Below are 115343 nucleotides of genomic sequence, written 5' to 3'. Positions count from 1 at the left end.
GCCCAAAGACGAGAACGAGCGAAAGCACTGCAAAGAAACCGTCGAAAAGTTGATCACCGAAGCGGGCCAAAAACTGATCGGTTGGCGTGTCGTACCACAGATGACCGACGTCGCCGACGTCGGTCCCACGGCGCGTCGCAGCGAACCGGTGATCGAACAATTGTTCGTCGCCGCCAGCGATGGACTGAACGACGATGCGTTTGATCGCAAATTGTACATGATCCACAAGCAAGCCAGTAAGCTTCGCGCCGACAAGTCGCTCAAGCAAGCGATGATGTTCTACATCTGTTCGCTGAGCACGAAAGTGATCATCTATAAGGGAATGCTCACTCCGGCGCAGGTGCTGCCGTATTACCCCGACTTGCAAGACGAGGATTTCGAAACCCACTTGGCCATGGTCCACAGTCGGTTTTCGACCAACACGTTCCCCAGCTGGGACCGTGCTCAACCGCTGCGTTTCATGAGCCACAACGGCGAAATCAATACACTTCGAGGCAACTCGAACTGGATGCGTGCACGCCAAGGATCAGCCAAGAGCGAATTGTTCGGCGACGATCTGAGTAAGTTATTCCCTGTGGTCGAACCGCACTGTAGCGACTCGGGAACCTTCGACAACGTGCTCGAATTCTTGCTAATGAACGGCCGCACACTGCAAGAAGCGATCATGATGATGGTCCCCGAAGCATGGCAAAAACATGAAACCATGCCTGAAGACAAACGTGCCTTCTACGAGTATTTCTCGTGTTTGATGGAACCTTGGGATGGTCCGGCATCGATCGCGTTTACCGATGGTCATTACATCGGCGCGACGTTGGACCGCAACGGACTGCGACCAAGCCGTTACTACATCACCCATGATGATCGCGTCATCATGGCCAGCGAAGTCGGCGTGTTGCCGGTCGATCCTGCGATTGTCAAAGAGAAAGGGCGTCTGCAACCGGGCAAGATGTTCTTGGTCGACTTTGCCGAAGGTCGTTTGATTCCTGACGAAGAACTCAAGAGCTCGTTCGCCAAGAAAATGCCGTACGGGGACTGGCTAAAAGAGAACCGTATTCGTTTGTCGGACTTGCATCCTGAATCGGAACCGCATGGCTTCGACAGCAAGACGCTGCTTCCGCGGATGCAAGCGTTCGGCTACACGCTCGAAACAATCAACTTCATGTTGCGTCCGCTGGTCGAACAGCTTCGCGACCCCGTCGGTTCGATGGGGAACGACAGCGCACTGGCGTGTTTGAGTGACAAGCCGCGGATGATTTACGATTACTTCAAGCAGTTGTTTGCTCAGGTGACCAACCCCGCAATCGATTCGATTCGCGAAGAAGTGATCATGTCGCTGGAGTGCTACATCGGCCCCGAGCAGAACCTGTTGGACGCCAGCCCCGAGCATTGCCACCGCTTGCTGGTGGACCACCCGATTTTGACCAATGAAGAAATTGCGGCACTCAAGCACATCAATTACGAAGGCTGGCACAGCCGCGTGATCGACATCACGTTTGACCGCAGCGAAGGCAAAGCGGGGCTGCAATCGACGCTTGACCGGATCGCCAAGGAAGCCGAAGAAGCGGCAGATCAAGGGATTCAATTGGTCGTGTTGAGCGATCGCGAGATCAGCCATGACCGCGTCCCCGTCAGTGCGTTGTTGGCCGTCGGTGCGGTTCACCATCACTTGGTCAAACAAGCGAAACGAACACGAATCGGGTTGGTGATTGAAACCGGTGAAGCCCGCGAAGTGCATCACCACTGTTTGTTGATCGGCTATGGCGCCGACGCAATCAATCCTTACTTGGCGTTCGAGGCACTGTGGCAAGCTCGCCGCGACGGATTGATGGATTCGACGCTCGATGACGACAAGATTGTCGCTGCGTACCGCAAGGCGGTTGCCAAAGGCATGCTGAAGGTGATGGCCAAGATGGGCATCAGCACGCTGCAAAGCTACAAGGGGGCTCAGATCTTCGAGGCACTTGGTTTAAAGGACGAGATCATCGCGACCAGCTTCGTGGGTACCGCGAGCCGAATCCAAGGGGTTTCGTTCGACATCCTTGCCGAAGAAACGATCCGCCGACACCGCTTGGGCTACCCCGAGCGAAGTGTTGATCGGCAAGCACAACTGCCCAACTTGGGCGAGTACCACTGGCGTGCCGAAGGCGAAAAACACGCCTGGGATCCTCAGTCAATCGCGACGCTACAGATGGCCGCGAGAAACAACAACGAAGACGCCTATTGGAAATTCGCTCACGGCATTAACGATGACAACCGCAAACGTTGTGCGCTGCGTGGATTGCTCGGTTTCAAAGAAGGGGTCGCGGGCGAAGCGATTCCATTGGACGAAGTTCAACCCGCTAGCGAGATCGTCAAACGATTCTGCACCGGCGCAATGAGCTTTGGCAGTATCAGCGCCGAGTCGCATGAAACGTTGGCAGTCGCAATGAACCGGCTGGGCGGAAAGAGCAACACCGGCGAAGGGGGGGAAGACCCCGTTCGTTTCCAAACGATGGAAAACGGCGACTCCAAGCGATCGGCGATCAAGCAAATCGCATCGGGACGTTTCGGCGTGACGATCGAATACTTGACCAATGCCGACGAGCTGCAGATCAAGATTTCGCAAGGTGCTAAGCCTGGCGAAGGGGGTGAATTGCCCGGCAAAAAGGTCGACAAGAACATCGCTCGGATTCGTTACAGCACGCCGGGCGTGGGTTTGATCAGCCCGCCGCCTCACCATGACATTTATTCGATCGAGGATTTGGCTCAGCTGATCCACGATTTGAAAAACGCCAACCGGGACGCCCGAATCAGCGTCAAGCTGGTTAGCGAAGTCGGCGTGGGCGTGATTGCCTCGGGTGTTGCCAAAGCGCACGCGGATCATATTTTGATCGCCGGTGACACCGGCGGAACCGGTGCCTCGCCGCTGACCAGCATCAAGCACGCTGGTTTGCCGTGGGAACTCGGGATCGCGGAAACGCATCAAGTTTTGGTGCTCAACGATTTGCGAAGCCGCGTGGTATTGCAAACCGACGGTGGGCTAAAAACAGGCCGCGACGTGGTGATCGCTGCGTTGTTGGGTGCCGAAGAGTTTGGCTTCGCCACCGCGCCGCTGATCACGCTCGGATGCATCATGATGCGTAAGTGTCACCTGAACACTTGCCCGGTTGGGATCGCAACTCAGGACCCTGAATTGCGAGCCAAGTTCACCGGTAAACCAGAGCATGTCGTGAACTATTTGTTCATGGTTGCCGAGGAAGCTCGTCGCATCATGGCGAAACTCGGGTTCCGTACGATCGACGAAATGGTCGGACGCACCGATTGCTTGAAGACCGAGGAAGCGATTCGCCACTGGAAGATGGACGGTCTCGATTTGACCCCAATCTTGCAACCGGCGAACAAGCCGCATGCCGATGTCGACGTCCGCTGCACCCGCGCCCAAGATCATGGTTTGGAAAAATCCTTGGACATGACGGTGTTGTTGGAAGCCGCGATGCCTGCACTTGAAAGCGGAACGAAGGTGACGATCGAATCGCCGATCATCAACATCAATCGCACCGTCGGCACGATCCTCAGCAACGAAGTGGCCAAACGATACGGCCAAGCGGGACTTCCCGACGGCACGATTCACATCAAACTGACCGGTTCGGCGGGGCAAAGTTTGGGTGCGTTCCTGTCACACGGAATCACGATCGAACTCGATGGTGATGCCAACGATTACGTCGGCAAGGGACTTTCCGGTGGACGTGTCGTGGTTTACCCACCGAAGCAAAGCAGCTTTGTCGCCGAGGACAACATCCTTGTCGGCAACGTCTGTTTGTACGGAGCGACCGGTGGCGAAGCGTTCTTGCGTGGACGTGCTGCCGAGCGTTTCGCGGTTCGCAACAGCGGTGCCAAAACGGTTGTCGAAGGTGTCGGCGACCACGGTTGTGAATACATGACCGGCGGCCGCGTGGTGGTGCTTGGAACGACGGGGCGTAACTTTGCAGCGGGGATGTCCGGAGGAATCGCCTATGTCTGGGACAAGAAAGGCGATTTCAATTTGAATTGCAACCTTGCCACGGTGGAACTCGAATCGATCGAAGGCGACGAGGAACAGGCCGAGGTCAAGGAGTTGATCCAATTGCATTACGATCACACCGGAAGTGCGGTGGCCAAGCAAGCACTAGAGGACTGGACCACGTTTGTCGCACAGTGCGTCAAGGTAATGCCGCGAGACTACAAACGCGTCTTGCAAGAAATGAAGGCTCAAACCGCCGCTTCGGCGTCGTAAGCCCCCAAAAAAATCGTCGAGCGGTCGGTGTCAAATCCACCGACCGCTCGACTCTCCTGCAGCGGGCGATCGCATATCGGCGGCGTCCATTACCGAACAACCACCACAACGACAAGATTGAGAATAGCTATGGGAAAGCCAACCGGATTCAAAGAGTTTGATCGCAAAAAAGTCGCCTGGCGACTGCCCGTCGTCCGCATCAACGATTACGACGAAATCTACACCGAACCTCGCGTCGAGCATCTGCGTGAACAAGGCGCCCGGTGTATGGATTGTGGCGTGCCGTTTTGTCAATCCAGCAGCGGTTGCCCGATCGATAACTTGATTCCCGAGTGGAACGACTTGGTTTACAACGACCGCTGGAAAGAAGCGATCGAACGACTTCACAAAACCAACAACTTCCCCGAGTTTACGGGCCGTGTGTGTCCTGCACCGTGCGAAGGTTCGTGCGTGCTTGGGATCACGAATCCTCCTGTGACGATCAAGAACATTGAAAACGCGATCGTCGATCGTGCTTGGGAAGAAGGTTGGATCCATCCAGAACCGCCGACCTCGCGGACCGGCAAAAAGGTGGCAATCGTCGGTAGCGGGCCTGCGGGATTGACCGCCGCGGATCAGTTGAACAAGGCTGGCCACGAAGTCACGGTCTATGAACGGGCCGACCGCATCGGTGGATTGCTGCAATACGGCATCCCCAACATGAAACTATCCAAAGAAGTGATCCAGCGTCGAATCGACAAGATGACGGCCGAAGGCATCAAGTTTGTGACCGGCGTGAATGTCGGCGAAGATGTCGATGCCAAAGAATTGACCAACGACTTTGACGCGTTGTTGTTGGCTTGTGGAGCGACCAAGCCTCGTGATTTGCCGATCGCAAACCGCGATGCCAATGGGGTTCACTTTGCAATGGAATTTTTAACTGCGAACACACAACAAAGCGTACACGGCGACGCCCTTGGCGATGCGTTCATCAGCGCCGAAGGCAAAGACGTGATCGTGATCGGCGGTGGTGACACCGGTACCGACTGTATCGGAACGAGCATCCGTCATGGTTGCCGCAGCCTGGTGAATTTTGAATTATTGCCGCAGCCGCCCGAAGATCGTGCATCGGACAACCCATGGCCCGAATGGCCGCGTATTTTCCGTGTCGATTACGGTCACGAAGAAGCGACGGCAAAGTTCGGCCGCGATCCTCGCGAGTACCAAATCCTCAGCAAGGAATTCCTCAAGGACGAAGCCGGCAATTTGCGTGGAATTAAAACCGTGCAAGTCCAATGGACCAAGGGCGACGACGGCGGTTGGAAGATGGCCGAAGTCGAAGGCAGCGAAAAAGAATGGCCCGCCCAGTTGATCTTGCTGGCGATGGGCTTCTTGGGGCCAGAGCAATATATCGCCAAATCGCTCGGCATCGAATGCGATCCACGCAGCAATTACCAAGCGACGCATGGTGAGTTTACCACCAGCATCGAAGGGGTCTTTGCCGCAGGCGATTGCCGTCGTGGCCAAAGCTTGGTCGTATGGGCGATCAACGAAGGTCGTGGTGCGGCACGAGCGATTGACATCTATTTGGAAGGATCCAGTTCGCTGCCAGCACCCGGCACCACGATGGGCACCTCGATGGAAGTCAGCTAAGCACCGTTGGAAGAATAACTGGCGGCGTCTTCCGTAGTGGACGAGGCAACGAGTTTCCGTAGTGGACGAGGCAACGAGTCCTTTTTGGCTCCGTGAAGCTGCAGGACTCGTAGTCTCGTCCACTACCGCCCGCCATTTATTGTTCCGCACGCCCTAAGCAGCTTACGTTGCAATTGCCGCCGAAGCTGAATCGTTTATGAATTCTTGGAAGCTTCCCGTTTCACGACGGGAAGCTCTAAACTAATCTGGACGCACTGAATTGCTCGACGTCTCCAAATAAGTGCATCACCGATGGGAAAACCCAAGAACAAGAAGTCGGATAAGCCCAAGTCAAAAGCCGCGAAGCCATCGCAAGCAGAGTTGGCTGACAAGTTCGACTGCTACCAAAAATCGGTTCAAACACCGGAGCATGAAGTCGAGTTTTTTGAGCAAGCCTATCGCGACTTCTACAACAAGAAACCGCTCACGCTACGCGAAGATTTCTGTGGCACCTTTGCGATCTGCTGCCACTGGGTGCAATCGGATCCCGAGCGGACCGCCGTCGGAGTCGATCTGTGTAGCGAAACGCTCGATTGGGGCCGCGAACATAACCTCGCAAAGCTTAGCGAGGGGCAACAGAGGCGTGTGAAGTTGCTGGAACAAGATGTTCGCAAACGCAATCGCCCTCAAGTCGATATTCTGTCGGCTCAGAACTTTTCGTTCTGGATTTTTAAGACGCGAGCCGAAGTGATCGACTACTTCAAAGCCGCTCGTGCGAATTTGAAGAGCGAAGGCGTGATGGTGATGGACATGATGGGGGGCGGCGAATGCTACACCGAAGAACACGTCGACAAACGCACCATCAAAAAAGGACGCAAAGGGTTTCGTTACGAGTGGGAACAAGCCTCGTTTAACCCTATCAACGCGGACGCGAGTTTCTATATTAGTTTCAAGTTCAAAGACGGCAGCAAACTAAAACGAGCGTTCGAGTACCACTGGCGTTTTTGGACGATCCCCGAAGTCCGCGAGATGCTCGCCGAAGCAGGTTTCAGCGAAAACCATGTCTACTGGGAAATCGAAGACAACGACGAAGATTCGCATTGGGAGCGAAGCGAAACCGCGTCAAGCGACCCGAGCTGGATCTGCTACATCGTCGCCGCCAAGTAACGCGACATCGTCGGCCAGCTTTCCAAGTGGGTACCGCCGTGCAGCGGATGATTCTCGATGAGGAACCGCGGGTAAAGTGGCAAACGGGTCCACCGCTCCGCACACGCTAACGGCTCGGAGAGCCGTGCGACATTGTCGAGCGAAGGCACGTTACTTCGGCAATAGCTCGAGCAGCCCTTTGGCGTCCACAAAACCAGAACGCTGCAGCTCGTTGCCGTCGGTATCGACCAACAAAATGGTCGGTACAAACTCAACACCAAACTTCTCAACCAGAACCTTGGTGTTCGCAGCGTCCATGTCCAAACGAAGCGGGACCACGTCGTTCCGCAAAGCTTGCTGAACCGCCGGGTCGGGCCACACGTGTTTGTCCATCATTCGGCAGGGCACACACCACGAGGCGGCAAAGTCGATCAACACCGGCCGTTTGAGCGTCCGAGATTCCGCAATCGCTTCGTCATAATCGCGGAACCATGTCACAGCCGCTTCAGCGTTGCGATCCGCTTCCGCCGATGCCGGTATCATGGCGTGGCTGACTCCTGGTTTGGACTGCTCGATGGCTAACGTCGCCATCGAGTCTGGGATGACATCGGGAATGGCACCGCTGCTGTGAATCCACACCGCTGCAACCATCACAATGAACATCATGATCGCGACGGCAACGATTGCACTGCGTCCGGATCGTTTTTTGATTTGACGTGAATTCATCAGACTACCTATTCCCTTTCATTTTTCGCCCGTGACGAGCGTTTAGAATCGAATGTACGCGTAACCTTGGTGTTGCAAATCGATCACTCGCGCGAACGCGGCAGCGGCGAGCAACACATCCGGATGGATATCCGCTTTTGCCCAGCCTTCCTTTTGACGCCGTGAATCACAAAATTCGACATGAACCCCCATCCGTTTCAATTCGGAAAGCAGTTTTGTGTTGGGGTTGCCGGTATCTGTGTTCTTCACTCGGTTCCATGCTTCGTCCGTCAAAATATGAGTGGACGCGTCGCCGTGAAAAACCGCTCGTAGATCAAGCTGATCCAGATCGATGCCTTGCTTTTCGTAGTACCCGCGAAGCTTCTTCAAATACAGCAGCGGCTTGCTGACACCTTCCTTCCATTCGTCTCGGGTGCATTGATAGACAACCTTGATCGGGCCTTCATACTGCAGCCCAATGACGGGCCGATTTGCGGGATCGGAATCCGAGCGAGACGAAGGGCTGTCCGTCGGTGACGCCGCAAATGCCGGCGCTGTCACACTGAGGGCAAGTACCGCAAGAGAGGCAAACGTGGTGGAGAAAAACTTATTCATCTTTGGTTTCCTTTTTACTGGAATCAGAGGAGGAGTTGACTGTGGTTTGGGGATCATCATGCTGGGCATTTTCATCAAGCAGCTCCGCTTCATGCGGATCGGCTTCGTGTTCTTGTTGCCGTCTCTTGATGAAATCCAGGTACTGCGAACGCAACACTTCGGGGCGGACGACGCACCGCACAGGCGGCTTGCCGGTATCCTTGACGTCGCCTTGATTGGCCAAGTAATCGCGGACCGCATCATGCGTGGTTTGTTCGATTTGCTTGGTTACGTGACAACGTTTGACGCGGTGAATCTGGTCTTCGGGCTGTCCCTTGCGAGCCCCCGCCGCGAGACTGTAGGACTTTTCAGGGTCCACCGGTTCTCCGTCGATCTCTAGACTTCGTAGTCGCTCGTTGGCTTTCGCGGTGGAATCGAATTGCACGTTCATATTGGTCGACGGTCTCGCCAACCAACCGCCGTACATCCGCAAAGGATCCTTGGAAAAAACGTTCTCAAATTCGTTTTCCCAATAGTCGATCAACTGTTGGCCGTAGGCTTTTCCGACTTTGATTTCCAAATTCAGTGGCAACCAGTTCCACAAATCGGCTTCGGTGATGGGGCCTGGAGCAGTCGGCGGCGAAAAGCGAAAACCGTTACTGAGTGCGATATCGGTTCCCGCCGATTCCTTGACGGCATCGGCAATCAATCGATCCATCGACGTGCTCATCACGTTGTAGCGTTCGAGCCAGATATCGGTGTGACCGATTTCACGATTCATTCGCTCGCGGTGCGGGGCTAGAACCTCGTCAACGATTTTTTTGACTTGTTCGTCTTCGGCAAATTTGTCTTCACGCAGCTCGATCAATTCCCATTGACGATCGACGATTTTGCCCTCGGACATCGTGATATCCATCACCCCGACGAGCGAGCCAAACGCACCGGCTTCGACCACCCAAACGTCGCCCACTTCGATCGGTTCGTAAGTGCGTTCATGCGTGTCCGCCGAAAGCGAAATGTCGACACCGCGAAGCTGGCGTGTCAACGGAACAGCTTTGTGTAAACCGATGTGAGTGACAAGCACCACCACGTCGACTTTTTCTTCGTTGCGAAGTTCGTCGATCAAAGGTTGCAACACCTTGGCTGCTTGAAAGTTCAATCCTTCACTCATGTGCGGCGGCTGTCGCGAGGGAACGTCGGGATCGGTGAAACCGAGTACACCAATCTTTACTCCATTGACTTCCTTGACGAGATACGGTCGGAAGGACCGCTCGCCCGTTTTTGCATCAAAGATATTGGCAGCGATCATCGGATAGTTAACTTTTTCGCTGAGCGTTTGCAGCTGCTTCGCTCCGTACGCCACCGACCAGTTGCCAGGGATGGCGAGGTCAAATCCGAGTGCATTCAACGGCCGCACCATCACCTCGCCTTGGGTCCACGCGCCGGGGCCGCTGCCTTGGAAGGTGTCCCCGCCATCGATTTTGAGCATTCCGTGAGGCCGTTGGGCTTCGAGTTGCTTAAACGCTGTGGCGATGCGACTCAGTCCACCTGCATTGTGAACACGCTCTGATTCATCACCTTGCCAAAACAATTCAGGGTGCGGTTCCAGTTGTGCGTGAATGTCATTGACAAAAGCAATCGAGAACTTTTTCGTTTTCATCTTAGTGCCGTGTGTGGAGACGTTGTTGGCGGCCGAGACCGATATCGTCATGGCCAAACATCCGGCAACGGCAGCAACAAAAATGCCGAAACGATTCATGATGGAAAATTCCCAAAAAAGAGAAGAAGAAAGAGGCATCCCGAAGTCGTAAGCGACGGGGACAATTCGAGTCTTAGGCCGTTCGTGTCGTATCGCTTGCCTTGCCCGGCTTGTTGGGTTTCAGCGATTCGTAACCGGCCGCCGTCCATGCGTCCCAAGACCCTGGAACGGTCCGTGCGTCGAACCCGCTCGCTCGCAGGACGCTGACCGCGACACTGGCCCGGTAACCGTTACCGCAGTACACGACCACCGGTTTGTTCTTATCCAACTCGCGCATTCGCTTGGGGATTTCGGGCAAGAACATGTACTGGGCTCCGGGCATATGCCCCATATCCCACTCCGACGGTTGGCGGACATCAAGCAGGGTCATTTGATCGGTCGGGAACCGCTGATTCACGTCATGGACCGACATCGTTTGGAACGAATCGAATTTGCGGCCCGAGTTGATCCACGCTTTCATATCGCCATCGAGCGCGACTTTGACATTCGTCAGCCCGACACGCGAAAGCCAATCCAACGGATCCTCAAAATTTCCTTCCGCGGGCTTGATGATCGCGATCGGGCGATCAGGATCCAACATCCAACCGCCCCACTTCGAGAGCACTTCGTTGTAACCAATGTTCATGGCACCCCGAATGTGACCGCCAGCAAAGGCTTGCATCAAACGGGTATCAAGCAGCTGCATGCCGCTGGACTGAATCACTTTGTCGAACGCATCAGGCTTGAGCCGCTGGACCTGCGGCGTGCCCCCCAAGATCTCAGGCCCCGCTGCATTGATTTTCTTCATTCGTGGCCAGTAATAGGGCACAGGCGGCTGAGCACTCAGCAGGGCTTCGATAAATATTTCTTGGTTGTTCATTCGCCAATACGGATTACCTTGACGTTCCTTTCCAAGCGTTGGATCCCCTTCGGGTGCTTTGATCCCGGCACCGCAGGGCGAACCGGGACCATGAGCGGGATAGATCGTCAATTGGTCTGGCAATTCAGTGAACGCATTCTGCACCGATTGGTAGAGCGACTTTGCCAGCGAATCGGTATTTTTCACGCCCATCAAATCAGGACGTCCGACACTGCCGATAAACAGAAAGTCGCCCGTGAACAATGCCCATGCTTGACCGCCGCCTTTGGACGACGCCAAATACGACATATGCTCAGGCGTGTGCCCCGGTGTGTGGATACCACGAAGCTTGATGCTGCCCACCGTCACTTCGTCCCCATCTCGGATAGGCCGATCGACTTTAAATCCGTATCCCGGATCACCTTCGATACTTGCCACAATCTGTGCCGAGCCGCTGCGATCGGCGAGTTCTCGGGAACCGGAAACAAAGTCAGCATGGACATGCGTTTCCATCACATGGGTGATTGTCAGCCCATGTTTTTCCGCCAGATCCAAGTACACCTGAACATCGCGGCGAGGATCGATCACGACAGCCACCCCGGCGTTCTTATCACCGAGAAAATACGAGTAATGCGACAAGCCTCCTGCTTTGATCGTTTCCAGAACGATATGCGGCGGTAGCTCGGTGGCGCTGCTGTTCTCGCCCGCCCGGGCGACAGTTCCGAGGTTCGTCAGCAAGGCAGTCCCCAGCCCTAAAGCTCCGGCGTGCTGCAAAACTTCGCGACGATTAAAGGTGGTCATCATTGGCTCCGTTAGATTGCGTTTGCTTGAGCAGGGGCGTCCGAGAATCGCTCCAGACACAACACTCAAAAGGTTCATTGACTTTTAATGTACGCATCCCCATTCGATCCGCCACCCCAAGACTCAAAAACTTCATTGACTCTGCGACCCACGAGGCTATGATTGCAAAGCTGAAGACCGCAGAAATTTCAGGCGGAGACGCGAAAAAAGGGAGACGTTGCCAAAACGCGTTTTTTTTCTGACGCGTGTTCGACACACGCTGTTTTTAGTTCCGCGTGGCTTCGTTGTGAGATCGCGGCTCGCACCAGGTGACGGCAGCGTGGCCGCACGACATCCTGCTTTCCCCCCCGAATAACATCATGCTCGACAAACAGAATCAGGCGGCGATTTACCAGCAACTTGCCGACGTGGGGGGGGCACTCTCGAATCCACATCGGTTGAAAATGATCAGCCTGTTGGCTCAGGGTGAAAAACCGATTGACGAATTGGCGCAATTGACCAATCAATCGCTTGCGGCGGCGAGCGCCAATGTGAAGGTGCTAAGAAACTGCCACTTGATCGCGACTGAAAAGCGGGGTCGCAGCGTTTACTGCTCGCTCAAAGACCCGCGTGTCGCGGAGTTATGGCTGCGATTTCGTGATCTTGGCGAAGTGGTGGTCCCCGAGATTCGCGAAGTCATGCGAGAGGAATTTGATGCCGATGAAGGCCTATCCCCGCTGACAGAACTTGAGCTCAACGCCAAACTCGATCGCGGACGTTTCAGCTTGTTGGATCTGCGTCCGGCATCGGAATATGAACAGGGGCATTTGCCCAAAGCGAGAAACGTTCCATTTGCCACGCTTGCCGAAGCGGCAGCAAACTTACCCAAATCGGCAACAATGCTGGTCTATTGCCGCGGCCCGTTTTGCGCGGCCGCCTTCGCGGGAAATCGCTGGCTTCGAGAACATCAATTCAAGTCCCAGCGTTTGCGTTTCAGCGTCCCCGAATGGAAAGCGGCGGGGCTTAGCATCGAGCGTCACTAAAGACTTGTGCGTCACTAAAGACTTGTGACTTCGCAGAGGAACACCCAACATGCAAGCGGGATGCCCCGTCACTAGTCGATAAAGCCCACTCGCACGGCTTTGACCGCGGCATCGGTTCGATCGTTGGCGCCAAGTTTTCGCAGAATGTTTTGAACGTGCTCTTTCACCGTCTCGACACTGATCATCAGCGACTTAGCGATCTCTTTGTTGCTGAGTCCTAACGCGATGTGCAGCAACACCTGAGATTCGCGGCTTGTCAAAGGCCAATCACACTTAAATTTGGTGAGGTCGACTTCATTGAGCATCTTCTCACGAATTTGATGAAACCGCCCTTCGGGAACAGCTCCTTGAGAGTTGATCGCGCGTGAGACGGCATCGATCAAACCTTGTCGCTCGGTATTCTTGAGGACGTAATCGTTAGCCCCCAGAGCGGCGGCACGAGCAATGTAGGTCGGATTATCGTAGCTGCTAAGCACTACAACCGGCACATCGAATTCGGATTGCCGAATTTTCTCTAGTAATTCGAGGCCGTTCATTTCCGGCATTCGGATATCCATAATCACAGCGGCGAAGGGCTGCTGAGCCATGAATTTCAACGCCTCTTCCGAGGTACCTGTCGACATCGCGACCTGCATGGAAGTCCCATTAAACATGCATTTTAAGCCAAAACGTGCGGCTTCGTGATCGTCGACAACCAGTAGTTGGGGGGACATGCTTGCTTCCAAAAAAACGATGATTGTGAACGTGCTGTAGAACTTGTGATGTCGACGATTGTTCACTGTTTGTGTACTCAACACTAGCCCACTTTATTCGCTAAAGCATTGATAAAAAAGCACTTACAGTCAGAACGGAGCAAAAAACCACGCCAAAGGTGGGGTTTCGGATTGCCGTAAGCCCCTGAATGCGCGTATTCGCACTTATTTGACCGGATCTTAATGGTGACCTAGATACCTGTGTTGTTCCGCATCACCGGAAACTGCTGATTTTGTACGACACCACCGCTGGCATACCTTGACCGGTGTGGCGGCCGTTCCCATAGCCAATCCCGTCTCACGCCCTTCGATCTACAAATCATCATGAGCGCATCTGCATCGATCCTGTTAGTCGACGACGACCAACATCTCGCCGATTCCATGGCTCAGTGGTTGCGTGAGATGTCCAACCATGTCGAGACAGCGGGAACCTTGACGGCGGCCAAGGCGGCGCTGAAAAAACAAAAATTTGATCTGGTGATCACCGATCTTCGTCTCGGAGCAGACGACGGATTCGATTTGATTGGTTACACCAAAAAACAATATCCAGACACCTCCGTGCTGGTTATCACCGGCTACGCGACTCCGGACACGGCGGTTCAAGCGGTCCGTGCGGGTGCATTTGATCTATTGACTAAACCGTTGATCGACGACGAATTAACATTGGCGATCGAACGCGCGGTCGAGCAGCGAAAGATTGCCCAAGAAAACGAGACACTGCGTTTGCAGTTAGATCGCCGCAGCGGGATGGAGAACATCCTCAGTCACGATTATCGCATGCTAAAGGTATTTGATGTCATCGACAGCGTGGCGGACGCGCGAGCTTCGATCTTAATCACGGGCGAAAACGGCACAGGGAAAAGTATGATCGCCCGAGCCATTCACGCTCGTAGCTCGCGGCGAAACGGCCCCTTTGTCGAGGTTGCTTGTGGGGCATTACCGGACACACTGCTCGAAAGTGAATTGTTTGGTCACGTTTCAGGTGCGTTCACGGGAGCCAACCATGACAAGCCCGGCAAGTTCGACATGGCAGACGGCGGAACGCTGTTCTTAGACGAAATCGCGACGGCAACTCCGGCGATGCAAGTCAAGCTGTTACGCGTGCTACAAGAATTCAAATTCGAGCCTCTCGGAGGCAACGAAACGCATTCGGTCGACACGCGTGTGATCTTGGCCACCAACGAAGACCTGACCGGTGCGGTCACAAGCGGTGCGTTCCGGCAAGATTTGTACTACCGAATCAACGTCGTGAACATTGTATTGCCACCGCTGCGAGAACGTCCCGGCGACGTCACATTGTTGGTGGACCATTTTCTCACCGAGGCCGCCGAATCGTGCGGTCGCGAGATCGAAGGATTTGATCGCGAAGCCATCGCGGCTCTACAAAACTACAGTTGGCCGGGGAACGTACGTCAACTCGAGAACATTGTCGAGCGCGCTGTCTTGCTTGGCCGCGGTTCAGTATTGACGGTCGAGGATCTGCCACCGGAAGTGACAGGGCGAACATCCGACGTCGCTTTTTCCAGTTCTACGACAAGTCCGACCAACCGCGTCAACCACGCGATCGGGCAAGTCGACGGCAAAACATTGCGTGAAGCCTTAGAAGCCCCCGAGCGAGAAATCATCCTGCAATCGCTACGTTCGCATCACTGGAATCGCGCCGCCACAGCGGACGCGTTGGACATCAACCGCACGACGCTCTACAAAAAAATGAAGCGTCTCGGCTTAGATGACCCACGTTTGCAATATGCAAATTAGCGGTTTGTCCATCTTCAATGTTTGGGTTCAAAATTGCGGAACTCGCGTGCGTGTTCCCGATCGGGTGAAAAACCCGACGAAAGTCTTGACGGCTTCCGCTGCGAATTCTCGATGGCGCTATTGAGACTTGGCGCGTTTGTCGATTTCCGACAACTGAAAACGAGTGCTGACAACCGAGTGTTTTTCAGGGCCCGGACGATACTTGATGTAGGTCGTTGCGTGGAGGGTTCCATCGCTCAAACACTCGAGTCCGGGATAACCGCAGTCAAAAACATTTTTTGCATGACTATGTAGTAGTTTGATCCGGTACTGGCCAGGACGCCCTTTTTGTATGTCTTCATAGGTGCCCACCCAAGCTACAAAGTGCCCTTTGGTCTTGCTTTGCGGCGCGAGATCGCGAAAAGCGATAACCCAGCGTCCATCGGGGGCTTGAACACCCATGTGACGATCGCCGGTCAACCCCCACGCGGTATCGACGGGCTCGCTCCAGGTTGCTCCTTCATCACGCGAGAACATCATCAAACTATGACCGGTGTGTGTATTTTCTCGCATCAAACAACACAATTCCTTTCCATCGGGCGATCGCAGCACGAACGGTTCGCACGGGTTTTTGCCATCGACCGCGGCGACCACTTTGGGTTCCGACCAAGTCAGACCTCCATCCGCGGTGATCGACTGTAACACACTGAGCGGCGTTCGATCTTGCCCATCGGGTCCTTTGTGATAGAGCCCGAGGTAGCGTCCGTCCTGTAGACGAATGATGCTGCTGAAGGTCATCACACAGGGAAAGCCGAGCGGCGGCATTTCTTTCCACGTTTTGCCTTCGTCTTCACTCATGATGCTTGGCATCCCGGGGCCTCCGCGTTTTCCGAGCGCGGCTGAAAACACCCACAAACGCGCAACTCCCTGAGGGTCCACCATTCGATAAATGCTGGGACAATTCTGATGCGTCGAAAACCCAGGGGGTAACGAGGCATCAAGACGCACCCAACTCCGTCCTCCATCGTCGCTTCGCGCCATCGGTCCGGCTGCGCCGCCATGGTTAATGCACCACACACAAAAGAGCGTGTCGCTGCCGGGCAGCTTTAGTGTCGTGGGATGCCCCTGGTAAGTCTGCGGCGTTCCCTCGGCGATCACGAGTTGACGTTCGGTTTCCCCGGAAAGATCAATCGTCGGCAAATCATCGGGGTCTCCGCCAAACGCCATCGTCGCACAGGGCACCAAACAGACGAAGAACAATACACGACTCAATACAAATTTCACTGCATGCCTCACGAAGTCTCACGGAAATATTCAGCTAACAAAACAACAGCACGCCCGATTCACTGGAAAGTAAAATCGCCAAGATGCGATTGCGTAACTGCGGGCCAGCTCGACGCAGGTGGGCAAACGTCGTGGGATCGACGGACCATGATGCAACTAGCGGCCGATTGATTTTAATGAGTCGCCCACGTGAAAGCGACCGATTTAGGATGATAGTCTATACACTGACCGGGAAAATACCGTCGGTCGAAGCCCCGGACTCACATCCTGGGGCTACCGCCTGCGGTCGCTATCGCGACGAAGAATCAAAACAGCACGCTGCGTAAACTGAATACCATGCAACGGCAAAGTTTTAGCCATCCAGGGTCAGCCTGATTGCGTTAAACTGCTTGGTTAAGACTCACTTAGCCGCGGTTGGGACGGGGGACGTTTTTGCGGCCGGCTCCCTTGACCCCTTTGCGACGTTTCTTTTGGATTCCGGTCGCTTCGCTCTTGTTTGTGAACTCGACTTCCGAGATGGGTTTGCCGATGTTCTCTTTTAGTTGCAGAACGCGGTCGCGTAGCGATGCGGCCCGCTCGAACTCGAGATCCTCGGCAGCCGACAACATCTCTCGCTCGAGTGCTTCGACGTATTCCAACGTGATGTAAACAGTTTCGGCTTCGCTTTTTGCCAGCGCCGTTTCTTTTTTGCGTTTGGCCGCCTCGGAATCAATTCCCGTACGAATCGACTTCAAAATCGTCTGCGGAACGATCCCATGTTTGGTGTTGTAATCCTCTTGAATCTGACGCCGACGACTTGTCTCTTCGATCGCCATCTGCATCGATGCGGTCACTTTGTCGGCGTACAGAATGACCTTCGAGTTCGCATTCCGAGCGGCCCGGCCGATCGTTTGAATCAAACTGGTTTCACTACGCAAAAAGCCCTCTTTATCCGCATCCAGAATGGCCACTAGGGAGACTTCGGGCAAATCGAGTCCCTCACGCAACAAGTTGACACCGACCAAACAATCGAAGCGTCCAGTCCGCAATTCTTGCAGTAAATCGACGCGTTCAAACGCATTGAGTTCACTGTGCAACCAACGACAGCGCACGTTTTGTTCTTGAAAGAACGTCGAAAGGTCTTCCGCCAACCGCTTCGTCAGCGCGGTCACAAGCACACGTTCATTCTTTTCTGCGCGAATGCGAATCTCTTCTAACAAGTGGTTCACTTGACCTCGCGCCGGGATCACCTCGACCACGGGATCGAGCAACCCGGTCGGACGGATGATCTGTTCGACCACTTCGCCACCGGTGCGATTCAATTCGTACTCAGCCGGCGTCGCGCTGACGAAACAAATTTGTCCCGTTCGCTCTTCCCACTCTTCGAATTTGAGCGGCCGGTTATCCAGCGCGCTTGGCAAGCGGAATCCGTGCTCGACCAAGGTTGTTTTACGGCTGCGGTCCCCCGCGTACATCGCTCGCACTTGCGAGACCGTGACATGCGATTCGTCGACAAAGGTGATAAAGTCGTCAGGGAAGAAGTCGTACAAGGTATCAGGAGTCGAGCCAGGCGGTTTGCCAGACAACGGACGACTGTAGTTTTCAATCCCCGGACAATGCCCGACCTCGCTGAGCATTTCCAGATCAAATCGCGTGCGAGCCGAGATCCGCTGCGCCTCGAGCAGCTTGCCTCGCTCTTGAAACAGTTCAACTTGTTGCGCCAATTCTTCTCGGATCGATCGAATCGCACTTTGAATACGATTCTCGGGCATCACGAAGTGTTTGGCGGGATAGATATAGAGACTATCGACCGTTTTGATCGTTTCGCCCGAGACGGGATTGATCAGCGAGATTTGTTCGATCTCGTCGCCCCACATTTCGATCCGGTAAGCGAACTCTTCGTAGCTTGGCCACAGCTCGATGCTATCGCCGCGGACGCGAAACTTGCCTCGTTCAAACGCCACATCGTTGCGCTCATAAAGCACGTCGACAAACTTCAGCAACAAGTGATCGCGCCGTGTCTTCTCACCTTTATGCAGTGAAACGATCAACTCTTTGTAATCCTCGGGCGACCCCAAACCATAAATACTGCTGACCGACGCCACGATCACGACATCGCGGCGGCTGACCAGCGAGCTGGTGGTGGCCAGCCGCAGCCGATCGATCTCTTCGTTGATCGACGAATCTTTTTCGATATAGACGTCGCGCTGCGGGATGTAGGCTTCGGGTTGATAGTAGTCGTAATAGCTGACGAAATAGTGAACGGCATTTTCGGGAAAGAACTCACGAAATTCGCCGTACAGCTGAGCCGCAAGTGTTTTATTGTGGCTGAGAATCAGGGCAGGGCGGCCCAAGTTGGCAATCACGTTTGCCATCGTAAACGTCTTGCCGGTACCGGTTGCCCCCAGCAAGGTTTGGGCGGATCGCCCGGCCAAAAAGCCGCGAGTCAGTTCCGCAATCGCCTGCGGTTGGTCGCCGGCAGGCGGGAACGGCTGATTGAGATGGAAATCGGCGCGGGGAAGTTTTTTCGAATTGGACGTCATGGAGGGTTCCATAGGCGGTCATGATGACATGCGTTGACCGCTTCACTGTAACGAAGAACGACCCAAGCGACGATGGTGCCCCGAACGCCCCCCAAAAAAACCAAGTTTATGGCGATCAAGCTGATGCCGTAATCAAGGCAGCAAAGCGAATTGCCCAAAAACGCGTCGTCCAAGCTTGGTCTAAGGTTGGTTGGTCGCGATCGCGTCTTGCGGGGGAGCGATTGCGTGTTGCGGGAAAGCCACCTCGACACAGCAGTAGTCAGCGATCTCGGCAATCGTTTTAGGGCCGATCCCAGGCACGCGGCGAAGATCGTCGAGCGACTGAAACCGTCCCCGCTGCTGACGGTCCTGCACAATGCGGTTGGCAAGCACCGGGCCTACCGTCGGCAGCAGCGACAATTCATGTTCCGCCGCCGCATTCAAATCGAGGCAGAGCAATTTGGCGTCGGCGTCGCGAATCGGCTCTGACTGCGGCGTCCCACTCCGGCTGGCAATCCGTCCGCCTAACGTCACAAAACAAAGCGTCAAAACCACCGCTAGCGTCCACTGCACCGAAGGCTGCAGCAGAGGCGAATGTCGCGTGGGGGTGGGGGTGGATGGGTTCATCGATCCGCGATTCTCATCGAGTGACGGTTCGCTCATTATCCGTCATCGGCTCGGGTGAAAACAACGCATCATGGTGACGGCGGCTCCACTTTTTCACAAAAACGCTACAATGCTAGCGAGTTAGCTGTGGTGCGATCGCACGATAGATCGACAACATCGGTTGCCACAGTCCGCGAGCCCAATGTCATCTACTTTAGTAGCGGCACGGCGCGAGCCGTCCGGTTGCGGCGAGTAAAGCGTTCGAATTAGACCGGGCGGCTCGCGTCACTCCGCTATAAATACCACTCGGTTAGTGCGAAAGCAGATGGCACATTCCGCTAGCCCCCCCACCATTAGCCGAATCGAACCCTGGACGTACATAGATGACTGATTATCCCCGCGTCGAAGCCGACGCTTTACTTGAAAACGATCTGCGGATGCTGGTTCGACTTTCGATCGCCGAAGACCTGCGTGATGCAATGGACTGGACCACCGTCTGTTTGATCGACGCGGATCGTCAAGGCGGGTGCGAGATTGTGCCACGCGGCGAAGGCGTCTGTGCAGGTTTGGCCACACTGCAATGGATCGTCGACGAATTCGATGCGTCGTTGGAAGTCACGTGTTTACAAGAGGACGGCTCGGCCCTGGTTGCTGGCCAAGCGATCGCACGATTGACCGGCAACGCTCGTGATTTGTTGACTTGCGAACGAACGATTTTGAACATTCTCAGCCGGATGTGTGGCGTGGCGACGCAGACCCAGCGTTACGCGGAAGTGATTGCATCGACAAAATCACGTTTGTACGACACTCGCAAAACGACGCCGGGTTGGCGGTTGTTGGAAAAGTACGCCGTCGGCTGTGGCGGAGGGCACAACCACCGCAGCGGTTTGCATGACGGGTTCCTGATCAAAGACAACCATTTGGCGCTGGCGGGTGACTCGTCCGGACCGATTGCCGCCAGTACCGCAGCGAAGAAAGCGATCCAGTGGCGGGGCGCCAACGTGGAACATCTGGTGGCGCCAACGATGGTTGAGGTCGAAGTCGATTCGCTCGAGCAATTTCGCGACGTGATCTCAACGAACCCCGACATCATCTTGCTCGACAATTTCTCGCTCGACGCATTGCGTGAAGCCGTCGAGATCCGCGACCAGCAAAATTCTGCGGTCGAACTCGAGGCATCCGGGAACGTCACGATCGATACGATCGCCGATATCGCTAGAACCGGTGTAGAGCGAATTAGCAGTGGCGCTTTGACGCATCAAGCAACATGGTTGGACCTCGGTTTTGACTGGTTCGACGAAACGTTGAGCTAGGGTTTTGTACAGTCGCGATAAGGTGGGAGCTCTCTCGTTTTTTGTCGAGAGTCCTGCCGCGCTTGTACAAAATTCGATACGCCCAATCGACCGGACTTGATTCATGCGGTTACCTATTCTTCCTCACCGCCATTGGTGGGATTTTTTTCAACCGTGCCTTGATGCCGCTGGCGTGATCGCCTCGTTAGCGACCGTCAAATGGATCGCCCGCGGTTGGGTCGACGACACGACCCTGGCGATGGGGCTGATCGCCGTCATCGTATTCTTGCTGACGGGGCATTTAACAGGACTGTACCGCAAATCGCATGCAGGTTCGGCCAACATGGAAATGTCCAGCATCGTGGGTGCGTGGAGCATGACCGTTTTGGTGCTCGCTCTGTTAGCGTTTGCCACACGTTACGGACAAGAATTCGCTCGTTCGGTAATGCTTTGCTGGATTATCCTGGCGCCGACGATGATCGGTTTAGGGCGAATGTGTTTACGCATTATTCAACAAGGATTATTGCAGCGAGGCATCGGCACCCGCCGGATTGCCGTCGCGGGGCTCAACGAATTGGGCATCCAAATGGCGGACAATGTCGAACACGATCCCTCGCTCGGCTTCCAAATGGTGGGTTTTTTTGACGATCGGAACGAATTGCGATCCGAGGAAGCTCCGTCGCCGGCCAAATATTCGCTCGAAGGCGACCTGACGGAAATGATCCAAAAGGCGCGTGAGGGCGAAATCGACACGATCTTTATTACGCTGCCGATGCGAGCAGAGGATCGCATCCGCTATCTGCTTGAACAACTCAGCGATTCGACAGCGTCGGTCTATATCGTCCCCGACTTTTTTGTTTTTGAACTTCTGCACTCACGTTGGACCAGCATGGGAGGCATTCCAGCGGTCAGCGTGTTTGAGAATCCATTATTCGGTGTCGATGGGGTGGTAAAACGATTGACCGATGTCGCGATCGCTACCGCCGCCTTGATCGTGGCAGCGATACCGATGTTGGCCATCGCTATCGCAGTGAAGGTCACCTCACCAGGCCCGGTCTTTTTCCGGCAACGTCGTTACGGATTGGATGGTCGAGAGATCTTGGTTTGGAAGTTCCGCTCAATGCGAACGTGCGACAATGGCGCGGTCGTGAAACAAGCGACGAAAGGGGACCCACGCGTGACTCGGCTCGGAAACGTTCTTCGCCGCACCAGCCTGGACGAATTACCGCAGCTATTCAACGTGATCGTTGGCACGATGTCGTTGGTGGGGCCGCGACCTCATGCCTTGGCTCACAACGAACAATACCGCTGCCGAATTCGCGGCTACATGCTTCGCCACAAAGTGAAACCGGGCATCACCGGATTGGCACAAGTCAACGGATGTCGCGGCGAGACCGATACGATCGACAAGATGGAGCGGCGGATCGATTGGGACCACCGCTACATCCGCAATTGGTCGCTATGGTTGGATCTCAAGATTCTATTCAAGACGCTGCGAGTTGCCTGGAGCCAACCCGAAGCTTATTGATCCAGCCAGCTTATTGATCAAGCCAGCGTATCAATCAAGCAACTTGTCAATCCAGCTCGAGTGGTTCATCCAACTCGGACAGATCCTGCTGATCGCCCGCCCCTTGCTCGCGAAGTTTCTTCGCGGCTCGGCGGACTTTGCGTTCGCGTTTCTTAAGCGTCTCCACTCGCTGCTTCAACTTCTCTTTATCCGCGGCAAGCTTTTCCTCACGCTGCCGCAGATCGCCATCATCGGCAACGCTTTCGTTGCGGCAGCCATCCTCAGCGACACTCGCCACGGATGGGGTGGCGGGTTCAGAAGCGGATCGCAACAGCAACCATTTTGGCTCGATAAAAATGCAGTTCGCGGCGATCATCATGAAACCAAACGTGGCCATTCCCAGTGACGTCGCAATCCCACCATGCACCAAAATAGCGATTGCGATGACGACGGGACGACTGAGACGGGGCCACACCAACGCACAATAAAACACTTCCCAAAACAGGGTCAAATGCGTCAGTGCCGAGAAAACGCGTGGATAGCTGCCGATCCAGGTCATGTTCATCGATTGGTATTCGTAGTTGGCGACCGCGAACCAGATTGCGGTCCCGTCCCACCACAGCTCGCCACGCGCCTTGGCCAATCCGCCAAACAGATAGATCACACAGAGGTGCAATTGCAGCAACCGCGTTCCCACATTGGACGCCACACTGGGCCGATTCTCGGGCAACAGCCACGCTAATTTCCGATTCGATCCGCGACGTTCTGAAAAACGTTCGCGTAGCCATGCGTCGACGCTGAAACAGCTGCCACTCGGCGTCAACATCAAATACATTGCCACGTATGTCACGATTTGATCGAGCCCAAACAGGGTTCCTGTCAAACGGTGGATGTACATGATTTGCAAAAACCAAGCCGCCGGGGCTGTCACGCGGGTCATAAATCCGACCGCAAACGCCGCCGTGATCAGCAGCGTCGCACCGTGATGCAACCACAACAGCAGCGGGTTACTCAGATGCCACAGATAGCTACGCCCCATATCCGACGAACCAAACGCACCATCATGCAACTGCGCGATCGTGGCGTTGTTGATCCATGCATGATCGCCAAGGAAATCACCAAGCTGCGTTGCCAACACGAGATGCGAATAAAACAGCATGCCGCCGGTTACGATTCGCAACATGGCCAACACCTGCGGATACCGCGGCGTGAACCAGAAACGGTCCCACGCGGCAACCAACTGCAACACCCATGACTTGAAAAGTTCGATCACCGTTTGTCCGTTCATTCCTGGACCTCCGCTGCTGTCTCTGACTGTGAGACCGGCGGTGACGCTGGCCCCGTCTCTGGTCCTGTCTGCGGCTCCGGCGATCGATCCGGCGGTGGTGTTTCGTCCTCGTTCACGCGGGGCGCACTCGGCTCGGCATCAGGCTCAATATTTTTCGGCGCCGGAATTGCCTCGGGAAGGTTGCTTGATGTTTCGCTGGTTTGCTGTGGATCAAAAGCTTGGTCTCGCAACACGCGGTACAACCGCGGATCATTCAGCGGGATGGGATCATTGGCGAGTTCGATGAAACCGGGTAAGGCATGTTCGATGCGACGGATCACAACACGCCGACCGTTGTTTTTGTATTGCAGATGATCGACGATCGATTGGCGAACGTACTCGTAGCGGGCGCGTGATTGTTCCCAGAGCTGCGCTCCTACCGGATCGAGTTTTGCGATCTCTTCGGGGGGATTGGGCGGCTGATAGATCTCGCTTAAATATTCAGCCAACATGAAATGACGGTGATAAAGCAGCCGCGGCCATTGATCCTCCAGACTCGGAATCATCTTCTCGTCGGTCTCTCCCGATGCATCCGTAATCGCAGCTTGAATCAAGTGGCTCGGTCCCGGATCGGGAGCGAAGAAGGCATAGCCACGATCGATATACAGAAATTGAGTGTAGTCGCGAACCAGCGTCATCAGCGTTTGAACCGAGGGCGAATCGCCCAATGCACCGCGAGTTTGAAAAGCGAGAGGGGGCAAGACGAGTGCTATCAGATGAACGCAGATGAGGATCGAAACGAACCATCGAATACGTGCTGAGACCTTAGGAGTTTCTTCGGACGTCATTTCGCTAAGGGAGCTCCCAAAAAATAAAAGTGGTAGACCGTTCTAAGTTAGTCCGGGACGCGTGGAAGTACAGATGCGTTCACTGTCCCAATAGTGAACAGCCAAACAAAAAGCCGCGTTCTCGACGGGGAGAACGCGGCTAAATGATGCTTCGCTTTCCGTCTTTACGACGAATTGCAACCCGCAAAATTATCGCTGAGCGATCGACGAATCATTGAAATCGAACACGAGCTCGGTGGTACCACCGGCAATCACGTCGACGGTTCGTTCTTTGCTAACGGATTGACCATTGATGATCGCGGTAACGTGCACGGTGTACCCGCTCCACTGTTCGCCAACCTTCAATTGGTTCGTGCGGAAGGTACGAATCGAACCTTGTCCCGCAGTCTCGTTGCCCGCCAGCGTGACCTTCGCGTCTTCAGGCACATGCAACTTCACAACCGTCACCAATTCGTCGGTCTTCGGAGCCACTTTTTCTTCGCTGTTCGAAGTGTCGTTAGCTTCATTCAAATCGAAGACGATTTGCTCGACGTCGCCGGGACGAAGCTTGACTTCCTTGGATTCCGATTGCGTCTCGCCATTGACGGTGTAGTCGACGTTTACGACATAAGTGTAAACGTAACCATCCTTCAACCCACGAGACAAGAATTGACGAACATTGCCTTCGCTGGTGGTGGCATGACCGTTGACGGTGACCGTCGCATCACTTGGCACAGCCACAGTCAACAGGGCTGAATCTTGCTCGATGCTTGGCTTAGCCGATTCGTAACGAGTCGAGTCGTTGATCGTTTCGGTTGCGGTCGAAGCCGATTGGTCATCTGCACCTTGCACTGGAGCACTAACACCCGAGTCATAGCTGCTGTCGATGATCGTGCCTTCGATCGGTGCGGAGTACGTCTCGTAGCCCGATTCGATGACCGGAGACTCGTAACCAGCGTCAACACCCGAGGAAATGGGGCTCGAGTAGTGACCGTAGACCACACCGCCGGACGAACCGCCAGAGGATCCACCGGAGCTCAACGAATAGCTCGCATAGTGCACGTGACGTCCGCCCGAGCTGCCGCCGGAACTTCCGCCCGAGCTGCCATGGCTGCTCGATCCACCGCTGCTGCCGCCCGCGTTTCCCTTGCTATGCATCTTTGCGAACAGTCGACGGATCGGTCCAACGCGACCACCGGAGCTGCCGCCCGAACTGCCACTCGAGGCATAGGATACCGAGTAACCCCCGGAAGAGCCTCCCGAGGAACCGCCACTCGAACCGCCGGAGGATCCACCGCTCGAACCACCGCTCGAGGCGCTGTAGTATCCGCCGCTTGACCCGCCGGACGAACCACCGCTGGATCCGCCACTTGAGCCAGCCGAATAGCGGCGCGCTCGGTAGCTGCTCAACAGTCCTCCGCCAGAGGAACCCCCTGAGGAAGAATAGCCACCGGACGATCCGTAGCTGCCTCCCCATGAACCTCCCGCCTGCACCGAATTCGGCAAGCTAGAGAATAGGACCACCGATGCGGTGATGGTCAAAACCTGGAAATGCCTGATAGCCAATTCAATCCCCTCCGTCGATATTTGAACACGTTCTGAAAGCCTTGTAGCGATATCCGATACAATTGGTATCAGCGGTAGAATAACCGTTGAAATACGTTAAACAAGCAGCCTGGGCAAAATTTACCGATTAGAAACCGACTAGGGCGGCAATCGAACCACCCGAACCCAGCAAGGTTAACAATGCTCGCACCGGATTTCGGCACTCCGAAAACAAGAGCGAGCCGAGAGAAACCGTCGTTTCCTTGGCAAAATTGAGATATTTTCCGCTGCCAAACTTTCGGCGGATCGAGTTGCCAGAGGCGGTTACAGAGACAAAACGCCGCAGTTCGCCAGCGGCAGAAAAAAGCACGGCAGGCGAAAATTCAGTCCACTTTTTCGATCGCAACGGCGTCAAATTCCGCCTTGCCAGTGGCTCCGAACAACCCAATCCGCAAAATCGCCTCGCGAGTTTGATGAGGGATTCGCACCAAACGGCTGACATCACGCCACGACCGAGTGCCCCGAAACGGACCAAGCCAAAACGCGCCTAAATCACGCCGCTGTTCGTCATACAGACTGATCGCGATCATCGGAACCGAATCAGGATTGGGGCCAATTTTGACGTTTTCAATCTGCACCCGTCCGCTCAACCGGATCATGGACACTTCGCGGCCATCGATCGCGATGCCCTGCAGTAAATGCGAGCTCAATCCGGCTGTCTCGTTCTCAAATCGCACAAACGTCGCTCCTTCGGGCGCGGTCACGCGGGCGGATCCCGAGGACGACTGCGAACCCTCGCTCTCGGATTCCGCAGACGGAGTGACCTGCCTGACTTGGCGTCCGTAGTACCACCCGGGAACAAAGTCTTCGGTCGAACTCTGCTCAGCGGTCGGCAGCGTCTCGAAATTTCCATTGATCACCACGGGGTTCGCGGGATCCGGCAATTGCTGACGCCCCTCTTCGGCTTCGCCCGTCATCGGCACAAACAGGGTGGGGTGCAGTGCTTGGCGGACCAATTTCCCATCCACCTTCTGCATCCGATACAACGTCTGCTGATAGCGTTGGCCGACGGGAATGATCATCAGCCCCCCTTCGCGAAGTTGTTCGATCAACGGCAGCGGCACCGATTCGGGACTGCAAGTGACGATAATCTTGTCGAACGGCGCGGCATCGGGCCAACCAAGAAAACCGTCTCCAATTCGCGTGGACACATTTTCATACCCCAAACGTGAGAGCGTCTCGGCAGCCTTGCGTCCAAGTTCATCGACGATCTCGATCGAATAGACGTGCTCGACCAAGGGGCTAAGCACAGCCGCCTGGTAACCGCTGCCGGTACCAATTTCGAGCACTTTGTCGGTCGGCTCGGGCTCGATCGCCTCGGTCATCGAAGCCACCGTGAAGGGACTGCTGATCGTTTGCGAACCACCAATCGGCAGCGCCATATCCAAATAAGCCCGTTCACGTTGACTCTTGGGCACAAACTCGTGTCGCTCGGTATTGCGAATCGCGTCGAGCACACGAGAGTCTTTGACGCCCGCTGACGCGATCCGGTCTTCGACCAAACGCTCTCGCAAAATCGTATACAGATCGTCGGCAGCCGTTTGTTCACTGCGAATCAGAAATGCCAAAACCAGACTCCCGAAGATACCGATGAATTTGCTGAAAGCCGCAACGTCATTAGAAAAACTCATTTACATGCCTCTGAAGTTCGGGAGCGGTGTCGACGACCACTATAATCAATCGAACGCCCGTTTTTATGTTTTGCTTGGCGGTGGGGGGCCGTATTAAAACGTTTCACTCGCTGCAACCGGACGGCTCGCGCCGCACCGCTACCAAAGCTCGCCACAGTGGAAGCTCGCGGCGTGCCGCTATCGTCCGCTCCGCAACAAGACTTGCATCCCGAACACATCGCGGAACAGTCCCGAGTTTTGACGCATCGCAATTTGTTCGAGCGACACATCGTCCACGCCCGGAACATTGATCACCCATTGCCGTCCTTCGCGAGTGCATTCGATTTCGCGAATACGCCCGCTGCGGGTGTCGTCCAGCGCGATCGCAAGCCTCAGGATTGCCGCCAACTTTGCGACCACGACGCGGTCTTCTCGCTCCAGCGATCCGTACCCTTCGTGAGACGGTTGGGGTGAAGCGCGGCGATAATAGCGAGCCACCAACCCCACTTGCAACAGCTCGCTCTTGGACAACCCAAACAAACCGCTGTTGCGAATCACGTACAATGCGTGCTTATGGTTGCTGCGGACGTTGATCATCAACCCAATTTCGTGCAGCAGCGCCGCGACGTGCAAAATCACCTCGTGTCGCTGATCCAATTGGTGATCGGCAACCAATTGTTCGAACAATTTCCGCGACAATTCGGCAACGTTACGGGCATGCGTTTCGTCGAAATCGAACCGTCGTCCGAGCGTGATTGCCGAGCGAACAATTTGATTGCGAAATTCGGCTGTCCACTCACCCCCGATCGCCATGTCACGCAACAAACCGTCACGCAAATTGGTATCGCACACGTAAACATGGGTCTGATTGAACGCTTGGGCCAACATGGAATAGGCAAGCAGCGCCGGACCGAGCGTCTCGGCCTCGATAAAGCTTGCTCCAAATCGTTTGACAATGGCGTCTTCGTCAAGCTTCAGCACTTCGTTGGTAAATTCGATCAAGCGATCGGTCGACAGCTGGGCGAGCGAAGTGCCATCCCAATCATCAAGTAGTTGATGAGCGGCGAAACGCATGTCGCCTCCAAAGGCAACGAGGTGAATCATCGCATCGGAGTGCACCTCTTCGACGATCATATCCAAGATCCGTCGAATATGACTTTCTAACAAAATTCGACGTCGCGCGACCGACACGTTGGCTTGATCTAACAATTGCAACAACCGCAGCGATCCCAAGCGATACGATTGGCTGTGCAACACATTGCCGCTGCGGATAACCAATAATTCGGTGTTACCACCACCGACTTCGACCACCACCGAACGACCATCCGCCAATTCGGGATGGGTGCGCAATTGGGGCATGATCCCCATGTAGGTGATGCGGTTCACTTCCGCTTCGTCAATCGGTTCGACATTCATCCCCGTGACGATGTAGACACGGTCGGTAAACGCGAGTCGGTTCAGCGCTTCACGGACTGCGGTGGTGGCCACGACCCGCAAATCATGAGGTCCCGCAATGCCATATTCTTGCAGCACTCGCTGGTATTTTTTCAGGATTCCGGCGACCTTTTCGATCGTGGCTCGCGAAAATCGGCGGACGTCAAACGCCTCTCGGCCCAGATCAACGGGCTGGACCAGCGTATCGAGCGTACGGACTTCGCCATCGGCATGGATTTCAGCAATCGCCATGCGAACGCTGGTTGCCCCGATATCGATGACAGCAACGGGACGAGGAGGCGTGGGATGGAGTGGAATCGATGGGGGGTTTGCCAGCTGTGCCATTGCAGTTGAAAAGCAATCGAAAAGGGAGAAGGGGTGTGGTCGTCGCGTGCCTCCATCATACGGCGTCCACGCCGCCGGGCACAGCCGAAGACCGCGTTCGCCACCACGCTCGCCCGCGGCCGATCGTGCTACGAAATCACCCCATATTGCCTCAGTGCCGCTTCCGCTTGCTCGCCGCCGAAGCACTGGACCGCATTCCAGCCTCGATCGATCGCCGCGGCAACATTTTCCTGTTTGTCGTCGAGAAACAGAATGGATGCGGGGGAAACACCGGCCAATTTTTCGGCCGCCTGATAAATCCCGCCATCGGGCTTCATCGAGCTGACTTCGCAGCTCAACACACGAACGGGCCACGCCAGCGACGAAACCTGCCACGTTTGACGGGCGATCCAGTCCCAGTGAGCGTGGCAGGTGTTCGATAGCAACCCGTAACGCGTTCCGGATTCGTCGACCTGCGTGACCGTATTTCGCATCGACTCGATCGGGGTGAACATGTCGCTGATCGCGTCAAGCAGTGCCGCCGTGGGCATCTGAGCATCCGAAACGGCAAGCGAATCACGAACAATTCTCGCATATTCTTCGCCCGTGACGTGGCCATGCTCGAATCGATCCTGCAATCCACTGATATAAATCGCCTGTTCCGCCATCGCGGCGTCGACCCCAAAGCGGGTTGCCACATTGTTGACCGCGATTTTCGGGTCAAAGGAAACGATCACGTTGCCGAGATCGAAATATACAAATTCAATATTCATAAAAATGTCGTTGATCGCTCCGCAATCGAAACGGGAAACCTGTAAAGAAGAAAAATCTCAGAAACGCACAATGCTAAGAACGCGAGATCGCGGAGCGATCAGCGACATTGCCTACTTGCTGGTGAGGTTACGGATACGAATGTTTCGGTAATGGGCTTCGGCCGGAGGACCGCTGTGGATTTGCAGTCCGATGATGCCATCACGTGGAATCGTGTCATCGGTTTCGGTGTAATCGACTGTTTGCACGCCGTTGATAAAAATTTGGATGCGTGGCCCTTCACAGCGGACTCGAATCGAATTCCAGTCGTTTTCTTTGACAAGGTTCTGGGGTAAATCCGCAGCGGGTTCGGCCAAAAATTTCCGGCGGCGTGATTCGTCGTACAGTGCACCCCAAATCGATCGATCACCAATCCATCCCATATCGGCTTGATAGCCCGACACCTCGGTATCGCCGGGGATGCGTTTGGTGCGGAACTGGACTCCGGCATTCAAAGAGGGCTTTGTTTTGCCACCGCTCGGATCCTTGCTGGGGGAGACCAATTTGGCTTCCAACCGTAGATCGAAATCGGCGAATCGTTCCATCGTGCACAAAAATTCGTTGTGCGGGATCTTTTCCTCCAGCCGCCCGGCGACGACCGCATCGTCTTCGATTCGGAACCAATAGGCGTTCCCTTCCCACCCCGCCAAGGTGTCACCATCGAACAGCGACATCGACTTGAGCTCAAAATCGTCCGCAAATGCCTCGCGGCTGCCGGGCGTAAAACCATGGGTAAAAACCGCCAACGCCAGCAAAAACCACGAAAAACGCACCATTTTGTCTACTCCGATAAAGTTCGCTTAGCCGTCCCGTTGTGAAACGCTCGCTGAAGATCATAATCGGTGGCCTGTGAAGTCGGCAAATCGACGCAGATTTAGTCTGCCAGAGATTTAGTCTGCCAGAGAACGCGAACTCACCCCCGCATCAAACTCTCTTCGCTTGTTGACGTTTCTCCCCCATTCCTCCTGCACTGCGTATCTCCACCGGCCATGAATGCTCCGCTAAACAAGTACAGCCAAAACATCACCCAACCCAAAAGCCAAGGCGCGTCCCAAGCGATGCTCTATGCAACCGGGATGACTTCCGAAGACATGAACAAGCCACAGGTCGGCATTGGAAGTGTCTGGTACGAAGGCAACAGCTGTAACATGCACCTGTTGGACTTGGCCGCCGAGGTCAAAAAGGGAGTCGTCGACGCAGGACTCGTCGGCATGCGGTTCAACACGATTGGCGTCAGCGACGGCATCTCGATGGGCACCGACGGGATGAGCTACTCGCTGCAGAGTCGCGATTTGATCGCCGATTCGATCGAAACGATCATGGCTGCCCAGTGGTATGATGCGCTGATCGCACTGCCTGGATGTGACAAAAACATGCCGGGATGTTTGATCGCGATGGGACGTTTGAACCGCCCCGCAATCATGGTTTATGGAGGAACAATCAAACCAGGACGATTCAAAAACGAAAACCTGGATATCGTCAGCGCCTTTCAGTGTTATGGCCAATTTATTGCTGGCCAAATCAACGAAGAAGAACGCAAAGAGATCGTTCGTCACAGTTGCCCTGGTGCCGGAGCTTGCGGCGGGATGTACACCGCCAACACGATGGCCTCGGCGATCGAAGCCTTGGGCATGTCGCTGCCCTATTCGGCCAGTATCCCCGCGGTCGATCCTGAGAAAAAAGAAGAGTGTCGGCACGCAGGCCATGCGATTCTGGAACTGCTGAAACTGGACCTCAAACCGCGCGATATCATGACCCGCACGGCGTTTGAAAACGCGATGGTCACCGTGATGGCACTCGGTGGCAGCACCAATGCCGTGTTGCACCTGATCGCGATGGCGCGAGCGGTCGAAGTACCGCTGACGATCGACGACTTCCAAAGCGTTAGCGATCGCATCCCATTCCTCGCCGACCTGAAGCCGAGCGGCAAATTCGTCCAAGAAGACTTGCACTCGGTGGGCGGCACCCCCGCGGTGATGAAGTACTTGCTCAAAGAAGGCCTGATCGACGGATCATGCATGACCGTGACCGGCAAAACGCTGGCCGAAAACCTCGAATCGCTGCCCGATTTGAAGGAAGGTCAAACGATCGTTCACTCCACCAAGGAGCCGATCAAAAAGACCGGTCACATTCGTATCTTGCGTGGATCACTGTCGCCCGATGGCGCGGTGGCCAAGATCACTGGCAAAGAAGGATTGCAGTTCAGCGGCCCGGCACGCGTCTTTGACAGCGAAGAGGACATGCTGCATGCACTGGAGGAAAAGAAGATTCAAAAGGGCGATGTCGTCGTGATTCGCTACGAAGGTCCCAAGGGCGGTCCCGGCATGCCTGAAATGCTGACACCGACCAGTGCCATCATGGGGGCGGGTCTCGGGTCGGATGTGGCGTTGTTGACCGATGGACGATTCAGCGGCGGCAGCCACGGATTCATCGTTGGCCACATCACGCCGGAAGCACAAGAGTGTGGTCCGATCGCTCTGGTTCAAGATGGTGATACGATCACGATCGATGCCGAAACCAACCGACTCGATGTGGACGTCGACGAAGCCGAACTGGCCAAACGCCGCGAAGCCTGGACCGCACCACCGCTGAAGGCAACGCGAGGCACGTTGTACAAGTACATCAAGAACGTCAAGAGCGCCAGCGAAGGCTGCGTCACCGACGAGTGATCCACTGGTCGTGGTAAAGGTTACCTGGCAATGGACGCTGTTGACCTGCCCAGTCCTCGCTGCTCATGCCACCTCTCCCGAGCGCAGCACGGGAGAGGTCGGACGGGCCCTTAAGGCCTCGTCCGGGTGAGGGCCTGTCTCCGGCTCACTCGCACCGCCCATCAACTCTGCATCCATCCGGCTTGCCCAACAGCCCGCTAATAAAGACAGCTCCCCGTAGTGGATCTTGCTAAAGATCCCGCACCACGACGAATTGGCTTAGGCGAGTCAACGAAGCGTTTGACGACAAGCAACTCGATCAAATCCGCTGGTCGATTCGCCGAGGCAGCCCGCTAGGACAGTCAACTTGGATAGAATCGATCGCACGTCAGACCGACCTCGATTCCACTCTCCGCTCCCCGCGGAAGCCCCAACAAACAAGTCCCGATACCAAAAAAAGAGTCCTGACACCTTTTTTATCTGCCACCTCTCCCGAGCGCAGCACGGGAGAGGTCGGACGGGCCCTTGAGGCCTCGTCCGGGTGAGGGCCTGTCTCCGGCTCACTCGCACCGCCCGTCAACTCTGCATCCGTCCGGCTTGCCCAACAGCCCGCTATTAAAGAAAGCTCCCCGTAGTGGATCTTGCTAAAGATCCCGCACCACGACGAATTGGCTTAGGCGAGTCAACGAAGCGTTTGACGACAAGCAACTCGATCAAATCCGCTGGTCGATTCGCCGAGGCAGCCCGCTAGGACAGTCAACTTGGATAGAATCGATCGCACGTCAGACCGACCTCGATTCCACCCTCCGCTCCCCGCGGAAGCCCCAACAAACAAGTCCCGATACCCAAAAAAGAGTCCTGACACCTTTTTTATCCCGCACGTGGTTTGGCACGAAAAAAGACGCTGAGTGGCCTGCAATGCTTGTCACTCAGCGTCTAATGAAAATCGGCGGTAAGCGAATCATCTCATCGTACGTTGGCAGGCTGACCTTGGCCCACGTGCGGAACGTTCGACGAATTTGCTGCCGGCGCCGGAGGAGTGATCACTCGTTCCGAGATGACCTGCGGTTGCGACGTCACGACGGGAGAACTGTAGATCACTCGCGGTTGCGAGGTGACGACAGGCGAACTCGAAATCACGCGAGGTGCGGTGACGACGTTGCTGGGCAAGGTGTAGCTCTGCTGCACGACCGGTGCCGAGGACGGGACGTAGGAGGGTGCCGGCGTGTAGGTTCGCGGTGCGACGTAGCTTGGCGTGGTGTAACGCGGCGTGCTGCGGAACATCGACCGATTGCTGCTATAGCTGCGATTGGTCGACGTCTTGGGCGCGAAGTATCCCTTATTCGCACGGTGGCGTCGTTCGACCGTAGAACGCGCCTTTGCGGCCTCGGCGGTGTCAGCAATCAGGAAGCTGCCCAGCAAGGCGGCGATGGCAAAAGCACTGGTGAAATAGCGTGACATCTTCAAAACCCTTTCGGTGTTCAGCGGCCCGATCATCACAGACATCAACTTCGATGCCTTGGCGAAAGACCGACTTAGACAAATCCGCGACTCAGGTGCAAGCACCAAACGCTCGCTGATGATCTTGATGAAATGTCTAAGCGAGGAGCGTACCAATCGTAGAGTGAAGCTCTAAAAAACCTCGAATCCATCCGCTGTAGTGGAGAAAACAAAAGGATATTCGGGGGCTTTTTGCTGGGAAACAATTCAGAAGAATTTTGTTAACGACTCTTCTGGTTCGAAGCCCCCACCCCCGCTCTGTCAAACGCTAGCGACAGTGTTCTCGCCCGTTGCTGTCGCCGGTGGTTGACAACGGTGCTCGATCGCTTCAATGGTGATGGTGCGGCAGCCACTGGGGATCATGACACGCACTTGCTGACCGAGATGACGTCCGAGGATCGCGGTGCCCAGCGGCGATAGCACCGATAGCTTCCCGTGGGCAATGTCCGCTTGTGCTGGGTCAACCAGTGTGAACATATCGATATTGCCCGTTGTCACATCTGACAACGTCACGTGACACCCCAAACGGATGACCGTGCCGGGAACTCGGTCATCCGGTAGGCAAATCGCGGAGCGGAGCCGCCTTTTCAATGTATCGACGCTACGGTGAGCCGCGATGACGGCTACGGATTCATCCTCGATCAGCTGCAGCAGTTCCGTTTGATCGTGCTCGGTGATGATGGGTTTGCGGTGTGGCATGGGAGTGTGTAGTCCTTTGGGTGAATCAGAACGCCGAGGCAAAATCTGTTTACCGGAGCAATCCTGGTACCACACGCCGCAAATCAGATGCGACAAAAATGAGCGACGGATAGCGACGCCGCGTGAAGACACTGTCAAAAACAAGTAGCGAAATTAACGCCGAAAATCGGCGGCGTAGATTTCATGCGTTTTGAGAAGCTTATGCAAGCCTTGACGTGACAAACCAGCTTGACGCGCCGCTTCGGAGACATTCCCACCGTTAGTTTGCATCAACGCGACCAGGTACTGATACTCGGCTGCTTTCAAGGCTTCGTCTCGCGAAACTCCCGCGGTGATGCTGGCGAAGCTGGGCAACTGCCCACCGGAACCCGGTGTCGACGTGGCGGCATCGGCTTGAACGTCACTGCCAGCCCAGCGTGGCTCAGCTGCATTGTCATCCCCTTGTACGTTCTTGGGCAGATCCGCCGGCTGGATCAAGTTGCCTTTGGATAGGGCGATCGAACGCTCGATCACGTTTCGCAGCTCACGAATGTTTCCCGGCCACGAGTACGCCTTGAAGACTTCGAGCGTGGACTCGGCAAATCCGTAAACCCGTGAATTGTTCTTGGTCAGCAACTTCAAGAAGTGATCGGCGAGCAGCAAAACATCATCATCGCGGCGGCGGAGCGGTGGCAATTCGACGTGGATAACTCCGAGTCGATAGAACAGGTCTTGGCGGAACCGTCCCGCATTGACTTCGGCGTGGAGGTCGCGGTTGGTCGCGCAGATAAATCGGGTGTCGACTTTGACCTGCGTGTGGCTGCCAACCGGCGTGAAAGTTTGTTCCTGTACCGCTCGCAACAATTTCGCTTGCATTGGCATCGGCAGTTCCCCCACTTCATCTAAGAACGCCGTGCCGCCGTCACATTGTTTTAACAAGCCGTCTTGATCCGATACCGCTCCGGTGAACGATCCTTTCTTGTGTCCGAACAACATCGATTCGAACAACGAATCAGGAACCGCGGTGCAGTCGATAACTTGATACGAACCCTCACGACGATGGCTATGTTCATGAATTGTTTTGGCAACGACTTCCTTGCCTGTGCCGCTTTCACCGGTGATCAAAATGTTCGTGTCCGTGCCGGCGACGCGATCGATGATTTCGAATAGCTCCATCATCGGCGCGCTGGCACCGATGAGACGGGGAAACAAGTTTTGAAGTTCCGATGCGGGCCGAGTCGGTATTTCCGCAGCCTTGCGGGTTTGATTTGCGTGTTCGATCGCATGCTGAACGCTCCGCAGCAAATCCTCGAATTTCACCGGTTTCATCAAGTAATCGGCGATCCCAAGGCGAATGCTCTCGATCGCAGTCGGCAAACTGGGGACGCCGGTGACGACGATGATGGGAACGTGTTTACGCAGCCGGTTGTGATCATGAAGCAATTCAAGCTTCAAATTGCCCGGCATATTGAGGTCCGACAAGACGAGATCAAAATCCTCTCGCTGCAATGCCTCCATCGCTAGATTGGCGTCGGGAACACACACGCATTCGTAACCGTTCTTTCGCAATAGCTCGCCGGTCGTGCGAAGGTAAAGCGGTTCGTCGTCGGCGACTAGAATTCGATGAGTCATTAGTCGCGTCTCCACCTGGGCAGCATGACTCGAAATGTCGTTCCTTCTCCAACTTCGGTGGCAACGTTGATTTCGCCGTCCATCGATTCGATCAGGTTGCGTGTTACCGATAGCCCCAAACCCATCCCTTCTTTGAGTTCTCCTTTGGTACTGAAGAACGGTTCAAAAATATGCGGAAGCACGTCATCGGTGATCCCGCTTCCTTGATCAGCGACCAGAACGGCAACCCGTTCGTCTTTGGCATCGATTTCAATGCGAACCGTCGCACCAGTCGGCGATGCCTGAATGGCGTTGCGAACGATGTTGAACAGGATCTGCTTCAGCTCATTCTCGGGCAGACGTGCCGATGTGGTGGAACGCTCGGGAATGACCTGCAACGTCACTCCGTGACGGCGCGCGATCGGTTCAAGCAAGCACACGCAATCGCTGATTGTTTTTTCGATCGTCACATCGGTAGCGGCCAGCGGCCCTCGCTTGTAAAGCTGGTACATCTGATGGATGATCGAACTGATCCGTTCGATTTCCTTGTCCACCAGATCCAAAAGGTCGTAGTGCTCGTGGGTCGGTTCCAGAGAATCCTTGAACAGCGCGAACGCGTTGCGGATCCCCGCCAAAGGATTGTTGACCTCATGAGCGACGCCAGCGGCCAGTTCACCGAGGGCGGCAAGTTTTTCCATCTGCTGACGGTGCTTCTCAAGCTGCGTGATCCGAACGGTGCGTTCTTGAACCAGTTGCTCAAGATGCTCGGTGTACAGTCGCAGTTGTTCTTTCAAACCCTGTCGATCGGTGATGTCGCGAACGCTGGTGCGAAAGCCCTGGTGCTTTCCCGTGTCGTCATACATCGGTTGCCAGGAAATGGCCATCCAACGAGCGTTGCCATCCCGGCTGACAATTTCGAACTCCAAATCGTTGTTTGATTTCTTGTCGATCGCGTCCTTAAGCATCTTTCGCATCCGAGCCCGATGCCGCTCCACCACGATCGGCAACGGATATTCAGGCATTGCCAAACACTCATCAGGCGAGTAGCCCGTCATCCGCTGCACCGCATCGTTGATCCAAACAGGCTTTCCCAGCGGATCGTGCCAGCTTTCCCAGTCGTAGGTGTAATTGGCGACGGTACGAAACATTGTTTCGTTGATGTTGGGGTCGCGAAGGTGTTGGTACGGCATGACAATAATTGCGGCGGAAACGGATTGCCGGTGAGCTTTGATCTCGGTTGACGCTTGGAAACGTTCGACGACACGCAAAGCAGGAACTGTGCCGACGAAGATTTATCGACGTTTTTCTAATCATTGACGCCTCGCGACGTCAACCTATGTCACCTGGCGCTTCCACTGTCGACGCCGGCTGACACTTTCGCTAGCGCATAGAAAAACCGACTTACCACAACCTGAAGTTCAGTCGTGGCAAGCCGGCTCTTGGTGTCAACTGGGGAGTCGAAAACCCGCTCCTTTCATCGGCGAATCGGGCGGTGCAAGGTTACCGAAACAGGTTGAATAAAGCACCGGGGTTCGAAGTATTACTGGATCCGTGTGTTTTCCGCGGACCAGGGTGATGCAGTTCGGCGCGACTGCTGCGTTGCCACCCCCAAGACTTACCGCTGTTGCTCTTGTGAGTCTTCGGTGTGTAATGCACTCGCGGACTTGCGTGGTGACGAACGACGTTCTTTGAGTTATGGCTCGAGTCCCAAAATCCTTTTTCGGGACTATGACGACGCTCGACGGTGCTGCGAATCTTTCCTGCTTCGGCAAGCGAAGCTCCACCGACAAAACTGAAAGCGATTGCTGCTATCAAGGCGTACTGAGCTTGTTTGGACATACTGGATACCTCAAAGGTATGGAGTTGGTTGTCTTCCCAAACCTCTTGTTCGGGAACGGAGTCGCTCTATCGCACGGGCAGTGCCAATCCTCAAATCGCAAACGTCGAAAGCATGCTAGGCAAAGCGAAAACCCAGTATTTTCTGGGATTAAAAACATTCCAGGATTTTACTAGCGTCGAAAAAGGATCGTCGTTGACATGATTTTTATGTCACGACTTGGCGACGAAAACGGTTGACGCTGTAAACAGTCATTTACACTTGAGCGTCTTACATCTCAGGGCCAGGAAAAGGTGTCAGGACTCTTTCCCGGCCCTGAGGCGACGGTTAGGCTGGTGGAATGCCTAGACCCAAACGTGCGGACGAGAAAGACGCGATTTACCATGCCTGGAATCGGGGCAATGGGCGTACGACCATCTTTCACAAAGACGCCGACTACGAGGCATTCGAAAACATCTTGTCCGAGGGACTGCAGCTCTATCCCTGCCGAATCTTGGCCTACCAGTTGATGCCCAATCATTGGCACTTGGTGGTGCAACCCAGCGAGCACGGAGGGATGAGCCATTTCTTGCGGTGGGTCACGCTCACGCACACCATGCGTTACCACGCCCACTATCACACGGCGGGAGAAGGACATGTGTACCAAGGTCGCTTCAAAAGTTTTCCTGTTCAGGACGACGATCACTTCCTTGTCCTGTGTCGCTACGTGGAACGAAATGCGAAACGAGCAGGGCTGGTGGAAAAAGCAGAAGATTGGCGTTGGGGGTCGCTGTATCGTTGGTCCCAAACCAGTGAACCTCTGCCAAAGTTGCTGTCACCATGGCCGATCCCGCGCTCGCCGAATTGGCTTAGGCGAGTCAACGAAGCGCTCGACGACAAAGAACTCGATCAAATCCGCTGGTCGATTCGCCGAGGCAGCCCGCTAGGACAGTCATCTTGGGTAGAATCGATCGCACGTCGCCTCGACCTCGAATCCACCCTCCGCCCCCGCGGAAGACCCAAGAAACAAGTCCCGATACCGAAAAAAGAGTCCTGACACCTTTTTTAGTTTGACACCTTTTTTAGTTTGACACCTTTTTTAGTTCCGCCTTCTTTAGTCCCTGCCGCCGCTCATGCCCCAGACGTCCATCGTACGAATTGATTCATCTCGATCAAAAAAATGGGGCGTCTCGCTGCTGATTGCGGTTGCGGCAGCGATGCTTGTCATCCTCTGTTTCGCACCACGGTTCAAACTTTGGCAGAGCTTTGATCTGCCCGAAGTCGACCGATACTACGACACACTGCGGCAGCTGGAGAACCCGTTCGAAGACATCACGAATCACGTTAGCCGGGTCAATCAATGGCGGTTGTTCTTTCCATTTGTGGGCAACCTCACAGGGCTGAGCGAGTGGCAATTTACAACGATTCCCTTCCTTGGATGCATCGCCACTCTTTTTTACATTGTGATATTGTGCCAGAGAGCGGGGATGCCGATACGTGACTCCCTGCTCCTCAGCACCCTGTTGGCAATGTCGCCGTGGTATTTCGTTTCCACAGGCTGGCTCGCCTATTTTGATTCCTGGGTCGTCTTCTTTATGCTGGTCGCTGCGTTCAGCCAGAACCGTATTGCAGTCGTGACCGCATGTTTGATTGCTCCTTGGATTGATGAGCGGTTCGTGCTCGCGCTTCCCGTGCTACTGGTCGTTCGTGCGACTTGGAACGATAGAATCAAAGCACATCCAGGAGCGATGAGCACGATGATTCCGTTGATCGGCATTGCGACTTCGGTCTACCTTGTCATTCGTTTGATTGCTCTTGCGACCGGAACGGATCCTGTCGCTCACACGTATGCACGCGAGCATCTTGCGTTAATTCAATCGATCCCGATCACCAATCTCTTATGGGGAGTTTGGTTCGGCCATCGCATCGCATGGTTGTTTTGCATTTACTTTCTGTATCACTGCTTCAAAACCTACCGCCGTGCGACCTTTGCTGTTTATTCGCTTGCCATTTTGCTCACGACCGTGGGTGCGTTGGTCATTGCGGGAGACATGCATCGCAGCTTAGAGATGCTGTTTCCTGTCTGTTTAGCGGGAGCACTATTGAGCAGAGACTTGCTTCCATCTCGCTTCACTTACGCACTGGCGGCGGCTGTGGTGCTGAGTGCGATACTGCCCGCGCGGCATCAGCTTTGGCAGGAATCCTACCCGATTCACTCACTTGCCTATGAGCTGCAAAGAGAGCGTCCCAGCACATCCGAACGCGTTCACGCTGGCATTGGACGATCCAGCCATATGGCGGCCGAGGGGGACTTCGCCGGCGCCATGTTGATCGCCAACAAGGTGCTGGAGATTGATCAGCGAGCGATTGAACCACGATTGCATCGAGCGCAGCTGTTGGCATCGACCGGCAACTTTGATTTAGCGGAGCAAGATCTCGTGGCAGCATCGGAGCTAAATCCCAGCTCAGCCGACGCCGCCTTTTTCTATGGTTCGATGGCGTTACAGCATGGCCGGTACGCCACTGCACTTGCAAAGTTCCAAGAAGCGTTGCGACTGGGGGGCGAAGATTGGCCAAACCGAGCCGATTGCCAAGCTGCCGTCCATTTACTGACTCGCCCACCCGAAGAATGACATTAAGGATTTTTCTTCCAAGCGAGACGAAATGCCTTTTATTTGTTCAGAGGCATTTGCGAAGCTGGGGGGCATTATCTTTGCGCCCCCGAACTCGATGAGTCAGGTGAGCCGTCTCGTCAATGGCATTCGGACATCCTCCGACGTCCGTAGATGCCGCGTCATGAGGAATAGAAAAAAACGGGCGTTGTTGGGTTTGTCGACGAGGCGAGGGGTGGGATCTTTATCAAGATCCCCTACGAAACTCTCGGATGCAGGATCTTTAGCAAGATCCACTACGAGAACCGCGGATGAATGATCCGACGTCGGGCGACTGTGTTTGCCCCCAACTGAAACCGCGATAGACTAGATGCAACCGTTCTCGTCCCCCAACCCAAGATTGAATTGGATTTAACGCAATGAGCCGCGCTTTATTGGTGATTGACGTTCAAAAAGAGTATTTTGATGGCGCGCTGCCGGTGACGTATCCAGTCGGCCATCTCGATCAAATCTTGCGGGTGATGGACGAGGCGAAACAGGCGGGTGTGCCGACCGCCGTGATTCGGCATCACCAACCCGACCCCGATTCGCCGATCTTCCGGCTCAACTCCGACGCGTGGCAATTACACCCCGAGGTCGAAAAACGCCATCGCGATGTGTTGATCGACAAACAATTGCCCGGCTCGTTTACCAATACGAATCTGGCCGAGTGGCTGAAGAAAGTCGATGCCGACACGGTCGCCATCGCGGGCTATATGACGCAAATGTGTTGTGACACCACGGCCCGCCAAGCATTTCATCGCGGTTACAAAGTCGAGTTCCTGCGTGATGCGACGGGAACGCTGGACGTAGAAAACGAAGCGGGCTCGGTGACCGCCAAGCAGCTGCAAGATTCGATCCTGGTGTCCCAGCAGATGTTCATCAGCGAAGTGATCGCGACGGACGCTTGGCTAGACCGAGTCCGGTAAAGCCTGTGTCGATGCGAACTCGGCGGAAAGGAGGTAGCCACTTCGAGGCTGTGGGCGTAATAACACACCCCCGGCACACCATCGCTTCCGTCCGGCTTGCCCGGGCGGGGCGGGCAACTGCAAGCTACCAAGGCAACCTCCCAACCCCATTGGATCTCCGTCGGTCTTGTCCTGGCGGGATCGACAGATCGAGTCGTGTGACCGCCGGGACAAGCCCGAAACGGAGTACGGCTGTCTTATGCTTTCGCTCGGTAGCCATCATGTGTTTCCTCTGCCGAGACAAGCTCGACTGAAGGATGCTGATACTCGTGCTGAACAAAGCCCGGGAAGGGCGTCGGGATCTTTGGCAAGATCCACTACGGGGCGGAGTGTTGATGGGACTTTGGTACGAGATGCGACCGGAAGACCTCGACGCGGGATCTTTAGCAAGATCCACTACGAGGATGGGGTGTGACGGCTTACGTTAGTAGATCGTGTACGACGTGGCCGTGCACATCGGTGAGTCGGAAATCGCGGCCTTGGAAACGGTACGTTAGCTGCTCGTGATCGAAACCAAGCAAATGCAGGATTGTTGCTTGTAAGTCATGGACGTGCACCGGATTTTCGGCAACCGAAAAACCGAGTTCGTCGGATTGACCGTAATCGAATCCGCCTTTGACACCGGCCCCGGCCATCCACATCGTGAACGCGTCGGGGTAATGGTCACGGCCAAGCACCTTGCTGCCAGCCGTTCGGCCTTCGCGGAACGGAGTGCGACCGAACTCGCCTCCCCACACGATTAACGTGTCTTCGAACAATCCACGCTGCTTCAAATCTTTGATCAACGCGGCGATCGGCTTGTCCATCGTCGCACATTTCTTGGTCAATCCATCGGTGATTCCCGTATCAGCCCCGGTGCCGTGGAAATCCCAGCCCCAATCAAACAACTGGACAAAGCGGACGCCCGACTCGACCAATCGTCGTGCCAGCAAACAATTGTTCGCCAGACTCGAATCCCCTGGCTTCGCTCCGTATGCCTCCAGCGTCTTCTGGCTTTCTTGCGAGATATCCATGACTTCGGGAACCGCAGTCTGCATGCGAAAGGCAAGCTCGTACTGCGAGATACGTGTCAAGGTTTCGGGGTGCCCCATCTCCGCCGCTTGCAGTTCATTCAAATCCTGAAGCGCATCGAGCGTTTTGCGACGCATCGAGCGATCCATCCCATTGGGGTCCGATGCATAGAGCACCGGGTCACCCTTGGATCGGCACTGAACGCCTTGGTAAACCGAGGGTAGAAACCCGCTTCCGAACGATGCTTTGCCGCCATTGGGCTGAACTCCGCTGGAGATCAACACCACAAAGCCTGGCAGATTTTCGTTCTCACTGCCCAGCCCATACGTCACCCACGATCCCATCGACGGGCGGCCCGAGCGTGGCGAACCGGTGTAGACCAACAATTCCGCCGGAGCATGATTGAATTGGTCGGTGTACATCGAATGGACCATACACAGATCATCCGCAACGCCGTGAAAATGAGGAATCGCATCGGACATCCACGTGCCATGCTTGCCGACTTGAGACCAAGTCCGCGGTGACCCCATTAATTTGGGTGTGCCGCTGGTAAAGGCAAATTCACGTCCCGCTAAAAACTCGGCCGGACAATCTTGGTCGGTATGTTGGGCCAAGCTGGGCTTGTAATCAAACATGTCCAAATTCGGTGGCGAACCGGTCATGTGCAAATAGATCACCCGCTTTGCTTTGGCAGGAAAATGGGGTTGCCGCAGCGCCAAAGGATCGGCAGCGGGCTTTCCCGCAGCAACGCCAGCGGACTTTGCATCGCCCATCAACGATGCCAGCGCGATCCCGCCTAGGCCCGCGGCGGATTGCTGAAGGAAGTGACGACGTGTTTGAATCTGCAGTTGTTTGAGTCTGGGGTGCATCGTTCTTCCTATCGTTTCATCAACAATTCGTCGAGGTTTAGCATTACATTTCCGACCACGGTCCAGGCCGCCAGTTCCACCATGTCGGCTCCCTCGGGCAGATCGCCGATCGGGTCCGTTGCCATTTGCTTGGCCGCATCGACGTCGGTGGAAAACGCGGCACTCGCCTCTTCGACAAGCTGAGTGATTCGCTTGATCTCAAGCGGCTTGGGATTACGAATCAATGTGGTATGAAAGAGGAATCGAATACGATCTTCGGTCGTTTCTGCGGCGGCCACCGTACGGCGCGCAAGCGACTGAGCGGCTTCGATATAGACCGGATCGTTCAGCGTCACGAGCGCCTGCAGTGGCGTGTTCGTGCGAATTCGACGAACGGTGCAAACATCGCGGTCCGGTGCATCAAACTGGGACATCGATGGATAGGGACTCGATCGCCGCCACGATGTATAGATCCCGGCGCGATAACGGTCATCGCCTTCGCTGGTTTTCCAATCCGTGTTACCTCCAAACGCAGCTCGTAGCCCCAATTCAGGCTGCGGCGGATTGACTGGCGGACCGCCCATTTTGTCACTCAACAACCCGGCGACGAACAGAGCTTGATCACGCACCATTTCGGCCGAAATGCGGAAGCGAGGGCCACGAGCGAGCATGCGGTTCATCGGATCGTTTTCTTGCTGCTGCACACTCGTCACCGAACTTTGCCGATAAGTGGATGACATCACCAGCAATTTGAGAAACGCTTTGATATCCCAACCATTTTGCTGCAGCTCGGTCGCCAACCAATCCAACAATTCGGGATGGGATGGCAACTCGCCTTGCGAACCAAACTCTTCGCTCGATTCGACGATTCCGATCCCAAAAATTTGTTCCCAATGACGGTTGGCGATCACCCGTGCCGTCAACGGATTGTCCTCGTCGACCAACCAATGAGCCAGGTCCAAACGATCGGGCGACTCGCTGTTTCGCAGCGGGTGAAACACGGCGGGCGTCCCCTCGCTTACCTCGTTACCAAGACTTGTGTAACTTCCTCGTAGTTGGACATGCGTTTTGCGTCGCTGGTTCTCGGGAAGCTGTTGCATGATCGGTGTGGTGGTCGCCGGTTTCATCTGACTTAATTGAGTTTCCAACTTCGCATGCTGTTTGCGAATCGGATCAAGCGAAGGTGCGATGCTGCGATAGTAGGCGGCAAGTTCTGCCTGCTCATTCGCAGAATACGATCGTGCCGGGTCCGCTAACAACGCTTGTATCTTCGGCGGCAGTGCGGCCCAATTAGCAACGCCTTCATCAAACGTCATCGCGACGCGAAACTGATTCAGTAGGTGTTTGGCATGGACCGATTGCTGATCCAAAGTCAGCGTCAACGTTCCATTGCCAAGTTTCAGTGGCCGGTCGAGCACGAGGGTCAATTCATGCGCCGCACCGATTCCGCCTGCGATCGCCCATCCTTTTTTATCATCGATTTTGTCGGCCAGGATGCTGGCGGCCGTAAATTTCGGTTGTTCAAAATCGGCAAATGCCGACGCAAAACGAAGCGAGATTTTCCCAGATGGACTCAAGTCCAAACTTGGCGTCGGTAACGCCTCGGGCGACTGCTGCCAAATCACATTGCGATCTTGATCGAGTAACTGCAGCGTATATCCCGCCAAACGGCCCGCGATGCCACCGCCGCCATCCGTACGATTCCACAACCCAATACGATCGACGGGGTGCGGAGCGTCCAAATCCACTTCCAACCAGGGATTGTCTTCGATTTGGGTATGAGTGACCGAACGATCTTGAAAATTGCCACTCGTGTTGCCATCAATCGCGAACTCGGCGGGCCCGTTAAAGCCGGTGGAACTTTGTGTCACGGTGCCTGAAAGTGCAACGTTTTGGTCACCACTGAACACTTGCAACTCGGCAATATGCAAAATCCGCTGCTTGCCGGGAAGTTCCAAGCGAACGAACCTTGCCTTGATCGGCGCAATGTCGTTGGGCGTCCAGGTAGCCGAGACTTTGGAAAGCACAAAGTTCTCGGCTTGTTCTTTGCCGACCTCCAGTTTCAAACCCACCAGCGACGGTGAGGTGGTGGGTTCCGCGTTGGATTGGCCCGAGTTGGATTGCTTCGCGTCAGCCAACTGCGAATCAGCCAGCTGCGAATCGATGATCGGAAATTGCAGTGTATACGTATCACGGTCTGCTTTTTCGCCGTTCGCGGTAATCCAGCCATTGTCATCCGAGGCCAGTTGGCGATCGTGAGCAACGAACTCGCTTGGCACCAGCGGTGACCACTCGGGTTGCTCGCGAATCGACGCGATCCACTCGGCTTGTTGTTTTTCAAGTTCCGGTGTGGATTGATTCAATTGCGATGCGAGCAGAGCGATTTCAGTGCGTAAGGCTTGTTTTCGCTCGAGTTGTTCCTCGAACCAAACTTCGTGCAGAGGACTTTCGTCGCGGAGATCACGGTCAGCGGACTGGTTAAAGAAGGCAAAGAATTTGAAATACTCATCATGCGTGATCGGGTCATATTTGTGGGTATGACATTGAGCACACGCCATGGTCGTTCCCATCCATACCGCCATGGTCGTGTTGACACGATCCACCACCGCGACGTTACGGAACTCTTCGTCATTGGTGCCACCTTCGCTGTTCGTCATTGTGTTTCGATGAAACGCGGTGGCGATCAATTGTTCGTCGGTCGGATTTTCGAGCAAATCACCGGCGATCTGTTCAATCGTAAACTGGTCAAATGGCTTGTTATTGTTCAGCGAATCGATGACATAATCGCGATACGCCCAAATCGTTCGTAGCGGATCATCGGCGTAGCCCGCCGAGTCGGCATAGCGAGCTAAATCGAGCCACACGCGAGCCCAACGAGTACCAAACGCGGGTTTGGCCAGCTGTTGATCGACGTACTTTTCATATGCGTTTGCGTCCGAGTCATTCACAAACGCCTGAGCTTCTTGCCAAGTAGGCGGCACTCCGGTCAAATCGATCGCCAATCGGCGAGCCAGCGTCAAGCGATCCGCCTCGGGAGACGGTTTCATTTGGTTGGCTTCGAGCTTGGATAGCACAAATGCATCGATCGGATTCCGCCCCCATTCGGTTTGCTCGATTTGGGGCAGGGCAGGGCGGGTCGGTTTTTCATAAGACCAATGCTTGGCGTAGCTGCCGCCTTGTTTAATCCAACGGCGTATCAGATCGATCTCATCCTCGGACAACCGCTTGCCTTTCCCCTCCGGGGGCATCCGCATGTCATCGTCGTCCGTGGTCAATCGCTCGATCAACTCGCTGTCGTCTGGTTCGCCTGGTTTGACGGCGACATAGCCACCGAGATCTTCACGTGAACCGGCCTCTGTATCGAGTCTCAGCCCAGCAGCCCGCTGGTCTTCATCCGGCCCATGACAGGCGACACAACGTCCAAATAAGATCGAACGAATGTCGCGATTGAAGTCGACTGGCTTGTCGGCGGAACAGACCCCCGCGGCAAAAACACCGCAGGCGATTGACACGAGATAGCGGAAACATGAAGGCATCGATTTACGGAACACCTAAAAGGAAAAATTGGCAGGGGGTCACAATGGAGCAATCGCTGAGAATCGGCTCGAGAGTCCTCAAGACGCGTGGGCGTACAGGACGAAACGGGGAGGGTGGGGAAGGATTCGCGTTACAAGCAACGAACTGGGCTCGCGGCAACGAACTGGGCTCGCGGCAAGTCGAACGCCCGCTTCATTTTAGCAAGAATCGGACTTCACCCCCTACCAGAAATCGCGGTTTACCACGTTTGCAGAAGAAATCTGCCTATTTCCTTACAAACGCACCTCCCCCCAAGCGGCGGTTCGCGACCGTACTAGAAAGTGAAACCGAAACAACCGTCAAAAACCGCAAGAAGGGAAAGAATTGGGTGATGTTTCAGAGCAATGCTGCATCAAATGACGCGTCCTTTTCGCCCAGTGCTAAGCCAAACCTAAGCTTTTCACATACGATGTGACGGCGGCAGATTGCTCCTTTGCCACTGTTACTGCCCCCCCTTTAATTCCCGGTCTGGAAGAAGCGCTCCCGATGCAGGATCCCCTTGAACAAATCGAATCGAACGTGCGTGGTTACGCGCGTTTGTTCCCAGCGGTGTTTCATAAAGCCGTTGGGTCCACCATTACCGACACGGAGGGAAACGATTTCATCGATTTTTTCTGTGGTGCGGGGTCTCTGAATTACGGGCACAACAACCGGCAAGCCAAAGCGGCACTGCTCAGGTACATCCAAGCCGACGGGATCCAGCATTCGCTCGATACCGTGACCGCCGCCAAAGTGGACTTTCTCGAAGCGTTTGAGCGAATCATTCTGAAACCTCGTGGGCTCGATTATCGCGTTCAATTCACCGGTCCCACCGGAACCAACGCGGTCGAAGCTGCAGTCAAACTTGCGCGCAAGCAGACGCAGCGTTCGCATGTCGTTGCGTTCACCAATGCCTATCACGGGCATTCGCTCGGCGCATTGGCATTAACGGGCAACCAATTCTACCACAGCCAATTTTATGGCTCGCACAACAACGTCACGCATTTGCCGTTTGATGGCTACATGGGTGATTACGATACGTCGCTGCTGCTAGAAAAAATGCTTGACGATCCGAGTAGCGGACTGCCGAAACCGGCGGCCGTGATCCTCGAAACGATCCAAGGCGAAGGGGGGGTGAATGTCTCAAGCGCCACTTGGCTGCAGCGAGTCGCATCGCTTTGCCAGCAGCACGGCATCCATTTGATCGTCGACGACATTCAGGTCGGAAACGGCCGCAGCGGAAAGTTTTTCAGTTTCGAACACGCTGGCGTTACTCCCGACATCGTCTGTGTTTCAAAATCGATTGGCAGCGGGATGCCGATGTCGATCGTATTGATCCGTCCCGAAATCGACGTCTGGAAACCAGGGGAACATACCGGCACGTTCCGCGGCAACAACTTGGCATTTGTCTCGGCACGAGCGGTGCTCGAGTACTGGAACGACCCGAGCTTTGAACAGCAAATCGAAGATCGCAGCCAAATCATACAAAAACAACTGCGAGCCATTTGTGCCAAACATTCCGATCACTCGCTGAGCGTCCGAGGCCGTGGATTGATCTGGGGGCTGGACATGCATTGTGGCGATCTTGCGAGCCAGACGATTCGGAACGCATTTAATGCCGGATTGTTGATCGAAGGAGCCGGAGCGTCTGACGAGGTGCTGAAGGTGATGCCCGCACTGACGATCGAAACATCATTGCTACAAGAGGGACTACAAATCCTCGAGTCGGCAGTCGATGCCGCCATCAACAGTGCCGCGTCTCGTCGCTCCCAAACTCACACCACAGTAAAACAGAACGTTTGTTAGACGACGAGCCATTCTGAATCACAAACGTTGATCCCCGTACGTCCCCATGCTTGAATCATCCAATCAAACGATCGAAGCACTGATTGCGTTCCCTGAGTTATGGGCCCGTCAACTTCAGCACACCCCTAACCACGTGGCGGTTGTCTCCGAAGACGGTCAGTGGACATATCGGGATCTCGAACACCAATCCAATGCGATTGCCAACACGTTGATCTCGGTTGGCATTCAACATGGCAGCCGTGTGGGATTGTGTGTGGATCGGTCTCCCGAAGCGATCGCCGCGATGCTGGGCATCATGAAACTCGGTGGCGTGTTTGTCCCGCTGGATCCCGATTACCCTGTCGACCGCCTTCGCTATATGGTCGAGGATGCTGCGATCACCACGATTGTGGGACATCGCTGTTACTTCGATTCGATTGGCAGTCCGCTGATCCATCCCGATCCCGCAAACCCAAACAGCCACTCCAAAATCAATTGGGTTGATTGCGTCCCTCACGACGCGGCGACGAGCGTGTCGACGCCGCAGCCCACCGCCACCATCGCCCCAAGTGATCTGGCGTATATCATGTACACGTCGGGATCGACCGGCAAACCCAAAGGGGTTCAGATCCAGCACGCGGCATTGGCGACCTATTGTTTCGCCGACATCGATGTCTTTCGTTTGAGCGAAACCGATCGCACGCTGCAATTTTCCACACTCTGTTTTGACATTGCGATCGAAGAGATTTTCCCGCCGCTATTGTCGGGCAGTTGCGTTGTCCTTCGTCCGCGAGGCCGGGCGAATCATCGCAACGAACTGTCGACGCTGATCCAGCGTTTTGAAATCACGGCGGTTCATATTGCTGCCGCGTATTGGCATCAATGGGTCGATTTGATGGTCGCGTCGAAAGAACGCGTCCCTGAATCGCTGCGATTGATCATTCCGACGGGCGAAAAAGTATCGGTCGAACACTATCGCCGTTGGCAATCGCTGTGCGACCACGACGTTTTATTTTGTAACGCCTACGGCCCCACCGAAGCGACGGTCACGTCGACGGTCTATATTCCCGATGATTCGTTTGATGCGGCGAATATGCCGATTGGTAAACCGCTTAAGCGATACACCGCTCATATCTTGGATGATGATTTTAAGCCGGTCGCCGAGGGCGAAACAGGACATCTGTTTATCGGCGGTCCCGCGCTGGCGCTGGGCTATTTGAACCGTCCCGAATTAACCGCTGCTGTCTTTTTGAACGTCGAGATCGACGGCGAGTCGCTGCGTCTGTACCGCACCGGTGATCTGGCGCGGTGGTTGCCCGACGGCAACATCGACTTTGCTGGCCGCGTCGATCACCAAATCAAATTGGGATCGTACCGCATTGAACCCGGCGAAATCGAAGCCGCGATCGACCAAGCCCCTGGCGTGCTCGGGTCGTTGGTCAGTTTCGATGAAGTGGACGGCAAGAAATTCCTGGTCGCCTATGTCGCGCACGGCAAGCAAGATGTATCGGTAAACGCGATCGCTACGTACTTACGCAGCGTGTTGCCGGCGTACATGATTCCCGCTCGCTTTGTTTTCCTGGAATCTTTTCCGCACACGATCAACGGCAAAATCGATCGTCGGGCGTTGCCGCCGGCAAGTGAAGGGGTCGTCGCTCGTGATGAAAACTACGTCCCGCCTCGGGATGACCTTGAAAAACGATTGGTCGAACTTTGGCAGGAAGTTTTGAACGTGCCGGAGATCGGAATTCATGACGATTTCTTTTTGCTCGGCGGCAGCTCGCTGTTGGTCACGCAAGTGGTTGCTCGTTTGACCAGCGACATGGATATCGATTTGCCCGTTCGTGATTTTTTTGCCAATCCGACAATCGCTACCTCGGCAAGACATCTGCGTGAATTGCTGGGTGAAACGATCACGTCGCCATTGGACGACGACATTCGGGCGTTACGTGATCGCTTGCCCGACGTCCACGCATCATTCTTTTCCAGCGACGGGCAATCTCTGTACGGGGTTCATTATCGCCCGCGTGGAAACTCGCTCGAGCGAGGTGTGGTGATTTGTCATTCGATCGGTCACGAATATGCACGCGGCTATCGCAATGTACAACAACTGGCCGTCCAATTGTGTAGCGTTGGATTTGATGTGCTGCGGTTTGATTACGCCAACACCGGCAATTCCGATGGGGAGTGTGCCGAGTTAACGGCCCAGCAGATGCAACGAAATCTGATCGACGCGCGTGACTACTTAATCGAACAAAGCGGTGCAAAACAGATTGCGGCAATCGGACTGCGACTTGGGGGCACCGTTGCCGCTTCGCTGCCCGACGGCAGCTTTGACCACGTCGTGTTGTGGGACCCGATCGTTGATGTCAGCGAGTTCCTTAGGACGATGGACCAATGGCACCGCCGTCAACTGACCGAACTGCGGCGTTTCAGCACGATCCGCGTCGCCAGCGAGATCGACCAAAGCTACGGGCATGCGATGTCGCCAGAAAAGCGACAAAGTTTGGCGTCACTTCAAATACCGACAAACGGCAAAAACGTCTCGGTGGTGGTCAGTGAGCAGAGTTTGACGTCGCCGGACGAACAAAGCTGGTTGGCCTCGCAAGCCAACGTGAATCATGTCACGGATGTCATTCGCTGGGACGCACAAAGATACACCGAAAGTGCGTTTTCGTCGCCAGAAACCATGAAAACAATTCTCGGGCTGTTGCAGCGAGCACAGCACGACGACGTAGCCTCCACCTCGCGTCAACTCTCGACACCCCAGACAAAGCCAGCACAAGCGAAGCCGACAACAAGCGAATCCGCAGACTCAAAAAACGCCATCGTGTTTGGGCGCTACGAACACTTGCTTGGCGTTTGGCAAGCACCGACCGCGACACAGCAATCCGACACCGCCGCGATCCTGGTCACCCCAGGGATGCTGCATCACGTCGGTCCATTTCGCATGTACGTGGACGTTGCCAACGACTTGGCGCGTCGCGGCATCGCGTCACTACGCTTTGACATTTCCGGTATCGGCGAAAGCTTCGGAGTGGGCGTGGGAGGTCGATCGATTGACCGTGCCGCTGACGAAATCAGCCAAGCAATCGACTGGATTTTTGAAAACACCAAGATGCAAAAGATCGTGCTATTTGGCTTGTGCAGCGGTGCCGACGATTCGCTGCATGCCGCGGTTCGCGATGATCGCGTCACCGCCGTGGTGCCGATGGATGGCTGTGGATACCGAACCGCCGCGTACTACTGGCACCGATTCCGAGGCCATCATTTGCACCGATTACTGCGACCGAGGAAGTGGTGGGAAGTTGCGCAGCGATTGCTCGGCCAAAGCAGCACGGCACCACGATCGCTGCAACAAGGAGACGATATCCGCGAGTTTCCGTCGCGAGAAACTGCGGTCGCGGAATTAAGTAAACTCGCGGATCGCAAGACGCGGATGCACTTTGTCTACACCGGCGGCGTGGGAATGTATTATAGTTATGCCCAACAGTTCTACGACATGTTCCCTGAACTAAGAGGACGCGACGAAGTTTCGATGTGCTTTCATCCTGCGATGGATCATGTTGCGTATTTGTGCGAAGACCGAGCGGCGCTCGTCGAGCACATTGGATCTCAGATTGGCGAGATCGCAACGCATCGGAATCCGTAGTGCAGCATCAGCGGTGCAGGTCGTAGCGAATCGCTTGTTCTGACCACGAGAATCCCACCATGTTTCGACGTCAATTTCTCTGCGGCATCTCCACCGCCGCCGCTTTGTCCCCTTCACTAAGCTTGGCCAGCGAGTCGCGTTTACGGATCGAGTCGATCACGCCGCAAACATTGCGACGTAACCGCGACGGTCAATCAGAAACATGGTTTCACCCACGTGCTTGCATGGTACCCCGCCGCGATGGCGGCTCTTTTGCACTGATGACCATGCAGTGGATCCGTGGCTCGGACTATTTTGGTCCTGTTCACTGGACGCGATCGGATGACCATGGCAAGACTTGGTCCGATCCAGAACCAATTGATGCGTTGGGGCGAGTCCCAGTGCCGGAGCATGACGGTTTAATGGCAGGCGTTTGCGATGTCGTTCCCGAATACCATGAAATGACCAACACGGTCTTGGCGATGGGACATGTCGTCTTTTATCGCGGCGAAAAATTCTCAAGTCGCGAACAGCTTTCACGCTACCCGGTATACACGGTCCGTCGCGACGATGGGACATGGTCCGAGCGAAAGATTCTGCAATGGGATGATCCACGCGGGTCGTTCATCTACACCAACAATTGTGGTCAACGCGCCGTCAATGCGGATGGCGACATTATTATGTCGTTGACGTTTGGTGCCACGAACAAAAGCCGAAGTGTCGCGGGCGTTCGATGCACATTTGACGGAGAACAATTAAAGATCGTCGACGTGGGACCTGCGTTAACGCTTAGCGCCGGACGCGGACTATTGGAACCGTCAGTCACCCGCTGGAACGATCGCTACTACATCACGATCCGTGCCGAAGACGGGCACGGTTACGTGGCCTCGAGTCGCGATGGTTTGAACTATGGCGAAAAACGAGCGTGGTGCTGGGACGATGGAACGTCGATCGCAATGTCAACCACTCAGCAGCATTGGGTTAATCATCCGCAAGGTTTGTTTTTGGTATACACCCGCCAAGACAAGTCGAACAAGAATGTGATGCGTTGGCGTGCTCCGCTGTGGATCGCACAGGTCGATCCTGACCGCCTCTGTTTGCTACGAGATACCGAACGTGTGGTCTTGCCCATCGTCGGCGATGGTATCAATCACCCTGAGGAAGTGGCATTGATGGGTAATTTCCATGTCACCAACGCTGGCCCCGATGAAACCTGGGTCACGGTAGGCGAGTGGATGCCCAAACGATCCGCCCGCGGCGACCTGAGGATGGCACGCATCAAGTGGGCGGAGTGAAAAAAACGGAAAGTGAGGAGTGAGGAGAACGGTGAGAAGGGGAGCCAGCGAAGATGACTCCGCGGGCAGAGAACACCGCTCAGGTAGCGGCGTTTAGCGAACCTTGCTTAAGGAACCTTGCTTAGCGAACCTTGCTTAGTGAACCTTGCTTAGCGAACCTTGCATTGGAACCGAATGGTGACGCTTTCGCCGACCTTCAATTCGTCCGTCAACTTCCACTGCAACATCAACGATTCGGCTTCGTTCCGTTTAGTCGAGAATTCAGCTCCTCCGCTACACGTTTGACTCTCTGCCACATATTCCAAGCGTGTGGTCAAGTTGTCGGTCAATGTGACATGATTGACGGCCGAGTCGCCTACGTTTTCCACTCGGATGGCGAACGAGACCACTTCGCCGGGCTGCGCGTGTTGGCGATCCGCAAACTTGCCAATCTGTAGTCGACCGGCATCGGGAAAGTCGTAGACTCGCATCTCTTCGACTCGCAAATCGCGAGTCAATGTCGGTGGCTTCAGATCTTCGATTGCCACTTCGATCGATTCTTCCACACTCCACGACACCGCCGCACTTGCAGCTTCCTGTAGCCGTGCGAGTTGGTTTTCTTGCAATTGCCCCAAATCCAACACCGACAAACCGGCCAATGCCGCCAATACGTCTTCGGCCATCTCGGGCTGCAGCACGTTTTCGATACGTACGCCACGATTGCGGTCTCGCATCGCGTCGATACGTCGGGCGACGTCGGCGTGGGCAAGGGCTTGTGTATCGTTGATCACCAACCCAGGCAAATCTTCTTGAATCCGATTGAGTCCAACGTCGTGCTTGACGCCGGCAACCCCGATCACACGTCCCCCCGAAGCGGCACCGGTGATTTTTCGCACCGAAGCAAACCGCGGTGCGTAAACGCAAACCCGGTTACTTGCCTTGACCTCGGTATCGCCGGCTTCGGTCATGTAGTGAACGACGGTATCTTCGGCGTCCAGACCGGCCAGTGTATTGTTGCGGCGAACGGCAACATCTTGATGATGATCACCTCCGTCGCATAAGAATTCGTTTGGATCGACGCCGTGCGCATTCCAGCCGCCGCCAGCATAGGTGGCGTAGCCTTGCGGGCCACTTTGGCATGCGTTTGAATCCCCAGCAGCACATCCACCGCAACCACATGCCGCAGCGTTTGGTGCGTGAGTTTGGTGCCGTTGCCAAGCGACTTGCTGGACCGCAGGATTCACCTGCGTTTGTGGCGAATGCATCGCTGCAGGGTGAGGCATGGGCATCGGTTGTGCGGCATTGGCCGGAGTATTCTGCGGAGCCTTTTGCGAGGCATACCCCGGCTGCGTTGGCATTTGTTTGGATTGCGGCAACTGACATCCCGTCAGCGCAAATCCTGCCAATAGCGTTGCGACCAGCATCACCAAACTAACGCGTTGGCGGCCGTGATCATGATTCAGTTCGTTCATCAGAGCGTCGTCTTTTAGGGCCCGCTTCATTGCTGTGATCCCTGCTCGGGTTGATAAATCGGTGTCCAATCTGGGTAGCCAAAGAAGAACTGAGGCATCAAGGCGGCCGCCCCTGGAGGGGCCACTGAACCGATGCGAACGATCGCGACGGGGCGTCCCATTCGATCGGCGACTTCCAGTGCGTCTTGGTGCTCCGATAGCTCGATGGCTCGTGATGTCTGCGGTGTTTCGGCAAGCGGGAACGCGGTCGCCGGATCTTCTAGATAGATCACACGAGTGACCAAACGGCCTTCGAGTGCCGCTTCGAGATCATCGTGGTCCAAGTTGATCGGAATTGGATAAGTCGTCGCCAATCCAGGTGGCGGGTAAATGCGATCAATCAATTCAACGGTGGGATACAACTCGGCTCCTTCGGCACCGGGAATACCGGTGATCCGAAAACGATAAACGCCTCCGATCAACAATCCCACTTGCAGCGACGGGTCTTCGGCACCGAAGAACTCGCTGCCCTGAGGCATCGAAAACCCGACCCCTTTGGGCCCCGAGAATGCGACAGGTTGAAAGTAGTTTTGGACGGGGCCGCGGCCAGCCAGCCGTGCTTGTCCAATCACTCCGGCGGGCATGTCGCCGCGAAGGATGTGGTGACGATCGCCGCTGCCGAGATAGTCGCTTGGATCCGCTGCACTTGTCGTATTGCTGATCAAACCATTGACCGACCAGATTGCCAACGCGAGAATCGTGGTTGACACCGCAACGTTGGTTCGAGAGCGAATTTGGCGAGTCATCATGAGGAACCGGAACGGATCGCGTTTAGGAGAAAATGACAGTGAGTGTCGCCTTTCGCATCGCGAGACAGCAAATTTGCTCGCCAGGGGAAAGGCAACACTCGACCCGAAGGTCGAGCGTTGGTTGCCCGAATCAAAACCAAGTTAATGGCTTTGATTTCAATTCACTTCTTGGCTGGCGTGTTCGTACAGCGGTCGTCCGTTAGGAACACCGGGGTGGATGTTCTGCTCGGTGATGTTGATACGGCTGACCGGGTTGGGGTAGCTGTATCCAGGTTGCATACGCACACCGATTTTGACTTTGTCCACAGGTTGTGGCATGTGCATCGGGGTGTGGTTACGCATCACGTGCTTCTTCAATCCCGCAGGGCTTCCCAATGGAATATGCGGTGGTCCAGGCAACCCGATCGGTGTGCCGGAGATTGGCATTCCGTATTGAGGAGCGTTGACACCGGCGATCATTCCGGGCAATCCCATTGGCATTGACGCACCGCCCCCGGCAGGTCCCCCGCAGCCTTCGGTCATGGCCGAAGCAAACGGTGCAGGCAAACCTGCGATCGGAGGTCCCATCATTCCGCCCATCACTCCGCCACTTCCACCGGCTCCCATCATTTCGATGTCTTTGTCACCTAGGCGAATGATTGCAAGGATCGAACCCCGACGATCCGCTTCCACGATGGGATCGATTCCTGGATCAAGCCGAGTGCTGACCAGGGTATCGATGCCTGCCAGTGCAGGACCTTGGAAATCGGGATCGGGTAGGTAGATCACTTTGGTAACGAAGTTGCCAGTCAAGACTTGGTCAAAATCTTCCGCAGTGAACTGGATTGGTACCGAGTTGTGTGCCAAGTAAGCTCCGGTTCGTGGGTTGGCATAGGCCAGTTCCACGGTTGGGTACAGCTCGACGCCTTCACGTGATGGAATGTTGGTCAGTTTCAACCGGTACAATCCTCCTTGAGGAAAGTTTTGGCGAGCCGGAACGACAAGCGGATCGCTGTCGAACATGCCGCCACCGGAGGCATCGTAGCGAACCTGCATCCCTTCGGGTTGGCTCATAGTAACCTGGACAGTCGATGGCACGCCTGGCATCATCGGCATCATCGATGCCACGCCGCCGCCTTGCGGGTTTGCTCCAGCGGACGCGCCGCCATTGCAATCGGCACAGGCCGCTCCGCTTCGCATGCTAGCGAGTTGGAAGTTAGCTTGGCCGCCCATTGCGGGTCCCAGTGGAGCACTTCGCATGACATCGGGGCCAGCTTGACCAATCGCGCCTTCTGGCATTGGTCCGCCGCCCATCATTCCTGCAGCGCCCATCGGACCTGGGCCCATTCCACCGGCTCCCATCATTCCTGCCGCTCCCATCATGGGCATTCCCCCGCCCATTCCAGCAGCCATTGGCATCGGTCCCATGACTCCGGGACCGGGTCCGCCAACACCTGGACCCGGTTCGAGCATACGCTGTTCGGGCGGCAAGTTGTGGCGAACCGGCACGCACCCGGTGGCGAGGACCGCCGTGGCCGCCAGCAGCGACATATGAGTGACGATTCGTTTCATCTTTCCCCTCGTTCCTTGGGAGATGTGCACTCGGCATGCGGTCTCGCGAAGTTACGAAACCAGCGACCTAAACACATCCAATAAATGTTTTGTAAGTGTGAACGATCTGGGTGGACGCGTGACCGGGAATCCAACTACGATCCGTTCGGCATTCGGCCAGACCTTCTTCGTAGTTGGTCATCGGCACGCGGAGGGTGTTATCTTTGGAAAAATCGACATAACCGGACTATGAAGATTGACCGCTACAACCGTTTGATCAGCGATAGCAAATCCGCAAAGGGTTTCACTGCGTGTTTCACACGCCGTCGTGGTGGTTCGAAATGGATCGTGTTGTTGTGTCTCTGTGTGGTTTTCCTCACGTTTTCCGCACTCGATTGGCAAATCACCGTTGCCGACACGCCTCACAGCGAAACCGAAGCGGCCCCCGACCCAAGTGACCAAGCCGCAGTCTTGGAAAATGAGGAAGCAGCAAAAAAACTTTTGCGGCGAGTTATCTTTCAGCTCGCCAGCGGCCCTGCTTTTGAATCCAAAGTACGTCAACGCGTCTGGACCACCGGTCGCGAAGTCGTCGGCGTCGGAACCTACGAACAGTCAGGCCACACCACCGGCCAGTTCAATTTTCAGATGACGATGCACGATGGCGAAGGCAAACATACGCTGCAGCAAATGAGCGATGGACGATTGGCCTGGACTCGAAGCGAGGTGGCGGGCGAGATTTCGCTGCGGCGCGTCGATGTGGCCCGACTCGATGAATGGTCGGCCGCGTCCCTACGTGAAAATGCGTTGCCGTTACGAGTGCGGGTTGGCGGTTGGATCGAATTGCTCGAACAAATCCAACCGGAGCATCAATTGCAAATCGCCAGCGGTAGGTTGCAGGGACAACCGGTCTGGGTTGTCACCGCCACGCTGCCCGAGAGCAAACAAAATGAGGTCATGCAAACCTCGGGACGCGAGGAATGGCCCACGCTGTACCCCGTCAAAGTCAGTGTGGTGATTTCCAAAGTTGGCAACAAAGAATCGGGCTTTGGAAAATTCATGCCGCTAAGGATCGAACACTGGAGCCGAGCGATGGACGAGCCCGCGGAGTCCGAGGCCGAAGAAGTCGCTCAAGCCGAGCGTCTTATTTCGCTGGTCGAACTCTATTCGATCCGCCAGATTGCGCCGCCGCCGATCGAGCGATTCCGCTTCGAAAACCGCGATGCCGAAGTCAATTTCACCAACGAGACCGATCGTTATCTGAAGCGATTCGGGGTCAGCGTGGCCGAGCTCGCACCGATCAAACACTATCGGTAGTGCTGGTGCGTCTGCGTCCTTTGGGTCGTCGGCTATAATGCAAATCTTAATTTGCATTCACGTCGCTCGCACACAAGAGTCGGGGCGTCATGTACAACAACCAATCGCATCATTCATCGTTGATCAGCAGCGGCCGCGTCCTTGTTTTCTTGGCCGCTGGTCTGTTATTGCTGGGCGCAATCATGTCGCTTCACAAGAGCGAAAAAAGCCTCGTACAAACCGCAGGCGGACTCGACCAAGCCACAGCGGCGGTGATCAAAATTGATGCGGCCAGCCCTCAACCCAAGCACGATGGCAAACTGGTCTACGTTACCGGTCGCTTAAAAACATCCGCGCCGATCAAGGATGAAACCTTCGGACTTGAGGTCAACGCGGTTCGCTTGGAACGCCACGTTGAAATGTTCCAGTGGCGTGAAGTCGAAAAACGACGCGACTCGCTGTCATCAAGCGATCGCTCGATCGGCAGACGCCGGAAGGTTTATCACTACGAGAAAATCTGGTCCGATCAACGGATCGATTCCTCGACGTTTCGACACGGCGGCCACGACAACCCCACAACGATGCCGTTTCCAAATCACAGCGTCCAAGCCGACTTGGTGCAACTCGGCGGATTCCGGTTGTCGGATTCGCTGATCGATCAAATCCCGCCCAGCGATCCGCTAACCTTCCGACTCGCGGATCTGTCTGCGGAAATTGCCCGCGACGCGTTCATCCACCACGATGCCCCTAATCAATCCCCACGACTGTATTGGTCATCCGGACGCGGTCGGGCGAAGCGTGACGCTCAGATTGGTGATGCGCGTGTGTACTTCAAGATGCGTCCCCGCAGTACCGTCAGTGTGATATCGCAGCAACGCGATGATTCATTGGTCCCGTTTCGTACCGCCCAAGACACTCAAATCGATCTGTTGTCGGTGGGCACGGTTCCACCGGACGCGATGATCAAACATGTTCGCCGAACGACAACACGTTCGGCATGGGGGGACCGTTTGATCGCAAGCCTCGTAATGATGGTAGCTTTGTACTTGCTGCTGCGTCTTGGATCGCGGTGGATCAATCCTTACGCATTTTTGACCAGGATCACTGAGCTGCAGCGATGGAGGATCGCCGCTTCGGTCGCCGTCACATTGGCCTGTTTCTGCGTTTGTAGTGCGTGGGTTATGGATCACCCCTGGTACGCCGTCAGTGTGTTGGCAATTGCGGTTCCCATCATTCCGGCAAGCGTTTACGGCATCCACCCTCGCAGCGTGCCCCTTATCAGCGACGTGTCCCTGTCCCAGACAGAACTTCGCGAAACCCAAGCGGAAGATCGCAACAGACGCAAGCGAAAACGACGACGCAGGCTGGCCAAACGTCGCGGTTGACCGCGGTGGCTTTGCTGGCGTGCGGTGGCTTTGCTGGCGTGAAGCGGCATACCCGGCTGGAATACGGATTAGAGAAACAACGATCCGCTAGCAGCCCGGTGACGCGTTGAGGGAAAATCGCTGCCGAATCTATGGGGGACAATTCGTCGACGATGTGATATCAATCTTGCTCATTTCGTCGTCTCCGCTGGCTGATTTTCGCTACAACTCTTTGTAGCCAAACGACTTCGGCTATCCGACAGAATTTGCATGATGTCAAATTTCTTGGCTCAATCGGGCTGTCTGCCTTTATAATGAATGGGACTCTGTTCACTTGATCTTTTTTATCCCGACGAAACGCAGGAATGCTTCCTGCGCACCACGCGCCGGATCCCTGTCGTCTGACTAAGCTAAAGTTGGCGATGGCAATCTCCTGGTTTCACTGGCGACTGTTCGTCGTTCTTGGTTGCGTTCTCCTTTGGAGCTGGATATCCATGACTCATTCACCCACTGACATTCTGCGACTGTATTCCGAGACTTACGAAAAAGCGAAGCAAGTCAAGCTGACGCTCAAGGAATACCTCGAAGCCGCAGGTAGCGATCCATCGCTGTATAGTTCCGCAGCCGAACGCATGGTCGAGGCGATCGGCGAACCGATCCACGTCGACACGTCGAACGATTCCCGGTTGGGCCGGATCTTTATGAATCGCACGATCAAAACCTATCCTGCGTTTCGCCAGTTCTTTGGACTCGAAGAAACAATCGAACGCATCGTCGGCTACTTTCGGCATGCTGCCCAAGGGCTCGAAGAACGCAAGCAAATCCTGTATCTACTTGGTCCGGTCGGAGGCGGCAAAAGCTCGCTGGCCGACCAATTGAAAAAACTGATGCAGGCGCGGCCCGTCTTTGTGTTGTGCGCCGATGACGAAGTGAGTCCGATTTTTGAAAGTCCGCTGGGCTTGTTTGATCCCAAAACGATGGGGCATGTTTTGGAAGAGGACTACGGTATCCCCACACGCCGATTGCCGGGATACATGTCCCCTTGGGCACTGAAACGGCTGGACGAATTTGGCGGCGATATCTCCAAATTCTCTGTCGTCCGTGTGATGCCTTCGGAACAACGTCGCTGCTTGGTCGCCAAGACCGAACCGGGTGACGAGAACAACCAAGACATCTCGTCGTTGGTCGGCAAGGTCGACATTCGCAAACTCGAGCATTTTGGCCAAGACGATGCCGATGCCTATTCCTATTCCGGTGGACTCAACCGCACGACGCAGGGACTGCTCGAGTTTGTCGAAATGTTCAAAGCACCGCTCAAGATGTTGCACCCGCTGCTTACTGCAACCCAAGACGGTTCTTACGTGGGGACCGAAAACGTCGGGGCGATGCCGTATCAAGGAACGATCGTCGCCCACTCGAACGAATCCGAATGGGAATCGTTCAAATCCAATCGCAACAACGAAGCGTTCCTGGACCGGATCTGTGTCGTCAAGGTTCCGTACTGCTTGCGGGTAACCGAAGAGAAGATGATCTACGACAAATTGATCCACAACTCCGAGCTTGGCAACGCGCCGTGCGCCCCGGACACCTTGGAAATGATGGCACGATTCTCGGTGCTAACCCGGCTGAAGGAGCACGAAAATTCGAGCCTTTATTCGAAGATGCGGGTCTATGACGGTGAATCGCTCAAGGACACCGATCCGCACGCCCGCACCGTCGGTGAATACCACGACGCGGCGGGGGTCAGCGAAGGGATGGACGGCATTTCCACCCGCTTTGCTTACAAAATTTTGTCGGAAACGTTTAACTTCGACACCCACGAAGTCGCGGCGGATCCCGTCCACTTGATGTACGTGTTGGAGCAGTCGATCCGGCGTGAACAGTTGCCCGAGGACACCGAACAGCGATATTTAGAGTTTGTCAAAGAGGAATTGGCATCGCGGTACGCTGAATTTATCGGCAACGAAATTCGTAAAGCTTATCTCGAGTCGTATCATGCTTATGGTCAAAACATTTTCGATCGCTACATCGCCTATGCCGATGCTTGGATTGACGACACGGATTACAAGGATCCCGACACGGGCCAATTGATGGACCGAGAGATCTTGAACGAGGAACTTGAAAAGATTGAACATCCGGCGGGCATCTCCAACGCAAAAGATTTCCGTTACGAGGTCGTCAAGTTTGCATTGCGAGCCCGCGCGAAGAACGAAGGACGCAACCCGGCTTGGACCTCGTATGAAAAAATCCGGGACGTGATCGAAAAGCGAATGTTCGGCCAGATCGAAGAATTGCTGCCGGTCATCAGTTTCGGAGCCAAGAAGGACAGCGAAGCGGAGCAAAAGCACAACGAGTTTGTCGAACGATTAACCAAACGAGGCTACACCGAACACCAAGTTCGTCGCTTGGTCGATTGGTACATGCGAGTCAGCAAATCAGGGTAGTTTTGAATTATGCACGTCATCGACCGTCGTCAGAATCCGAATGCCAAAAGTCTGGGGAACCGGCAACGGTTCGTCCGCCGGGTCAAATCGCATATTCGTAAAGCGGTCAAGGAAGCGATTCGGCATCGGAAGGTCGCGGATCTCGAGGGCAGCGAGAAGATTTCGATCAGTGCAAACGACGTTAGCGAACCCAATTTCAACTTTGAATCGGGCGTCGGAAATCGCAACTACGTGCTGCCCGGCAACCGCGGATACCAACGCGGTGACCGCATCCGCAAACCGAGCGGCGGGGCAGGGGGCAGCGGTGCGTCGGGTAGCCCCGACGGTGATGGCGAAGACATGTTTGTCTTTCTGCTGACTCGCGAAGAGTTTATGGATATGTTCTTCGACGATCTCGAGCTGCCAAATCTGGCGAAACGTAAACTGAAGTCGATGACAACAACCTCGCGAGTGCGTGCGGGATTTTCGGTCGACGGCGCCCCTCAGCGATTGAATCTGCGTGAAACGATGCGGCACTCGCTGTCGCGTCGCATCGCGCTGCGTCGCCCCAAACTCGCCGAACTCGATGCGATCTTGGCCGAATTGGAACAAGCCAAAGAGCAGGGCGATGAGGATGAGATCAAACGGTTGACCGAATTGGTCGCGGTCACCCAGCGGCGAATGAAACGTGTCAGCTACCTCGATACGGTCGATTTGCGGTACAACCGCTTCGAAATGCGGAGCAAACCGACAACGCAAGCCGTAATGTTCTGCTTGATGGACACGTCGGCGTCGATGACGGAAGACCTCAAAGATCTGGCCAAGCGTTTCTACATGCTGCTGCATCTTTTTCTGACGCGGTACTATCAAGCGGTCGAGATCGTATTCATTCGGCACACCTATACCGCGACCGAAGTCGACGAGCATACGTTCTTTTATGGACGTGAAACCGGCGGCACGGTGGTCTCGTCGGCACTGATCGAAATGGAGCGAATTGTCAAAGAGCGCTATCCGGTCGAGGATTGGAATATCTATGCGGCGCAAGCGTCCGATGGTCACAACTTTGACCACGACATGCCTCAGACGATGGCGATGTTAGAAAAATCGATCCTGCCGATATGCCAGTATTACGCATACATTGAAGTGGGCGACGAGCCGTTAACGAGTGACAGTGTGCTATGGAAAAACTATGAGTCGATGGTCGCCCGGATACCGCATTTCGAACGAGCCAAGGTAAGCGAACCAGCCGACATCTACCCCGTTTTCCACAAGCTGTTTTCCAACGACAAACGTCAACGGTCTCAGACGGCGGCTGGCTAAGCAGAGCATCATCCGCGCGCCGACACTAAAACAGAACCAATTGAGGGATGCCCACGCGATGACCGGAACGAATCTGATCTATCGTGGCTCGGAATGGGATTTCGAGTCGCTGCACCGCGCCCACGAGGCGATCGAAGAAATTGCACTCGGCGAGCTTGGGCTTGACGTCTATCCTAACCAAATCGAGGTGATCACTAGCGAACAAATGCTCGATGCCTACGCCGCGATTGGCATGCCGCTGATGTATCATCACTGGTCCTTTGGAAAACACTTTGCTCGCGAAGAGCTGCTGTATCGCAAAGGAGCGCGTGCATTAGCTTACGAGTTAGTCATCAACTCGAATCCCTGTGTCTCGTATGTGATGGAAGAAAATACGATGACGATGCAGGCGCTTGTGATCGCGCATGCGGCATTCGGACACAATCATTTCTTTAAAAACAACCACCTGTTTCGCCAATGGACGCGTGCCGACCGTGTGTTGGACGATCTCGCCTATGCCAAACATTACATCTCCGACTGCGAGCAGCGATACGGACTTCAAGCAGTCGAAGGCATCCTGGACGCGGCCCATGCGTTGATGGGATACGGCGTCAGCCGGTATGCCCCCAAACGTGCCGCGACCACAAAGGATCGAATTGCCAAAGCCGAATCACGCCGCCAACACGAACAATCGACTTACAATGATCTGTGGCGGACGCTGCCCAACAAGGGAAAAGAACCGGTCGCCGGAAGCGAAGTCCAAGACAACGGGGCCACCAATTCGCTCAGCCTTCCTGAAGAAAATGTCTTGGCCTTCCTCGCCAATCATGCTCCGAAGTTAAAGGATTGGCAGCGAGAGATTCTGCACATCGTTCGTCGCATGGCACAGTATTTCTACCCTCAGCGTCAAACCAAGATGATGAACGAAGGCTGTGCGACCTATGTCCATTATCAAATCATGAACCGTTTGTATGACACCGGCAGGATCGAAGAGGGATCGATGCTCGAGTTTCTGCACATGCACTCGGCCGTCGTGACCCAACCTCGGTTTGACGATCGCCGATTCAGTGGCATGAATCCGTACGCGATTGGCTTTGCCATGATGCGGGACATTGCCCGAATTTGTGATGACCCCAGTGACGAGGATCGACAATGGTTTCCCGAGTTTGCCGGCAAGGGGAACGCGATGGCGACATTACGAGACGCGTGGTCGGAGTACCGCGATGAAAGTTTCATCTTGCAATTTCTCAGCCCACGGCTTATCCGCGACATGCACTTGTTCGCCGTCGGCGATGAGAGCGGACTGCCTTATTTGGCAGTCGAAGCGATTCACGACGAATCGGGATACCGCGAGGTCCGGCAGCGTTTGGCCGAGCAATATGACATGCTCAAGCATGAACCCGAAATCGAGGTCACCGAAGCCGACTTGACGGGCAATCGTCGTTTGGTGCTCACTCACCGCGTTCGCGGCGGACGGTTGTTATCCAAAAACGACTGCAATCGAACGCTGTGCCACATCGCCAACTTGTGGGGTTATCGCGTGCGACTAGTCGAAGTCGATTCGGAAAGTGGCAAAACATTGAACGATTACGACGTCGTCGCAATGCCGTAACGCTAAGCAAACGTTCGGAAATAAATTCGTCATTTCAAAATGTTTCCCAAACGACACGACCCCTCCGCTGGCGTTTAGGCCGTTCCGCTAGAGCTTTACTGGAATGGGCGTAGTTTGACCGTCAGCTTTGGAGGTGTTTTCTCTGTAGTGGACGAGGCTACGAGTCCCGTCGTGCCACTCAGTCGCTGGGACTCGTAGCCTCGTCCACTACCTTACCCGCGTGATTTGTCACAAAACACGAATGACGAAGCTAATTCCGAACAGTGCCTACGGGGCCGTCGTCGTATTGGGATCCGCGTTTTCTAAGAACGACAGCATCTCGAAAATCTCGTCCTGAGTGTATTGATCCATCAACCCCTTGGGCATCATCGAATTGGGCGACTGGACCATTTCTTCGATGTCATCTTGCGAGATCACCGTGGGCTCTTTTGCTTCGGGGTTCTCTAGAACCGTCACGTTGTCTTTGTCTTCGCTGAGGATGATGCCTGTCACGACACGGCCTTCGACGGTCAAAATTTGATGCATCGCGTACTTAGCGTCCACCTTGTGCGACGGATCAATGATCTCTCGCAATACTGCCGCACGATCCCCTTTGAAACGAGTGAAAACCTCAGTCAAATCGGGTCCGATCACGCCCCCTTCGCTGCCGACTTTGTGACACCCTTGGCACGAAGCCTCGGCAAAGATGCGAGATCCGATTTCAGGAGAGCGTCCTTTCATTCCATTCTCGATTTGATTTTGCAAATCATCCAACTTCCAAGCTTGCACGAACGAACGGTTGCTGCCGATGGGATTTGCCGGCTCGACTGGACTCTTCATCCACGCATCCAAATCCTTGACCACCACCATCACGCCGTACATGCGGTACCAGTGCTGGGGAAAGGTGCAAACATAGGGATACTCGCCCGGTTCGGTCGGAGCATCGAAGGTGATTCGATCCGTTTGATCGGGCTGAACCATTTGGCTGGCCGCCAAAACACTTTCGAGTTCCGGAACAAACGGCAAATTTTTCCAGCCGCCTGATGATCCGACAACAGCACCTGCTTGAGCCACTTTTTTGAGTGCCCCCGGAGCGGTCACGACTAGATTGTGAGGCATCAAGTCGTGGTTCTCGAGCACAATTTGCACGGGGCGTCCGGCTTCGACAGCAAAATAGGGGATGTCGTATCGCATCTCTTCTTCGACCGCTCGAATTCGCACAACTCGCACAGTGACTTCGCGTAACCGGTTGCGATACACCTTGGCTTGTTCAGCGGGTACCGCTGCCATCATTTGGTCGGCTAACTGCATCGCATCCACAAATTGAGCGGTTGTCCGCTGAGCCGCTTCGGTCGATTCCGCCAAATCGACCAGCGTCGCCACCAACGCTTGACTGGTTTGCGGCGACCGCTGTTTCACCGGCACTCGCAACAGAGTTCGCACTGCGGCGGATCGATAGGTCGGATCGGAAACAAACGGAGCAATCAAGTCAAAGGTTTCCGACGGCTGCGATGAAATCTCGGCCATCGCGGTGATCGCATCGTTGCAAACTTTTTCCGACTTCGCATTTTGGATCAGCCCGACGATGGGATCCCGCAACGCGTGACGCTGCCGAGGATCGGGAACCAATCCCACCGCATCAAGCCACGCCAACGTGGATGCTTCGTCTGCCGAGGCGATCGACCAAGCCGAGGCGGCGTCGCCGATTTGAATCAGAGCAGCCAAACCAACCGAACGAACAAAGGGTTCTTCGGCTTCGTTCGCCGTTTCTTCGAGCATTGGCTTGCTTTGCGCCAATGTCGCAACAGGCTGGTCGAGCAACATTTGGGCGAGCACCTTAGCCGTCCGTTTGCCTTGTCGGTCATCAAGTTTGATCTTGCCCAGTGCCGCTAAGGTCTCCTCGGCGATACTGGTTTCACGTAGCTTCGCCAGTGCCGCCACCGATTCTTGGCGAAATTGAGGCGACATCCCATCGCGACTCAAAATCGCCTCGTAAACCGGAATGTATTTCACATCGTCCGTTTGCCGTGGGACCATCAACAACCGCTCGCTGTCGAGACGGTTCAGTTGATAGGCCACAATCCGAGGACTCTTGTCCAAGAAAACCGTCGGTGGTTGGACCGAGCGAACGGATGTGCCATGCGAGTGATCGTCGGCAACACAAAACAGCGACGGTGCACAAACGCAAAACGCCAAAACAATGGGAAAACGCATTTCCAAAACCATCCAGCGAATCATCAACAAAAAAAAAGGGAAACGTCGCCCGTGATGGGCGACGCATTGGGTCACACTCGCGAACACTACTGCTCAAGTGCTCGCATGGTTTCATCGAGCGTGTATTGCAGGTATTCGTCCATGTCGTATTCCAGCACGCCGAGGGCGAGTTCAACCGCCTCGTCCCCTTCAAGGAAACTGACCGCCCGCACCGCTTCGAGCCGAACGCGAGGATGTTCATCTTGGATCGACTTTTCAATCAACTCGCGATGATTGGGAAGTTGGTCGATCATGAACGACACGACGCGTGTCGCGGCGGCCCGAGCCCGATGATCTTTCGCCGCCAGCACTTTTGCAAGCAGCGATTCGTTGACTCGGTTGTGCGATTGATAAACCCACAACGCTTCGAGCAAATGATGCTCATAGTCTTCGTCGCTGGCGTCCAGCGACGCAACCCAAGTGTTCAGCCCCGCTGCGACGTCGTCGGCATCACGCTGAGCAAGTTCACGACGAGCACGGTAGCGAGTGCGATCCTCAGGCAACTTCAATAGTTCCAACAGATTGGCAATCGGTTCTGCATCGATCTTCGCAGGTTCGATCAGGGGGCGTGTTTTATGAGTGATCCGCCAGATCCGCCCATGCGAATGATCGCGGCTGGGGTCACGCAAATTGTGCTGCAAGTGACCGATCAACGCGTTGTGCCAATCGACGATATAGAGAGATCCATCGGGAGCGATTTGCACATCGACAGGACGAAAGTTGCCATCGTTGCACGAAACAATCGGCTCGACTTCGACACCGACAAAACCGCTGCCTTGCTCGGTCACTTTGTGGCTCAGCACCATCCGGTCACCGATGCAATTGGTCACCAGGAAGTTACCTTGCATGTCCTCGGGAAAATGTCGACTCGACATCATCGCGCATCCAGCCAACGGACGCGTGCGTTTGGGATAGAAACGAGGGTAGCTGTACTGGGGATCGCCACCGGTGACGCTGGCGAGTCGGCGGTGTTGCGATCCGCCGGGGTGTTTCAGCGGATACTCGATGTGTCCCGAGATTGGCGTCGCCCAATAGCCAAACCCAGGTGACGCGTCACCAATAAAGTTCTGGCCCCAGCGATCAAAGACATGTCCCCAGGGGTTCGAGAACGCCATCGACGCATGCACTCCGAATTTTTCGGTCGTTGGATCGTATCGCCAAATCCCGCCTTCCGCCAAACGGACCAACCCATGCGGCGATTCGACTTGAGAATACTTGAACGTGCCCTCTTGGAAGTAAAGGCCTCCATCGGGTCCCCACTCGAACGCGGCGAGCCCGTGGTGCGAGTCGGCCGAATCAAATCCGATCAGTTGACGTACTCGGGTGTCGGCTTTGTCGTCCCCGTCGGTGTCCGTCAACAACAATACATCAGGTTGTTGTGCGCAGTAAACGCCGCCTCGACCGATCTCGAATCCGGTGGGTTGGTGCAAGCCATCGGCGAACACCTTGCACTCATCAGCGGTACCGTCGGCATCGTGGTCCTCGAAGATCAGCAGTTTATCATTCATCGGCGTTTTGGGTTTCCAGTGCGGATACGACGCCATCGTCGCGACCCAAAGTCGGCCTTTGTTGTCAAAGTTCAATGCAACCGGGTTGGCCAATTCAGGAAACTCTTCTTCCGAAGCAACCAATTGGATTTGGTACCCCTTGGGCAACGTGAACAATTTCTGTTGCTCGGCAGCGTTGAGATAATCAAGCGAACCGAGCTTTCCTCGCTTGGCATTGGGGTCGTCAGGGCCGCCGACGTTTGTCTTGGGATTGATAAAGGCAAGGGTGTTCGAATCGTCCACCTGATCAGGAACCGATTCTCCTTTAGCAACCGCCCAAATACGAGCGTCGCGATTGGCCGTCATCTGGTCCAAAATTGCTCGTTCACGTTCCATCACGTCGGTGTTGTTGTACGTACCGTCGCTGCCCGCTTTCCCACGAGCTCCATAGATCGAATAACCATTGACCGCACGATAGCGATGAAACCAGTGGAAATTTTTGTCATCCACTTGTTCTTTCACAGCCGCATCGACGCTTGTTGGCCCTGCTTCGCCAAACAATCCTTGATCCAAAATCGGGGCAAGGGCCGCGTAGCCTTTTGCATTTAAATGGGCACCATTGAGCGTCAATCGCTCGTCGGACTTTTCAAACAACGCCTTGGTGGGCGAATAAAGGTCGACGAACCCCACCCCGGTTTCCTTGGCCACATTTGCCAGGGCTTCGGTGTAGAGAGCAAGATTTTTGTTTTGCTCTTCGCCCGAGGTGACGTTGGGATCTCCGACGTCTTCGAATGCGATCGGCGAAATCAGCACGATTCGTGGGGCGCCCTTGCCGTAATCTTTGCTTTGGGTCTCTTTGACCAGCCGCGTCATCTGCTCGGTAAACGTGCCGAGGCCTTTTTTACCGTCAAACGATTCGTTGAAGCCAAAGAAGTACAAGATCACCGACGCTTGGCTATGCGTTAGATGCTTATCAGGATCACCAAAGTTTTGCGAGCGAATTCGCTCGAACGGTTCATCGCCAGGAAAACACAGATTGCGAACCACAAGCTCGAGATCGGCGAAACGTTGATGCAGCAAACTCTCCCAATGGTTTTCGGTTTGCAAACGCTCGCCTAATGCGTTGCCCACCAAACAGATATGGTCGCCTTGTTTCAGTTCCACTTCGGCAGCATCGCATCGCGCCGGCGGCACCGTCAAACTCACGCCGAGAAGCATAAGTGCGAGGAGGAATGTCGTTTGTCGTTGCATCAGGTTTTCAATCTCCGAATTGTTTTCCAGACGGTCCGGTTCCATTTATCGACGCCTCATAGAGAAGCATCACACCCACATGAGTGGTTCCGATCATACACGGAGAACTGGGCTGTGACAGTTCGCAAGAAGGCAAGTGGGGGAACACGAACCAGCAGGGGGAGGGGCGGTGACAGGGAGGGGAACGTTTCCGGGGCAGGGCAGGGCAGAGCAGGGTAGGGAGGGGCGAAGCAGCTTGTTTCGCTTCCAATCCGCTATTTCCTGCGGACTATCTTGCACCACGGAACTTGAAATATCTTGTATCATTCAGACTTCATTTATGAATTATCCGACATAAAAAGTCCGTTCCCACGAACACATTATGATACACGCGGAATCCGAACTGGGGGCGAACGGCAAAGAAAACAGCTTTAAAAGCGATTTTCTTAACCGAATGCATCCGTCGCATCAAATCCAGAAGCTGTTCGACTACGTGCCTGGCACCTCTTTTTTTATGAAAGACGAGCAGAGCCGCATGGTAAGCGTTAGCCAGTCGATCGTGGACCGATTTGGCTGCGAACACGAAGACGAGGTGATCGGACGCGATGATTACGACTTTTTCCCGGCTCATATTGCCGATAGCTTCGTCCGCGACGACCAGCAGGTGATTCGCACCGGCGAACCGATGATCGATCGTGTCGAGATCTGGTACACCGAGCAAAGGTTGTTGGATTGGTTCGTCACCACCAAGCTGCCGGTGAACGACAAACAGGGGTCAGTCATCGGAATCATGGGAGTGATTCGTAGCTACGAGGGTCATCGCAAAACCGCGTTGCCATACAGTCAAATCAGCGGCGTGGTCGAACATATTCGCGAGAATCATCGTGGACGCATCACCGTGGTGGAACTTGCCCAACGGGCCAATCTGTCCACACGTCAATTACATCGAAAATTCATGGACGTGTTCGGTATGAGTGTGCAAGACTTTTTGATGAAGACTCGGATGCAAGCGGCATGCGACGAATTGATCCATGCAAACACGTCCATCATCGACATCGCCGATCAACTCGGATTCTGTGACCAAAGTGCGTTCACTCAACAATTCCGCAAACATATCGGTGTCACACCATCGCGATTTCGCCGCCAACATCGGTTGTCGTGATGGCAACGCAATTCATGTCATTGATCAGTACGCAGGGATCGGCGAGCGAACCACGACGATCCCCTCTCTCTCTCTTTTATTCGGAACCTTGAAACATGAAAATCGGTTGCCTCGCCTTCCTCGCCTGCCTGACCGCCACGTCCGTTTTTGCAGGCGACACGACACGGTTGATGACTTACAACATTCGCTATATGAATCCCAATGATGGTCCCGACCATTGGGATCATCGCGTCGATGCGGTTGCCGAAACAATCAAAGGGGCTGATATCATCGGCTTGCAAGAAGCAACACGAAAACAAATCGATGATCTCGCGTCGCGTCTTCCCGAATTTCAGTGGTACGGGGTTGGACGTAGCGATGGCAAAGACGGCGGCGAGTTCTCGCCGGTGTTTTGGCGGCGCGACCAATTCGAAGTGACGCGAAAAGGAACATTTTGGCTTGGACCCGATCCGCAGGCCGTGGGCGAAAACGCATGGGGCGCAAATTTGCCCCGCATTTGCTCGTGGGTCGAAATCAAATCCAAGGACAATGCGACTGCATTGCTGCTGATGAACACGCACTTTGACCACCAAAGTGCAACCGCGCGAGAAAACTCAGCTTACTTGTTACGCACAAAGGCGTCCGAGATTCGCGGCGAGCTTCCCGTCGTCGTGATGGGCGACCTCAATGCGACTCCGCAATCCAAGCCGTTGCAAAATTTGCTCGCAGAAAACGGCGAAGGAGTGAGGTTCTTTGATGCGATCGAACTCAGTGATTCCGAACCGACAGGCCCCAGCGGAACGTTTAATGGTTTCAAGGCCATACGTGCAAACGGCAAGATCGATTTCATTCTGTTGAGCGATCCAAAATCCTCCGTCGTGAGTCACCAAACGCTCGACCCGAAAACCGCAGCGGGCCGTTTCGCCAGCGACCATCAACCTATCAAAATTGAACTTCGATCCTCAGCCGATTCGCCTCAATAATGAAGTCCCTCTGGGGTGAGTGAAGTCTAGCCGGAGCTGCTCGTCAGCTGGCAGCCTGGTTGCGGGTTCGGTCTCGGGCGGCAGTAACGCGATTATTGACATGCGAGTGTCGATTCGAAATACCGGGTCGAGCGAGGTAGGGATACATGTGCAGGCGATCAAACGCATCGGCGGTAAGTCGATGTACAAACGATTGCGGCGACAAATATTCGTCGTAATAGGCAATCGCACCTTTACGCATTTGCAGAATACTCGATTCCGGCATCGCCCGAAGCTCCGTCATCAATTGACGAAACTGCTGCTCACCGCGATACACCAAACAATTCACGCCATGCTCGAGAGCGGGCTGAAACCGCTCGTTGTATTCGAGGATGGGGATCGTTCCGATCGCCAGTGATTCAATACAGTTATGACTGTGCGGGTAAGTCTGGCCCGGTGCCGCAAGAAAGAACTTTGCTCGGCTTACCACGGGTAACCATCGCGATGGTGCAACGCGATACCGTGCCGAATCCAAGATAACAAGGCTATTGGAATCCGTGTCCATCAGCTTGTTCAGTGCATCTTCGGAATCGGGAAGCTGCAGATTGTCCCGAAAGCACTCTTCAGCGAGTTGGACCAAACGGGGCCGAGGTGTCGATTTAAAGTGAGTGTATTGCTCGCTCGGATGATAGGCGTCAGACCGGCGGTCACCGCCAAAGAAGACGAGCCAGCGTCGTTGGGTATCGCGATAGGTTTGAAAATTCAGGTCTTCACGTGCATCCATGTGGTCGGGATGGATCGTGTAGGGTACCGGCAAATCGCGGTCGCTGAGCTTGCGTTGGGTATCACTCGTTAAACGCAATGTGCGATTGGCTACCGGACACACCCGACGTCGATCGGTGATGCAAAGGTCAAACTTTGCGGGCGTTCCCTCCACGCCATACTCATAGACGTGCTCCAAAGCCCGCCACTTATAGACTTTATTGGCATTCTGAAAAAAGCAAACTCGAGGAGTCAACCATACTCGATAGCCTCCGCGAGTCAGCAGATTGACCAACGCGTGAATCCGACGGCCTTGTTCACCGTCAAAAATGATCTTGCTGATGTCGAGCAGAACGGTGTGTCCGTAGGACTCGTTAGCTCGCTCAAGTCGACGCCATTGGCGTTGACGCTTTATCGAACCTGCAAACAGAAAGTAACCACGCAACTGGCGAGCTTCCTGCTCGACAGCCCTCGCGAACCACCTCACCCGTTTCATATGTCTTTCCATCGTTGCAAGCAAAGGTTTTTCGCCGAGGTTGCGAAAAAACGGGGACAGGTGTCAAGATGAATCACGAAATAGACGCGTGAAATTTGCTCACTCTGTTCGCATGTCCATGCCATTTTTGTAGGGCCTAGCTAGACATCGTCACCGCACAGGCAATCACAACCCGAAGCATCCGCGAGGGACCGATTTAGATGGAGTCCCTCGCCAACGCTTGGGGTTAAGAATTTTCGCTGTCAACCTAAGAAATAATGTCGCGGCGGTTTTGCACGTAGTCCCAAACGACGAAGCGATCGAGGTCTCGGCCGCTGGTGAAGAACACGCGGCCCTTGGTGCTTTCGGCAAGCCGGTAAGCAAAGCGAATATCCTCTTCGCTCTGTGACCAACTCGGGACCAGAAAGATATTGATCGTGATCCCTTCCTTCTGACACAGCCGTGCTTCGCGCATCGTCGCCTGTTCGGTCATCGGATCCGGTGGATACAACATGTACAACCACTCGTCTTCGAAATGCGCCGTCGGCAGCCCGTCGGTAATCAACACGATTTGCCGATTCGGGGTATCGCTGTTGACGAGATTTTGACGCGCCAACTTGAGTGAGTGCTGGATATTCGTAAAGTGGGGATGAACCTGCTGTTCACTAATGTCTTTGTCACTCATGTCCGCTTTGAGCCGCACCCAGGGGTCATGGATCGTGACGTTCTTTGGCATCAGTTCGATGATCTCGCCGGGCGAGACCAACTTGGCAAACGTGTACATTTCGATAAACCGCAGAAAGTCTCCCGGATACTCTGACTGGATCAATCCTTGCATCGCTAGCGCCATGCGTTTGACGTTGATGTATTGACCGTCGTACCGCATTGACCCGCTCATATCCATGATCACACAAGTCGCACATTTCGGGTGATTGCGTGTTTTGTGGACAACAATATCGTCGCTATGCAGTCGCAGTGGCCGCTCATCCCCATGCCGCAACAACGCATTGATGATCGTTTGTGGCAAGTCCATATTCGCAACGCTGTCGCCAAATTCGTAGGGTTTGGTTTGCTGCAACTCGACAGCCCCTTCGCCCACGACGTCGCCATGGTGACGTCCTGATCGCGAGGGTGCCAATTGGCTAAAGATTCGCTCCAACAACCGACCTTGAAAAATCTTGTAGGCTTTCGGCGTCAATCGAAACCCGCCTTTGTTGTTGGGATCTTTTTCCAATCCTTGGCGTTCGGCCTGTTCGCGAGCGAGGTTCTCTAATTGCTGCCGCATCTCTTCGAGCTGCTGCATGTCGCCGGGCTGAGTGAACTCGCTTAACATCTCCATATCGATGATGGCGATCTGAGCTGTTTTCTCAGCTTCCTCGAGCTGCTTCAATAGCTCGTCGATCTTTTCGAGCTCCTCTTTGACCTCGAGTGCCTTGGTGACCGACATCGACTCGATGCCGGTGAAGTGATACTTCGAGGCAAGCTCTTCGATATTGTGTTTGTCACTCATCCGCTGAGTGACCTTTAGCAAGGACCGCGCCGTGTCATTGTTATCATCACCCGCCTGGTACCACAGCGACTCCAGCAAGTACGGTTGCTCTTGGACCACAGCGCGGCGAAAAAACTTGTCGAGCTCCTTAGGCAAACGAACCTCCTTGGTCGATTGCTGGAACGCACGACGCGCCTTTTTCTGGACCGAATCACATTCGTACGTCTCTAGGATTTTGCGTTTACGCTCTTCGAGAATCGCCCGCAACATGTCCAAGCTCGGTCCCAAACCCGCCATTTGACTTGGATCTAAACGAATCGCTCGCGCAAGTTCCTCTTCGGTCAATTCGTGATAGTTGCCGTACATCAACGCTTGCTCAAACGCCGAAGAGACAAGATCCGGTGGCGGTTGGGTCGGCGATGGGAACTTGGTCGGGTCGTATTTTTGATAGGCGTGAATCACACCCCCGAGTCGACGGTCCATTCGGATTTCCTGCGGATGAAATGATTGTGGGACCGGCTTCAAGCCGGTCATTTCGGCGGTCGTTTCAGCGAACACAGGCGAGCAGCCTATGCTACAAGGTTGCTTAGAACTCGTACTGGATCTTTCCGAATCGCTGCGAGCGACTGATTCGTTCCATGCTGTACAGTCCTGCCAACACAAACTCGACACAACTGGCGCGGACCGCATCGTTCTCACTCGCATTGAGTTCAAACGCTTTATTCCAGGCTGGCGGCACTTGGCGAAGTCGCTCGGCATAATGGCTGCTTGGCAGCATGTCACCGACTTCGACGCGAACGCCGCCGCGAAAGATCTCGGCGATGTCCGACAATCCGTGCTCTTCGACGTACTCTTTGAATACAACTTCAATTGCTTGGGCGACCACGGCATCCAACACTTGCCGCTCACTCATCTGATGAGTCCCCATCAAATCAAGTTCCAACTTACCGAGCGAACTGGAATAGATATGCCCCAGGTCACTGATTCGTGGCACCGCGGGCTTCTCACCGTGCAACACACCTCGTTGGCGTGCCGAGGCAATCAGCGTGCGAAAGTTGGCCAACGAGAATCTCGCGGATACACCCGAAGCTTGATCGATGTACTTGCTGCGACGCGCTTGGTTCGTGATCTCTTCGACGATTTGGTACATAAAGTAGGGCACTTGGACGGGGTAGTTCCCGTCGAGATCGTCCCCGACTTCCTGCTGCAAGATCTCGATCCCCTGGTCACGTTCACTGGGGTAATGCGTTTGAACGATCGAGCCGATTCGATCTTTGAGCTGCGGGATGACTTTGCCGCTGCGATTATAAGTCGACGGATTGGCTGAAAACAAAATCACCAAATCAATGTCGAATTGAATGGGATAACCGCGAATCTGCACGTCGCGTTCTTCGAGGATATTGAACAGTCCGACTTGGACCAGATCGTCCAGTTCGGGCAGTTCGTTCATAGCAAAAATGCCACGATGCATGCGAGGAATCAAGCCAAACGAAAGAGCCTCTTCGGTACTCATACTGACACCGCCCGTCAGCTTGGCGGGATCGATTTCGCCAATGATGTCGGCAAACTTTGTTCCTGGACTCAGCCGTTCAGCATAGCGTTCGCTACGATGCCACCACGCGATGCGGATCTGGTCGGCCGGGGTATCTCGACACAGACGTTTGCCAGCGGCTGAAATCGGTTTCTCGGGATCCTCGTGCACTGGCAAATCGGGATGATCGATGTACGGCACCCATTCATCAAGAAAGCGGGTCAACATCCGCATGATTCGACTTTTGGCTTGCCCCTTTTCGCCCAGAAACAACATGTCGTGCCCGGCGAGCAGCGCTAAATTGATTTCGGGGATCACGGTGTCTTCGTATCCCACGATCCCCGGAAACAATGGCTCGCCGCTTTCCAGCATGCGAACAAAGTTATCCTGCATCTCTTGCTTGACGCTTTTCGAGACCCAGGCGGATTCGCGCAATTCGCTTAATGTCGACGCACGGGGGGATTCACTCACAACGTTCATAAACACTCAGTCCAAGGTTTTGTGGCGTACAATCTCTGTGCCGACATTGTACGAGCTTGGCGAGCGTTATTGCATGACTTTTGAATGAGTTAGATTCAGTTCGCCCCGAGTCAGCACATCTTGGACCCGAAAATACTCGTTCGCTAGCGGGGTTACCCGGACATGCCATTGGAGCTGATGACTTCCCGAGTCGAGCCAAAGATCGATATATTCCGAGTCGGCATCGAGCGAAACGATCTCGCCATCAACACGGACTTCACCATACCGATGACGCCCCGCCGAAGAAGAAATCAAACGAACTTCCATCGGAGTAGACAATTGCAATTGCCCCGAAAACTCGATTTCAACGAGTTGCTCTTGCAAACTATAAATTGCCGCATATTGCGTCAACGCTGAGGGTGTCAACAATCCCCCAGGCATATAGACGACGCGAAAATGAGTCGGACGCCCGTCAATCTTGACTCGCCCAATCATGCCGGTCGAGCTATCCACCAAGGCAGGTGCGGGAACCATGTTACGCGACTCCGGTGTCGCGACCGGTTTTACATTGTCCCACTCGCCGAGTTTGACAATGTAAAATGGCAACTCCAATTCCAAGCTGCGGATCTCGCGTTGCAGTTCGAGCTTTTGCAAGCCATCGGCATCCGCTTCGATCCGCCGCTTGATCGCGATCACATGCGAACGAATTGAATCCGCCGAACGACCATCGGTTCGATCGGCGGCAATCTTCCAGCGATCCGCCAGAGCATTCCACTCGGTAATCGAGGATGCCTTTGTCAAAGCAAGCTCTTGTTTGACCAAACTTGCGATCCTTGCATCGCTGACTTTGGCTAACCAGGGCAACCCCTGATCCCAATTGCGAAGCATCAAGCAGTAGTAACGTCCCGCGACCCCCAGATCCAAATCGGATGCAAAGGGAATCGCGTCAGGGCGCACGACCGTGGCTGACATTTTGGTGGACAACTCGATCGCTTGCGTCAACCGCCGCGCGTCGATCGAAAGCTGCTCGTCACCAACGGTGTTGGCCAAACCCGCGGCGCCGCGGGCAACAAGGTGACTCTGTTCCAGCGACTCACTCGTCAACAAACGCTCCGCCAACACAAATCCGTTACGAGCCAAAAAACGCTTGGTATCATCGAGATCCGCGATCGCTAGCGATGCCAAATAGGTTTGCGCCAGCGTTGGGTCGCTGTCCAATTCAAAGGTATTCGTTAATTCGTGAACAAGAGCTTCTACTTTGGCCGCATCCTGAACCAACCAAGCGTGTTCGGCAACCGTCCGCTGAATCACGTAGGCCTCGTCGCTGCTAGACGCGTCGAGCAAGGCATCTTGCAATTGCCCAATCAACTCAACGACCGCCTCGGGTAGCATCCGCGTCCCTAGCACAGGAAAACGCAATTTTAGTTTTTCGCGTGCCGCCGCTTGTAGTTCAGACGAGGGAACGGCGGTGCGTTTCGTCTGGCCCTCCTTCGCGTGGTCCAATCCGTTGACGGAGTCGGTAAACCCATCGATTTGGCTCAGCATGTCGAGCGAATCGGGAAATGGAAAATCATCCCCTTCGGATGTCACGATCGCGAACGGATCGGGAAGAAACTCTGGTTCGGAAGCAGCGTCAAGCGAGCCGGCCATGGTCGCCGACGCAGACGCCTTGCTGGGGGAAACCTCGCTTGGTGCCGGTGAGGGCAGCGACGAAAGCGCCGCCAAAGACGCATCGATGGCCAAATCCAAAGGATCAATTTCCGGCGCCGATTTGCTAGCCGTGTTGGAAGTCAACGGAGCGACTGCAGACTGAGCTGCGGCCGTTGCGACGGGCGACATGGGAACGTCCGTGGTGACTACGGATTCCTCAGGCACAAGCTGCGCTGACGCTGCGACCGTCGTTTCAGGTGCAGTGGCCAGTTCCGGCGTCATCGTACTTCCCGCGTTCGCGGTCACAGTACCGGGACCATCGCTCGGATTCTCGGCAACCGCAGCGACGACAACCTCTGACTCAGTCGGCCGCAACGTCCCTGCAACGGACGTCCCTGCAACAGACGTCTCGGCAACGGACGTCTCGGCGGGTGTATCGGCAGTCGCAAGTGTGTCGATGTCCGCAACCTCACCATTCCAAGCTTGATACGCTTCGGGACCCAAATATTCTTCGGGACCTAAATCAATCTTGGACACGCCGAACAGCGTGGCAACGAGCAAGCCGAACAACGAAAGCAGCATCCAGGGATGCTGGATTGAATTCCGCACGTTGGCGAGCCGTCGTCGTCGGACGCCCGCTTCGATCAAATCTTGCGAATCGAGACTTTGCGTCCAATTGGCGATCGAAGCTCGCGTCTGGACCATAAACGGAGTTTGACTTGAACTCGAAAGATCGAAATCGAAGGGATCGTCATCCGATGCCCCTTCGTTGTCATTGGGATTCTCGCTGGCTTGGGCAACACCGATGCGAAAGTTTTGCTGTCCCAACCACGGAGTCCCCTCGGGTTGCAAACGTCCAACCAGGATACGCTGAACAAAGTCGCGACGGTTTCGAGGATCAAGCACCCGGTACGCCGAGGTCACCAACAGCGACAATTCACGCTCGCGTTGAGGCGAGGGTGCCACGAGTTGCTGGTCGGCAAGCGACTTACCCACCCGCGCGATCGCCTGGCGAATGACCGGCAAGCGGCATTCGTTCAAACGTACACCGAGACGCCGAAATTCTTCGACACTCAGCTCGCTCGTTTCGATGTTAGTGCGTTGCATCAACTCTCAAAAAACCTTCACTCAAACCGATCGACTTTGTTTTCGATTCTGAACTATTTGGCCCTCAGGCCGAATTGTTATCACACGGATCTGAACTGACACATCCGTGCCACGCAGGGTTCCCACAGTAATGTCGTTTCTTGCAGCGGATCCGCTGCGTCGCATCTTCTGCGGTGCATCTACCGATTATTCGGAAAATCAAACGTCGCAAAGGTGAAACGCTTTTTCCAAGGAATCGATCGGATCGTCGGCCGTGGGAATAAATTCTTGGGCGAGATAGCCCTGGTATCCCGTTTGGACGATCGCTCGAATAACCCCTGGGTAATTGATTTCTTGGTTCTCGTCTAGTTCGCCCCGCCCTGGATTTCCGGCTGTGTGATAATGCCCCACAATCGGATGATACTGGCGAATATTCCGGATCAGATCCCCGTTCATGATCTGCACGTGATAGATATCAAATAGCAGTTTGAACTTGGGCGAATCCATCGCGTGAACCAAATCGGCACAAAGGTGCAAATCATCGCCCCAATATCCGGGGTGCCCCTTCATGGGGTGTGAATCATCTCGGCTGTTGAGATGTTCCAGCACGATGCCGACGTTCTTTTCTTCGGCATAAGGTAGTACACGTTTCCAACAATCCAAACAGTTGCGACGTGCTGACGCATCATTGATTCCTTTCTTTGCCATTCCGGTAAAGGTAATGACGTTCGGCGCCCCATACTGCACAGCGAGATCAATTCCCTGACGCAGCTTTCTTTCAACCTCGGCATGATTTTCAGGATCGAGGGGCCCGTTGGCGAATCCATGACTGCCAGTCAAAGCGATTTTCAGCCCAAGCTTCGTGACCGCATCGTAGCTGGAGGCCGGAATGCCCTCGATCGCTTCGAAGCCTATCCGTTTGCAGTGCTTTGCCAAGGTCAGCGTATCGATGCCACTGAAGCACCATCCCATGACCGATTGATGAACACGCCGTGTTTTCCCGCTGGCTGCCTCCGCCGGGGTACCGGAATTTGTCGCGTCCGTTTCCTCGGTTTGGGCGTGACACGTGGTTCCGGAAGCCATCGAGAGCGCCGTGCCTGCAAGCAAAGCCTGGGTTGTTAAAAAATCGCGTCGTTTCACCGTGCACGCTCCTGAGCAGCAAAAGGGTTGTTGGGGATACGGCCATTGTAGACGAACCCCACCCCCGGAAATGCCCAATTTGGATGGGTTAGGGGCGACGAAAGTTCGCCCTTTTCGCGAAAAACCCTAATCACCGCCTTGCGTGCGACGCGGCCCCCTTAGCCATTTGGCAGCAAAACACCAACGAACGGGGCGTTTTTAGAAACGGGCGTTATTGTTTTTAGAAACGGGCGTTACTGAGGAACGGCCCTCTTTGAGTGACAGCAAATCAAGGGACGGGAAAATCAAGGGACGGGGACGCCTGCCCAGAAGGGACGCTTTCGATCGGCCCGGCGGCGGGCATCTTCGAGCAACGTTGCGAGCGAACCGTCAAACTCAAACATCACTCGCCGCGAGCGATAACGAATCGTGACCGGTTTGCTGAGATCGACGTTCCGCATCGGACGCAGCCAAACCATAAACTGCTCGGTCGGGCCTTGGTTGATGCGGATCTGATTGTCGCTGCCAATCGACGCCGAGACCGATGCAGCACGAAGTCGTTCGGATTGCTCCCACAACAGCGGGTCGACAGCCACATCGGGCTTGAGAGCGCCAAGTTCTAACCACCAAAAGAAATTGTCGCCGTCGCGCATTGTGACCGCATCGATGTCCTCGGGGGCCTCTTTGCGGACGTGCGATGGCAAACGCATCCACTCGAACAAGCGATGAATCTCTTCATAGAAAAACTCGCGTCCTCGGCCGCGATACATCACCACCATCGCGTCACTTTTGAATTTGACGTAGTCATCCATGATCGGTCCGTTGCGAACCAGCGGCGTCGGCGCTCCGTCGCGTTCTCCCATCACCAAGTACATTGGCACATAGGGAGCATTGGGATGGTAATGCGTAATCGTTTTCGCTGGTTCGCCACTGATCGAAATCATGCCGGCCCACAAATCGGGATGCGAATAGGCGATGTCCCATGCCGCCGCGCCGCCTTCGCCATGCCCGGCAATAAAGATGCGGTCGGCATCGATTGAACTGCGACGCATTGCATCGCGAAGCGAAACGAGGATGCGTTCATGTTCTCGCAAACTGTATTCGTAATCTCGCTGTGAATCGCGAGTCCACAGCGGCGCCACGACAATAAATCCGTAGCGGGACGCATGCCCCAATCGAGCCTGCATCTCTTCGTTGTAGACACCACTCCACCAATCAATCTCGGACACCGGAGTGCCACGCACCGGGTGCAACGCAAGCACACAGGGATACTCGCGAAGCGGATTGTAGTTCGGTGGCAACTGTACGACGTAACGAGGCCGCGGCGGCTGATCCAATTGCTCGGTTTCGTCGCCGACCAAGTACATCCCGGGAATCGTCTCGTGCTGTGCCCCTTCGGGCCATTCGAGCGTAGGAGTCAGCAGAGGCAACATACGGTCAACGTACTCTGCCTCGGCCCCTTCGAGGTTTTGTAATTCAGCCAAAATCGCTTGCCGACGCCCGGCATCGGAAGTCCCTAGATACTCCGCCACCAGATCACGTACTTTCACCAGCGAAATCGTGACGGTTAAGTTTTGTTCGCCCGAACCGCTACCGAGCAACCAACCGGCGATCGCCAGAGCAACGCGATTTTCGAGCGGCACCGCCTCGGATTGCCCCAAGCGGATGTAATCGCTTAAGCGGATCATCGTTGCCGACGAAAGCCCTGCTTTGATTTCATTAAAAATGGGCTGTAGCGATTCAGCCTGCTCGAGTTGCTGAATCTGACTGTCGAGCTGTTTGATCAGCGACTTCGCTTGACTTTGGGATGCCCGAATCTTTTGCGTCGCGTCCTGGACTTGCAATCGAGTCACACGCCCAAGTTGATCGGTGGGAAATTGTTCGAGGATCTGCAGTGCCAACTCCTCTTGGCCTGAATCCGCTCGTAACATCGCCTCTTCGAGCAACTGATTCGCTTGCCGCTCGGTCAAGACGATAATTTGTCGCTGCATTTTTGCCGCTTCGGGAAACGTCTCGATTGCTTCTCGCAGCACCTCGATCGCATCTCCGTTGCGACCGGCTTCCATAAAGAAGCGAACGACCTCGAGCCGTTTGTCGAGATTGTCCCAGTCCATTCGCCGGCGGAAGATCGACTTCAGCGTCTCCGACTTCAGCGAGCTGGTCGCCACTCGCATATCCCACACATAGGATTTTTCGCCTTTGAGCCCCTCGACTCTCGCATAGCGGCCATTGATCTCGGTGATCCCTTGGACCAAACGCATCGGGCTGCCATCGACGCCACGAACGGTCATCACCCGGCGGCCAAATTCGTTGAACGGCGAGACGCCGAGGATGCTGCCAATCGCCGAAATTTCCTTGCCACCGAGCGGCGTGGGCTGCCAAAACTCGATCGATTTTTCGATATCGCGGACAGCCACGGGCGGCGCAGCGGACATCCCGTTGCCATGGAAATAAATCCGAGTCAAACCGTCATCGATGACCCAAATCGGTCTTAGTTTGATTTCGCCGGCCGCGGCAGCGGAAAACGCGTTGGCATTGAGCGAGGCGATCTCGGCCTTGGTTCCCCGCAGCGTCATTCCGTTGCGGAGCTGGAACAATTCCTCGGCAAACCCACGTGGCGACATTCCCATGGACATCGCAACGACACCCACCAGAACCGCGAAGCCGACTTTCCGACGTAACCCAATGCTCAAACGACCCAAGTCCCAAATTTTTGATCCATCACAAGTCCCCGCCAAAGCATTCGACTTTCCACCGACCTCGGCGGCCAATCGAGACCTCTATTTTAGTTAAGACGGCTGATCTTTTCCCGAGGTCGTCAAAATCGTTACCGCCCGCAACAACGAACGCCCAATCGGCGCCACGCCATCGCGAAACGACTCGACCGTCGGCATCGTCTGTCCCAACCAATCTCGTTGCTGAACATCATGGAACCAAGCGACGGGATTGGTCCGCATTCCATAGGCCGGGTTCTCAGCCCCCAGCATCGACAAGCCGGTTTTCGGCACCCTGTCTTCGAGCGACGAAGACGGGTTTTCCAGAGACGGAGACGACTCGGGCGCAAGCAATGCGATCGACGACTCAGCCGACGGGGACAAAGCAGGCGTTGGAGGCATTCGAAACGCGACCAGAATGACCGCGGCAGCAGCGAGCACCACGGCCGCCATCACGTGGCGAGGTATAAAGCGAGCACGCGAATCGCCGAGACAGGATCCCGAGTCCGCTTGGGCAAGCGAGATCTCTGCAAGCGGTTCGCCGCCGGGCAATACCGTGGCGATTTGTTGCCAAGCGACCAGACGTTCGCGACAGCAGTCACACTGCGAGGCATGCGTCTGCAGCAGGTCGTTACCATCGAGCGATTGCCGCCGGTCGATCTGGTGCTGAAGCGTCGCCATAAATTCTTGGCAGGTCATCGTTTCACCTCGGTGGCAACGACATTCTTGGCAGCAACCACGACTTCGCGTTTAAGCAATTCGTCCATGATGGCCACCCGAGCCCGATGCACCCATGTTTTGGCGGTGCCCAGCGGACACCCCAAATGGCTTGCGACCTCGGCGTAGTTCATCGATTGTTCGTGAAACAATTCAAACGCACGGCGATGATTTTCGGGCTGAGAGGCGAGGGCCAATCGGACTTCCTCGCGCAGCGAATCGGCAGCGATTTTTTCTTGCACTCGATCGGACGCCGGTTCGACCGGAACCCCGGTGACCACTTCGTGTCGATGCCGCGACAACACGGTCCGGCAACGATTCCCAGCAATCGTGACAAGCCAAGGTTCGATCGGCCGTGTGGAATCCCAACGTGACAAATATCTCGCTAATCGAGAGAAAGTCTCTTGGGTCATGTCCTCGGCGTCTTGGCGATGACGCATGAACCGCATACAGACGCCAAAGACAAGCGAATGGTAGCGTCCGACGAGCTTCTCGAACGCTGCAGGATCGTTCTGACGGTGACGTTCGATTAGAAACGCAGTCGATTCTTCCATGCCATTTTCCTAGCGACCGCTAAAGAATCGCTTGAGTGCATCGTCGGCAGCGTCACGTGAATTCTCTTTCATGTTCTTCTTCATTCCCTCAGGCAGCTTCATTGGCTTTTGCTTTTCAGGAATTTTGCGTTTACGCATTGCCGAGTCCTCTTCGTTAACCGAAAGCTCGGTACTATCAGAATCGGTCCCGCTCTTCACTTCCGAAGGATGATCAAGCCGCAATTGACGGGTTTCAGGATCCGAGATCTTACGGACGCGATCGATCTGGTCCGCTTCGTCCAACCATGAATTGACATCCACCTCTTCGAACTTGCTGTCGCCAGATCCAGCTTGAACCACCCGCGCCGCAGCGTCTTCGACGTTCGCGACTTGCGGTTTCTTGGCAGCCTGCAATCCATGCTCGATCAAGACTTCGAATTCCAATTTGCCGATCGTTAGCTTGTCGCCCGGCTTGAGCACTTTGGCCATATCGGTAGGCAACCGTTTGCCGTTGACCAAGGTACCGTTGCGACTCTTCAAGTCCTGGACAAGAACGCGGCCATCTTTCAAGACAATAATGCAATGCTTGCGACTGACCGATTCGCTCTTGGGACGCAGCGAACACGAGTCGCTTCGTCCAATCAGAAATTTCTCGCTGGCAACGGCAATCTCCTTGCCGGCGTGACTTCCCGTCAGAACTTTCAACATAACTTTCATGAAGCACCTCTCAATGGATGGCTGATGCCCGCGACGCGAGAACGATCACCCCAATCTCATTCGGCCAAAAAATCTCTTGGACGCTCAATGGCCAAGAATCATTTTCGCTCCGCCTTCAACAACTGGGTTGCGAAATGAGTCCCAATCGTTTTACCAATCTTCCTCTCTGCATACTCACCGGACCATTCGTGCAGTGACGCGCGACGAAGGGTTCGAAGAGGCAAATGACAAGCCTATTCCCCCGGATGCCCCGGGAAGCGTCATCCTAACTGGCGCCCCCTTTTTTCCATCCCCCAGTCTTTCGCAGCAACCCACCCCCCCGATTGAAGATTAGTCAAAGGTGAACTGTTGCTACGTTTACAATGGAGAACTGATGTACATTTCCGTCGGTCTACCACTACAGCCCTGATTCTAAGCAGTATCAAGGAAAGGATAATGCCTTTATTTCGATTTTAAAGCAAGTCCAGACGCCTTAATGCCATTCCTATCAACTAGCCCGAATATAACCACACCGCGATTGAATCGCCCGCGTTCCGGACTGTAATTTTAACGTTTTTCATTCCAATCTAACTGACCAAACCGAATCGCTTGAATCTGTTTGGCTCGCTGAATAAGCGTCTCATTTAGCGAAAACTTATCAAATTTCATACCAAACGCCTTCGCCATGCTCGATGCCAGCGTCTCTGCCAGCTCTTGCGGTGCAATCGCATGCGGCGTCACATTGACCACCCCCGGTAATTCAGGGGCATGAGGGCTGACGTCCAACAGGATACTTCCGTGCTGCAAAACCGCCTTGCGACTCGTCCGCTGCGCACTTCCGCACACTTTGTAGCCTGCCACGACCAGATCTTCGTCGGTCCGTCGCTGAAAACAGAGGAACGGGTCGCAGCGTTTTTCGTTGGAGGTGGCCGTTTGGACCGCTTGATCCCCCCAATCGGCATAACGAGTCGCCGAGACGCCAAACCGCCCGAGCGACTCGATGATCGCTTGGTGGGTTTGCTGATAGAGCTCGGATTTCGCCCCCGCAGGAACATATTCAAGCGGCCACACGAAACTGTAAGTCAGTTCGTTGTGGTGCACGATGGCTCCGCCACCGGTCGCGCGACGAACGAAGGCACACTTTGCACTGGGCGAATGAGCCAGCCGATCCCTCGCTTTTTGAAAATAGCCGAGCGAAACGGTCGGTTCGGACCAAGTGTAAAACCGGAGCGTCGGAACGGCATCGCGGTCGACCGACTCTAACAGCGCCTGGTCGATCGCCATGTTCTCCGCCGGACCTCCAGCGGCGACTTCGATCAATCTCGCGTGCAACGTGTTCACTTATCTCGTTTCAAGTAAATCAACAGCCCGGATCTCGGAGAACTAGCCCGATTCGGCGCACTGCTTTTTGTAGGCGGCCGCGTCCATCAACGCGGACAGATTCGAGTCGTCAGTGACTTTGACTTTGATCACCCAACCGAAGTCATACGGATCGTCATTCAATTGGTCTAAGTTGTCGGGCAACTCGCTATGGACTTCGACAACTTCACCGGTGATCGGGCTGTACAACGGGCTCACCGCTTTTACCGACTCGACTTCACCGAATTCTTCGCCCGCCGTGACCGCTTTGCCGACTTCGGGAAGGTCCATGTAGACGAGGTCGTTCAGCTGTTCGATCGCAAACGAAGAGATTCCGATGGTGGCGATTTTCTCGCCACCTTCTTCGGCCACATCACACCACTCATGCGACTCGGCATACAACAATTTTTCTGGATCACGGGCCATGCAAAAATTCCTTCTTTGACGATCAAAAGGCTTGGACGATCAAACCTTGTTAGGACGTTTGTAAAAGGGAAGGGGGGTCGCGTTTGCAACCACGGTCTTCCCGCGGATATCAATTTGAAACTGCTTCGCATCCGCAAACTCGGCATCAACATAGGCCATGACGATCGGATGCCCGAGCGTCGGCGATGGACCACCGCTGGTGACGTAACCGATTTTATTTCCATCGGCATCGAGCACGTCACAACCTTCGCGAGCCGGCCGTTTGCCTTCGGGAATCATCCCCACGCGAACTTGTTTTGGACCAGCGGCCTTCACCGCACGCAGCGCGTCATCCCCTACGAACGAGCGATCTTTAAAACTACACGCGAACGATAACCCGGCGGAAATCGGATCAATCGATTCGTTTAACTCATGACCATACAACGGCATTCCCGCTTCCATTCGCAACGTGTCGCGAGCGCCCAGCCCGGCGGCGGCAAAGCCTTCGTCGCGACCGGCAAGCATGATGTTTTCCCAAATCCGGTTGGCTTCTTCGGCACGAACGATCAACTCAAAACCGTCCTCGCCAGTATAGCCGGTCCGGCTGACGATCGCTGGCTTTTTGAACTGATCGGTGATCGTGGCTTGGTAATACTTTAGACGACTCGGATCAAACGAGAAAAGCTTTTTGCAAACATCGATCGCTTTAGGTCCTTGGACTGCAATCATCGCAGTCAACTCGGTACGGTCGGACATCGTCACCGTGGGAAAATCGGGCAGATGCGGCGTGATCCAGTCGACGATTTTTTGATGGTTCGATGCGTTGACGACCAACAAATGAAATCGTCGATCCGACGGAGTTTTCAAATGCGATACCAGAACGTCATCCAACACGCCCCCTTCGGCGTTACACATCAAGCCGTAGCGGACTCCGCCGATCGGCAAATCCGACACTCGGCGTGTCAGTAGATGATCGAGCAGCTGTTCGCTGCCATCACCATCAAAACGAATGCGTCCCATATGCGAGACGTCAAAAAGGGCCGCCGATGTTCGACACGCTTGGTGTTCGGTGACGATCGAGGAATACTGGATCGGCATCTCATAGCCCGCGAAGGGGACCATTTTTGCACCGGCGGACCGGTGCCATGCATCCAACGGTGTGGTGGAAAGCGAGGTATTCATGGCAAGTCCGCTAGGGGCAGGAGTGTCCATCGATTTTTCAGCACCGGTAAAGCAGCACAGATAGCTACCGCGGTTGCGTTAGTCAGGGGAAAGGCGGCCGTGATGTCAACGATCAGTGTGTGACCGACGGATGCCGATCAACACGCGTCAGTTTATACAGAACACCACGATCGAAAAGCCCCAAGCCGCAAATGCTTTATCGCTTTCGCCGCTTCTTCTTTTGACGAGCTTCATTCTTGCGTTTTGTTCCCACCCGTTCTTTGCTGTGTTTCGGACGGCCTGAGGACACTGGGCCCGCTTCTGAGGAGTGGTTTTTAACCAAATCAAAAAACAGCTGGCGTTCTTGAAGGTCGATTTTGGCAATCTGTACCGTCAATAAATCTCCCAGACGAAAACGATTTCCGTCGCGGAATCCGACCAATTGCTGCCCCTGACGTTCAAATCGATATTTGTCATTCGGCAATGCGGCGACCGGCAAAAATCCGTCGACGGGAAGCTTGATGCAACGCGCGTGAATACCGTCGGCAAAAACACGGCTGACGACAGCATCGAGTTTTTCGCCTACCTTCTTCTTCAAAAAATGAAGCAATTTTAACTCGATCAAATCACGCTCGGCCTGCTGTGCATTGCGCTCCATATCGCTGCAATGATGCCCGAGCCGCAGCAACACCTGAAACGATTCATCCGGCGTTTTCTGGCCCTCAATCAGCTTTTGCACCAATCGGTGCACCGACAGATCGGGATAACGACGAATCGGACTGGTGAAGTGGCAATAGTGCTCCATATCGAGCGCGTAGTGCCCTTCACGCTGAGGCCCATAGACCGCCTTGTTCATCGATTTCAAAACGGAAAAGTTGACCGCTTGCTCCAGCGTCGTGCCCGCGACCATGTCGAGCACCCGTTGGATCTCGAACCGACTTTCGAGCGACTCAACGTTTAACCCTAAATCACGAACGAACACCTGCAAATCACGGATTTTCCGTCGTTGTGGAGGTTCATGAATGCGATGCAGGAAGTTTAATTCCAAATCATCCAACCACGAAGCAACCGCCTGATTGCCCGCCAACATGAACTCTTCGATGATCTGATGGCTCTCGGTGTTTTCCGATAAATGTGCCCCACGAACCTTTCCCGATTTGTCAAAATCCAATTTGACATCCGGCATGTCTAACGACAACGAACCACCCTTGAAGCGAGCCTTTCGCATCTGCATTGCAAGTGTGTGCATCCGTGAAAGCAGATCACAAATCGCATCGCCCCATGGCTTGCGCTGAGCATCGGGGTTCGCTAAAAATTTGTCGACCTGCTCGTAAGTAAACCGCTTGTCACTGAGGATCGCGGCGTTGTGAACTTCGATATGCGTGATCGTTAGATCGTCAAGCATTTCGATTTCGACCGTTTTGGTCAATCGAATGCGATCGGGCTGCAGACTGGCCAAGTGGTTACTGATGATTTCAGGAATCATCGGCACGACGCGATCGGGCAAATAGACGCTGGTGGCTCGGTTTTTGGCTTCTTCGTCCAGCACGCTCCCTTCGGGAATAAAGCTGCTGACGTCGGCGATATGCACCCACAACCGCCAACGCCCCTCTTCACGCTCGAGCGAAATGGCGTCGTCAAAGTCACGAGCATCAAACGGGTCGATCGTAATCGTCAGTAACTTGGTCAGATCCTTGCGTCCCTCTGGGACGACCTCGTCGTTGAACGCATCGGCTTGCTCGCGTGCACTATCCAACACGTTTTCAGGAAAGTGATCAGGCAACCCATACTGACGCATGATCGTCAGCGTATCGATTGCCGGATTGGTGCTGCTGCCCAAACGCTCCAACAACACCGCTTCGCCCCCGTGACCATCATCGTCGGGAAACTCGACCATTTCGACAAACACTTTGTCGTCGTCACTGAGCGGCAGCCCGCGAACATCGCCGATCGAAACAGGCTGGCTATAGGGAGTCCCGTCGAGAAATACCGCGGGCTCGCCGCGAATCATGCGAAACGTGCCAGTGAATTGGCGTCGAGCACGCTGGAGTATTTTAACAACGACGCCCTCTTGGCCTCCCTTGCGACTCGGCTGCAATTTGACTTCGACGACGTCGCCTTCGAGGGCGCCATGCGTCGAACCAGGTGGCACAAAAATATGCTCGGCAATTTCGCTGTCGTCATCATGTTCGCCGGGGCGAACAAAACCAAAGCCACCCCCCATCGCGCGACGGAAGGTGCCGCGAATATAATCGCTGCCCCCTTCGAAGGCGCCCGCAGGAATCACTAAGTGATTCGATCCGTAAACCACGCGGCCTTCGATCACAAGTTGTTTGACAACTCGGCGAAGCTCGCGATAGCCTTCGGAATCCAGCTTCAGCGCGGTCGCGATTTGCTTGGGTTTGCTGGGGCGGTAGATAGACGAGCTGATATGACGAAGCAGCTGGTCGGTTAATTCGGGTGATACATCCATTCAGGAAAAGATATCCGATTGAGAGGTTCCGAACACTCCACCTGTGGAGACCGGCGGCCTCTTGCGACACAGAAAGTGCTCGTCAGGCATCATATTGGGCTGTAAAGCACCAAAACCGCTTGCGATTTTAAGAGAAATCGTGGAATGCGACAGCCACAAAGCTGCGGTGCCGCGCGGTCAGAGCCTGGGGATTGAGGGTTTAGACGCAGCGACACCAGGAAAGGTTCGCTTTATTTGCGTCGCGACCATCCCCCCCCACCGCTGAAGACGCAGTCACGTTGGATTACAATTGCCTCCCACTCTCCCACTCTCCCACCAAAAGCCGCCCCCAATGCGAAACCTCTCTGCCTGTCTGGTCCTCTTGCTACTCATCTCCTCGGCCCTCGCCGATGGCCCCGGCGACAATGTTGCTGACCACGTTCGCGCAGTGCCGCCCGTAGGAATCGAACTCAGCGACGTCGTTCGAGACGAACTTGATGGCGGATTGGCAGAGCTGAATAAAAAAATCGAGCAGCTCCGAAAATCAAATGATCTGAAAGTGCAATCGCTGCTACCCGATGTCGAGATTTTCTCGCGAGCGATCCGAGACGCGATTGCGCATCGCGAACTCTTCCACAAAAACGACATTGGCAAAGCCCGCCAAGTGTTGGCCGAAGGACATGCTCGTGCCGATGCACTGACAAACGGAAACGCTCCCTGGACCACGCAGACCGGTCTGGTGGTGCGAGGATTCAAGTCGCGAATCGACGACACCGTTCAGCCCTACGGTGTCGTGGTCCCCGAGTCGTATGCATTCGCCGGAGCGAGCGAGTACCGAACCGACGTGTGGCTACACGGACGTGGCGAACGGTCCACGGAATCTCTTTTCATTCACGAACGCATGAACCGCGTCGGACAAATCTCGCCCGCCAACACACTGGTTGTGCATCCCTACGGTCGCTACAGCAACGCCTTCAAATTCGCGGGTGAAATCGATGTGCTCGAAGCCCTCGACCACGCCAAGTCGCAATACCGTGTCGATGAAAACCGCATCAGCATACGCGGCTTCTCGATGGGCGGAGCAGGCTGCTGGCAATTCGCGGTGCACTATCCCAGCCAATTCTTTGCCGCTACGCCGGGTGCCGGTTTCTCCGAAACCCCTGAATTCTTGAAATCGTTTCAGGGTGAAACTCTGACCCCGACTTGGTACGAGAAAAAGCTTTGGCAACTGTATGACTGCACCGGATACGCCGCAAACTTGTTCAACTTGCCGACAATCGCTTACAGCGGCGAACTGGATATCCAAAAACAAGCCGCCGACATCATGGAACAAGCGATGGGGGATCAAGGGTTGAAGCTAACCCACCTGATTGGCCCCCAAACCAAACATGCGATCCACCCTGATTCGCTGAAGACGATCGAGAACAAACTGGCAAACCTTGCCGTCCAAGGACGTGACCGTGCCCTCACGACAGTCGACTTCACCACGTACACGCTACGCTACAACCGATCGTTTTGGCTAACCGTCGATGAATTGACGGAACACTGGGAACGTGCAACCGTCCGCGCCACGTTGTCAGCTTCTGAAAACACGATTCGCTTAACCGTCGATGGCGTCCGTGGACTGCAACTTGATCTCGCTGCAGGGGACGCCCCGTTTAATCTTCGCCAACCGGTACAGATCGAGATCGTTGATTTCAGCACTGACAAAGACAGCGAGAGTGCAACGAACCGCCAAATCCTGGTGGGGCCGCGACCCGAATCCGACCGATCCTGGCAATGTCAAATCCATCGCGATGGTGATCAATGGAAAATCGGCTCACGTCCCGCAACCATCCGCGTTGTCAAGCGACATGGCTTGCAAGGACCGATTGATGATGCGTTCATGGAACGATTTATCATTGTCGCCCCCAGCGGCAAAGGACTTCACCCCGAGACCGATGCCTGGGCAAAATCGGAACAGGATCATTTGGTTCGTGAGTGGCGTCGCCAATTCCGCGGCGATGCGATCGTCAAGCAGGACACTGAAATCAGCGACGATGATATCGCGTCCAGCCACTTGATCGTGTTCGGAGATCCCGCCAGCAATGCATTTCTGAAATCGATCCAAAGCGAACTTCCCATCACCTGGTCCGAGGATGAAAGCAATCTGATGGTTGGGGATAAGAAACGCGTTGACGCGGCTCATCACGCGCCAGTAATGATCTATCCCAATCCCAAAAACCCCACTCGTTATGTGGTCATCAACAGCGGGTTTACATATCGCGAGTACGCCTATTTAAACAATGCACGCCAAGTCCCCAAACTTCCCGACTGGGCGATCATCGACATCCGCACCCCGGCCGACTCGCTATGGCCCGGCAAAGTCGTCGACGCCGGATTCTTCGACGAAGCATGGAAGCTAAAGTAGCGACCTTTAATCATCATCAGTCCGCACGCACACCGATCCGCCTCAATCCCAACCCGACGCGTCTGTTTTGAAGTTGCGCGTTTGTATTTAGGGGCAAAGCCCCGGTCGTTTACCTAGCCCAGCCCAACGGGCTGGGACCAAGAAAATCCCTCGGACTAAAGTCCGAGGCTATCGAAGTATGTCGCTCCGCGACAGCAAATAGCGCAACTTCATAACTGACGCGTCGGGTTGGGAGCTGGGGCTTAAAAACGTTCAATTACAGCAGATGAATTTTCATCACCTTGCGTAACCAGCTTACGGCGAGAACCTACTGAACCTTAGCTAAACGCGACGGGCAAAATCGGGTAAAACGGCGACTTGCTGAATGACACCCGATTTTCTAACCGAACGGCCCCAATATGCTTCCTGTTAGCCAAGTGATTCGTGAGCGGCGGACGATTAAACCGACGCAATATTCGGACCGAGATGTGGACGAGAGTATCGTTCGCGAATTACTCGAAAATGCGAATTGGGCACCCACGCATGGGATGACCGAACCTTGGCGCTTTACGGTGTTCAGCGGCGATGCTCGAAAGCGATTGGCCGAATTTTTGGCCGAGACCTACAAGAGTCTGACGACCGAGGAAACGTTCAAGCAAAAGAAACACGACGGGATGCGAGTCAATGCAACTTGTGCTCCGGTCGTGATCGCGATTGGAATGAAACGACAAGCGAGTGAAAAGATCTCGTTGCTGGATGAGTTGTTGGCGGTCGCTTGTGCCGTGCAAAACATGCACTTAACCGCAGCCGCATACGGACTGGGCGGCTTCTGGTCGACCAATGTTGCAGCTACCAGCACGCAGATGCGAGACTTTATCGGGCTCGATGAGAACGACCAAGCTCTAGGCCTGTTTTACCTCGGTTATCCGCAAGGCGATTGGCCCGAAAGCAGTCGCGGCGGCATCGAGGCCAAGGTTCGCTGGGTTCGCGATTGAGCGCCGTAGCACAGGCTGCTAGCCTGTTGGCAGGGGGTGCTTGGAGCCCAACGATCGTCATGACAGGCCAGAAGCCTATCGCACATCGAATGGCCACACCTTACTCGGGTTCGTAGGCCAAGTTCGGGCTGAGCCAACGCTCGATTTCCGCGAGTGGCTTGCCTTTTCGCTTGGCGTACGCTTCGATTTGATCCTTGGTCATTCGGTCGACGGTGAAGTAGCGAGCTTCGGGGTGACCGAAGTACAAACCGCTAACCGCCGCGCCGGGGTACATCGCATAACTGGATGTCAACTCGACCCCGGTACTCTTTTCGGCATCCAACAGATCAAACAGCGTGCGTTTTTCGGTGTGATCAGGACAAGCCGGGTAGCCGGCGGCCGGACGAATGCCACGATACTTCTCGCTGATCAAGTCGTCTTTATCGAGGCCTTCGGTTTGACCGAACCCCCAATCCACTCGAGCACGTTCGTGCAGCAATTCCGCGAACGCTTCGGCGAATCGGTCTGCGACCGCTTGCACCATGATCGCCTTGTAATCATCCAGTTCCGCTCGGAATTTCTTGGCCAACTCATCAGCGCCGATCCCCGCGGTAACCACGAAGCCTCCGATATAGTCCTGGCGTCCACTGTCGACCGGTGCGATGTAATCGGCAAGCGATCGATAATCTTTTTGCCCCTTGCGTTCCCACTGCTGACGCAAGAAATGGAAACGCGACAATTCTTTGCTGCGTGATTCGTCGGTGTACAGAATCACGTCGTCTCCGTCGCTGGCCGCTGGCCAAAACGCATAGGTCGCGTTCGCTTTCAGCGATCCATCGGCAATGACTTGATCCATCAGTGCATTTGCGTCGTCATAAATCTTCTTGGCTTCTTCGCCGACCACGTCATCATCGAAAATTTTGGGATACTTGCCCTTCAATTCCCAAGTCATGAAGAACGGCGACCAATCGATGTAAGGACGAATCTCGGCAAGTGGGAAATCCTTCAGCACTTTTACGCCGGTAAACGAAGGCTTGTCGATTTGCACGTTGGCCCAATCGGTTGCGAATCGCTTTTCAAATGCTTCCGCGTACGGCACCAGTTTCTGTTGCCGCTCGCGGAAACTGGCGACCAACTTCTTCTGCTCTACGACATTGTTGGCGATAAACTCGTCGCGATGCTCTTTGCTGAGCAGTCGTTCGACGACGTTCACACTACGGCTGGCATCGAGTACATGGATCACGGGCCCGTCGTATGCCGGACAAATTTTGACTGCAGTGTGCTTGGCGCTGGTGGTTGCACCGCCGACCAACAACGGCATCGTCATTCCGGCACGCTTCATCTCGCGTGCGACGTGTGTCATCTCATCCAGACTTGGAGTGATCAGACCGCTCAGCCCGATCATGTCCACATCTTGCTTGACTGCTTCTTCCAAAATCCGTTCCGCAGAAACCATTACGCCCAGGTCAATGACCTCGTAGTTATTGCACTGCAACACCACGCCGACGATGTTTTTACCGATATCATGCACGTCGCCCTTGACCGTGGCGATCAAGAACTTGCCGCGTGCGGCATCATTTTCGGTCCCCGCGAGTCGTTTCTCCTCGTCCATGTAGGGTTCCAAATAGGCCACCGCTTTTTTCATCACGCGAGCGCTTTTGACGACTTGCGGCAGAAACATCTTGCCGGCACCAAACAGATCACCGACGACTTTCATGCCGTCCATCAACGGACCTTCGATCACTTGCAGACACTTATCAAAGTGCTGGCGTGCCTCTTCGGTGTCTTCGACAATGTACTTGTCGATCCCTTTGATCAGCGCGTGTTGCATCCGCTCGGCCACCGATTGGTTACGCCAAGCCAGGTCTTCGCCTGATTTCTTTTTGCCGCCGCCTTTTACCGTCTCGGCAAATTCGAGCATCCGGTCGGTTGCGTCGGGACGTCGATTCAGCAGCACGTCCTCGACATGCTCGAGTAGATCCTTTGGCACCTCTTCGTAGACTTCTAACTGTCCCGCGTTGACGATTCCCATGTCCAAACCGGCCTTGATGGCGTGGAACAGGAATGCACTGTGGATCGCTTCGCGGACAGGATCGTTTCCGCGGAAACTGAAACTGATGTTACTGACCCCACCGCTCGTCTTTGCACCGGGGCATTCTTTTTTGATTCGCGCAACGGCGTTGATAAAGTCAACGGCATAGTTGTTGTGCTCTTCCATTCCCGTCGCGACGGTCAGGATATTCGGGTCGAAGATGATGTCTTCCGGAGGAAAATTGATCTTTGTGGTGAGCAGGTCGTAGGCACGTTTACAGATCCGCACCTTGCTCTCTTCGTCGGCGGCTTGTCCCTCTTCGTCAAACGCCATGACCACGGCGGCCGCACCATATTGGCGAACCAAACGCGCCCGACGCAGGAACTCTTCCTCGCCGTCCTTAAGCGAGATCGAGTTGACGATCGCTTTCCCTTGGACATTGCGAAGTCCCGCTTCGAGCACTTCCCACTTGCTGCTGTCGATCATCACCGGCACTGCGGCAACCACTCCGTCCCCCGCGATCAGACGCAAGAAACGCTCCATCGCGGCCACGCCATCGAGCATCCCTTCGTCGAAGTTGACGTCGATAATGGTCGCCCCGTTTTCAACTTGTTCGCGCGCAATATCGACCGCTTCCTCGTATTTGTCTTCGCGGATCAATCGAGCAAACTTTTTACTGCCAGCGACATTGGTTCGTTCGCCGATCATGGTGAACGGAATTTCAGGACGCATCACCATCGGAAGCTGACCGGACAACCGGGTGTAAACCGGTCCGTGCGTCTCCTGTTTCGGCTTGCGTCCCTTAACTCGCTCGGCCATCGCGCGGATGTGATCGGGGGTTGTGCCGCAACAGCCGCCCAGAATGTTCAGCCAACCATTGTCGGCGTACTCGCCCACTTTTTCGGCCATCGCTTTGGGACCGAGATCGAATTCCCCCATCTCGTTCGGCAAACCAGCATTGGGATGGCACGAAATCGGGATCTCCGCGACGTGCGAAAGTTCTTCGATATGAGGCCGCATCACGTCGGGGCCGAGGGCACAGTTCATGCCGACCGACAACAGCGGGAAGTGATTGATGGCGGTCCAAAACGCTTCGACGCTTTGAGCACTGACGAACGTTCGTCCACCATCGCCAAACGTACCGCTCGCCATCACAGGAACTCGGCGACCGCCCGCGTTAAAGAAGTCTTGGATCGCGAACAAACACGCTTTCAAGTTGAGCGTGTCGATGGCGGTTTCGGGCAACAGGATATCGACGCCAGCGGCCACGAGCGAGCTGACCTGAGCGCGATAGCTGTCGACCATCTCTTCGAACGTGGCGCCGCGGTGAGCGGGGTCTTCCTCGGTGCTGATCGCCAACTGTTTTGTGGTTGGGCCGATCGATCCGGCGACAAAACGCGGCTTATCAGGTGTCCGTTCGGTCCACTCATCGGCCGCTTTGCGGGCACACGCCACCGCGGCATGATTGATTTCGTCGATTAATTCGAGTGGCAATCCAAACTCGATCATTCCGACCGGCGAGGCACCAAATGAGTTGGTTTCGACGATGTCACTGCCCGCTTCGTAGTAGGCCGCGTGGATCGCGGTAATCTTATCGGGGTGGGTCAGACAAAGAATATCCGAGAAATTCTTCAAATCTTTTTTGGGATCATGATCGGCAAATCGCTCGCCTCGCACCCCCGCCTCGTCCAGACCGAGACGTTGGATCATGGTCCCCATGGCCCCATCGAGCAGCAGAATCCGCTCGCGTAGGAGCTCGGAAATAACAGATTGAGTCGTTCCAGATTGAAGCATTGTGCCGCGTATTTTTAGCGAAAAATGGCAAGGGGAGGCATTTCCAGGACACGTATCTTCGTTTCCTGTTCGCTGTTTCACAAGGTGATGCCTGATTCTGCGAGCAAAATCCCCTCGTTTGCTGACATTACGGTTTGCTGGCATTAAAAGATGTCATTTCATCTTGATCAATCGGCAAAGTTTGTCTATTCCGCAGATTCCTAAAGATCATTCATGCTGCGTACCGATCTAGTCCTGTAGGGGATCCGACCCGGCTCGCCTTGTTTGTCAGTAATGCTTGAAACGCCTCGCACTCGTGTATCAGGAAGATCACATGACCGTCTCGCAAAAAGCCACGCAAGACGTCAGACGCTCACCAGTCAGAGCGGCAGACGAACGCTCGAAGGGCGACGAGCACTCGAACACCGCATTGCCACCGACGCTGTTTAAGCTCAAAAATTTGACTCCGAGCCAGCCCGCAGGCACGACACCGCGTGCGAGCGAGACTGAAACACCGGCGACGGTCACGGGATCGCTGCCAACACCGCATGCGGATTCCACAATCAAGACCTCGCATCCGGGTGATTCGAGCGTCGCAACCGAGTCGCATCCTGCATCGGCTTCCAGCGCTGCGACAATTTGCGACACCGCAATCCAGGCTGCAGCGACTCAGGATCCGACAACCAGCCCCATAATTTCGGCGACGATCCCTTCGTCCACCTCGAGTCTTTCGCCTGCGGTTTTCACAGAAACCGACGCGGTGCCTGCGAAAGCCATGGCGTCTGCGACAAATATGGACTCTGCAAAGACCGAGGCCCCTGCGGTCACACTGGCAGCGCAACCACCGAAACGAAATTGGCAACAACTGATCAGCAGCAATGCACTTATCATTGCCATGCTATTGTTAGTGATCATTTTTGCCGTGAAAGTAAGCCGCCGAGCGACTCAATCGTCAAGCGAACCGTCGGTTGCCGATTCCCAACTGACTGACCTGCTTCCTCCCGAAGAATTGGTCGTGTTTGCCGATGAAGACATCAACGCTGATGTATCAGGCCACGTTGAACCGGCCCCCGCGAATGCGTCAACCGCGAAGGCAAATGTTGCCCTGATGACACCGGATTCGTCGCCCGCCGCGAAAGTGGCAGCGACAACCGATGCCCCTGCCCCCAGCGAAGATCCGAATGTGTCCGCGGGAACACCGGCAAGTACGGTCAGCAACCCTCGCGGGATCGATCCTGCCATCGCGGCACTGAACGCAACCGTTCATTCGCACAAGGCACCAACGGCAGACTTTTCCACGTCGCCTCTTGAAAGCCCAAGCACCATGAATCTTGGCAGCGACTCGGCCAATTCCGAACTGCCTGATTTGTCGGCTGCCAAACCAACCTCGGTAACCGCTCCGGCACCGGCAACGCCCCAAGAATCGGCCACTCCACGTGGCATCTTTAACTGGGAACAGTACTTGCCATCGCAACCGGTTGCGAACTAGATCACGCGCGTCGTGAACTCGCATCGCCCCTTTAATCTAACGACATCAAGCTTCAAATTTTCACTGCTCGGTAAGAACCATGACTGCTAACAACCAGGCCTTTGTCAAAGCCTTTGCAAGACGAAACCGCAACGCGGATACGAATTCGTCCCACCAGCAGAACCAGTCTGGCGTGGAAACGAAGTCACCGTCGCCAGCGCCGGCGACATGGTGGATTGATGAAACCGACGACCAAAAGATCCGTGCGGATCATGACACAGCCGAACATGTCCCGGCGCCGCATTTTGCGACCGACATTCGCGTGACGAATCTTCGTGATGAAATCGCGGCCGAGTCCGAAGATGCGATGGAATCGTTTCCTGAACCGGAATCGGCTCCGATCCCCAATGCCAACGTTTTGGCGTCGCTGCAACACACGATTACTTCGTTTGCCAGCGAATCGTACACAGGGACCAGCGACATCATCGGTGGCGGATTCACTCCCTTCGTCGCGCGAGAGCTAGACGAAAGCACAGTAAAACCCACTGCGGTACCGAAACCGGAAACCGCTGCGAAACCAGCGACAACAAAAGCAACCACTCGCGCCGCGATTCCGGCCGCCAAGCTGCCCGCTGCTGTGCCGCCCGCTGCCAAGCCGCCCACTGCCAAGCCGCCCGCGACCACTGTTGCTGTTGCCAAGGCGTCGGCTGCCGCGATGCCCGCTGCCGCCGTGACAGTGAAGACGCCGCCTGTTCCCGAAGCAAAGATCCGTTCGGAAACCAAGCCCCGTTCGGAAGCAAAATCCGCGTCGCACGAAGCGTCGATCATCGAGCTGCAACGCATCTTGTCGAGCAAGACAGCGGCCGCGCGAACGACCAGCCAACGAGAAAACCAAACCGGTACGTCAGCGATTCCGTCGCAGCCTCAAGCCGCCGAAATGCTTCCGCCGTCTGCCGCTGCAACGCTGGCCGCTGCAATGCCGGCTGCAAACACCATCCCGGCCGCCGATCCGGTCGAGGTCGTAGAAACCTCGCCAAGCCCGACCCCCGAAGCAGCTCCTGCTGTGGCTGCGAAGTTAAAAGCAGCCTGGGAAGTGGACCAATTTGACGTTCCCAGCAACGTTGCCAAGCTGTTTTTCGAAGGCGAATTATTCCAAATGGTGGCCGAACAGATGCTCGGCGCCGTGCAAACCGGGCTCGACAGCGTGCTGGTCACCAGCGTGCATCCCGAAGAGGGCCGCAGCACGGTTGCCACCGGGGTTGCCATGGCTGCCGCCGCAGCCGGGATTCGCGTCGCGCTTGTGGACGCCGACCTTGTAACGCCGACGCTCGTCGACGAACTGAGTCTGGATGTCGAATACGGATGGTTGGACGCCCTTCGCGGCGGGCTGTCGCTCGGCGAGATCGCCGTGCATGCCGTCGAGGATCACGTCACGCTGTTTCCGCTGTTCCCGAGCGAGCCTTCAGGGCAAGCAACCGCAGCTGAGATCGCCAAGTTGATCCAAACGCTCAAAGAAAACTTTGATCTTGTGATCATCGATGGACCGCTGGGCAATACGCCCGTGGCTCGCTCGATCGCAAGCCTTGTCGAAAGTGCAATGATCGTTCGTGACATCGAAAACACGACCAACGAAGAGATCAACGCGTTGTCGAATCAACTGCTTGAATCTGGCATTCAAGGCATCGGGGTTGTCGACAACTTTGCCTGATCCACGCATTGCTAACAGCAGCCGCCGCTATCACAGCAGCCCTCGGATCCGCGGGGCGATGAATTTGATGCGACTTGCAATTGGTAGGTTTGGGCTTGCGAGGCAACAGGCAATCCAGTCGCCTGGCTTTTCGGCTTCGCGGGAACACGAATGAAGTGACTTGCGTAGGGTTCGCGAGACAACATCGCGAACGTTCCGGGATAGACCGCAACCATCTCACCGCGGCGGTACTCGTTACCCTCATCGTCACGAATGCTGGCGAACGGGCCTCGATACATCACTTGGTCTTCACAGGTGGCGTCGGGCTCGCTTCGGGCATTCCCCTTGTATGCGATCACGGTCGCAGAGCGAAACTCGATCCCTTCGACCACTTGCCATGGCTCGGGTTGCATCACCACGACTTCGACTCCGTGAAACCCGGCCGTTTCAAACGCGCGAACAAAGTCTTCGTCTCTCAGGGCACCGGAAATACATCCGCTCCACAGCGTAGCATCCTGCTGAAGATGCGTAGGGACAACTCGATCGGCGACAATATCGCTAATCACGGCACGCCCACCGTTTTTTAAGACGCGAAAGATCTCGGCGAACAGAGCTTGCTTTTCCGCAGAATCCACCAAGTTCAAGACACAATTGCTGACCACGACGTCGACCGATTTGTCGGCGATCATTGGCTGCTCACGACGCTGGGCCGCGACAAACGATTCCAAGTGACGCAGCGTCGCCTCGTCGGTGACCGGATTCGATTGCAGAAAGCGATCAACGGCATCGCGATCGACCGCCATATCTTGGATACGTCCTTTACAGAACGTGATGTTGTCATAGCCGATCGCGTCCGCAACCACCGGCTGACTCTTTCTTGCCAGCGTCAGCATTTCGTCATTCATATCGACGCCGATCACTCGGCCCGACTCGCCGACAACCTGCGAAGCAATGAAGCAAATCTTGCCTCCGCCGCTGCCAAGATCCAATACGGTCTCGCCTTTGCGAACGTACTTGGACGGATCGCCACAACCATAGTCACGTTCGATGACTTCGCTTGGAATCACCTTCAAAAAGCTGGCGTCGTAATCGACAGGACAGCACAGCGCCGGTTCGACGGCTTGAGCAGCAGCCGAGTAGCGTGAGGCAACGGCGTTTTCGGTATCAAGACTTTTCGACATGAAGTTCTCTGTGTCAATTTAATTGAGGTTTGTTTGGCCGTAAATGAACAGCGTCTTGTCGAACGAACAAGTCGAGCCAGACATCCAGATTTAGCCACCACGGATTAACTCAAACCCAATTCGTCACGAAGAGCAGCGACCAATCGATGGACTTGATCAAGATCGTTGTAGGCTTGAAGTGCAATCCGAAGCAGATACGTATTAGGTTGGACTCCGGGAAAGACGGGGCATTCGATATTGTATCGTTGACGCAGCCGTGATTGTAGCGTCTCGTGAACTTCGCCCGCGTTCGCATTCTCCGGTTTCGGCAATGGCACCGTCACAAGGCTGCCTATCATCTCAGGCGGCGTCGTGACCTCGATCCCCAATCCGCTGGACAACAATCCTAATGCATCGATCGCGAGATTTCGATTGACTTGCATCCATTGATCCAATCCACCTGGATAAAACGAACTCAAAAACTCAATCGCTTTCGGCAATGCCAAGATCGGCGTGGGATCAAACGTTCCCTTCCAATCGAATTCCGCGAGAAATTGTGAACGACCGGGACGCGGTCGGTTCGCCGCGTGACTGATAATCGTCGGCCGCACCTCGCGCTGCCATTGGGGGTGCACCCACAAAAATCCTGACACTTTCGGTGCACACAGCCACTTGTGGTGATTGGCCGTGTAGTAGTCCACCCCCAGACTGCGAAGATCCAGCGGAACCATGCCGGGCCCATGCGCTCCGTCGACCAACACGCGGATGCCGCGACTTTTAGCCAGTTCCGCTACCGCCGCAACGGGAAAGACCAATCCCGTGGGACTGGTGATATGATCGATCATAATCAATCGTGTGCGATCATTTAGCTGGTGGTCGATCGCATCGACCACTTGGCCTGGATCGCGAATCGGAAAGGGCACGTTGGCCACCCGCACCGTCGCGCCGCCCCGCTGGGCCGCGAATTCAGCCGCGTTGATACACGCGTTGTAACCATGATTGGTGACAACGATTTCATCCCCGTCGACAAACGGAAACGAGCGTAGGACCGCGTTCACCCCGTCGGTCGCATTGAGCACAAATGCCACATCGCGATCATCAGCGCCGACCAAATCGGCAAGCACACCACGCACGTGATCGAGTTTGGGTTCCAATTCGCGTTCCGGAGCCAAAAAGCGAATGGGATCGCTTTCCAATTGATCCCGAAACGCCTGCTGAACCTGCAGCACCACCGTGGGCACGGCGCCAAACGAACCGTGATTAAGAAAGTCGAGTTGCGGGTCGAGTTGCCAATGCGACTTCATATCGTTTCCGCTAGCCATGTCATCCCTTTCAAAAACACGACACCGGGCTAAAGGCTAAAGTGTCTCGCAGGGCAACCCAAACGCATCGGCGACAGGTTGATGGACCACTTTGCCTTGATGGACGTTAACAGCCGATCGCAGCGGGGCGGAGGCTTGGACGGACTCCATCAAACCAGCACTGGCAATCCGAATCACCCACGGCAGCGTCGCGTTGCAAAGCGCAAACGTACTGGTACGCCCCACCGCACCGGGCATGTTAGCGACACAGTAATGCACCACATCATCGATAATATAGGTTGGATTGCTATGCGTGGTGGGGCGAGTGGTTTCGATGCAGCCACCTTGGTCCACCGCAACATCGATCACCACGCTGCCCGGCTTCATCCGCTTCAAATCTTCGGCGCGCACCAATTGAGGTGCCTTTGCTCCGGGAATCAACACCGCACCAATCACCAAATCGGCGCGTTCGAGTTGCTCGAGAATGTTATGTCGGTCGCTGTACAAGCAGTTGACGTTGGCGGGCATCACGTCATCGAGGTAGCGAAGTCGTTCGAGGTTGACATCGAGAATCGTCACATCGGCGCCGAAGCCCGCCGCGATCTTTGCCGCGTTGGCACCGACCACACCGCCGCCCAGGATGGTAATGTGCGCGGGTGCAACGCCAGGCACACCGCTGAGCAAAATGCCGCGGCCCATTTGTGGTTTCTCGAGATACTTGGCGCCTTCTTGGACACTCATCCGCCCCGCCACTTCGCTCATCGGGGTCAACAGCGGCAGTCGTCCTTGTTCGTCACGCAAGGTTTCGTAAGCGATACAGGTCGAACCGGTTTCGAGCATTCCATCGGTCAAATCTCGGCTGGCGGCAAAATGAAAGTAGGTAAACAGGATTTGCCCAGCACGCACCTTGGCATACTCTTCGGGCTGAGGCTCTTTCACCTTGATGATCATGTCGGCTCGCGCGAACACCTCGTCAGCCGTATCGCACAACTCGGCGCCACATTGCAGGTAGTCTTCGTTGGTCACCCCCGAGCCCACGCCAGCCTCGGATTGGATCAGGACTTGGTGCCCGCGAGCGACCAATTCCTCGACTCCCACCGGCAACAATGCCACACGATATTCGTCGGTCTTAACTTCGGTGGGTACCCCAATGATCATGTTAGTTTCCTTCTCAAGAAGCGAGACGAGTGGATCTGTACCCCCACGACAAAACCCATGGGACGCACATAACGCTGACGCAAGTCACAGTGACGAGACGATTTTAAGGCAATGTACGATTGCACATCGGGTCCGTCGACCGCTTCGTCGCACTGATGTTTTGCCGGTTTCGAATTGCCCCCTACGATTTGCAATTACGTGGCGGATTCAGCCTACAGCGGCCGTGCTTCTTTGGATAAGCGAGCGATCATGGTGCTCAAGCGATCGCGGAGTTCGCAGAGCAACGGATCTTCAACGCCTCGCGGCGCCTTCTCGGCAGGCACTGGGATTGCAGCATCAAACTCGATCACCGCATGCAGTTCGATCCCCACATCGGCTTTCCCCCACAACGATTCCTGCATCCGTTGGATCGTTTCAACAATGCGAGAATCCGTGACATCATCGGACTCGAGATAGCAATTGGGGTATGACACTAGCTCCTGAGCAAGATCGGCAGCCACGATGTCGTTTTTCAAACGCACTTTTTCCTGTTCGTCTGGGTTTTCCGAAAACCAAATCGAGGAAACTTTGGTGCGTATCGCACGAACTCGAGCCCTTAGGTCCTCGTTCCCCACCGACATCTTTAGCCGTGATTCGGTGTCGGACAACAAATGTTGAATCAGCCCATCGCGACGCTCCGCAAGGTTGCCCGCACGCGTGCTACCCAAATACTGGACTTCGCGTAGTGCCAACAACGCCTCGGCAACGCGAATGGTGCGTTCTAGTATTGAACCTCTTAGTGACTTGGTCCATCCAAGATGCGATTCGATCACGGACAATTGTTCGTTGGCCCACGAATCGATCTTTTGTTTACAGAGATATTTGATCGCGATGGGATGCATCACCACTTGGCTACCGTAATGTTTTTGGCGACGGCGCGCGGCAGCCCTCGCCATAAACGTCACTCCGTCGAGCAGCGGCTTGAGCACATCGTTGGTGCGATTGGTGGTCCCCTCGGGAAAGACAATCAAGGGACGTTCGGCTTCGGTCAAGATCTCGATCGCGGTATCCAGCGCCTTCCGATCGGAGCCTTCGCGAAAGATACTGAACGCTCCCATCCGCCGAATCGCAAAGGCATCGAGCCAACCGTCGTTGAACAAATGCCATGACGCCATCGCATACACAGGCGTCTTCGCGTGCCGAGCGGGCCAACCCAACACGAGCGGGTCGGCATACCGACAATGATTCGGCGCTAGCAGAATCCCATCACCGCGATCAAGCGATTCACGAAAGACATCAAGGTTGCGGCATTCGTACGAAACCACTCCCTCTTTTTTGCGTAGATAGCGGTCGACGATTCGAAATTGCTGAATGAACGCAGGCCACAGGTTGTTACGGCAAGGCGGCACAAACTGATACGGCCGGTCGAGAATCACAGTCACGTTGTTGAAACTCTACTGCAGTATCCAAAGGGAATTTCCGTGAGACACGCCGCACGGCAAAGCGTCGTCAACCATATCGGTTTACCGCAACGATCGCCAGACGGCGAGGGATCGCCCTGAAACCAGAGAGGGGCCGCTGATTTGGCTTACCCCGAGGTCATACGGGCCAAATAAAACCCGATTGCAATCGCCACGACAAACAATGCAAACGCCAACGCCCCCAACAACAGCGGGTCGACCGACTTCTCATTACGCCGCCGCGACGCATTGCCGCCGCGTCCGCTGCCACTTCCGATTTGACTTGCCGAACTGTTGTAGATATCCGAATCGCCACCGACATGCACACTCGATCGGCCCGATGATGCGCGGGGGAAACGCCCCGACCCCAAGCCTTCCTCGGACTGTTGATACGAGATTCCGCTGCTCGGCCGATAACCCGACTCGGCTTGCAGATCGATAAAACTTCCGTCCACCAGATCGGGACGCGGACGCACGTTGACCAACCGGCCACTATCACTACTGCTGATTCCTTCGTTCAGTAGCAACGAAGCTCGGCTGCTGGAAATGGTATCGCCGGACTTATTCGAGATCGTGTCGTTTTGATTTTTCGAAATCTGCGAATCATCGAACCCGATCGACGAACCTAACTCTTCATCCGGCATCGGCGCATCGCCTAAGCCCGAAGTTACTTTGGCCCCCTTGGGGACACGAGCGACAAATCGCTCAAGCACGTCCGCGACTTCTCCCGCGTGCTGGTAGCGATATTTGGGATCCTTCTGAATCATCTTGACGCAGATCCCTTCCAATTCGCCTGGGCAATCAGGCCGCAATTGGCGAATCGACTTGGGCATCTCCGTTTGATGTTTGGCAATTCGCTGTGCCAACGTGCCATCGTTAAACGGCGGCTGTCCGGTCAACAGATAATAGAACGTACACCCAAGCCCGTAGATGTCCGCGCGATGGTCCACGGTATGGCTGTTCAGCGCCTGTTCGGGTGCCAAGTAATCGGCAGTCCCTAGAACGTTTTCATTGTTCGCCACCGTCAACGATTCATCGTCGCCCGAAGCGACCAATGCCAAGCCCATGTCCAACAAGCGAACACTGCCGTTTAGATCCAACAACAGATTGGCGGGTTTAACGTCGCGGTGCACGACCCCTTTGTCGTGAGCGTGATCGAGTCCGCGAGCGGCTTGAGCAATCAAATCAGCCGCAGTGGAAAAATCGAGCGGACCATCGCGTTTGACCAACATCAACAAATCGATGCCGTCAACGTATTCCATCACGATGTAATGCACATCGCCTTCGTTATCGATGTCATACGCCAATACGATATTGGGGTGATTCAGCGACGCGATCGCTTTAGCTTCGAGCTGAAATCTCGCCAAGTAGGTGGCGTCATTCACGCGTTTTTTCGGCAACACCTTAATGGCACGCTTGTCGCCCAACCGCATGTGTTCGGCAAGATAAACGCTGCTCATCCCACCCGAACCGATATGCCCGAGCAGTTTGTATTTGCCGAGGAAGAATCCCTTGTATTTCCCTACCAGCAGCTTATCGAGATGCCACTGGGTCAATAATCCTTGTCGCCGGAAAAGGGCCGCCAGCTTGTTGGCGTCCGAGGGAAGCTGGCCTTCGCACTTAGCGCGCACCTTCTCTAGCAAGCGTTTCAGGGTCGCTTGCTCGACTAGACCACTTTTCTCGACCATCTCGAGAAACTTTTCCGTGGAAATCTTGGACATGCCGTCCCGATGTTTCCTTGAAGGTTGTCAGTTGCACGCGCGAAGAAGCATAACAATTTCTGGATCACGTGAATAACCTTATCCTAGCTGAAATTCTACATTACGCGAATTTTTCACGCGACGAAATCGAGCCGCTCCAAGTCTGTACACTTTGTGTTGGCAACGGTTTCAGCTCCCCAATTCCCGTTCAGCCGCCTCAGTGAGCCCGCTTGCGAAGCACGCCCCCCAGCGAAAGACCGTCGTGCGAGCATGAATTGGGGCAAGATCACGCCAGCGGGCAATGGGTTAATGCTATCGGCATTAACGCCAAAACGCCGTGTTTAGCGGTGCGGCAATCCGCCGAGCCCTCGATTTTACTGCGTGCCCAGTGTGCTTGGCGAATGCGATGCATGAAGTCCTTGTGCTTGGGGAATGGGGGAATCTACGAAGCTCACCTCCCGCTCGCTGATACACACCCGCCAGGGCGACCACCGGCCAACCCGAGTGAACTTAGGCAAGGGGGCAAGGATATCCCGCTGGGAATCGAATGAATCGAGCAAAAAACGGCTCATTCTCTACCACTGGCAGCGGTTTCCGCTCGAAACAAGAAGATACCTCGGATTGTTTAGTCCGCGATTCTTTTGCAGCGACACGCCATGCTCCGCCCCCAAACATCTTTCCTGCTGATGCTCGTCATCATCGTTTCGGGCTGCCATTGGCCGGATCGCTGGGCCAAGCGTCGCGACCGAGCCAGCATGCAATATGCACTGCGTTCGAACCAGATGCTGGATCGTCAAACGGTTCAGTCGACGCCCTTACCGGAGCCGCCCATCCAGCTGGCCTCGGCCAACGGAGCGACCCAAAACGTCGAAACCGCCACGCTGTCAGAGCAGATTCCGCTCCCAACGGGTCTGCGGATGCCAGAAAGTAACTCCGCTGGCACCGCCGATCGTGAACTGTCGCTGCACGAAGCAATCCAAACAAGCCTGAATCAATCGCGAATCGCCCGCGTCGCCGATGGGGGAGAGATCACGACATCGGGGACCACGTTTTATGACGTCGAGGCGTCCGAAGCACGACTGCAAGCGGCATTGGCGGCGTTTGACACCCAATTTGAATCGCAATTTTACAGCAACCAATTCAACAATCCTCCGAATGCCTTTTTCGGCCCAGGATTAACCGAGCCGCTCAAACGTGACGAGGGGGCGCTGACGGCGTCGTTGGCGAAGCCGCTCCGCAATGGCGGAACGGTCTCGGCAGCTTACAACCCCAGCCCGGGCTATCTATTTTTGCCCGGTTCGACCACATCGGGTTTCAATCCGACGTACGCAAGCGAGTTGGCGTTGTCGCTTCGCCAACCACTGCTTCGCGGTGCCGGAACGCAGGTCAACATGGCGCCGATCCAAGTGGCACGGCTCGAGGTGGAACAATCCGCCTGGGATTTCAAAGGTTCGCTGATGTCCTCGGTACGCAGCGTCAGCGAAGCGTTCTGGGATCTCTATCAAGCTCAAGTCGCCGTAGAAGAGTATCGCAAAGTCATCCCGGTCCTCGAAGAGATCGTGCGAATTCAACGAGAATCGCTGGCAGCGAAATTGGTCATCCAGGCCGATGTTGCCAAAGCGCGTGCCCAGCTTCATGAGTATCAACAAGAGTACATCCGTTTACAGTCCGAGCGAGTGTCCAGAGAATTGCGATTACGCAACCTATTGAAACTATCACCCGGAGCCGGTGGCACCTTGGTTGCCATCACCGAGCCCACCGATCAAAAAATCCAAGTCGATCCTCAAGGGGCCTATTTCCAAGCGATTGACAATCGCCCGGACGTGGTCCGCCGTCGACTCGAAGTCGGTCTGCGTCGACTCGAACTTCTCGTCCGCAACAATCAACGCAATCCCAACCTCGACTTTACAGCCTTGTACCGCATGAACGGTTTGGGTGAAAACCTAGGCAACGCGATTGAACAAATGGCAACCGCCGATTTTACCGACTTGCAACTCGGCGTCACGATGTCGATGCCGGTGGGATTGCGGCAAGCCAAGGCGTTATCGCAAGAAGCTCGAGTGAAATTAGTGCGTGACAGCGGCTTGTTGCAGCAGCAAATTTTTTCGGTCTCGCATGAAATCAGCGAATCGGCACAGCGAATCGAATACGCGTACCAAGAATACGAGCAGGCAAAACTGCAACTCGAAGCCGCCAACGAGTGGCTTCGCGGCGCGAAGCTGCGTTACCAAAACCCCGCCCCCGATTCGAGCGACAACAATTGGATGCTGCCGTATCTAGATGACTACTATCGCGCGATTCGCTCGCGTACGGACGCCGCGATTGCGGTCGCCGAAACGCTCACGAGATACAACTTCGAGCTCGTGCGATTTGAAGAGATCAAAGGAACGCTGCTCGACTTTTTCGCGATTCAATACCTGGGCGACCCTTGCCGCCAATCGATCTCGCTACCTAAAAACGTCGAGCCCGTGCTCATGAATCCGCTTCATCACGATCTGTGGACCGACGATGAATTTGCAAACTTCCTGGAAACCGCCACCCCGCGTTAGACCATGGCGAAGGGAGGCTGGGACAGCGAATGAATCCTAGCTGCCAAACGAAGCAACGACTCGCCGCATCGCACTCACCACATAAATTCGCTTCGGATCAAACGTGCTCCGGCATGAAAGAGCAACATTCCTAGTGGTTGCCTTTCGGACCGAATCCGTCCAAAGCCGGTCATCCCCGTTCGCAACGCTCCGTCGCGGTTATCCACCACACAATACACGGTCACCGTACGCGGTGCATTGGGAACAAGAGATTGAGCCGCCGGGGCGATGCGATCGACGGTCGCTGGGATGCTGGTAAACGGAAGCGAACGGGGTTTTAGCGTAATCGGATGCCCTGCGACCAAGACGCGAGCGTCCTTTTCGGAAACCGAAATCTCCGCTTCAAGCTGATGCAGATCCTCGATCACACAAAGTGGCATGCCGCGTTCGACAAACACGCCCACCTGTTCCTTCAAACGCGGCGTGATGATCGTGCCGCCGACGGGACATTTCACAAGCTGTTGCGATTGCTGATGCAATAGATGCTTGAGTTCTTCACTGAGTCGCTGCAGATGCGCTTTTTCCGCATCGATGTCTTCAAGCCGCGAACCAGCTTCGAGCAGCGTCAGTGCTCCGACCGCATCCGCTAGTTCTTTTTCACGTCGTGCCAATTCGCCTTCGAAACGAATCACTCCCTCCGCCTCGCGAGCTCGCATTTCGGCAACCGCCTGGTTCGCATCGAGCACGGCATCTTGATGGTTCTTTTGATGCGTCAGCAATTGTTGTCCGGCCAATCCACCTCGATCATGCAGCGATTGCATCTGAGCGAGGATCTGGCTGCGATATTCGACCTGCGCGTTGGCCCGCTGGACCGTCAACTCCAGCGCCGCCAACTCTTGAACCAAACTCTGCCGCGCCCGCTTGAGATCACTTTCAGCCAACTCTTTCCAATGTCTCGCCCGCTCGATCCGTTCTTTTTGATCGCGGATCTGCTCGACCCGAGGGCCACAGTTCAACCGTCGCAGCAGCGCTTCGGATTCGGCGATCTCCGCTTTCTTGCGTGCAATGTTGCTGATCAATTCTGGCACCTCGATCATCGCCAACAACGAATCGGCCGCTACGGTATCGCCTTCGTCCGCGTTAATTTCACGTAAGAAACCGGCGATCGGCGCCCGCACCTCGCGGCGAACCACCGGACGAACATGGAATTCGCCGCCCGCACGATCGTGAATAGGAATGGCCAAGATGCCAGCGAAGACCGCCAGTCCCGAGAAAACGCGGAGTTTACGTGAACGAAACATCGTACTGAAATTCTCTCCGAGTGTTCCTTTGAAATAGCTTTTCGTCGTCAACGAAAAAAAGCCTAACGCGGCAACGATCCCACCAATGCCCATCATCGATTGCAAGTACACCGAGGCATGGAAGCTCATCACACTCAACAAACCGACGGTGAAAACCCAATTCCCCGCCCCATACAACATTAACATCCTATGTTCGGTACTTGGATCGGGTTTCTCGCCGCCCCATAAAAACCACCGTGAATATCCGACAAAACGCTTTCGAGCCCGACGACGCAAGTTATGGGTATGCAGCAAATCACACAGTGCATAATAACCGTCCAACCGCATCAAAGGATTTAAATTAAATGCAACTCGCAATCCGCATGTCGACACGATCACCCACGCCGCAAAGTTCAATGCCGCCTCCGGCGTCGTCACTCGCCAAACCGCCACCGCGACAATCCACACCAAAAAGTCGACGTACGTCCCCGCCATACTGATCAGCAATCGTTGCCAACGACTCGGTAACAACCACGCGTCCGAGACATTGCAGTAAAAACAGGGAGTAAAAAAGATCGACAACGCCCCCATCTCGTGAACATCGCCGCCGTAGCGTTTGCAGGCCAATCCATGACCAAATTCATGACAGATCGTGATCAGAATCGTGGTGCCCCAAGCCACCACAATGGCTTGCCAACCAAAATTGGCTGCAAATTGCTGGACAAACAGATCTCGTTGCAGCCACACGGTGCCCAACGCAATCATCCCGCAACACACCGCGATGACAAACAACGTGGGGCTGAACAACAATCGCGTCTTCGGCTCTAACCAATTCAGCGTTTCGTTGGGATCATAAAGTTTGACTCGAAAAAAGAGCAGACTCTGTTTTTTGGCGGCCTTCACACAATGGCGATACAGTTCTCGGAGCGTCCTCGGAGTATCTCGCTCGGACGTGGATTGCCGAGACGAAGTGCTGCGAAGCAACCCTTCGCTTTTAGCCAATGCGATGAAGTCACCAAATTCATCGAGCGATATCGGCTCGTGAAAATTGGTCTCGAACCGCGACGCGGCTTCGCCATACGTTGTCTTGCCGTCGAGCATCGACAACAGAAATGATTCCTGCGGCCCCAATCGCATGTAACGGTTCTTGCGTCGGTTTTTGATCACCCGGATCCCGTCCTGATCCGGCGTCGACATGCGTATATCGTCACTCAGAGAAGGCGGGATCTCGGTAGCGACGGGAGTTTCGGTAGACATGGGACGGGGCTGACGCCGAGCTTATCCAAGGTGGCATTCGGGCCAAGCAAATCATTATTCCAGAACGGGAACTTTTGCAGCCATCAGATGCTCTGGGGTGGATCCTTTGGGCGACCGGATCAAGGCCGCGATACTCTCCTCTTCGCTCAACACGTAAACATAAAACGGCTTTTTGTCTTGGCGACAGCGGCTGGCGCGATGATGCCCGTCAATCAGGCGGTGCGCATGCACAAGCGTCCCATCGTCGTCCGGATAATACAAATGAGCGACAATACCGGGGATACTCGGATCGACGTGAGCCAGATGTCCTTCGTTGATTTCCACACGGTCGACTGAATAGTTGACGTCTTCGGGTTCAAGTTCGATCGACTCGCGACCGTCACCCACAAAAGCCCTCGCCATGTCGACGTCAAACACGTAGTTTTTCTTGAAGCAGTAAAACGCTTCGCCTTCGCGGGTGCAGCGCGAACACTCGTCGGATTTTCGCCGCTTGGATTTTTTAGCTTTCTTGTCTTTCTTGTGGCCCATCGTCTGCTCACAGCTCAAGAAGTAAGTTTATCGCAATAAGATTCGCACGCAAAATCATTCACGATTGAACACAAACAGGGAGGACGAAGCAAATGCGTCGCGACTCCGCCCCCCCCCTTTTTCAATATCCCAGGTTCGTTGCGTCCAGGCGACGAACCTGCAGTTAGCAAGGCTTTAGTTAGCAAGGCTCAGAGACAAGCAAACGCGAGTGCTTAAATTACGAATGCTTATCTGGAGAACCATGTCTCGACTTCTACCTGCTCTTGCTCTTCGACTTCGATTTGCTCTTACTCTTAGACTTGCTCTTCGACTTTGACTTCGACTTGCTCTTACTCTTCGACTTGGACTTCGACTTCGACTTGGACTTCGACTTGGACTTCGATTTGGACTTGGACTTGCTCTTCGATTTGGACTTGGACTTGCTCTTCGACTTGCTCTTACTCTTTGACTTTGACTTGCTCTTGCTCTTGGACTTGCTCTTCGATCCCGAGCGGCTCTTACTCCCCGATCGGCTCTTACTTCCTGAGCCGCTTTTGCTCCCCGAGCCTCCGCCGTACGACATCTTGCTGGGCGCGATGCGTTCTTCAAGACGTTCCAGTTTGAACTTTTTCATTGTCTCTTCTCTCGTAACTAGAGGGGATTCCAGAGCACCTGATGTAAATTCACCTAGTAAACTCATTAAGAACCTGTGAGTTTCGACCATCCGGGGGGCCCAGTCAACTTAATAATCGGAAAATCCAACAAGATCGCTAAACTTGCCACAACCGCTACAAACCCCCGGCTTAAGGGCAACAAATTGCCATAACAGGAAGTTCCCGGTACTGAAATCTGAAACGGTTAAGCAACACCGACCACCATCGACACCGACCATCCCAACAGCCACCCCCCATCCAATGACAGCGGTTGATCCGCATCCAATCCTGCATTTGGTTGCGCCCGACCAAGGTTTAAAAAAACAGCATGGCAGA

General features: G+C 55.0%; 75 protein-coding genes (1 of these 75 only partly in view). 26 read left to right on the top strand and 49 right to left on the bottom strand.

All coding sequences use genetic code 11. From position 1 onward, the window contains the following. The 3 genes from gltB to ABD971_RS15800 form a co-directional block, all read left to right on the top strand. A protein-coding gene (gltB, locus tag ABD971_RS15810) for a glutamate synthase large subunit (protein WP_345323603.1) crosses the window boundary here: on the top strand, positions 1-4252 show its 3' portion. Its footprint begins 377 nt before the window's first position; only the last 4252 of its 4629 coding nucleotides appear in the window; its start codon lies beyond the left edge, outside the window; it ends in the stop codon at positions 4250-4252. Between the two features lie 129 nt (positions 4253-4381). Then, entirely contained in the window at positions 4382-5884 is a 1503-nt protein-coding gene (locus ABD971_RS15805) for a glutamate synthase subunit beta (RefSeq protein WP_339936976.1), read from the top strand. A gap of 291 nt (positions 5885-6175) precedes the next feature. Next, on the top strand, positions 6176-7030 hold the full coding sequence (locus tag ABD971_RS15800) for a class I SAM-dependent methyltransferase (RefSeq protein ID WP_345323600.1): 855 nt from the start codon (positions 6176-6178) through the stop codon (positions 7028-7030). 150 nt (positions 7031-7180) lie between these two features. Here the strand turns inward: ABD971_RS15800 and ABD971_RS15795 are convergent, their stop codons facing one another. From ABD971_RS15795 to ABD971_RS15780, 4 genes are all read right to left on the bottom strand, one after another. After that, entirely contained in the window at positions 7181-7735 is a 555-nt protein-coding gene (locus tag ABD971_RS15795) for a thioredoxin family protein (protein ID WP_345323598.1), read from the bottom strand. Between the two features lie 42 nt (positions 7736-7777). Continuing rightward, entirely contained in the window at positions 7778-8329 is a 552-nt protein-coding gene (locus ABD971_RS15790) for a DsrE family protein (protein ID WP_345323596.1), read from the bottom strand. After that, positions 8322-10067 (bottom strand): bifunctional metallophosphatase/5'-nucleotidase, encoded by a 1746-nt coding sequence (locus tag ABD971_RS15785; protein WP_345323594.1) that lies wholly within the window; start codon positions 10065-10067, stop codon positions 8322-8324. Before ABD971_RS15785 ends, ABD971_RS15790 begins: the two co-directional genes overlap by 8 nt. Before the next feature lie 73 nt (positions 10068-10140). Next, positions 10141-11706: an MBL fold metallo-hydrolase gene (locus ABD971_RS15780; protein ID WP_345323592.1), complete on the bottom strand. Its 1566-nt coding sequence runs from the start codon at positions 11704-11706 to the stop codon at positions 10141-10143. A 359-nt stretch (positions 11707-12065) separates the two neighbouring features. On the opposite strand from ABD971_RS15780, the gene ABD971_RS15775 reads away from it, so the two are divergent. Beyond that, positions 12066-12728, top strand: a complete 663-nt coding sequence (locus ABD971_RS15775; RefSeq protein ID WP_339936968.1) for a metalloregulator ArsR/SmtB family transcription factor — start codon at positions 12066-12068, stop codon at positions 12726-12728. Positions 12729-12799: 71 nt separating this feature from the next. Here the strand turns inward: ABD971_RS15775 and ABD971_RS15770 are convergent, their stop codons facing one another. After that, positions 12800-13441, bottom strand: a complete 642-nt coding sequence (locus ABD971_RS15770; RefSeq protein WP_339936967.1) for a response regulator transcription factor — start codon at positions 13439-13441, stop codon at positions 12800-12802. A gap of 363 nt (positions 13442-13804) precedes the next feature. Here ABD971_RS15770 and ABD971_RS15765 point away from each other — a divergent pair, with 363 nt between their 5' ends. Then, on the top strand, positions 13805-15238 hold the full coding sequence (locus tag ABD971_RS15765; protein ID WP_345323589.1) for a sigma-54-dependent transcriptional regulator: 1434 nt from the start codon (positions 13805-13807) through the stop codon (positions 15236-15238). A gap of 117 nt (positions 15239-15355) precedes the next feature. Here the strand turns inward: ABD971_RS15765 and ABD971_RS15760 are convergent, their stop codons facing one another. The 3 genes from ABD971_RS15760 to ABD971_RS15750 form a co-directional block, all read right to left on the bottom strand. Beyond that, positions 15356-16501 (bottom strand): sialidase family protein, encoded by a 1146-nt coding sequence (locus ABD971_RS15760; protein WP_345323587.1) that lies wholly within the window; start codon positions 16499-16501, stop codon positions 15356-15358. A gap of 404 nt (positions 16502-16905) precedes the next feature. Then, the gene (gene uvrB / locus ABD971_RS15755; protein ID WP_345323585.1) at positions 16906-19023 is read right to left on the bottom strand and encodes an excinuclease ABC subunit UvrB; all 2118 of its coding nucleotides are present in this window, start codon (positions 19021-19023) and stop codon (positions 16906-16908) included. A 180-nt stretch (positions 19024-19203) separates the two neighbouring features. After that, complete coding sequence (locus ABD971_RS15750; protein WP_339936961.1) at positions 19204-19665, bottom strand: ComEA family DNA-binding protein; 462 nt, start codon at positions 19663-19665, stop codon at positions 19204-19206. 326 nt (positions 19666-19991) lie between these two features. Here ABD971_RS15750 and nadC point away from each other — a divergent pair, with 326 nt between their 5' ends. Then, the gene (gene nadC, locus ABD971_RS15745; RefSeq protein ID WP_345323583.1) at positions 19992-20921 is read left to right on the top strand and encodes a carboxylating nicotinate-nucleotide diphosphorylase; all 930 of its coding nucleotides are present in this window, start codon (positions 19992-19994) and stop codon (positions 20919-20921) included. 103 nt (positions 20922-21024) lie between these two features. Further along, on the top strand, positions 21025-22428 hold the full coding sequence (locus tag ABD971_RS15740; RefSeq protein WP_345323581.1) for an undecaprenyl-phosphate glucose phosphotransferase: 1404 nt from the start codon (positions 21025-21027) through the stop codon (positions 22426-22428). Between the two features lie 46 nt (positions 22429-22474). Here the strand turns inward: ABD971_RS15740 and ABD971_RS15735 are convergent, their stop codons facing one another. The 8 genes from ABD971_RS15735 to ABD971_RS15700 all read right to left on the bottom strand — a co-directional run bounded on the left by ABD971_RS15735 (position 22475) and on the right by ABD971_RS15700 (position 31060). Further along, on the bottom strand, positions 22475-23695 hold the full coding sequence (locus tag ABD971_RS15735; RefSeq protein WP_345323579.1) for an HTTM domain-containing protein: 1221 nt from the start codon (positions 23693-23695) through the stop codon (positions 22475-22477). Next, the gene (locus tag ABD971_RS15730) at positions 23692-24435 is read right to left on the bottom strand and encodes a hypothetical protein (protein WP_339936956.1); all 744 of its coding nucleotides are present in this window, start codon (positions 24433-24435) and stop codon (positions 23692-23694) included. Before ABD971_RS15730 ends, ABD971_RS15735 begins: the two co-directional genes overlap by 4 nt. Before the next feature lie 276 nt (positions 24436-24711). Further along, a complete protein-coding gene (locus ABD971_RS15725; RefSeq protein WP_345323576.1) occupies positions 24712-26067 on the bottom strand; it encodes a TIGR03000 domain-containing protein in 1356 nt (451 codons plus the stop codon). Positions 26068-26194: 127 nt separating this feature from the next. After that, positions 26195-26416, bottom strand: coding sequence for a hypothetical protein (locus ABD971_RS15720; protein WP_345323574.1), 222 nt, complete (start codon positions 26414-26416; stop codon positions 26195-26197). Between the two features lie 13 nt (positions 26417-26429). Continuing rightward, positions 26430-27737 carry a protein-L-isoaspartate(D-aspartate) O-methyltransferase gene (locus tag ABD971_RS15715; RefSeq protein ID WP_339936953.1) on the bottom strand — a complete coding sequence of 436 codons (1308 nt, stop codon included), beginning with the start codon at positions 27735-27737 and terminating at the stop codon, positions 26430-26432. A gap of 177 nt (positions 27738-27914) precedes the next feature. Next, the gene (locus ABD971_RS15710; RefSeq protein WP_339936952.1) at positions 27915-29495 is read right to left on the bottom strand and encodes a Ppx/GppA phosphatase family protein; all 1581 of its coding nucleotides are present in this window, start codon (positions 29493-29495) and stop codon (positions 27915-27917) included. A 128-nt stretch (positions 29496-29623) separates the two neighbouring features. Further along, positions 29624-30247 (bottom strand): HAD family hydrolase, encoded by a 624-nt coding sequence (locus ABD971_RS15705; protein ID WP_345323570.1) that lies wholly within the window; start codon positions 30245-30247, stop codon positions 29624-29626. 111 nt (positions 30248-30358) lie between these two features. Further along, on the bottom strand, positions 30359-31060 hold the full coding sequence (locus ABD971_RS15700; RefSeq protein ID WP_345323568.1) for a 3-keto-disaccharide hydrolase: 702 nt from the start codon (positions 31058-31060) through the stop codon (positions 30359-30361). Between the two features lie 213 nt (positions 31061-31273). On the opposite strand from ABD971_RS15700, the gene ilvD reads away from it, so the two are divergent. After that, complete coding sequence (gene ilvD / locus ABD971_RS15695; protein WP_339936949.1) at positions 31274-32953, top strand: dihydroxy-acid dehydratase; 1680 nt, start codon at positions 31274-31276, stop codon at positions 32951-32953. 945 nt (positions 32954-33898) lie between these two features. Here the strand turns inward: ilvD and ABD971_RS15690 are convergent. From ABD971_RS15690 to ABD971_RS15670, 5 genes are all read right to left on the bottom strand, one after another. Continuing rightward, a complete protein-coding gene (locus tag ABD971_RS15690; protein ID WP_345323566.1) occupies positions 33899-34438 on the bottom strand; it encodes a hypothetical protein in 540 nt (179 codons plus the stop codon). A 255-nt stretch (positions 34439-34693) separates the two neighbouring features. Beyond that, positions 34694-35131: a GreA/GreB family elongation factor gene (locus ABD971_RS15685; protein ID WP_345323564.1), complete on the bottom strand. Its 438-nt coding sequence runs from the start codon at positions 35129-35131 to the stop codon at positions 34694-34696. A gap of 153 nt (positions 35132-35284) precedes the next feature. Further along, positions 35285-36742: a sigma-54-dependent transcriptional regulator gene (locus ABD971_RS15680; protein ID WP_345323562.1), complete on the bottom strand. Its 1458-nt coding sequence runs from the start codon at positions 36740-36742 to the stop codon at positions 35285-35287. Continuing rightward, positions 36742-37989, bottom strand: a complete 1248-nt coding sequence (locus ABD971_RS15675; RefSeq protein WP_339936944.1) for a sensor histidine kinase — start codon at positions 37987-37989, stop codon at positions 36742-36744. Before ABD971_RS15675 ends, ABD971_RS15680 begins: the two co-directional genes overlap by 1 nt. A gap of 232 nt (positions 37990-38221) precedes the next feature. After that, positions 38222-38560 carry a hypothetical protein gene (locus ABD971_RS15670; RefSeq protein WP_339936943.1) on the bottom strand — a complete coding sequence of 113 codons (339 nt, stop codon included), beginning with the start codon at positions 38558-38560 and terminating at the stop codon, positions 38222-38224. Between the two features lie 338 nt (positions 38561-38898). On the opposite strand from ABD971_RS15670, the gene ABD971_RS15665 reads away from it, so the two are divergent. The 3 genes from ABD971_RS15665 (at position 38899) to ABD971_RS15655 (ending at position 42117) form a co-directional block, all read left to right on the top strand. After that, the gene (locus ABD971_RS15665) at positions 38899-39594 is read left to right on the top strand and encodes a transposase (RefSeq protein ID WP_339936942.1); all 696 of its coding nucleotides are present in this window, start codon (positions 38899-38901) and stop codon (positions 39592-39594) included. Between the two features lie 76 nt (positions 39595-39670). Further along, a complete protein-coding gene (locus tag ABD971_RS15660) occupies positions 39671-41170 on the top strand; it encodes a tetratricopeptide repeat protein (protein WP_345323559.1) in 1500 nt (499 codons plus the stop codon). A 398-nt stretch (positions 41171-41568) separates the two neighbouring features. Beyond that, the gene (locus ABD971_RS15655) at positions 41569-42117 is read left to right on the top strand and encodes a cysteine hydrolase family protein (protein ID WP_339936939.1); all 549 of its coding nucleotides are present in this window, start codon (positions 41569-41571) and stop codon (positions 42115-42117) included. Positions 42118-42575: 458 nt separating this feature from the next. Here the strand turns inward: ABD971_RS15655 and ABD971_RS15650 are convergent, their stop codons facing one another. Together ABD971_RS15650 and ABD971_RS15645 are read right to left on the bottom strand one after the other, a co-directional pair. Beyond that, entirely contained in the window at positions 42576-44036 is a 1461-nt protein-coding gene (locus ABD971_RS15650) for a DUF1501 domain-containing protein (protein ID WP_345323557.1), read from the bottom strand. An 8-nt stretch (positions 44037-44044) separates the two neighbouring features. Further along, the gene (locus tag ABD971_RS15645) at positions 44045-47527 is read right to left on the bottom strand and encodes a DUF1553 domain-containing protein (protein ID WP_345323555.1); all 3483 of its coding nucleotides are present in this window, start codon (positions 47525-47527) and stop codon (positions 44045-44047) included. Between the two features lie 550 nt (positions 47528-48077). Between ABD971_RS15645 and ectB the strand changes: the two genes are divergently transcribed. The 3 genes from ectB to ABD971_RS15630 are packed head-to-tail and all read left to right on the top strand — an operon-like array spanning position 48078 to position 54281. Next, positions 48078-49376, top strand: coding sequence for a diaminobutyrate--2-oxoglutarate transaminase (gene ectB / locus ABD971_RS15640; protein ID WP_345323553.1), 1299 nt, complete (start codon positions 48078-48080; stop codon positions 49374-49376). Between the two features lie 46 nt (positions 49377-49422). Next, positions 49423-53007 (top strand): amino acid adenylation domain-containing protein, encoded by a 3585-nt coding sequence (locus tag ABD971_RS15635; protein ID WP_345323551.1) that lies wholly within the window; start codon positions 49423-49425, stop codon positions 53005-53007. 59 nt (positions 53008-53066) lie between these two features. Beyond that, positions 53067-54281: an exo-alpha-sialidase gene (locus ABD971_RS15630; protein ID WP_345323549.1), complete on the top strand. Its 1215-nt coding sequence runs from the start codon at positions 53067-53069 to the stop codon at positions 54279-54281. 149 nt (positions 54282-54430) lie between these two features. Here the strand turns inward: ABD971_RS15630 and ABD971_RS15625 are convergent, their stop codons facing one another. The 3 genes from ABD971_RS15625 to ABD971_RS15615 all read right to left on the bottom strand — a co-directional run bounded on the left by ABD971_RS15625 (position 54431) and on the right by ABD971_RS15615 (position 58071). Continuing rightward, a complete protein-coding gene (locus ABD971_RS15625) occupies positions 54431-55732 on the bottom strand; it encodes a DUF11 domain-containing protein (protein WP_345323547.1) in 1302 nt (433 codons plus the stop codon). Between the two features lie 26 nt (positions 55733-55758). Next, positions 55759-56481: a hypothetical protein gene (locus ABD971_RS15620; protein ID WP_345323545.1), complete on the bottom strand. Its 723-nt coding sequence runs from the start codon at positions 56479-56481 to the stop codon at positions 55759-55761. Positions 56482-56676: 195 nt separating this feature from the next. Continuing rightward, entirely contained in the window at positions 56677-58071 is a 1395-nt protein-coding gene (locus ABD971_RS15615; protein WP_339936925.1) for a hypothetical protein, read from the bottom strand. A gap of 228 nt (positions 58072-58299) precedes the next feature. Here ABD971_RS15615 and ABD971_RS15610 point away from each other — a divergent pair, with 228 nt between their 5' ends. The 5 genes from ABD971_RS15610 (at position 58300) to ABD971_RS15590 (ending at position 66041) form a co-directional block, all read left to right on the top strand. Next, entirely contained in the window at positions 58300-59364 is a 1065-nt protein-coding gene (locus ABD971_RS15610; RefSeq protein WP_345323543.1) for a hypothetical protein, read from the top strand. 89 nt (positions 59365-59453) lie between these two features. After that, positions 59454-60728 (top strand): TMEM43 family protein, encoded by a 1275-nt coding sequence (locus ABD971_RS15605; protein ID WP_345323541.1) that lies wholly within the window; start codon positions 59454-59456, stop codon positions 60726-60728. A gap of 473 nt (positions 60729-61201) precedes the next feature. Then, positions 61202-63151, top strand: a complete 1950-nt coding sequence (locus tag ABD971_RS15600; protein ID WP_339936921.1) for a PrkA family serine protein kinase — start codon at positions 61202-61204, stop codon at positions 63149-63151. Positions 63152-63160: 9 nt separating this feature from the next. Further along, entirely contained in the window at positions 63161-64450 is a 1290-nt protein-coding gene (locus tag ABD971_RS15595) for a YeaH/YhbH family protein (protein WP_339936920.1), read from the top strand. Between the two features lie 58 nt (positions 64451-64508). Continuing rightward, positions 64509-66041 (top strand): SpoVR family protein, encoded by a 1533-nt coding sequence (locus ABD971_RS15590; protein WP_345323538.1) that lies wholly within the window; start codon positions 64509-64511, stop codon positions 66039-66041. Between the two features lie 267 nt (positions 66042-66308). On the opposite strand, the gene ABD971_RS15585 is transcribed toward ABD971_RS15590, so the two are convergent. Continuing rightward, the gene (locus ABD971_RS15585; protein WP_345323536.1) at positions 66309-68234 is read right to left on the bottom strand and encodes a plastocyanin/azurin family copper-binding protein; all 1926 of its coding nucleotides are present in this window, start codon (positions 68232-68234) and stop codon (positions 66309-66311) included. An 86-nt stretch (positions 68235-68320) separates the two neighbouring features. Further along, the gene (locus ABD971_RS15580) at positions 68321-71011 is read right to left on the bottom strand and encodes a PVC-type heme-binding CxxCH protein (protein WP_345323534.1); all 2691 of its coding nucleotides are present in this window, start codon (positions 71009-71011) and stop codon (positions 68321-68323) included. Positions 71012-71372: 361 nt separating this feature from the next. Between ABD971_RS15580 and ABD971_RS15575 the strand changes: the two genes are divergently transcribed. Further along, complete coding sequence (locus ABD971_RS15575; RefSeq protein WP_339936916.1) at positions 71373-72152, top strand: AraC family transcriptional regulator; 780 nt, start codon at positions 71373-71375, stop codon at positions 72150-72152. Between the two features lie 95 nt (positions 72153-72247). Continuing rightward, positions 72248-73114 carry an endonuclease/exonuclease/phosphatase family protein gene (locus tag ABD971_RS15570; RefSeq protein WP_345323532.1) on the top strand — a complete coding sequence of 289 codons (867 nt, stop codon included), beginning with the start codon at positions 72248-72250 and terminating at the stop codon, positions 73112-73114. Positions 73115-73157: 43 nt separating this feature from the next. Here ABD971_RS15570 and ABD971_RS15565 read toward each other — a convergent pair whose 3' ends face one another. The 13 genes from ABD971_RS15565 to ABD971_RS15505 all read right to left on the bottom strand — a co-directional run bounded on the left by ABD971_RS15565 (position 73158) and on the right by ABD971_RS15505 (position 91722). Next, the gene (locus ABD971_RS15565) at positions 73158-74351 is read right to left on the bottom strand and encodes a hypothetical protein (RefSeq protein ID WP_345323530.1); all 1194 of its coding nucleotides are present in this window, start codon (positions 74349-74351) and stop codon (positions 73158-73160) included. Between the two features lie 247 nt (positions 74352-74598). Continuing rightward, positions 74599-76302 carry a vWA domain-containing protein gene (locus tag ABD971_RS15560; RefSeq protein ID WP_345323528.1) on the bottom strand — a complete coding sequence of 568 codons (1704 nt, stop codon included), beginning with the start codon at positions 76300-76302 and terminating at the stop codon, positions 74599-74601. Positions 76303-76405: 103 nt separating this feature from the next. Next, complete coding sequence (locus tag ABD971_RS15555; protein WP_339936908.1) at positions 76406-77821, bottom strand: magnesium chelatase ATPase subunit I; 1416 nt, start codon at positions 77819-77821, stop codon at positions 76406-76408. 75 nt (positions 77822-77896) lie between these two features. Further along, a complete protein-coding gene (locus ABD971_RS15550; RefSeq protein ID WP_345323525.1) occupies positions 77897-80566 on the bottom strand; it encodes a hypothetical protein in 2670 nt (889 codons plus the stop codon). 198 nt (positions 80567-80764) lie between these two features. Further along, positions 80765-81685 (bottom strand): TIM barrel protein, encoded by a 921-nt coding sequence (locus ABD971_RS15545; RefSeq protein ID WP_345323523.1) that lies wholly within the window; start codon positions 81683-81685, stop codon positions 80765-80767. Between the two features lie 284 nt (positions 81686-81969). Next, entirely contained in the window at positions 81970-84300 is a 2331-nt protein-coding gene (locus tag ABD971_RS15540) for an alpha/beta hydrolase (protein WP_345323521.1), read from the bottom strand. A gap of 153 nt (positions 84301-84453) precedes the next feature. After that, positions 84454-85077: a hypothetical protein gene (locus ABD971_RS15535; protein ID WP_345323519.1), complete on the bottom strand. Its 624-nt coding sequence runs from the start codon at positions 85075-85077 to the stop codon at positions 84454-84456. Further along, positions 85074-85649 carry an RNA polymerase sigma factor gene (locus tag ABD971_RS15530; protein WP_339936899.1) on the bottom strand — a complete coding sequence of 192 codons (576 nt, stop codon included), beginning with the start codon at positions 85647-85649 and terminating at the stop codon, positions 85074-85076. Before ABD971_RS15530 ends, ABD971_RS15535 begins: the two co-directional genes overlap by 4 nt. A 9-nt stretch (positions 85650-85658) precedes the next feature. Then, the gene (locus tag ABD971_RS15525; protein ID WP_339936897.1) at positions 85659-86345 is read right to left on the bottom strand and encodes an FHA domain-containing protein; all 687 of its coding nucleotides are present in this window, start codon (positions 86343-86345) and stop codon (positions 85659-85661) included. Positions 86346-86891: 546 nt separating this feature from the next. Then, positions 86892-87665, bottom strand: coding sequence for a lipoate--protein ligase family protein (locus tag ABD971_RS15520; RefSeq protein WP_345323517.1), 774 nt, complete (start codon positions 87663-87665; stop codon positions 86892-86894). A gap of 42 nt (positions 87666-87707) precedes the next feature. After that, positions 87708-88109: a glycine cleavage system protein GcvH gene (gcvH, locus tag ABD971_RS15515; RefSeq protein WP_339936893.1), complete on the bottom strand. Its 402-nt coding sequence runs from the start codon at positions 88107-88109 to the stop codon at positions 87708-87710. 39 nt (positions 88110-88148) lie between these two features. Further along, complete coding sequence (gcvT, locus tag ABD971_RS15510; RefSeq protein WP_339936891.1) at positions 88149-89270, bottom strand: glycine cleavage system aminomethyltransferase GcvT; 1122 nt, start codon at positions 89268-89270, stop codon at positions 88149-88151. 196 nt (positions 89271-89466) lie between these two features. Continuing rightward, positions 89467-91722 (bottom strand): ribonuclease R family protein, encoded by a 2256-nt coding sequence (locus ABD971_RS15505; RefSeq protein WP_339936889.1) that lies wholly within the window; start codon positions 91720-91722, stop codon positions 89467-89469. Positions 91723-92053: 331 nt separating this feature from the next. Here ABD971_RS15505 and ABD971_RS15500 point away from each other — a divergent pair, with 331 nt between their 5' ends. Beyond that, a complete protein-coding gene (locus ABD971_RS15500; protein WP_345323514.1) occupies positions 92054-94111 on the top strand; it encodes a prolyl oligopeptidase family serine peptidase in 2058 nt (685 codons plus the stop codon). A gap of 398 nt (positions 94112-94509) precedes the next feature. After that, a complete protein-coding gene (locus ABD971_RS15495; RefSeq protein WP_345323512.1) occupies positions 94510-95085 on the top strand; it encodes a nitroreductase family protein in 576 nt (191 codons plus the stop codon). Between the two features lie 100 nt (positions 95086-95185). Here ABD971_RS15495 and metH read toward each other — a convergent pair whose 3' ends face one another. Then, the gene (metH, locus tag ABD971_RS15490; RefSeq protein WP_345323510.1) at positions 95186-98890 is read right to left on the bottom strand and encodes a methionine synthase; all 3705 of its coding nucleotides are present in this window, start codon (positions 98888-98890) and stop codon (positions 95186-95188) included. 313 nt (positions 98891-99203) lie between these two features. Between metH and ABD971_RS15485 the strand changes: the two genes are divergently transcribed. After that, complete coding sequence (locus ABD971_RS15485) at positions 99204-100358, top strand: hypothetical protein (protein WP_345323508.1); 1155 nt, start codon at positions 99204-99206, stop codon at positions 100356-100358. A 79-nt stretch (positions 100359-100437) separates the two neighbouring features. Continuing rightward, positions 100438-102045 carry a tyrosine-protein kinase family protein gene (locus ABD971_RS15480; RefSeq protein WP_345323506.1) on the top strand — a complete coding sequence of 536 codons (1608 nt, stop codon included), beginning with the start codon at positions 100438-100440 and terminating at the stop codon, positions 102043-102045. 11 nt (positions 102046-102056) lie between these two features. On the opposite strand, the gene ABD971_RS15475 is transcribed toward ABD971_RS15480, so the two are convergent. From ABD971_RS15475 to ABD971_RS15455, 5 genes are all read right to left on the bottom strand, one after another. Continuing rightward, positions 102057-103205, bottom strand: a complete 1149-nt coding sequence (locus ABD971_RS15475) for a methyltransferase domain-containing protein (protein ID WP_345323504.1) — start codon at positions 103203-103205, stop codon at positions 102057-102059. Between the two features lie 104 nt (positions 103206-103309). After that, the gene (locus ABD971_RS15470) at positions 103310-104506 is read right to left on the bottom strand and encodes an aminotransferase class V-fold PLP-dependent enzyme (RefSeq protein ID WP_345323502.1); all 1197 of its coding nucleotides are present in this window, start codon (positions 104504-104506) and stop codon (positions 103310-103312) included. Positions 104507-104542: 36 nt separating this feature from the next. After that, positions 104543-105643, bottom strand: coding sequence for an alanine dehydrogenase (gene ald / locus ABD971_RS15465; protein ID WP_339936873.1), 1101 nt, complete (start codon positions 105641-105643; stop codon positions 104543-104545). A gap of 212 nt (positions 105644-105855) precedes the next feature. Then, positions 105856-107064, bottom strand: a complete 1209-nt coding sequence (locus tag ABD971_RS15460; RefSeq protein ID WP_345323500.1) for a lysophospholipid acyltransferase family protein — start codon at positions 107062-107064, stop codon at positions 105856-105858. Between the two features lie 146 nt (positions 107065-107210). Next, the gene (locus tag ABD971_RS15455; RefSeq protein ID WP_339936869.1) at positions 107211-108803 is read right to left on the bottom strand and encodes a serine/threonine protein kinase; all 1593 of its coding nucleotides are present in this window, start codon (positions 108801-108803) and stop codon (positions 107211-107213) included. A gap of 635 nt (positions 108804-109438) precedes the next feature. Between ABD971_RS15455 and ABD971_RS15450 the strand changes: the two genes are divergently transcribed. Beyond that, the gene (locus ABD971_RS15450) at positions 109439-111331 is read left to right on the top strand and encodes a TolC family protein (protein ID WP_345323498.1); all 1893 of its coding nucleotides are present in this window, start codon (positions 109439-109441) and stop codon (positions 111329-111331) included. A gap of 74 nt (positions 111332-111405) precedes the next feature. Here ABD971_RS15450 and ABD971_RS15445 read toward each other — a convergent pair whose 3' ends face one another. Beyond that, positions 111406-113847 (bottom strand): efflux RND transporter periplasmic adaptor subunit, encoded by a 2442-nt coding sequence (locus tag ABD971_RS15445; protein WP_345323496.1) that lies wholly within the window; start codon positions 113845-113847, stop codon positions 111406-111408. Positions 113848-113901: 54 nt separating this feature from the next. After that, positions 113902-114375, bottom strand: coding sequence for a hypothetical protein (locus ABD971_RS15440; RefSeq protein ID WP_339936864.1), 474 nt, complete (start codon positions 114373-114375; stop codon positions 113902-113904). Positions 114376-115343 lie beyond the last annotated feature (968 nt).

This window comes from Novipirellula rosea (assembly GCF_039541335.1).
Taxonomy (GTDB): Bacteria; Planctomycetota; Planctomycetia; order Pirellulales; family Pirellulaceae; genus Novipirellula; species Novipirellula rosea.
Note: the sequence above shows the minus strand (reverse complement) of the source record. Positions and strands in the feature narration are given on the sequence as shown.

Coding starts and splice junctions, on each gene's coding strand:
- ABD971_RS15750 (WP_339936961.1), bottom strand. CDS start 19,665: ATGAGCGAACCGTCACTCGATGAGAATCGCGGATCGATGAACCCATCC.
- ABD971_RS15735 (WP_345323579.1), bottom strand. CDS start 23,695: ATGAACGGACAAACGGTGATCGAACTTTTCAAGTCATGGGTGTTGCAG.
- ABD971_RS15770 (WP_339936967.1), bottom strand. CDS start 13,441: ATGTCCCCCCAACTACTGGTTGTCGACGATCACGAAGCCGCACGTTTT.
- ABD971_RS15785 (WP_345323594.1), bottom strand. CDS start 10,067: ATGAATCGTTTCGGCATTTTTGTTGCTGCCGTTGCCGGATGTTTGGCC.
- ABD971_RS15740 (WP_345323581.1), top strand. CDS start 21,025: ATGCGGTTACCTATTCTTCCTCACCGCCATTGGTGGGATTTTTTTCAA.
- gcvT (WP_339936891.1), bottom strand. CDS start 89,270: ATGAATACCTCGCTTTCCACCACACCGTTGGATGCATGGCACCGGTCC.
- ilvD (WP_339936949.1), top strand. CDS start 31,274: ATGAATGCTCCGCTAAACAAGTACAGCCAAAACATCACCCAACCCAAA.
- ABD971_RS15505 (WP_339936889.1), bottom strand. CDS start 91,722: ATGGATGTATCACCCGAATTAACCGACCAGCTGCTTCGTCATATCAGC.
- ABD971_RS15475 (WP_345323504.1), bottom strand. CDS start 103,205: ATGTCGAAAAGTCTTGATACCGAAAACGCCGTTGCCTCACGCTACTCG.
- ABD971_RS15575 (WP_339936916.1), top strand. CDS start 71,373: ATGATACACGCGGAATCCGAACTGGGGGCGAACGGCAAAGAAAACAGC.
- ABD971_RS15625 (WP_345323547.1), bottom strand. CDS start 55,732: ATGAACGAACTGAATCATGATCACGGCCGCCAACGCGTTAGTTTGGTG.
- ABD971_RS15455 (WP_339936869.1), bottom strand. CDS start 108,803: ATGTCCAAGATTTCCACGGAAAAGTTTCTCGAGATGGTCGAGAAAAGT.
- uvrB (WP_345323585.1), bottom strand. CDS start 19,023: ATGACGTCCAATTCGAAAAAACTTCCCCGCGCCGATTTCCATCTCAAT.
- ABD971_RS15605 (WP_345323541.1), top strand. CDS start 59,454: ATGTACAACAACCAATCGCATCATTCATCGTTGATCAGCAGCGGCCGC.
- ABD971_RS15535 (WP_345323519.1), bottom strand. CDS start 85,077: ATGACCTGCCAAGAATTTATGGCGACGCTTCAGCACCAGATCGACCGG.
- ABD971_RS15525 (WP_339936897.1), bottom strand. CDS start 86,345: ATGAAAGTTATGTTGAAAGTTCTGACGGGAAGTCACGCCGGCAAGGAG.
- ABD971_RS15450 (WP_345323498.1), top strand. CDS start 109,439: ATGCTCCGCCCCCAAACATCTTTCCTGCTGATGCTCGTCATCATCGTT.
- ABD971_RS15440 (WP_339936864.1), bottom strand. CDS start 114,375: ATGGGCCACAAGAAAGACAAGAAAGCTAAAAAATCCAAGCGGCGAAAA.
- ABD971_RS15585 (WP_345323536.1), bottom strand. CDS start 68,234: ATGCGTTTTCCCATTGTTTTGGCGTTTTGCGTTTGTGCACCGTCGCTG.
- ABD971_RS15480 (WP_345323506.1), top strand. CDS start 100,438: ATGACTGCTAACAACCAGGCCTTTGTCAAAGCCTTTGCAAGACGAAAC.
- ABD971_RS15550 (WP_345323525.1), bottom strand. CDS start 80,566: ATGCAACGCACTAACATCGAAACGAGCGAGCTGAGTGTCGAAGAATTT.
- ABD971_RS15560 (WP_345323528.1), bottom strand. CDS start 76,302: ATGGACCGTCGACTCGGGGGTGTGATTCACGCCTATCAAAAATACGAC.
- ABD971_RS15660 (WP_345323559.1), top strand. CDS start 39,671: ATGCCCCAGACGTCCATCGTACGAATTGATTCATCTCGATCAAAAAAA.
- ABD971_RS15715 (WP_339936953.1), bottom strand. CDS start 27,737: ATGAGTTTTTCTAATGACGTTGCGGCTTTCAGCAAATTCATCGGTATC.
- ABD971_RS15775 (WP_339936968.1), top strand. CDS start 12,066: ATGCTCGACAAACAGAATCAGGCGGCGATTTACCAGCAACTTGCCGAC.
- ABD971_RS15710 (WP_339936952.1), bottom strand. CDS start 29,495: ATGGCACAGCTGGCAAACCCCCCATCGATTCCACTCCATCCCACGCCT.
- ABD971_RS15680 (WP_345323562.1), bottom strand. CDS start 36,742: ATGACTCATCGAATTCTAGTCGCCGACGACGAACCGCTTTACCTTCGC.
- ABD971_RS15595 (WP_339936920.1), top strand. CDS start 63,161: ATGCACGTCATCGACCGTCGTCAGAATCCGAATGCCAAAAGTCTGGGG.
- ABD971_RS15650 (WP_345323557.1), bottom strand. CDS start 44,036: ATGCACCCCAGACTCAAACAACTGCAGATTCAAACACGTCGTCACTTC.
- ABD971_RS15630 (WP_345323549.1), top strand. CDS start 53,067: ATGTTTCGACGTCAATTTCTCTGCGGCATCTCCACCGCCGCCGCTTTG.
- ABD971_RS15685 (WP_345323564.1), bottom strand. CDS start 35,131: ATGCCACACCGCAAACCCATCATCACCGAGCACGATCAAACGGAACTG.
- ABD971_RS15570 (WP_345323532.1), top strand. CDS start 72,248: ATGAAAATCGGTTGCCTCGCCTTCCTCGCCTGCCTGACCGCCACGTCC.
- ectB (WP_345323553.1), top strand. CDS start 48,078: ATGCAGGATCCCCTTGAACAAATCGAATCGAACGTGCGTGGTTACGCG.
- ABD971_RS15485 (WP_345323508.1), top strand. CDS start 99,204: ATGACCGTCTCGCAAAAAGCCACGCAAGACGTCAGACGCTCACCAGTC.
- metH (WP_345323510.1), bottom strand. CDS start 98,890: ATGCTTCAATCTGGAACGACTCAATCTGTTATTTCCGAGCTCCTACGC.
- ABD971_RS15790 (WP_345323596.1), bottom strand. CDS start 8,329: ATGAATAAGTTTTTCTCCACCACGTTTGCCTCTCTTGCGGTACTTGCC.
- ABD971_RS15780 (WP_345323592.1), bottom strand. CDS start 11,706: ATGACCACCTTTAATCGTCGCGAAGTTTTGCAGCACGCCGGAGCTTTA.
- ABD971_RS15615 (WP_339936925.1), bottom strand. CDS start 58,071: ATGAAACGAATCGTCACTCATATGTCGCTGCTGGCGGCCACGGCGGTC.
- ABD971_RS15765 (WP_345323589.1), top strand. CDS start 13,805: ATGAGCGCATCTGCATCGATCCTGTTAGTCGACGACGACCAACATCTC.
- nadC (WP_345323583.1), top strand. CDS start 19,992: ATGACTGATTATCCCCGCGTCGAAGCCGACGCTTTACTTGAAAACGAT.
- ABD971_RS15470 (WP_345323502.1), bottom strand. CDS start 104,506: ATGGCTAGCGGAAACGATATGAAGTCGCATTGGCAACTCGACCCGCAA.
- gcvH (WP_339936893.1), bottom strand. CDS start 88,109: ATGGCCCGTGATCCAGAAAAATTGTTGTATGCCGAGTCGCATGAGTGG.
- ABD971_RS15530 (WP_339936899.1), bottom strand. CDS start 85,649: ATGGAAGAATCGACTGCGTTTCTAATCGAACGTCACCGTCAGAACGAT.
- ABD971_RS15655 (WP_339936939.1), top strand. CDS start 41,569: ATGAGCCGCGCTTTATTGGTGATTGACGTTCAAAAAGAGTATTTTGAT.
- ABD971_RS15635 (WP_345323551.1), top strand. CDS start 49,423: ATGCTTGAATCATCCAATCAAACGATCGAAGCACTGATTGCGTTCCCT.
- ABD971_RS15590 (WP_345323538.1), top strand. CDS start 64,509: ATGACCGGAACGAATCTGATCTATCGTGGCTCGGAATGGGATTTCGAG.
- ABD971_RS15690 (WP_345323566.1), bottom strand. CDS start 34,438: ATGTCTGTGATGATCGGGCCGCTGAACACCGAAAGGGTTTTGAAGATG.
- ABD971_RS15670 (WP_339936943.1), bottom strand. CDS start 38,560: ATGTCCAAACAAGCTCAGTACGCCTTGATAGCAGCAATCGCTTTCAGT.
- ABD971_RS15500 (WP_345323514.1), top strand. CDS start 92,054: ATGCGAAACCTCTCTGCCTGTCTGGTCCTCTTGCTACTCATCTCCTCG.
- ald (WP_339936873.1), bottom strand. CDS start 105,643: ATGATCATTGGGGTACCCACCGAAGTTAAGACCGACGAATATCGTGTG.
- ABD971_RS15665 (WP_339936942.1), top strand. CDS start 38,899: ATGCCTAGACCCAAACGTGCGGACGAGAAAGACGCGATTTACCATGCC.
- ABD971_RS15445 (WP_345323496.1), bottom strand. CDS start 113,847: ATGTCTACCGAAACTCCCGTCGCTACCGAGATCCCGCCTTCTCTGAGT.
- ABD971_RS15700 (WP_345323568.1), bottom strand. CDS start 31,060: ATGGTGCGTTTTTCGTGGTTTTTGCTGGCGTTGGCGGTTTTTACCCAT.
- ABD971_RS15565 (WP_345323530.1), bottom strand. CDS start 74,351: ATGAAACGGGTGAGGTGGTTCGCGAGGGCTGTCGAGCAGGAAGCTCGC.
- ABD971_RS15705 (WP_345323570.1), bottom strand. CDS start 30,247: ATGAATATTGAATTTGTATATTTCGATCTCGGCAACGTGATCGTTTCC.
- ABD971_RS15800 (WP_345323600.1), top strand. CDS start 6,176: ATGGGAAAACCCAAGAACAAGAAGTCGGATAAGCCCAAGTCAAAAGCC.
- ABD971_RS15805 (WP_339936976.1), top strand. CDS start 4,382: ATGGGAAAGCCAACCGGATTCAAAGAGTTTGATCGCAAAAAAGTCGCC.
- ABD971_RS15795 (WP_345323598.1), bottom strand. CDS start 7,735: ATGAATTCACGTCAAATCAAAAAACGATCCGGACGCAGTGCAATCGTT.
- ABD971_RS15600 (WP_339936921.1), top strand. CDS start 61,202: ATGACTCATTCACCCACTGACATTCTGCGACTGTATTCCGAGACTTAC.
- ABD971_RS15540 (WP_345323521.1), bottom strand. CDS start 84,300: ATGTCCATGGGAATGTCGCCACGTGGGTTTGCCGAGGAATTGTTCCAG.
- ABD971_RS15495 (WP_345323512.1), top strand. CDS start 94,510: ATGCTTCCTGTTAGCCAAGTGATTCGTGAGCGGCGGACGATTAAACCG.
- ABD971_RS15610 (WP_345323543.1), top strand. CDS start 58,300: ATGAAGATTGACCGCTACAACCGTTTGATCAGCGATAGCAAATCCGCA.
- ABD971_RS15580 (WP_345323534.1), bottom strand. CDS start 71,011: ATGCAACGACAAACGACATTCCTCCTCGCACTTATGCTTCTCGGCGTG.